The sequence below is a fragment of the Herbiconiux ginsengi genome, from assembly GCF_900107435.1.
Taxonomy (GTDB): Bacteria; Actinomycetota; Actinomycetes; order Actinomycetales; family Microbacteriaceae; genus Herbiconiux; species Herbiconiux ginsengi.
In genome coordinates this window covers 1-114,359 of sequence record NZ_FNPZ01000003.1, presented here as the reverse complement: position 1 = coordinate 114,359, position 114,359 = coordinate 1, and the positions used below count along the sequence as shown (strand labels likewise).

104 protein-coding genes (1 of these 104 running past the window's edge) are annotated in these 114,359 nt (G+C 69.3%); 35 read left to right on the top strand and 69 right to left on the bottom strand.

All coding sequences use genetic code 11. The annotated features are described in order from the left end of the window. Both BLW00_RS13300 and BLW00_RS13295 read left to right on the top strand, forming a co-directional pair. Positions 1–316, top strand: the end of a protein-coding gene (locus tag BLW00_RS13300; protein WP_092554954.1) for an ATP-binding protein. Its footprint begins 1,421 nt before the window's first position; the window shows 316 of its 1,737 coding nt (coding positions 1,422–1,737); the start codon falls outside the window, past its left edge; the stop codon is at positions 314–316. Further along, entirely contained in the window at positions 313–1,014 is a 702-nt protein-coding gene (locus BLW00_RS13295) for a response regulator (RefSeq protein WP_092554952.1), read from the top strand. Before BLW00_RS13300 ends, BLW00_RS13295 begins: the two co-directional genes overlap by 4 nt. Positions 1,015–1,041: 27 nt before the next feature. Here BLW00_RS13295 and BLW00_RS24070 read toward each other — a convergent pair whose 3' ends face one another. Beyond that, positions 1,042–2,544 (bottom strand): helix-turn-helix domain-containing protein, encoded by a 1,503-nt coding sequence (locus BLW00_RS24070; RefSeq protein WP_092554950.1) that lies wholly within the window; start codon positions 2,542–2,544, stop codon positions 1,042–1,044. Between the two features lie 154 nt (positions 2,545–2,698). On the opposite strand from BLW00_RS24070, the gene BLW00_RS13285 reads away from it, so the two are divergent. Together BLW00_RS13285 and BLW00_RS13280 are read left to right on the top strand one after the other, a co-directional pair. Then, the gene (locus tag BLW00_RS13285; RefSeq protein WP_245741580.1) at positions 2,699–3,655 is read left to right on the top strand and encodes a DUF1214 domain-containing protein; all 957 of its coding nucleotides are present in this window, start codon (positions 2,699–2,701) and stop codon (positions 3,653–3,655) included. A 3-nt stretch (positions 3,656–3,658) separates the two neighbouring features. Next, complete coding sequence (locus BLW00_RS13280) at positions 3,659–4,480, top strand: tyrosine-protein phosphatase (RefSeq protein WP_092554948.1); 822 nt, start codon at positions 3,659–3,661, stop codon at positions 4,478–4,480. Positions 4,481–4,526: 46 nt separating this feature from the next. Here the strand turns inward: BLW00_RS13280 and BLW00_RS13275 are convergent, their stop codons facing one another. Beyond that, positions 4,527–5,504, bottom strand: a complete 978-nt coding sequence (locus BLW00_RS13275) for a zinc-binding dehydrogenase (RefSeq protein ID WP_092554946.1) — start codon at positions 5,502–5,504, stop codon at positions 4,527–4,529. Here BLW00_RS13275 and BLW00_RS24255 point away from each other — a divergent pair. From BLW00_RS24255 to BLW00_RS13250, 5 genes are all read left to right on the top strand, one after another. Further along, the gene (locus tag BLW00_RS24255; RefSeq protein ID WP_281242412.1) at positions 5,487–5,903 is read left to right on the top strand and encodes a WYL domain-containing protein; all 417 of its coding nucleotides are present in this window, start codon (positions 5,487–5,489) and stop codon (positions 5,901–5,903) included. The two genes, BLW00_RS13275 and BLW00_RS24255, sit on opposite strands and share 18 nt — an antisense overlap. A 98-nt stretch (positions 5,904–6,001) precedes the next feature. Then, the gene (locus BLW00_RS13265; RefSeq protein WP_092554942.1) at positions 6,002–6,259 is read left to right on the top strand and encodes a BatC protein; all 258 of its coding nucleotides are present in this window, start codon (positions 6,002–6,004) and stop codon (positions 6,257–6,259) included. Next, complete coding sequence (locus BLW00_RS13260; protein WP_245741579.1) at positions 6,256–7,581, top strand: cupin domain-containing protein; 1,326 nt, start codon at positions 6,256–6,258, stop codon at positions 7,579–7,581. The genes BLW00_RS13265 and BLW00_RS13260 overlap by 4 nt, the downstream gene beginning before the upstream one ends. Before the next feature lie 424 nt (positions 7,582–8,005). Then, on the top strand, positions 8,006–9,052 hold the full coding sequence (locus tag BLW00_RS13255) for a sucrase ferredoxin (RefSeq protein WP_245741578.1): 1,047 nt from the start codon (positions 8,006–8,008) through the stop codon (positions 9,050–9,052). Between the two features lie 9 nt (positions 9,053–9,061). Further along, on the top strand, positions 9,062–9,541 hold the full coding sequence (locus tag BLW00_RS13250) for a MarR family winged helix-turn-helix transcriptional regulator (protein WP_092554940.1): 480 nt from the start codon (positions 9,062–9,064) through the stop codon (positions 9,539–9,541). 69 nt (positions 9,542–9,610) lie between these two features. Here the strand turns inward: BLW00_RS13250 and BLW00_RS13245 are convergent, their stop codons facing one another. The 7 genes from BLW00_RS13245 to BLW00_RS13215 form a co-directional block, all read right to left on the bottom strand. Continuing rightward, positions 9,611–10,225: a hypothetical protein gene (locus tag BLW00_RS13245; protein WP_139256715.1), complete on the bottom strand. Its 615-nt coding sequence runs from the start codon at positions 10,223–10,225 to the stop codon at positions 9,611–9,613. Between the two features lie 98 nt (positions 10,226–10,323). Beyond that, positions 10,324–16,623, bottom strand: coding sequence for a ThuA domain-containing protein (locus BLW00_RS13240; RefSeq protein ID WP_175494267.1), 6,300 nt, complete (start codon positions 16,621–16,623; stop codon positions 10,324–10,326). Positions 16,624–16,863: 240 nt separating this feature from the next. After that, positions 16,864–18,093: an ROK family protein gene (locus BLW00_RS13235; RefSeq protein WP_245741577.1), complete on the bottom strand. Its 1,230-nt coding sequence runs from the start codon at positions 18,091–18,093 to the stop codon at positions 16,864–16,866. A gap of 132 nt (positions 18,094–18,225) precedes the next feature. Then, positions 18,226–19,491, bottom strand: a complete 1,266-nt coding sequence (locus BLW00_RS13230; protein ID WP_245741576.1) for an ROK family protein — start codon at positions 19,489–19,491, stop codon at positions 18,226–18,228. A gap of 15 nt (positions 19,492–19,506) precedes the next feature. Further along, positions 19,507–20,508: a sugar phosphate isomerase/epimerase family protein gene (locus tag BLW00_RS13225; protein WP_092554934.1), complete on the bottom strand. Its 1,002-nt coding sequence runs from the start codon at positions 20,506–20,508 to the stop codon at positions 19,507–19,509. 31 nt (positions 20,509–20,539) lie between these two features. Beyond that, positions 20,540–21,679 (bottom strand): Gfo/Idh/MocA family protein, encoded by a 1,140-nt coding sequence (locus BLW00_RS13220; protein ID WP_092556075.1) that lies wholly within the window; start codon positions 21,677–21,679, stop codon positions 20,540–20,542. A 134-nt stretch (positions 21,680–21,813) separates the two neighbouring features. Continuing rightward, positions 21,814–22,866, bottom strand: a complete 1,053-nt coding sequence (locus BLW00_RS13215; protein WP_092554932.1) for a substrate-binding domain-containing protein — start codon at positions 22,864–22,866, stop codon at positions 21,814–21,816. A 233-nt stretch (positions 22,867–23,099) separates the two neighbouring features. Here BLW00_RS13215 and BLW00_RS13210 point away from each other — a divergent pair, with 233 nt between their 5' ends. The 4 genes from BLW00_RS13210 to BLW00_RS13195 all read left to right on the top strand — a co-directional run bounded on the left by BLW00_RS13210 (position 23,100) and on the right by BLW00_RS13195 (position 29,485). Further along, positions 23,100–24,620 (top strand): sugar ABC transporter ATP-binding protein, encoded by a 1,521-nt coding sequence (locus BLW00_RS13210; protein ID WP_175494266.1) that lies wholly within the window; start codon positions 23,100–23,102, stop codon positions 24,618–24,620. Between the two features lie 47 nt (positions 24,621–24,667). Next, positions 24,668–25,675 (top strand): ABC transporter permease, encoded by a 1,008-nt coding sequence (locus tag BLW00_RS13205; protein WP_245741633.1) that lies wholly within the window; start codon positions 24,668–24,670, stop codon positions 25,673–25,675. A gap of 50 nt (positions 25,676–25,725) precedes the next feature. Continuing rightward, positions 25,726–26,916: a xylose isomerase gene (xylA, locus tag BLW00_RS13200; RefSeq protein ID WP_092554928.1), complete on the top strand. Its 1,191-nt coding sequence runs from the start codon at positions 25,726–25,728 to the stop codon at positions 26,914–26,916. Positions 26,917–27,034: 118 nt separating this feature from the next. After that, a complete protein-coding gene (locus BLW00_RS13195; RefSeq protein WP_175494265.1) occupies positions 27,035–29,485 on the top strand; it encodes a lamin tail domain-containing protein in 2,451 nt (816 codons plus the stop codon). A gap of 132 nt (positions 29,486–29,617) precedes the next feature. Here BLW00_RS13195 and BLW00_RS13190 read toward each other — a convergent pair whose 3' ends face one another. Next, on the bottom strand, positions 29,618–30,478 hold the full coding sequence (locus BLW00_RS13190; RefSeq protein ID WP_092554924.1) for an MBL fold metallo-hydrolase: 861 nt from the start codon (positions 30,476–30,478) through the stop codon (positions 29,618–29,620). Positions 30,479–30,645: 167 nt separating this feature from the next. Between BLW00_RS13190 and BLW00_RS13185 the strand changes: the two genes are divergently transcribed. Both BLW00_RS13185 and BLW00_RS13180 read left to right on the top strand, forming a co-directional pair. Next, on the top strand, positions 30,646–31,509 hold the full coding sequence (locus tag BLW00_RS13185) for a DNA-formamidopyrimidine glycosylase family protein (RefSeq protein ID WP_092554922.1): 864 nt from the start codon (positions 30,646–30,648) through the stop codon (positions 31,507–31,509). Positions 31,510–31,708: 199 nt separating this feature from the next. Beyond that, a complete protein-coding gene (locus BLW00_RS13180; protein ID WP_175494264.1) occupies positions 31,709–32,065 on the top strand; it encodes a DUF2255 family protein in 357 nt (118 codons plus the stop codon). A gap of 93 nt (positions 32,066–32,158) precedes the next feature. Here BLW00_RS13180 and BLW00_RS13175 read toward each other — a convergent pair whose 3' ends face one another. The 20 genes from BLW00_RS13175 to BLW00_RS13080 all read right to left on the bottom strand — a co-directional run bounded on the left by BLW00_RS13175 (position 32,159) and on the right by BLW00_RS13080 (position 57,861). After that, on the bottom strand, positions 32,159–34,654 hold the full coding sequence (locus BLW00_RS13175) for an alpha/beta hydrolase (protein WP_092554918.1): 2,496 nt from the start codon (positions 34,652–34,654) through the stop codon (positions 32,159–32,161). A gap of 233 nt (positions 34,655–34,887) precedes the next feature. Next, on the bottom strand, positions 34,888–36,036 hold the full coding sequence (locus BLW00_RS24430) for an HpcH/HpaI aldolase/citrate lyase family protein (protein ID WP_175494263.1): 1,149 nt from the start codon (positions 36,034–36,036) through the stop codon (positions 34,888–34,890). Beyond that, positions 36,033–37,241 (bottom strand): CaiB/BaiF CoA transferase family protein, encoded by a 1,209-nt coding sequence (locus BLW00_RS13165; RefSeq protein ID WP_092554916.1) that lies wholly within the window; start codon positions 37,239–37,241, stop codon positions 36,033–36,035. Before BLW00_RS13165 ends, BLW00_RS24430 begins: the two co-directional genes overlap by 4 nt. Further along, positions 37,238–39,727 carry an SUMF1/EgtB/PvdO family nonheme iron enzyme gene (locus BLW00_RS23795; protein WP_217634379.1) on the bottom strand — a complete coding sequence of 830 codons (2,490 nt, stop codon included), beginning with the start codon at positions 39,725–39,727 and terminating at the stop codon, positions 37,238–37,240. The genes BLW00_RS13165 and BLW00_RS23795 overlap by 4 nt, the downstream gene beginning before the upstream one ends. After that, positions 39,724–41,229, bottom strand: coding sequence for an ADP-ribosylglycohydrolase family protein (locus tag BLW00_RS13155; RefSeq protein WP_217634378.1), 1,506 nt, complete (start codon positions 41,227–41,229; stop codon positions 39,724–39,726). The genes BLW00_RS23795 and BLW00_RS13155 overlap by 4 nt, the downstream gene beginning before the upstream one ends. A gap of 5 nt (positions 41,230–41,234) precedes the next feature. Beyond that, positions 41,235–42,404 (bottom strand): ADP-ribosylglycohydrolase family protein, encoded by a 1,170-nt coding sequence (locus BLW00_RS13150; protein ID WP_092554912.1) that lies wholly within the window; start codon positions 42,402–42,404, stop codon positions 41,235–41,237. 118 nt (positions 42,405–42,522) lie between these two features. Then, entirely contained in the window at positions 42,523–43,818 is a 1,296-nt protein-coding gene (locus BLW00_RS13145) for an ABC transporter substrate-binding protein (RefSeq protein WP_092554910.1), read from the bottom strand. A gap of 79 nt (positions 43,819–43,897) precedes the next feature. After that, positions 43,898–44,755, bottom strand: a complete 858-nt coding sequence (locus BLW00_RS13140; protein WP_092554908.1) for a carbohydrate ABC transporter permease — start codon at positions 44,753–44,755, stop codon at positions 43,898–43,900. Then, positions 44,752–45,714 carry a carbohydrate ABC transporter permease gene (locus tag BLW00_RS13135; protein WP_092554906.1) on the bottom strand — a complete coding sequence of 321 codons (963 nt, stop codon included), beginning with the start codon at positions 45,712–45,714 and terminating at the stop codon, positions 44,752–44,754. Before BLW00_RS13135 ends, BLW00_RS13140 begins: the two co-directional genes overlap by 4 nt. Next, positions 45,711–46,739 carry a LacI family DNA-binding transcriptional regulator gene (locus BLW00_RS13130; protein WP_245741575.1) on the bottom strand — a complete coding sequence of 343 codons (1,029 nt, stop codon included), beginning with the start codon at positions 46,737–46,739 and terminating at the stop codon, positions 45,711–45,713. The genes BLW00_RS13135 and BLW00_RS13130 overlap by 4 nt, the downstream gene beginning before the upstream one ends. Positions 46,740–46,854: 115 nt before the next feature. After that, on the bottom strand, positions 46,855–47,265 hold the full coding sequence (locus BLW00_RS13125) for a hypothetical protein (RefSeq protein WP_139256714.1): 411 nt from the start codon (positions 47,263–47,265) through the stop codon (positions 46,855–46,857). Positions 47,266–47,316: 51 nt separating this feature from the next. Further along, on the bottom strand, positions 47,317–48,171 hold the full coding sequence (locus tag BLW00_RS13120; protein WP_092554902.1) for a sigma-70 family RNA polymerase sigma factor family protein: 855 nt from the start codon (positions 48,169–48,171) through the stop codon (positions 47,317–47,319). Then, the gene (locus BLW00_RS13115) at positions 48,168–49,091 is read right to left on the bottom strand and encodes an RNA polymerase sigma-70 factor (protein WP_092554899.1); all 924 of its coding nucleotides are present in this window, start codon (positions 49,089–49,091) and stop codon (positions 48,168–48,170) included. Before BLW00_RS13115 ends, BLW00_RS13120 begins: the two co-directional genes overlap by 4 nt. A 135-nt stretch (positions 49,092–49,226) precedes the next feature. Beyond that, positions 49,227–50,960, bottom strand: a complete 1,734-nt coding sequence (locus BLW00_RS13110) for an MOSC and FAD-binding oxidoreductase domain-containing protein (RefSeq protein ID WP_092554897.1) — start codon at positions 50,958–50,960, stop codon at positions 49,227–49,229. A gap of 18 nt (positions 50,961–50,978) precedes the next feature. Beyond that, the gene (locus BLW00_RS13105; RefSeq protein WP_092554895.1) at positions 50,979–51,800 is read right to left on the bottom strand and encodes an IclR family transcriptional regulator; all 822 of its coding nucleotides are present in this window, start codon (positions 51,798–51,800) and stop codon (positions 50,979–50,981) included. A 52-nt stretch (positions 51,801–51,852) separates the two neighbouring features. Next, entirely contained in the window at positions 51,853–53,013 is a 1,161-nt protein-coding gene (locus tag BLW00_RS13100; protein ID WP_092554893.1) for a pyridoxal-phosphate-dependent aminotransferase family protein, read from the bottom strand. 26 nt (positions 53,014–53,039) lie between these two features. Continuing rightward, a complete protein-coding gene (locus BLW00_RS13095; RefSeq protein ID WP_092554891.1) occupies positions 53,040–53,972 on the bottom strand; it encodes an ABC transporter permease in 933 nt (310 codons plus the stop codon). Beyond that, complete coding sequence (locus tag BLW00_RS13090) at positions 53,969–55,084, bottom strand: putative B6 ABC transporter permease subunit 2 (RefSeq protein ID WP_092554889.1); 1,116 nt, start codon at positions 55,082–55,084, stop codon at positions 53,969–53,971. The genes BLW00_RS13095 and BLW00_RS13090 overlap by 4 nt, the downstream gene beginning before the upstream one ends. Then, on the bottom strand, positions 55,081–56,682 hold the full coding sequence (locus tag BLW00_RS13085; protein ID WP_092556067.1) for a putative B6 ABC transporter ATP-binding protein: 1,602 nt from the start codon (positions 56,680–56,682) through the stop codon (positions 55,081–55,083). Before BLW00_RS13085 ends, BLW00_RS13090 begins: the two co-directional genes overlap by 4 nt. A gap of 81 nt (positions 56,683–56,763) precedes the next feature. Next, the gene (locus BLW00_RS13080) at positions 56,764–57,861 is read right to left on the bottom strand and encodes a putative B6 ABC transporter substrate-binding protein (RefSeq protein WP_092554887.1); all 1,098 of its coding nucleotides are present in this window, start codon (positions 57,859–57,861) and stop codon (positions 56,764–56,766) included. A gap of 185 nt (positions 57,862–58,046) precedes the next feature. Between BLW00_RS13080 and BLW00_RS13075 the strand changes: the two genes are divergently transcribed. The 4 genes from BLW00_RS13075 to BLW00_RS13060 all read left to right on the top strand — a co-directional run bounded on the left by BLW00_RS13075 (position 58,047) and on the right by BLW00_RS13060 (position 61,658). Next, positions 58,047–58,442 carry a hypothetical protein gene (locus BLW00_RS13075; protein WP_092554885.1) on the top strand — a complete coding sequence of 132 codons (396 nt, stop codon included), beginning with the start codon at positions 58,047–58,049 and terminating at the stop codon, positions 58,440–58,442. A 110-nt stretch (positions 58,443–58,552) separates the two neighbouring features. Further along, on the top strand, positions 58,553–59,311 hold the full coding sequence (pldA, locus tag BLW00_RS13070) for a 4-pyridoxolactonase (RefSeq protein ID WP_092554883.1): 759 nt from the start codon (positions 58,553–58,555) through the stop codon (positions 59,309–59,311). A 44-nt stretch (positions 59,312–59,355) separates the two neighbouring features. Next, positions 59,356–60,090 carry a pyridoxal 4-dehydrogenase, SDR-type gene (gene pldH / locus BLW00_RS13065; RefSeq protein WP_092554881.1) on the top strand — a complete coding sequence of 245 codons (735 nt, stop codon included), beginning with the start codon at positions 59,356–59,358 and terminating at the stop codon, positions 60,088–60,090. A gap of 2 nt (positions 60,091–60,092) precedes the next feature. Further along, complete coding sequence (locus BLW00_RS13060) at positions 60,093–61,658, top strand: GMC family oxidoreductase (RefSeq protein WP_092554879.1); 1,566 nt, start codon at positions 60,093–60,095, stop codon at positions 61,656–61,658. A gap of 83 nt (positions 61,659–61,741) precedes the next feature. Here the strand turns inward: BLW00_RS13060 and BLW00_RS13055 are convergent, their stop codons facing one another. Genes BLW00_RS13055 through BLW00_RS13025 form a run of 7 tightly spaced genes read right to left on the bottom strand, consistent with a single transcriptional unit; the run spans position 61,742 to position 67,301 of the window. Beyond that, entirely contained in the window at positions 61,742–62,461 is a 720-nt protein-coding gene (locus BLW00_RS13055) for an amidohydrolase family protein (protein ID WP_092554877.1), read from the bottom strand. A 9-nt stretch (positions 62,462–62,470) separates the two neighbouring features. Beyond that, positions 62,471–62,926, bottom strand: a complete 456-nt coding sequence (locus tag BLW00_RS13050; protein ID WP_092554875.1) for a YbhB/YbcL family Raf kinase inhibitor-like protein — start codon at positions 62,924–62,926, stop codon at positions 62,471–62,473. 14 nt (positions 62,927–62,940) lie between these two features. Next, complete coding sequence (locus BLW00_RS13045; protein ID WP_092554873.1) at positions 62,941–63,780, bottom strand: alpha/beta fold hydrolase; 840 nt, start codon at positions 63,778–63,780, stop codon at positions 62,941–62,943. Beyond that, the gene (locus BLW00_RS13040; protein ID WP_092554871.1) at positions 63,780–64,715 is read right to left on the bottom strand and encodes a 3-hydroxyacyl-CoA dehydrogenase NAD-binding domain-containing protein; all 936 of its coding nucleotides are present in this window, start codon (positions 64,713–64,715) and stop codon (positions 63,780–63,782) included. Before BLW00_RS13040 ends, BLW00_RS13045 begins: the two co-directional genes overlap by 1 nt. A gap of 59 nt (positions 64,716–64,774) precedes the next feature. Beyond that, entirely contained in the window at positions 64,775–65,554 is a 780-nt protein-coding gene (locus tag BLW00_RS13035; RefSeq protein ID WP_092554869.1) for a class II aldolase/adducin family protein, read from the bottom strand. 23 nt (positions 65,555–65,577) lie between these two features. After that, the gene (locus BLW00_RS13030) at positions 65,578–66,162 is read right to left on the bottom strand and encodes an amino acid synthesis family protein (RefSeq protein ID WP_092554867.1); all 585 of its coding nucleotides are present in this window, start codon (positions 66,160–66,162) and stop codon (positions 65,578–65,580) included. Beyond that, the gene (locus tag BLW00_RS13025) at positions 66,159–67,301 is read right to left on the bottom strand and encodes an FAD-dependent oxidoreductase (RefSeq protein WP_217634377.1); all 1,143 of its coding nucleotides are present in this window, start codon (positions 67,299–67,301) and stop codon (positions 66,159–66,161) included. The genes BLW00_RS13030 and BLW00_RS13025 overlap by 4 nt, the downstream gene beginning before the upstream one ends. 219 nt (positions 67,302–67,520) lie before the next feature. On the opposite strand from BLW00_RS13025, the gene BLW00_RS13020 reads away from it, so the two are divergent. Continuing rightward, positions 67,521–68,042, top strand: a complete 522-nt coding sequence (locus tag BLW00_RS13020; protein ID WP_092554865.1) for a ribonuclease H family protein — start codon at positions 67,521–67,523, stop codon at positions 68,040–68,042. A 51-nt stretch (positions 68,043–68,093) separates the two neighbouring features. Here BLW00_RS13020 and BLW00_RS13015 read toward each other — a convergent pair whose 3' ends face one another. From BLW00_RS13015 to BLW00_RS12995, 5 genes are all read right to left on the bottom strand, one after another. Further along, complete coding sequence (locus tag BLW00_RS13015) at positions 68,094–68,423, bottom strand: hypothetical protein (RefSeq protein ID WP_092554863.1); 330 nt, start codon at positions 68,421–68,423, stop codon at positions 68,094–68,096. Between the two features lie 52 nt (positions 68,424–68,475). Further along, positions 68,476–69,150: a DUF4166 domain-containing protein gene (locus BLW00_RS13010; RefSeq protein ID WP_092554861.1), complete on the bottom strand. Its 675-nt coding sequence runs from the start codon at positions 69,148–69,150 to the stop codon at positions 68,476–68,478. Continuing rightward, positions 69,147–69,356 (bottom strand): hypothetical protein, encoded by a 210-nt coding sequence (locus tag BLW00_RS13005; RefSeq protein ID WP_092554859.1) that lies wholly within the window; start codon positions 69,354–69,356, stop codon positions 69,147–69,149. Before BLW00_RS13005 ends, BLW00_RS13010 begins: the two co-directional genes overlap by 4 nt. Before the next feature lie 61 nt (positions 69,357–69,417). Continuing rightward, positions 69,418–69,780, bottom strand: coding sequence for an SRPBCC family protein (locus tag BLW00_RS13000; RefSeq protein ID WP_092554857.1), 363 nt, complete (start codon positions 69,778–69,780; stop codon positions 69,418–69,420). A gap of 354 nt (positions 69,781–70,134) precedes the next feature. Continuing rightward, the gene (locus BLW00_RS12995; RefSeq protein WP_092554855.1) at positions 70,135–71,724 is read right to left on the bottom strand and encodes an HNH endonuclease signature motif containing protein; all 1,590 of its coding nucleotides are present in this window, start codon (positions 71,722–71,724) and stop codon (positions 70,135–70,137) included. 188 nt (positions 71,725–71,912) lie between these two features. On the opposite strand from BLW00_RS12995, the gene BLW00_RS12990 reads away from it, so the two are divergent. Continuing rightward, on the top strand, positions 71,913–72,191 hold the full coding sequence (locus BLW00_RS12990; RefSeq protein WP_245741574.1) for a DUF1905 domain-containing protein: 279 nt from the start codon (positions 71,913–71,915) through the stop codon (positions 72,189–72,191). Between the two features lie 66 nt (positions 72,192–72,257). After that, on the top strand, positions 72,258–72,638 hold the full coding sequence (locus tag BLW00_RS12985) for a VOC family protein (RefSeq protein ID WP_092554853.1): 381 nt from the start codon (positions 72,258–72,260) through the stop codon (positions 72,636–72,638). Between the two features lie 6 nt (positions 72,639–72,644). On the opposite strand, the gene BLW00_RS12980 is transcribed toward BLW00_RS12985, so the two are convergent. Beyond that, complete coding sequence (locus BLW00_RS12980; RefSeq protein WP_092556063.1) at positions 72,645–73,433, bottom strand: SDR family NAD(P)-dependent oxidoreductase; 789 nt, start codon at positions 73,431–73,433, stop codon at positions 72,645–72,647. 86 nt (positions 73,434–73,519) lie between these two features. Between BLW00_RS12980 and BLW00_RS12975 the strand changes: the two genes are divergently transcribed. Beyond that, on the top strand, positions 73,520–74,383 hold the full coding sequence (locus BLW00_RS12975; RefSeq protein WP_092554851.1) for a helix-turn-helix transcriptional regulator: 864 nt from the start codon (positions 73,520–73,522) through the stop codon (positions 74,381–74,383). Between the two features lie 67 nt (positions 74,384–74,450). On the opposite strand, the gene BLW00_RS12970 is transcribed toward BLW00_RS12975, so the two are convergent. From BLW00_RS12970 to BLW00_RS12955, 4 genes are all read right to left on the bottom strand, one after another. Beyond that, positions 74,451–74,804, bottom strand: coding sequence for a VOC family protein (locus tag BLW00_RS12970; protein WP_092554849.1), 354 nt, complete (start codon positions 74,802–74,804; stop codon positions 74,451–74,453). A 53-nt stretch (positions 74,805–74,857) separates the two neighbouring features. Further along, positions 74,858–75,823 (bottom strand): NAD-dependent epimerase/dehydratase family protein, encoded by a 966-nt coding sequence (locus BLW00_RS12965; RefSeq protein ID WP_092554847.1) that lies wholly within the window; start codon positions 75,821–75,823, stop codon positions 74,858–74,860. Next, a complete protein-coding gene (locus tag BLW00_RS12960; protein ID WP_092554845.1) occupies positions 75,820–76,260 on the bottom strand; it encodes a MerR family transcriptional regulator in 441 nt (146 codons plus the stop codon). Before BLW00_RS12960 ends, BLW00_RS12965 begins: the two co-directional genes overlap by 4 nt. 143 nt (positions 76,261–76,403) lie before the next feature. After that, complete coding sequence (locus BLW00_RS12955) at positions 76,404–77,426, bottom strand: NADPH:quinone reductase (protein ID WP_092554843.1); 1,023 nt, start codon at positions 77,424–77,426, stop codon at positions 76,404–76,406. 301 nt (positions 77,427–77,727) lie between these two features. On the opposite strand from BLW00_RS12955, the gene BLW00_RS12950 reads away from it, so the two are divergent. Further along, positions 77,728–79,902, top strand: coding sequence for a cell wall-binding repeat-containing protein (locus BLW00_RS12950; RefSeq protein ID WP_092554841.1), 2,175 nt, complete (start codon positions 77,728–77,730; stop codon positions 79,900–79,902). 44 nt (positions 79,903–79,946) lie between these two features. Here the strand turns inward: BLW00_RS12950 and BLW00_RS12945 are convergent, their stop codons facing one another. Further along, entirely contained in the window at positions 79,947–80,843 is an 897-nt protein-coding gene (locus BLW00_RS12945) for a DUF808 domain-containing protein (protein WP_092554839.1), read from the bottom strand. A 105-nt stretch (positions 80,844–80,948) separates the two neighbouring features. After that, a complete protein-coding gene (locus BLW00_RS12940) occupies positions 80,949–81,224 on the bottom strand; it encodes a helix-turn-helix domain-containing protein (RefSeq protein WP_407650970.1) in 276 nt (91 codons plus the stop codon). Between the two features lie 59 nt (positions 81,225–81,283). Here BLW00_RS12940 and map point away from each other — a divergent pair, with 59 nt between their 5' ends. Further along, positions 81,284–82,045 carry a type I methionyl aminopeptidase gene (map, locus tag BLW00_RS12935; protein WP_092554837.1) on the top strand — a complete coding sequence of 254 codons (762 nt, stop codon included), beginning with the start codon at positions 81,284–81,286 and terminating at the stop codon, positions 82,043–82,045. 13 nt (positions 82,046–82,058) lie between these two features. Here the strand turns inward: map and BLW00_RS12930 are convergent, their stop codons facing one another. Both BLW00_RS12930 and BLW00_RS12925 read right to left on the bottom strand, forming a co-directional pair. Next, the gene (locus BLW00_RS12930; protein WP_092554835.1) at positions 82,059–82,685 is read right to left on the bottom strand and encodes a response regulator transcription factor; all 627 of its coding nucleotides are present in this window, start codon (positions 82,683–82,685) and stop codon (positions 82,059–82,061) included. Beyond that, entirely contained in the window at positions 82,682–83,857 is a 1,176-nt protein-coding gene (locus BLW00_RS12925; RefSeq protein ID WP_092554833.1) for a sensor histidine kinase, read from the bottom strand. Before BLW00_RS12925 ends, BLW00_RS12930 begins: the two co-directional genes overlap by 4 nt. A 165-nt stretch (positions 83,858–84,022) precedes the next feature. On the opposite strand from BLW00_RS12925, the gene BLW00_RS12920 reads away from it, so the two are divergent. Beyond that, a complete protein-coding gene (locus BLW00_RS12920; RefSeq protein WP_092554831.1) occupies positions 84,023–85,093 on the top strand; it encodes an ABC transporter permease in 1,071 nt (356 codons plus the stop codon). Continuing rightward, positions 85,090–85,809: an ABC transporter ATP-binding protein gene (locus BLW00_RS12915; RefSeq protein ID WP_092554829.1), complete on the top strand. Its 720-nt coding sequence runs from the start codon at positions 85,090–85,092 to the stop codon at positions 85,807–85,809. The genes BLW00_RS12920 and BLW00_RS12915 overlap by 4 nt, the downstream gene beginning before the upstream one ends. Before the next feature lie 87 nt (positions 85,810–85,896). On the opposite strand, the gene pgi is transcribed toward BLW00_RS12915, so the two are convergent. The 3 genes from pgi to BLW00_RS12900 form a co-directional block, all read right to left on the bottom strand. Continuing rightward, the gene (gene pgi / locus BLW00_RS12910; protein WP_092554827.1) at positions 85,897–87,639 is read right to left on the bottom strand and encodes a glucose-6-phosphate isomerase; all 1,743 of its coding nucleotides are present in this window, start codon (positions 87,637–87,639) and stop codon (positions 85,897–85,899) included. A 90-nt stretch (positions 87,640–87,729) separates the two neighbouring features. Continuing rightward, complete coding sequence (locus BLW00_RS12905) at positions 87,730–89,124, bottom strand: pyridoxal phosphate-dependent decarboxylase family protein (protein WP_092554825.1); 1,395 nt, start codon at positions 89,122–89,124, stop codon at positions 87,730–87,732. A 51-nt stretch (positions 89,125–89,175) separates the two neighbouring features. Beyond that, positions 89,176–90,120: a hypothetical protein gene (locus BLW00_RS12900; RefSeq protein WP_092554823.1), complete on the bottom strand. Its 945-nt coding sequence runs from the start codon at positions 90,118–90,120 to the stop codon at positions 89,176–89,178. 120 nt (positions 90,121–90,240) lie between these two features. Between BLW00_RS12900 and BLW00_RS12895 the strand changes: the two genes are divergently transcribed. The 5 genes from BLW00_RS12895 to BLW00_RS12875 all read left to right on the top strand — a co-directional run bounded on the left by BLW00_RS12895 (position 90,241) and on the right by BLW00_RS12875 (position 97,205). Next, positions 90,241–91,605 carry an alpha/beta hydrolase family protein gene (locus BLW00_RS12895; RefSeq protein WP_092554821.1) on the top strand — a complete coding sequence of 455 codons (1,365 nt, stop codon included), beginning with the start codon at positions 90,241–90,243 and terminating at the stop codon, positions 91,603–91,605. Beyond that, complete coding sequence (locus tag BLW00_RS12890; protein ID WP_092554819.1) at positions 91,602–93,110, top strand: APC family permease; 1,509 nt, start codon at positions 91,602–91,604, stop codon at positions 93,108–93,110. The genes BLW00_RS12895 and BLW00_RS12890 overlap by 4 nt, the downstream gene beginning before the upstream one ends. Further along, positions 93,107–94,504 (top strand): FAD-binding oxidoreductase, encoded by a 1,398-nt coding sequence (locus BLW00_RS12885; protein WP_092554817.1) that lies wholly within the window; start codon positions 93,107–93,109, stop codon positions 94,502–94,504. Before BLW00_RS12890 ends, BLW00_RS12885 begins: the two co-directional genes overlap by 4 nt. 281 nt (positions 94,505–94,785) lie before the next feature. Beyond that, a complete protein-coding gene (locus tag BLW00_RS12880) occupies positions 94,786–96,546 on the top strand; it encodes a sensor histidine kinase (protein WP_139256713.1) in 1,761 nt (586 codons plus the stop codon). Then, positions 96,534–97,205 (top strand): response regulator transcription factor, encoded by a 672-nt coding sequence (locus tag BLW00_RS12875; RefSeq protein WP_092554813.1) that lies wholly within the window; start codon positions 96,534–96,536, stop codon positions 97,203–97,205. The genes BLW00_RS12880 and BLW00_RS12875 overlap by 13 nt, the downstream gene beginning before the upstream one ends. On the opposite strand, the gene BLW00_RS12870 is transcribed toward BLW00_RS12875, so the two are convergent. Next, a complete protein-coding gene (locus BLW00_RS12870; RefSeq protein ID WP_092554811.1) occupies positions 97,198–98,394 on the bottom strand; it encodes a serine hydrolase domain-containing protein in 1,197 nt (398 codons plus the stop codon). The genes BLW00_RS12875 and BLW00_RS12870 overlap by 8 nt on opposite strands. Positions 98,395–98,435: 41 nt before the next feature. Continuing rightward, on the bottom strand, positions 98,436–100,028 hold the full coding sequence (gene dacB, locus BLW00_RS12865; RefSeq protein WP_092554809.1) for a D-alanyl-D-alanine carboxypeptidase/D-alanyl-D-alanine endopeptidase: 1,593 nt from the start codon (positions 100,026–100,028) through the stop codon (positions 98,436–98,438). A 208-nt stretch (positions 100,029–100,236) separates the two neighbouring features. Here dacB and BLW00_RS12860 point away from each other — a divergent pair, with 208 nt between their 5' ends. Beyond that, positions 100,237–101,274: an LLM class flavin-dependent oxidoreductase gene (locus BLW00_RS12860; protein WP_245741573.1), complete on the top strand. Its 1,038-nt coding sequence runs from the start codon at positions 100,237–100,239 to the stop codon at positions 101,272–101,274. A 540-nt stretch (positions 101,275–101,814) separates the two neighbouring features. On the opposite strand, the gene BLW00_RS12855 is transcribed toward BLW00_RS12860, so the two are convergent. Genes BLW00_RS12855 through BLW00_RS12845 form a run of 3 tightly spaced genes read right to left on the bottom strand, consistent with a single transcriptional unit; the run spans position 101,815 to position 104,080 of the window. Beyond that, positions 101,815–103,080, bottom strand: coding sequence for a serine hydrolase domain-containing protein (locus BLW00_RS12855; RefSeq protein ID WP_092556059.1), 1,266 nt, complete (start codon positions 103,078–103,080; stop codon positions 101,815–101,817). A gap of 47 nt (positions 103,081–103,127) precedes the next feature. After that, positions 103,128–103,661, bottom strand: a complete 534-nt coding sequence (locus BLW00_RS12850; RefSeq protein WP_217634375.1) for a hypothetical protein — start codon at positions 103,659–103,661, stop codon at positions 103,128–103,130. 35 nt (positions 103,662–103,696) lie between these two features. Then, positions 103,697–104,080: a hypothetical protein gene (locus BLW00_RS12845; RefSeq protein WP_139256712.1), complete on the bottom strand. Its 384-nt coding sequence runs from the start codon at positions 104,078–104,080 to the stop codon at positions 103,697–103,699. Between the two features lie 99 nt (positions 104,081–104,179). On the opposite strand from BLW00_RS12845, the gene BLW00_RS23455 reads away from it, so the two are divergent. Next, on the top strand, positions 104,180–104,350 hold the full coding sequence (locus tag BLW00_RS23455; RefSeq protein ID WP_175494261.1) for a hypothetical protein: 171 nt from the start codon (positions 104,180–104,182) through the stop codon (positions 104,348–104,350). Here the strand turns inward: BLW00_RS23455 and BLW00_RS12840 are convergent, their stop codons facing one another. The 7 genes from BLW00_RS12840 to BLW00_RS12810 all read right to left on the bottom strand — a co-directional run bounded on the left by BLW00_RS12840 (position 104,351) and on the right by BLW00_RS12810 (position 110,829). Further along, complete coding sequence (locus tag BLW00_RS12840; protein ID WP_092554801.1) at positions 104,351–104,998, bottom strand: winged helix-turn-helix transcriptional regulator; 648 nt, start codon at positions 104,996–104,998, stop codon at positions 104,351–104,353. Between the two features lie 11 nt (positions 104,999–105,009). Further along, positions 105,010–105,447: a VOC family protein gene (locus tag BLW00_RS12835; RefSeq protein WP_175494260.1), complete on the bottom strand. Its 438-nt coding sequence runs from the start codon at positions 105,445–105,447 to the stop codon at positions 105,010–105,012. A 65-nt stretch (positions 105,448–105,512) separates the two neighbouring features. After that, positions 105,513–106,736, bottom strand: a complete 1,224-nt coding sequence (locus BLW00_RS12830) for an ADP-dependent glucokinase/phosphofructokinase (RefSeq protein WP_092554799.1) — start codon at positions 106,734–106,736, stop codon at positions 105,513–105,515. Next, positions 106,736–107,596, bottom strand: coding sequence for a ketose-bisphosphate aldolase (locus tag BLW00_RS12825; RefSeq protein ID WP_092554797.1), 861 nt, complete (start codon positions 107,594–107,596; stop codon positions 106,736–106,738). Before BLW00_RS12825 ends, BLW00_RS12830 begins: the two co-directional genes overlap by 1 nt. 56 nt (positions 107,597–107,652) lie before the next feature. Continuing rightward, on the bottom strand, positions 107,653–108,504 hold the full coding sequence (locus BLW00_RS12820) for a carbohydrate ABC transporter permease (protein ID WP_245741572.1): 852 nt from the start codon (positions 108,502–108,504) through the stop codon (positions 107,653–107,655). Position 108,505: 1 nt separating this feature from the next. Continuing rightward, on the bottom strand, positions 108,506–109,429 hold the full coding sequence (locus BLW00_RS12815) for a carbohydrate ABC transporter permease (RefSeq protein WP_092554795.1): 924 nt from the start codon (positions 109,427–109,429) through the stop codon (positions 108,506–108,508). A 107-nt stretch (positions 109,430–109,536) separates the two neighbouring features. Next, the gene (locus BLW00_RS12810; RefSeq protein ID WP_092554793.1) at positions 109,537–110,829 is read right to left on the bottom strand and encodes an ABC transporter substrate-binding protein; all 1,293 of its coding nucleotides are present in this window, start codon (positions 110,827–110,829) and stop codon (positions 109,537–109,539) included. A gap of 154 nt (positions 110,830–110,983) precedes the next feature. Between BLW00_RS12810 and BLW00_RS12805 the strand changes: the two genes are divergently transcribed. After that, positions 110,984–111,778 (top strand): DeoR/GlpR family DNA-binding transcription regulator, encoded by a 795-nt coding sequence (locus BLW00_RS12805; RefSeq protein WP_092554791.1) that lies wholly within the window; start codon positions 110,984–110,986, stop codon positions 111,776–111,778. A 27-nt stretch (positions 111,779–111,805) separates the two neighbouring features. Here BLW00_RS12805 and BLW00_RS12800 read toward each other — a convergent pair whose 3' ends face one another. The 3 genes from BLW00_RS12800 to BLW00_RS12790 form a co-directional block, all read right to left on the bottom strand. Continuing rightward, the gene (locus BLW00_RS12800; protein WP_407650969.1) at positions 111,806–113,464 is read right to left on the bottom strand and encodes a SulP family inorganic anion transporter; all 1,659 of its coding nucleotides are present in this window, start codon (positions 113,462–113,464) and stop codon (positions 111,806–111,808) included. A 10-nt stretch (positions 113,465–113,474) separates the two neighbouring features. Then, positions 113,475–113,852 (bottom strand): ArsR/SmtB family transcription factor, encoded by a 378-nt coding sequence (locus BLW00_RS12795; protein WP_092554789.1) that lies wholly within the window; start codon positions 113,850–113,852, stop codon positions 113,475–113,477. Between the two features lie 69 nt (positions 113,853–113,921). Beyond that, the coding region (locus tag BLW00_RS12790; RefSeq protein WP_175494259.1) for a cytochrome d ubiquinol oxidase subunit II at positions 113,922–114,359 on the bottom strand (438 nt) is incomplete at its 5' end.

Genomic DNA, 114,359 nt, shown 5'->3' with positions numbered 1-114,359 from the left:
GGCGGATCGCGGGGCGTCGGCCGAGCATCCGCGGGTCACGGTCTCGGTGCGGCGAGAGGCCGGGTCTCTGGTGATCGCCGTCTCGGACACCGGGCCCGGTGTGGCCGACCCCGAGCAGGTGTTCCGGCGCGGCTACAGCACCAAGGAACCGGGCGACTCCGGCCGGGGCATCGGGCTGGCGCTCGTCGGGCAATCGGTGCGGCGGCTCGGTGGCACGGTCACCGTGTCGAACGCGCCGTCGCCGGACGCGCACGGCGAACGCGGGGCCACCTTCACCGTCGTCGTCCCGATCCCGCCGGCCGGGGAGGAACGATGAGCCCGCTCCGGGTGCTGGTGGTCGACGACGAGCCGATCACCGCAGAGGCCCACGCCGCCTACCTCGCGCGCCTCGAGGGTTTCGAGGTGGCCGGGATCGCGGAGAACGGGGCGCAGGCGGTGCGGCTGCTGCAGGCATCCGCCGCCGCCTCGGGCGCTGGCCGGATCGACCTCGTGCTGCTCGACATGAACCTGCCCGACGTGCACGGAATCGAGCTCTGCCGGCACCTCAGGTCGGTGGGCGTCGACGTGGACGTGATCGCGGTGACCGCGGTGCGCGACATCGCGGTGGTGCGCGCGGCGGTGTCGCTCGGAATCGTGCAATACCTGATCAAACCGTTCGCCTTCCCTGTTTTCGCCGAGAAGCTCAACGGGTATCGGGCCTTCCGCTCCGGGCTCGGCGAGGTGGAAGGGGTGACCACGCAAGACGACGTCGACCAGTCGTTCGCGAGCCTGCGCACCGAATCGACGCCGGTGCTCGACAAGGGCCTCGCCCCCGACACACGGGCGAGCATCATCGCCGCGCTGCGGGCCACGGATTCCGCGCTCTCGGCCAGCGAGGTCGCGAGCGAGCTCCGGATCTCCCGGGTGACCGCTCGTCGCTACCTCGAGAACCTCGCCGCCTCGGGAACCGTCGAGCGCGCGCCGCGCTACGGGCAGCCAGGCCGCCCCGAGTTCGAGTACCGCTGGCGGCGCTGATCGACTGTCTCTCGCCGGACGGATATCTCAGTCGCGAGAAGGCCGGAGTGCAGCCACGCGGCGCAGATCGGCGCGCACGGCGTCTCGCCGGGTCGTGACGCCGAGCTTGCGGTAGAGCGAGCGGAGGTGCGACTTCACGGTCGGATAGGCGATTCCCAAGTGCGTGGAGATCTCGGCGGCCGTCATGGTGGTGCGCAGGCAGGCGAGCACCTCGTGCTCCCGCCGGGTGAGCACACCGGCCCGGAGTTCGGTCAGCCGACCTCGTCGTTCGAGGATGGTGAGGAGGAACTGGTGGTGGCGGGTGCCTCGCTGGGCGTGCGCGCCGAGGAGGTCGTCGATGACGGGGTCATCGGCGAGGAAGGGCGCGAGGATGCGCTCGGGCGCGGCGGATTCGAGTGCTCGGTCGAGGTCGTCGTGCGCCTGGGATCCCTGCCCGGCCGAAGCGTGAAGTGCCGCCGAGGTGACCAGGGCGGTGACCCGCGCGTAGCGGGGCATCGGTGTCGCGGAGGCGAGGCGGAAGGCGCGCGCGGCGAGCGCGGGCTCCCCCAGCGTGCGGTAGAGCTCGGCGAGGAGGGCGTGCGCCACCGGGGCGCCGGCGCGGGCGAGTGCCGGCGCGGCGACGCTCAGCGCTCGCTCGTCGTCGCCCTCGGCGTGGGCGAGCCATGCCGAGACCACTCGCCGCAAGGTGTCCCACGGGATGCCGTGCTTGTCCGCGGTGGTCACACCCTGCAGCAGGTCGGCGGCGGCGTAGTAGCGATCGTCTCGTTTCTCGGCCACGATGCTCATCACGAGGTAGAGGCGGGCGAGGGCCTCGAAGTTCGAACCGGGGCTCCCCTCGACGACGATGGAGTCGAGTTGCACGATGGCGCCGTCGAAGTCCCCTCGCCAGTAGTCGATGCATCCGCGGTTGGCTTGCGGGAGGCCCCCTTCGAACCGGTCCCAGTCCGACGCCGACGGCGCCGCCGGGAGATCGTCGAGGATGCCCTCGGCCTCGGTGAACATGCCCGCATGGGTGAGCGCGAAGGCGAGATTGGATCGGGCGAGGCGGAACGTCTCCGAATGACCTCGCAGTCGTGCTTCTTCGGCGGCCGAGCGGAGCAGGCCGATCGCGCCGGCGAGGTCGCGACGGAGCCGGACTTCGGTCCAGCCGAGCAGGAACAGCGCGGAGGGGTAGTCGTCGTCGGGTCCGCACCGGGTCAGCGCCTGGCGCGCACGGTCGGCGATGGCAGCCTTGGATGAGGTGTCCGGGGCCAGGAGCAGCTCCGTGAAGCAGGCGACGAAGTCGTCCTCGGCCACGCGCGATCCTTGACCGCGGAGGAACGTCGCCCCGACAGAATCGCCGAGGAGGTCACGGCAGCAGGCTCGGATGAGGAGGATGTGCGGATCGCCCGGATCGGGATGGTCGAGGCACAGCTGCTCGAGTGCACGGGTGTGGGACTCGAGAAGCAGACGGAGCCAGTTCCTCCGCAGGATGTCCCGAACCCGGTCGGGATCGCTCTCGGCGATCTCCTGACGCACCGCCTCGATCATGCCCCTACGATAGCGGCGCCGCCGAGCGACGGATGCCGCGCGGGCGCCCCGGCCACCTCCCACCGCCCTCATCCCCTGAGGATGAGACGGGTCATCCTCAGGGGCCGATCCCGGCGAGACTGGCGGCGACCTGCCGGACGGAAGGAAGAAGCCTGTGACCACCACGAACACGACGGTGACCGTCGTCAACTTCGCCCGAGCCGAATCCGACCTGATGTTCTCCCGGCTCGCCGCGGGGGCCGGACTCGGCGCCTGGAACCACTCGCGGGGGCTGACCCCGCTGGAGGATCAGCCCGTCATCCGCCAGAACCGCGACACCCTGTACAGCAACGCGATCGTCGACGTGCGCGAAGGCGTCTCCCTCACCCTGCCCGACGCGGGCGCGCGGTACGTCTCGGCGCACGTCGTGAGCCAGGATCACTTCACGTCGGCCATCCTGCGTGATCCGGGCGAGCACGTCCTCAGCCGCGACCTCGTCGGAACCGACTACGCGGCGGTGCTGGTGCGCATCCTCGTCGACCCGAACGACCCCGGCGACGTCGCCGAGGTGAACCGCCTGCAAGACGGCCTTCTCCTCGACGGCGGCGGAACCGGGGACTTCCCGCTGCCCCGGTACGACGAGCCGTCGCACACCGAGACCCGGAACGCACTCCTCACCCTCGGCCGCGGGGTGGCGGCTTACGACCACGCGTTCGGCACCCGCACGGAGGTCGACCCGGTGATGCACCTGCTCGGTGCCGCCGGCGGGTGGGGCGGCCTGCCTGAGTACGAGGCCACCTACATCAGCGTCGACGAGGGGCTGCCCGTCGCCGACTACGGGCTCCGCCTGCACGAGATGCCGGTCGACGCATTCTGGTCGGTGTCGCTCTACAACGCGGCCGGATACTTCGAGCCCAACGCACTCGGCGTGAACAGCATCAACAGCCTCACCGCTGTGCCGGATGCCGACGGCAGCGTCACGGTGCGCTTCGGCGAGCATCCGGTCGGCGTCCCGAACGCACTGCCCATCATGCCCGGCTGGAACTACACGCTCCGGCTCTATCGACCCCACGCATCCGTGCTCGACGGAACCTGGGTCGCCCCTCGCCCGCAGCTCGTGAAGGGCTTCTGAAGGATGGTCGAGCAGCGGGAGGCCGATCGCCCGAGCGACCCGTCCGACCGGACGGTGCCGATCGCGAGCGCCCCGAATCTCCGCGACCTCGGCGGGCTGCCCGCGGAGAACGGCCAGATCAGACGAGGCGTCGTGTACCGCTCCGCGGGTCTCGGGTCGCTCTCCGACGCCGATGAGCCCCTGTTCGCCGCGCTCGGAATCCGTACCGTCTTCGATCTGCGCACGGCCGAAGAGACCGTGACCGTGCCCGACCGGCTGCCCGAGGCGGTTCGGAGCGTCGAGCTCGATGTGCTCGCCGACAGCTCGGTCAGCGTCGCGGCGCGGCTGGGCGACCTCTCGGCAGACCCGAGGGCGTTCGCCGACGCGCTTTCGGGTGGGCGAGCAGAGCGACTCTTCGAGGACACGTACCGCGACCTCATCCGCCTGCCCTCCGCACTCGTCGCCTACCGCGACCTCTACCTCGGACTGGCCGATGCCGCCCGGGACGGCGCGGCGCTGTTCCACTGCACGACCGGCAAGGACCGCACGGGCTGGGCGGCGGCATCCCTCCTGACCCTGCTCGGCGTGGATGCGGACAGCGTATACCAGGATTATCTGCAGACCAACACCGACCTGCTGCCCGTCTTCGAGCCGGCACTCCGCCGAGCAGAAGCCCTCGGAGTCGACCGCGAGACGCTGCTCCCGGTGCTCGGAGTGCGCGAGAGCTACCTCCAGGCCGCGTTCGCCCAGATGACCGAGCGGTACGGCACGATCGACGGCTATGTCACCGACGGTCTCGGGCTGAGCGCAGCCGACGTCGATCGGGTCAGGCGAGTGTTCACCTGAACCTGCGCGGATGAGCCCGGGTTCGAGCGAGCCACCGCGGCACCGGTCAGAAGCGGAGGAGGATCTTTCCGACGCGACCGGGGACGGCGCTGGCCGCCGCAGCCTCGCGAGCGTCTTCGAACGAGAAGACCGCCTCGACGGGCAGCTCGACCTCGCCCGAGCCGATGCGCTCGAACAGCTCGCCGAACAGGGCGGACCGCTTGGCGGCATCCATCTCCCGGCTCACGCGGCTGCCCCAGAATCCCTTCACAGTGATGTCGTTGAAGATGAGGGCGCCCGACGGGATCTGCAGGTCGCCCTCGCCCATGGCGCCGAACGACACGAGGGTGCCGCTCTCTCCGAGCAGGCCGACGAGATCACGGGCCGAGCTGCCGCCCACCGAGTCGACCGCTGCCCGCGGGCTCGCCCCGTCCAGCACGGCTGCCGCGGCATCCTGCCAGCCGTCGTGCTCGGTGGAGACGACGTCGTGGATGCCGACGGCCGCGAGCTCCTCGACCCCGCCGTCGCGGCGCACCAGGCCGAGCACGCGCACGCCGCGGCGCACGGCGAACTGCGCGACCAGGCGGCCGACGGCGCCGTTGGCGGTGTTCTGCACGATCCATTCCCCCGGCGAGACGTCGAGGTAGTCGAGCAAGCTGAGCGCGCTGAAGGGCATCGCGATGAGCTGCGCCGCGGTTTCGTCGGCGATGCCGTCGGGAACCGGGATGAGAGCGGCCGCCTTGGCCACGAAGTACTCGGCCCAGACGCCGAAGACGCCGCCCGCCGCGACGCGCTGGCCCACCCGCAGGGATGTCACGCCGTCACCGAGCGCGTCGACCACACCGACCGCCTCGGTGCCGGCGGCAGCGGGCAGTTCCGGCTTGAAACCGTAGGTGCCGCGGATGGTCCACAGGTCGTGGTTGTGGATGGTCGCGAGCACCGTGCGCACGCGCACCTCGCCCGGGCCGGGCTCGGGCAGCGGCAGTTCGGTGACCTCGAGAACATCGGTGGCATCGCCGAACGTGGCGTGGGTGAGTGCGCGCATGCCTCCACGCTACCGCCCCGCTCCGGGAGGTCCGTCGCCGCTCAGGCGCGAGAGGCCTCGCGGCGATGCACCACCGCCACCACCGTCACCACCTCGGTCGCGGGGTTCGGCCTGCGAACTAGGCGCGTGCGGCCAGGGGCGGCGGTCTCGGCGATAGCCCTTGTCGAGTCACCTCTGTTGTCGTATCTGCGCTCGCAGTTCGGCCGGCACTGCGAGGTGCTCGAACAGTTGCCTGACGGGCGCAGCCGGGTGGGGATCGCGGCCCCGACCAGCACCATGATCGCCCGCCAGCTGGCCGGGTGGGGCGCGTTCGACGAGGTGCTCTCGCCTCCCACGGTGCGGGAGGAACTCGCCTCGATCGCCGCTCAGCTGGCCGACCTCTACTCCTCCACATCGTGACCGCGGGGCACCCGGGCAAACAAGCGGTACGGGGGCCTTGGGTTCGGCCTAAGCTCGATTCGACGGCATCTACCGCCGCAGGCGAATGGAGAGACTGCATGGCAATCAACGACGATGACATCACCACGGAACCCGCAGACGGGGGCGAAGGCACCGCCGACGGCGGCGCGAACCCCGGCGGGCACGACGGCGGAGCCGACGGCTCGGCTGCCGGCGGAGAAGGCACCGCCGACGGCGGCGCGAACCCCGATGGCCACGACGGCGGAGCCGACGGCTCGGCCGACGAGGGCGAAGGCACTGCCGACGGCGGGGCCAACCCGGGCGGCCACGACGGCGGGGCCGACGGCTCGGCGTGACGATCGAGATCGAGCGCGGGTCGGAGACCCGGCCCGCGCTCTCCCGGTGCATCTCGGTCGCGCCCGACGAGTTCGCGCGCGATCACTGGGGGCGGCGGCCGCTCCTCTCGCCCGCGTCCTCGCTGCCCGGCGCATTCGACGACCTGTTCAGCGAGCGGGCGGTCGACGAGCTGATCACCGAGCGCGGGCTCCGCACACCGTTCATCCGGATGGCGCAGGAAGGGTCGGTGCTGGCGACCTCCGCGTTCACTGCGCCCGGCGGGTTCGGAGCCGAGGTCGGCGATCAGGTGAGCTCCGAGAAGGTGCTCGCCGAGTTCGCGGACGGAGCGACGATCGTGCTGCAGGGGCTCCATCGCCTCTGGCCGCCGCTGATCGACTTCACGCGGCACCTCGTCGACGACCTCGGGCATCCGGCTCAGGTGAACGCCTACGTCACCCCGGCGTCGTCGCGCGGCTTCGACCCGCACTACGACGTGCACGACGTGTTCGTGCTGCAGATCGCGGGTGAGAAGCACTGGCGCATCCACTCGCCCGTGCATCCCGACCCGCTGCGCGACCAGCCGTGGGGCGACCATCGTGACGCCGTCGCTCGCGAGGCGCGGAATCCGCCGGTCATCGACGCGGTGCTGCAGCCGGGCGACGCCCTCTACCTCCCGCGCGGCTGGCTGCACTCGGCCGAGGCGCTCGGCGGAACCTCGGTGCACCTCACGGTCGGTGTCGCGGCATACACGCGGGCCGACGTGGTACGTGCGCTGGTCTCGACCCTCGGCGAGGTGCCTGCCTTGCGCGCCTCGTTGCCGCTCGGCATCGATCTCTCCGACCCCGAAGCACTCCGCCCGCTGGTCGACGAGACGGTGGCCGACCTGGTGCGGGCCTTGACGGCGATTCCGGATGCGTCGGACGCGGTGGCGAACGCCGTCGCCCCTCCGGGATTCCGGGCCGCCGATCCGGCCGCCACCGTCGCTCGGCAGCTCGCGGCGCGGTTCGCAGACGCCACCCGGCCGGAGCCACTGGCACCGCTCGCCACCGTAGACGCCATCGCCGCCCTCGACGCCTCTTCGCTGGTGCGCTGGCGAGGGTCGCTCGCGACGCGCATCGAGGACTCAGGAGATCGCGTGCGCATCGTGACTCCCACGAAGACCGTGGCCCTGCCGCGAGAGGCGGAGGCGACGGTGCGCCGTCTGCACGGAGGTGGCTTCGGCCCCGGTGCCTCGCCAGACGGCGCCGTTGCCCTGGCCGACTTCCCGGGGCTCGACCTCGACGACGCGATCGTGGTGGCCCGGCGCCTCCTGCGCGAGGGCATCCTGGTTCCGGCCGGATGATCCGGTCCGGTTCGGCCGAGCGCGTGCACCTCGCCGCCGGCCCTCACCTCCCGGAGGCTGCCCGCCCCACGGCGCACCTTCGGGAGGCTGCCCGCCGCACGGCGCACCTTCGGGAGGCTGCCCGCCGCACGGCGCACCTTCGCGAGGCTGCCCGCCTCACGGCGCACCTTCGGAAGGCTGCCCGCCGCACGGCACACCTTCGGGAAGCTGCCCACCCCACGGCACACCTTCGGGAAGCTGCCCACCCCACGACACACCTTCGCGAGGCCGCCCACCCCACGGCACACCTTCGGGAAGCTGCCCACCCCACGGCGCACCTTCGGGAGGAGAACTACGGCACGACACACGTTCGGGAGGACGGAACGGCCTCCCGAACGGTGAATGTCCTCCCGAGGCGCCGCGTCGGACGCACGGGACGGCAGACGTGAGCGGCACCGGCACCGGCAGCGCCAGCGGCAGGAGCGACGGGGCGAACGGGGAGCCCGACGCCGGAGCACTGAACGCCGACTCCGACGCCGCCGAGTGGCTGCCGTGCAGCGACCGGTCGCGGGAACGGGACGACCCGCTGGCGGCCACGGGGTCACGGGGGCTGCAGTGGTTCCTCGTGGAGGTGTCGGGGCCGTGGGGCACACGGGCCTTCCTCGATCCGCCGTTCGACGAGGAGCTCGGTCGCGCGCTGGTGACCCGCATCGAGGCCGCCGGGATGCGCCCGCTCGCCATCCGTCGCACCGGCCGTCGCCCACCGCAGCACTCCTGGAGGTGGGCCCTGGTCGACTCCCGCCCCGGCCAGGAGAGCGTGCGCTGGGGCGAGGTCGACGATCCGCGGGAACTGCTCCACGTTCCGCTCGACGGCTCGACGGGTGTCGCATCCGATCGCCCCGTCTTCTGCGTCTGCGCCCACGCCCGCCACGACCAGTGCTGCGCGGTGCGCGGCCGCCAGGTCGTGACGCGCCTCGCCGAGGCCTTTCCCGAGGAGACCTGGGAGTGCTCGCACCTCGGCGGCGACCGCTTCGCGGGCACCATGGTGCTGCTTCCGCACGGCCTCTACTACGGGCGGGTCGACGACGGCGACGCGGTCGGCATCGCCGAGTCGTATCTCGAGGGCCGTGTTCAGGAGAAGTACTTCCGCGGCCGCAGCTCGCTCACGCATCCGGTGCAGGCCGCCCAGCATTTCGCCCGCCTCGAATACGGCGACGACCGCATCGACGCCTATGCCCCGATCGAGGAGCACTGGCACGACGGCGGCACCTGGACGGTGCTGCTGCACGACAGCGACAGCGACAGCGACGGCCACAGCGACAGCGACGGCCACAGCGACAGCGACAGCCCGCGCACCGTCACCGTCGAGCTCGCCGAGGCCCTCTCCGAGCCCATGCTCTCGACCTGCGCCGCCACCCGTTTCGGCCAGGTGCGGCAGTGGCGCCTCGTGTCGATCGATCGCGGACGTTGGTTGTCGCGACAAGGAGCTTAGGATCGAAGGATGGAGACCCCGCGCTGGCTGACCCCCGAACAGTTGCGCGCGTGGATCCGCCTCGAATCCGTGGTGGAACTCCTCCCCACGGTGCTCGACTCGCAGCTGCAGCGCGACGCACACCTCACCCATTTCGAGTACCTCGTGCTCGCCAAGCTCTCCGAGGCACCGGAGCACCTGCTGCGGATGACGCACCTCGCGGCCACGACGAACTCGACCCTCCCCCGCCTGTCGCACGTGGTGAGCCGCCTCGAAGCACGCGGCTACGTCGAGCGTCTGCCCTGCGAAGGAGACCGCCGCGCCACGAACGCCCACCTCACCGACGAGGGCTGGCAGAAGGTGGTGGCGACGGCGCCGGGCCACGTCGAGAACGTGCGCTCCCACGTCATCGACCTGCTGAGCGACGAACAGGTCGAGCAGCTCGACGAGATCATGGCCGCCCTGCTGCAGAAGCTCGACCCGCAGAACTCGCTCCGCCGCCTGCCCTGACCTGTTCCGTGCGCACGTCTGCCCCGGCGGATGGGGGGACGCCGGGGCAGACGGGTTCGGGCGGCCGGGTTAGCGGCGGGAGAACAGCTTCACGCGGTTGAGGTAGATGAGCGCCCCGCCGACCGCGAGCACGACGACGATCGCGCCGATCCACAGTCCGACGGTGAGAGGCGAGACGCCGGCCTCGGTCGAAGCCGAAGCCGCGCCCGATGCTGCCGCCGATCCGGATGCGCCCCCTTGCTCCTCCACGACGGGAGCGATGGTCTCACCCGGCTCCACCGGCGGCGCCAGCTCGGCCACGGTGACGTCGACCGTGGTCGAGGCCGAGCTCGGGGTGGTGGTGGTGACCGTGACCGCCCACTGCCCGTCGGGCAGGAACGCCTCGGGGGTGACCCAGATGCCCTCCCCCTCGGGCGAGGAGACGAGCGCGACCGGTCCGACGCTCTCGCCCGAAGGCGAGATGGCGGTGGCCACAGGGTCGATGATCTCGGACACCGGATGTCCGTCTTCCACGTAGGCCGCATTGACGATCAGTCCGCCCGCCCCATCCGGAGACACGGTGAGCTGGAACGGGCCCCCGTGCGCCTGCGCGGCCGGAACCGCGCCGAACACGGCGGCCAGGGCGAGGAACAGCCCCAGCACGACGGCGAGAGCCGAACGCCGCGGGGTGATGATCGTGTGCATCATTGCCTTTCAGATCAGAAGAGTGTTCGCCGACCCGTCAGTTCGTGCCGCTCTGAGAGAGCCACAGGGGCACGAACTGACGGGTCGGCGGGGTGGTGCTACTCGGTGCTGCCGTCGGCGCGGCGGCGGTTCAGGAGGAGCAGTCCTCCCAAGCCTCCCACGAGCAGGATGATGGCGAGCGGAACCAGGTTCTGCCAGCCGTCGGCACCCGTGTTGGCCAGGCCGCCGGCGCCGGAGCCGCTCGAGCCGGAGCCCGAACCGTTGCCGCCACCGGGGTTGCCGGTCGTGGGTCCGCCGGGGTTGCCGGGGCCCGGGTCGACCGCCGCGGCGGTGACCGTGATGGCCAGGCTCCGCGCCAGTTCGACGTCGCCGAGCCGGATCACCACGTGGTGCTCCCCGACCTCGAACCCGGCCGGCACCTGCAGCGCGTAGCTGAAGCCGCCGTCGGCGTTCGTCGTCACCGTGCCGATCTGCACCGGCGAGGAGTAGAGCCACACCGAGACCTCGGTCTCCGGGGCGAACCCGGTTCCCGTGACGTTCAGCAGCTCGCCCTGCTTCACGTTCCGGTCGTCCACCACGATGGTGGGCGTCGGCTCGGGCTGCTCGGTCTCGGCCACCTCGACGGCGCCGGTGGTGCCGACGTTGCCGGCGACATCCACCGCACGGTAGCTCACCGTGGCCGCGGAGGTGCCTGCCACGACGACCGGCGCGGTGTAGCTGCGCCAGACGTCGGCCGTGTCACCAGGCAACCGGTACTCGACCCGGGCGACACCACTGGTGGCGTCGGCTCCGGCGAGAGTGACGGTGCGCGAGTCGGCGGAGCCGGTGGCGGTCGGCACCACGGTGTCGATCTTCACCAGGCGCTGCACGGTGGCCGAGTAGTGGCCTGCGCCGTCGGTCGCCCGCACCCACACCGTGGTCTCGCCTTCGGCGGAGAGCACCGTGGAGGCACCGAGCGGGGCGAAGGTGGTTCCGTCGGTCGAGTACTCGACCGTGGCGGTGCCCTCCTCGTCGCTGGTGGTTCCGACAGCGGTCAGAGTGACCCCCGTGGTGTACCAGCCGCCCTGACCGTTGGCGATCGCCGGGTCGAGGGTGACCTCGACCGTGAGCGTCGGGTCCTCGGGGTCCGGCACGGCCGGAACCTCGAGGGTGCCTTCGCTCGACGGGTTGCCCGCGACATCCGTCACCCGGTAGTGCACCGTCTGGGCCGTGCCGTCGACCGCGACGGGCGCGGTGTAGTCGGCCCAGGCGCCGTCGCCGATGCGGTATTCGATCGTGTCGACGGTGCTGGTGGCATCCGTCGCCGTGATCTCGACCGTGCGGCTGTCTCCGGCGACCACGAGGCTCGCGGCGGCGGAGGGGGCGGTGGCGTCGATCTTGAACGAGACCGAACCGATCTCACTCGTCGAACCGGGGGCCGACGCACGGTACTGCACCGTGTGCTGGCCATCGGTCGTCACCTGTACCGGATGCGTGTACTCGAGCCAGCCCGATCCGTCGAGGTTGTACTCGCGGTAGACCGTGCTCGTGCCGCCGCCCTGGCTGGCCACCGTCACGGAGACGGCCTGGGTGTACCAGTTCGCCAGTCCGTTCGGGGCAGCCGGCGCGACCGTCGCGCTGACCGTCACGGGCTCCTCGGGCTCCGAGTCGTCGACCACGTGGAAGTAGTCGAAGACCGCGGTGTTCGAGACCTGGCCCTGGTTGGAGTTGCCGAGCGCGTACAGACCCACTCGGGCGCCGTCGAGGCCGGCATTGGTCACCGTCTCCGCGATCTGCGTCCAGGTGGTGCCGTCGGTGCTCGACCAGCCGGTGAACACGTCACCCGACTTCGCCAGGCGGAGCCAGACGATGCCGTCGGCGGGCGCCGGCGCGTTGGGCTGCGGGTTCTGCACCGTAGCCGCGATCTCGCTCCTGAGCTCGAGGTTGCGGGCGATCGGCGATCCGCCGGCGTTGGTGGCCAGGATGTCCAGCTTGACGTAGTTGTCGTCGTCGCCGTACGCGATCAGGCCGCCCTGCTGGTAGCTGCGATCGAGGTCGGAGGCGTCGACCTTCGTCTCGATCACCCAGTCGTCACCCTCGGGCTGGTTCTGCACCACGAAGTTCGGCACTCCGGTGTCGCCACCGTAGATGTCGTTCGGCGTGGTGTCGATCCGCAGCGCGCCATCCGACACGCGGTAGCCCGCAGGCTGCTCGTTCACGACCTGCCAGCGGCACCCGTCGAGAGCGCTGCCGTCGAACTCGTCGTTCGGCGTCGGGGCCACGGCGGTGTCATCCGGCGTGATCTGGAACCAGTCGAACCGGGCGTCGATCACGTCCTGCGGCGAGCCGCTGTTCGCGAAGGCGACCAGACCGATGCGCGGGTTGACGATGCCGGCCAGCGGCTTCGTCTCGCTCATCGCCGTGTAGGACGCACCGTCGGCCGAGTAGGAGGCGTTCAGGTTCGTTCCGTCACTGGTCATCCGCACGAAGAAGGTGTCGGGGAAGTCCACGCCCAGGTTCGCGGTGTTCGACGCCGCGACCTCGTTCGGGGTTCCCGCCTCTTCACGGACGTACTGGAAGATCCGCTGCGCGGCATCCGACGTGCCGGCTCGGCCCTGGAGCACGAACTTGGCGTAGTTGTCGTCGTCGCCGTACACGATCAGACCGGCCTGCTGGTACTGCACGCGGGCTTCGAATGTCACCTTCGCGGTGGCCTGCCAAGCGCCCGAGGGCAGATCCTGCAGCGTGATGTTCGGAACGGTTCCCGCTCCGGCACCGTAGATGTCGGTCTTGGAAGCCGGGATCACCAGGTTTCCGCCTTCGACCCGGGCGTCCTGGTTGGGCCGCACGATGCGGTTCCAGCGGCTCGTGTCGAGGGTGGTTCCGTCGAAGCCGTCGGAGCGACCGGTGAGGCACAGGTTCTCGCCCGCCAGGTTCACCGTGATCGTCTGGCTCTTCTCGGTGTAGGAGCCCTGCTCGTCGTAGACCCGCACCCGCAGCTCGTAGCTGCCCGGCTGGTCGTAGACGTACTGCTCCGTGGCGTCGCCATCGACGAAGCCGCCGCCGAGACCGGCATCCCAGCGGTAGCTGAGCGCGGTGCCCTCCGGATCGCTCGCGTCGACCGTGGCGTCCACCACGAGCGGCGCGCTGCCCGACTTCGGCGAGACACCCAGCGTGACGGCCGGCGGCGAGTTGGAATCGACGCCGTCACCACCCCAGGTCATGTAGTTGATGTTGGCTCCGCCCTGGGTGAGCACGAAGTACACCGTGCCCGTCTCGACCGGCAGACCGCCGTCGAAGTTCAGAGTGAAGTCGGAGTAGGTCTGCCAGTCGGGGCTGCCGTTCTTCAGGGTCGGCGTGAACGGGATGTTCCCGAGCAGCTGCCCGTCGACCGGGTCGTTCCAGCGCACCGCGATGTTCGCGTCGCCCGCGAAGCCCTTGGCCAGGCGCAGCGTGACGCTGTCCATGCCCTTCAGGTTGATCGGGTTGTACGACCACCAGTCTCCGGTCTCGACGTTGCTGACGTTGCGGCCGCCGCCGGCGCTGTCGCCGGTGGACTCGGTCTTCACGCCGTCATCCGCGCCGCCGGTGCCGTTCACCCGACCGGTCTGGTCGAAGTACTCGGCCTCCATGTGGGTGGAGTTCAGCACCGTGGTGGCGTAACCGGTCTGCGGCACGCCAACGGCTCCGCCGTCGTCGGTGTAGTTGGCGTTGACCACCCAGAACAGGTTCGCTTCGAGGCCGTGGCCGGCGTCGCGAGCCGTCGGGAAGCTCCCCTCACAACCGTGGATCTCTCCGAAGTCGTGGTTGTGGGAGTCGTGGCCGAGTGCCGGGATGAGCTTCACGTTCTCGCAGTCGATCGGACCGGATGCATCCGGGTCGGTGACCGTCACCTTGTAGGAGACGTCGTCTCCCCAGGTGAAGAATCCACCGTTCTCGGGGAACTCGATCGAGACCTGCGGGGTCGCGTTGCCCACCACGATGCGCACGTTGGCGATCGCCGTCTTGCCGTCCTCATCCGTCGCGGTGAGGCGGGCGGTGTAGTCGCCGTTCTGCGCGTAGGTGTGGGCGGGGTTCGGCTCGGTGGTGGTGGGAGATCCGTCTCCGAAGTCCCATTCGATGGTGAACGGCTTGGCGATCGGGTGACGCGTGCCCTCTGACGAGAACTGCACGTCGAGCGAGGGGCCGGGACCGTTCGTCACGTCAGCGGATGCGCGGGCGATCGGAGACGGGTTGGCCTGCACGTAGTCGACGCGGTACAGCCCGGAGTTCGCCGTGTTGCCGCCGAAATCCGATCCCCAGTCGATGATGTAGAGCGCGCCGTCGGGGCCGAACTCGAAGTCCATCGACTTGCTGAAGCCCTTCGACGGGTCGAAGATGTCGGGCAGGATGCGGTTGATGTCCTGGATCTTGGTGTGACGACCCACGGTGTCGGTGGTGTCCTCGTTCAGCTGGAAGGAGAACATCCGGCCCGAGTTCCACTCGGCGAAGATCGCCTTGCCGTCCCAGTATTCCGGCCACTTCGTCTCAGACGGGTTCGAGGCGTCGTACTGGTACACCGGGCCGCCCATCGGCGCTCCCGCGTTGCCGATCTCCTGGTATATGGCGGTGGAGCCGTTCTCGGTCCACCACTCCGGCACGATCACCGGGGGCAGGGTCGTCAGGCCCGTGTTGTTCGGGCTGTTGTTCACGACCGCGGCCGGGTTGAACGCTGCGCCGGAGACCTGCGTGCTGAAGTTGTAGTCGTTGTAGCACTTGATGCCCACGCAGAACGGCCACCCGTAGTTGCCGGGCTGCTTCACGATGTTCCACTCGACGGTTCCGCCGGGGCCACGGTTGGCGTTGGCGGAGCCGGCGTCGGGGCCGTAGTCGGCCACGAGCAGGTTGTTCGTGTAGGGGTCGAGCCCGATGCGGAACGGGTTGCGGAAGCCCATGGCGTAGATCTCGGGCCGCGTCTTGTCGTTCGTGTCGTTCGCCTCGGGGAACAGGTTGCCCTCGGGGATCGTGTAGCCGCCCTCGTCGGTGGGCGTGATCCGGAGGATCTTGCCGCGGAGGTCGTTCGTGTTGCCCGCGCTCCGTGAGGCGTCGTAGTCCTGACGTCCGGCGCGCTCGTCGATCGGCGCGTAGCCGTCGGACTCGAACGGGTTGGTGTTGTCGCCCAGGGCGAGCACGAGGTTGCCGTCGTTGTCGAACAGCATGTCGCCGCCCGCGTGGCAGCAGGTGTTGCGCTGCGTGGTGACCTTCAGCACGGCCTTCTGGCTGGCCGGGTCGAAGGTCTTCGCCGCCGGGTCGTAGGTGTAGCGCGAGATGCGGTTGTGCGGCCCGTCGGAGCCCACGTCAGACGGAGCCCAGTAGAAGTAGGCCCAGTTGTTCGTGTCGAAGTCGGGGTCGAGCGCGATGCCGAGCAGGCCGTCTTCGTTCGCCTGCGTCACCGGGAGGGTGAGCGCGGTCGAGGTCTGCAGCGACACCGGGTCGATGCGCTGCACGCGGCCGTTGCGCTCGGCGTAGAAGACCGTCGAGTCGTTCGCGATGTCCATCGCCATCGGGTTCCCGGTGTCGGTGTCCAGCGGAACGAGCTCGTAGCTGTCGCTCTGCGTGGCGCTGCAGTCGGCGTTCTCGGCGCCGGCCGCGGTCTTGATGCCGCCGAGCAGGTGCGAGAGGAACGCCGGGTCGCTGTAGGAGGCATCCGTGTGTCCGCCACCGGTGTACCAGGAGCGGCCGCCATCGTAGTTCTGGCACCAGGCGGTGGGGTGGTCGATGCCCATGGTGCCACCGGTGTACGACTTCTCGTCGAGCGTGGCGAGCACGTGCACGTTGCTGCGGGGGTTGGTGCGGAAGTTGTACCACTCGTCGAAGCGCGCCCAGGTGTCGCCGAGGTGCTCGGTCGAGGGGTGCGCGTGGTCTTCGACCTTGACACTGGCGTTCTGCTCGGCGGGGTGGCCGCTGAAGTACGCGCCCACCAGTTCGCCATACCAAGGCCAGTCGTATTCGGTGTCGGATGCGGCGTGCACGCCGGCGTAGCCGCCGCCGTTCTCGATGTACTCCTCGAACGCGGTCTGCTGCTCGGCGTTCAGCACGTCGCCGGTGGTCGACATCCAGACGACCACGTCGTACTGGGCCAGGTTCTCAGCCGTGAACGAGGCACCGTCTTCGGTGGTGTCGACGGCGAAGTCGTTCTCCGTGCCGAGCTTCTGGATGGCGGCGATGCCCGCGGGGATCGAGCCGTGCCGGAAGCCGGCCGTCTTCGAGAACACGAGCACCTTGAAGTCGGGCTCGACCGCTGCCGGCGCGAAAGCGGACCCGCCCTGCAGCGATCCGGTGGCGGGTGTGGTCGACGCGGATGCCGCGCCGGCGGTGGCCAGGACGCCGGTGGCGACCATGGCGAGAGCCGCGAGAGACGCGACGAGTCGCGATCTCACGGAGCGATGTGGTTGGACAGCTCTGTTCAACGTGGTTACCCCTCAGTACCCAGCGCGCCGGACGACGCGCAACTTCTGCGATCCTAGGGAGGGTTTTGTTGCGAGTCAAGATTAATTGGGGAGCCCATCAAAACGGCATGCCGATAGCTTCGGATGCGCGGGAGCCCCAATTAGGACGACAGCGCAGATAAACCCCGGTCATCGGGTGTTTTGCGCGGCAACCATGCGACAGATGTCGAATTATGCCGAGAAGGCTCCGGCCGGATCGGCCAGCAGCGGCGCGAAGGCCAGCTGCGCCGCGCCGACCACCAAGAGGTCGCGGCCGAGCGAGGAACGCGTGATCCGGGCCGTGTCGCCCGAGCCGAGCATCGCCGAGCGGGCCACCGCACCCTCGAGCCGCTCGGGCGCCGACTCGTAGAGCGAACCGAGAAATCCGCCGAGCACGATCAGCTCGGGGTTGAACAGGTTCACGGCATTGCGGATGGTGATCGAGAGGAAGTCGAGCTGCCGGTTCACCAGCGCCACGAGCTCGGGGTCGGCCCCGGCCGGATCGGCCAGCCGCGCGCGCAGCACCTCGTCGAGCTCCTCCACCCGGTTCACCGGCAGGCCCAGCGCATCCAGCAGCGCTTGGCGCTTGACCTCGGTCTCCAGGCAGCCGTAGGCGCCGCAGTGGCAGAGTTCGCCGTTGCTGTTCACCAGGGTGTGGCCGAGCTCACCCGCATAGCCGCTCTCGCCGGTGAGCAGCACGCCGTTGTTCACCACGCCACCGCCGATACCGCTCGCGCCGCCGTTGAGGTAGACCATGTTGCGCACCCCGCGGCCCGAGCCGAAGATGCTCTCGCCCAGGGCGCCGACCGCGGCGTCGTTGGCCGCGTGCACGGGCAGGCGCAGCGACTGCTCGAGCATCTCCGAAAGCGGGGCGTGGTGCCAGCCCAGATGCGGCGCCAGGTTCACCAGGCCGTCGCCGGCCCGCACGAGGCCGGGCACGGCGAGCCCGACGCCGATCGTCTTGTAGTTGGTCTCGAGCTCGTCGCGCATCCCGGCCACCACGGCCGAGACGATGTTCACGACCTCCTCGACCGAGGGCACCCGCACCGTGTCGTAGCGGATGCGCTTGATCACCTGGCCGCCGAGCGCCACGAGGCCGATGGTGACCGCGTCGAGCTCGGGATTCACCGCGAGCGCCACCGTGCGCCGCGCGGGCTTGATCATCAGGCTGGGTCGGCCGACCTGGTTCGTGGTGTCGGGCTCGGTCTCCTCGACCAACTGCAGATTCACCAGCTCGCCCACCAGGGCGCCGATGGTCGAACGGTTCAGACCGGTCTCGCGGGTGAGCTGCGCGCGGGTCACCGCACCCGTGGTGTGCACGAGGTTCAGCACGGCCGAGAGGTTGTTGCGGCGCACGTCGTCGAGATTGTTTCCGCGCGCTCCCGATCGCACCGGGAGTTTCGCCCTGTCGCTCACGACCATCGCGCACCGCCTTCGCCCCGGGATTCCGGAGCAGATCGAGATACCACCTCGTCGGCCAAGGCAGGAACTCGATATTATCAGCGTCGAGACAACAAATTAGCGCCGTGACCACGCGGGTCGCAGCTTCACATCTCATCCATCGGACACGTGCAGCTGCCTCTCAGCTTCGGGTAGAAGACCGTGAGCGGACTCGGGGCCCGTGGAGCGCAGGGCGCCGGCCGGATCGGAGAGCAGACCCGAGAAGGCGAGCTCCGCGGCCCCGATCATCAACAGGTTCGAGCCGAGCTCGGCGGTGATGATCTGCACGGCCTGCGCCGGTGCCTGCAGGCCGTTCTCACGCACCCGCTCGATCAGCCGCCCCGGCGCGAGCACGTGCAGGGTGGCGAGGAACCCGCCGAGCACGATCCGCTCGGGATTCAGCACGTTCACCGCGTTGCGCAACGCGATCGCGAGCACGTCGAGCTGCCGGTGCACCTCGGCCATCACCGCCGGGTCGTGCGACGACGCCAATGCGCGCTCGAGCTCTTCGCTGTCGCCGGCGGGCAGGCCGACCACGTCGAGCAGCCGTCGCTTCGAGACCTCGGTCTCCAGGCATCCGATCGCTCCGCAGTGACAGAGCACGCCGGAGGAGTTGACCAGCGTGTGACCGAGCTCGCCGGCATAGCCGTCGGTGCCGGTGAGCAGCACGCCGCCCGTCACCACTCCCCCGCCGATGCCGGAGGAACCACCGTTGACGTACAACAGATCCATCGAGCCGTGACCCGCACCGAAGATGATCTCGCCCCCGGCGCCGAGCGAGGCGTCGTTCGCGGCCCAGACCGGGTACCCGGTGGCGGTCGCCACCATCTCGGCGATCGGTTCGCCTCGCCAGCCGAGGTGCGGAGCATAGGTCACCATGCCGTCGCCGGCGCGCACGAGGCCGGGCACCGCGATGCCGATGCCCACGATCCGGTAGGTCGCGTCGAGTTCGCCGCGCATCCCCTCGATCACGGCGGCGGCGATGTTCGCCACCTCCTGCGCCGTGGGCACGTGCTCGGTGGGGTAGCGGATGCGCTTCAGCACCCGTCCGCCGAGCCCCACCAATCCGATGGTGATGGCGTCGATCTCCGGGTTGATCGCGAGTGCGGCCGTCGACGGATTCGCGTGCACCTGCGGACTCGGGCGGCCCACGTTGGTGCTGGTGCCGGGCGACGATTCGTAGAGCAGCTCGAGGTCGCTGAGCTGCGCGGTGAGCGTGGCGACCGTCGAGCGATTCAGCCCCGTCACCCGGGCGAGCTCCGCCCGGGTGAGGGTGCCACGGTGGTGAACGAGCGACAGGATGAGCGACAGGTTGGTGCGCCTGGTCTGGTCGTTGGTGGTGGCCGTGCTCGCCGATCCGAAGATCGGGGGCTCTGTCACTGACATCCTCTGCTGCTATCGGGTGCTGAACGCGGCGTCGAAGGCCGCCGTCGGGGCGTCGAAAGCCAGGCGCTTCACGAACTCCAGGGCTTCAGGGGCACCGACCAGGCGGTCCATCCCGGCGTCTTCCCACTCCACCGAGATGGGGCCGTCGTAGCCGATGGCGTTGAGGGCGCGGAAGCTCTTCTCCCAGGGCACGTCGCCGTGACCGGTGGAGACGAAGTCCCAGCCCCGACGCAGGTCGGCCCAGGCCAGATGGGAGCCGAGCCGTCCGTTGCGGCCGTTGCCGGTGTTCATCTTCACATCCTTGCAGTCGACGTGGTAGATGAGGTCCTGGAACTCCAGGATGAAGGCCACCGGATCGAGCTCCTGCCAGACGAAGTGGCTCGGGTCCCAGTTCAGGCCGAATGCGGGGCGGTGGCCGATGGCGTCCAGGGTGCGAACCGTCGTCCAGTAGTCGTAGGCGATCTCCGACGGGTGCACCTCGTGGGCGAAGCGCACGCCGACCTCGTCGAAGACGTCGAGTATGGGGTTCCAGCGGTCGGCGAAGTCCTGGTAGCCGGCGTCGACGAGTTCTTGCGACACGGGCGGGAACATCGCGACGTACTTCCAGATGGCCGATCCGGTGAAGCCGACCACCGTCTTCACCCCGAGCGCGGCGGCGAGCCGTGCGGTGTTCTTCATCTCCTCGGCCGCGCGCTGCCGCACGCCCTCGGGGTCGCCGTCGCCCCACACCACGTCGGGCAGGATGTCGCGGTGTCGCTGGTCGATCGGATCGTCGCAGACGGCCTGACCCTTCAGGTGGTTGGAGATCGCGTAGACCTTCAGGCCGTATTTCTCGAGCAGCGCGAGCTTGCCCTCGACGTAGCCCGGCTCATCCCAGCGCCACGGATCGAGGTGGTCGCCCCAGCAGGCGATCTCCAGCCCGTCGTAGCCCCAGCCGGCGGCGAGTCGCGCGACCTCCTCGAAGGGAAGGTCGGCCCACTGGCCGGTGAAGAGGGTGATCGGTCGTGCCATGTGTTTCTTCTCCTCTTAAGTAGTGGGGTGGTCAGACCGTGGTCCAGGCGCTGCCGTTGCCCGAGCTCTGCTCCACGGCGTCGAGCACGCGCTGCACCTGCAGACCGTCGGCGAACGAGGGCCGGGGCTGCTCCCCCGCCGCGATCGCCTCCACGAAGTCGCGGGCCTGGTGCGAGAACCCGTGCTCGTAGCCGAGCATGTGGCCTGCGGGCCACCAGGCGGCGACATAGGGATGCTCGGGCTCGGTCACCAGGATCTTCGTGAACCCCTGCGTGGTGGCGTCGGCCGTGCCGTCGAAGAACTGCAGGGCGTTGAGGTCTTCGAGGTCGAAGGCGATGGCCCCGGTCGAACCCGAGACCTCGACGCGCAGGGCGTTCTTGCGCCCGGTCGCGAAGCGGGTGGCCTCGAAACTGCCGAGCACGCCGTCGTCGAAGCGACCCGTGAAGAGGGCGACGTCGTCGACCGTGACCTGACCGCGCTCGTCGGAGGCGGTGCCGGAGAGACCGCGCGCATCCGCGAGCAGGGGACGCTCGGAGACCAGCGTCTCGAGCACGCCCGAGACGGAGACCAGCCGGTTGCCGGTGATGAACTGGGCCAGGTCGATGGCGTGGGCGCCGATGTCGCCGAGCGAGCCGGAGCCCGCCAACGACTTGTCGAGCCGCCAGGTCATGGGTGCCTCGGCGTCGCTCAGCCAGTCCTGCAGGTACTGGGCGCGCACCTGGCGCACCGTTCCGATGCGGCCGGCCGCCACGAGGTCGCGGGCGAAGGTGGCGGCGGGCACACGGCGGTAGGTGAAGCCCACCATCGAGCGCACGCCCCTCTCGGCGGCGCGCTCGGCCGCCGCGGTCATGGCCTCGGCCTCGGCAACGGAGTTGGCGAGAGGCTTCTCGCAGAGCACGTGCTTGCCGGCCTCGAGGGCGGCGATGGCGATCTCGGCATGCGAGTCGCCCGGGGTCACGATGTCGACGATGTCGATGTCGTCGCGCGCGATGGTCTCGCGCCAATCGGTGGAGGTCTCGGCCCAGCCCCAGTTCTCGGCGGCGGCGGAGGTGCGTTCCGCGTCCCGGCCCACCAGAACGGTCATCTCGGGGGTGGCGGCGAGATCGAAGAAGCGGGGGGCCACCCGCCAGCCCTGGGAGTGGGCGGCTCCCATGAATCCGTAGCCCACCATCGCCACTCGGAGTGGTGCTTTTGTCGTCACTGTCTGTCGCTTCCTCTAGCGGGGTCGGGCGCAGGCCCGGGTCGGAGGGAGAGGTGGAGCCGGGGTGGCCGCACGTGCGGTGCGGCCACCCCGGCCCGCATCGCCTACGACTCGAACGCGCTCGGCAGGTAGACCTCGACGTTCTCCTTCGTGACGACGGGTGCGTAGAGCTGGATCTTGCGCGGCACGGCCGACTCGACCAGGTCGCTCATACCCTTGCCCTGCACGATCAGGCGGGCGAGGCTGATGCCGTCGGCCGCCTGGGTCGACGGGTAGATGACCGTGGCCTTCAGCACCGTGTTGTCGGCCTGGATGTCGCGCATCACGTTCGCCGAACCGGCGCCGCCGACCATGAAGAACTCGTCGCGGCCCGCGGCGTCGATCGCCGCGAGAACGCCGACACCCTGGTCGTCGTCGTGGTTCCAGATGGCGTCGATCTTCGGTGCGGAGGCGAGCAGCTGCGAGGCGGCTGCTTCACCGCCCTGCACGGTGAAGTCGGCGGCGACGCGGTTCGAGACCTCGAGGCCGCAGTCGTCGAGTGCATCGGCGAAGCCCTTGCTGCGGTCCTGCGTGAGCGGCAGGCTGTCGATGCCGGCGATCTCGGCGACGACGGCGTCCTTCTTGCCGTCGAGCTGCTCGCAGATGTACGTTCCCGCGCTCACGCCCATGCCGTAGTTGTCACCGAGGATGGTGGTGCGAGCGGCGAAGGTGCTCGAGAACTCGCGGTCGACGTTGATGACGGGGATGCCGGCCTGCATGGCCTTGATCGCGACATCCGTCAGCGCGGCGCCGTCGGTCGGCAGCAGCACGATCGCGTCGACCTTGTCGTTGATGAAGGTCTCCACCTGGCTGATCTGCAGGTTGGCGTCGTTGGTGCCTTCAGCCACGACCAGTTCGACGTCGTCGTACTTGTCGGCCTCGGCGATGGCGGCCGAGTTGATGGCGCCGAGCCAGCCGTGGTCGGCCGCGGGGCCGGAGAAGCCGATGGTGATCGTCTCACCACTGGCCGCGTTGTCCTCGACCGTGTTCTCCTCGACGGCGGTGTCGGTCGAGGTCGTGGAACCCCCCGAGGTGCAACCGGTCATCAGCGCGACTGCCGCGAGTGATGCTCCGGATGCGAGCAGCAAGCGGCTGCGCAGCGAGCGTGGTGCAAGCATGTGTTCCTCCTTGGTAGTGATGCAGGTGTCTGCCCGCCAACGTGGAGGTGCTTCGGTGCCGCTGTCCACATTGACGTTTCATGCAACATAACAGACTGTTAGACGTTTGTCGCCAGCGAATCTAGTTGCTCTTGAGCAATATTGTGATGTTCCTTGCAGCCATAAACCGGGCATCTAGGGCCCAGTCGCCCTATTTTGATGCAGCCTCGTAACAATTCTGCTACCTTGCGATCATGATCACTGTCGACCAGGGAAATCCACTGCTCATGGTGCGAGGACTGACAAAATCCTTCGCCGGCGTGCAAGCGCTGAAGGGAGTGGATCTCGAGATCCTCCCGGGCGAGGTGCACTGCGTTCTCGGCCAGAACGGCGCCGGCAAGTCCACCCTCATCAAGACCCTCTCGGGTGTGAACCAGCCCGACGAGGGCGAGATCGTGTGGCAGGGCGAACCGATCACCATCTCCGACCCCGTGGCCGCGCTGGGCCTCGGCATCGCCACCATGTACCAGGAGCTCGACGTCGTCGACGGCTTGACCGTGGCGGAGAACATCTTCCTCGGCCACGAATTCGCCCGCGGCGGTGTGACCGAGCGCCGCAAGACCAGCCGGCGCGCTCACGAGATCATGACACGGCTCGGCCACGGCGGCATCTCGTCGAACCGGGAGGTGGGCACGCTCTCGGCCGCGAACAAGCAGATCGTGAGCATGGCCCGCGCGCTCAGTCACGACACGAAGCTCATCATCATGGACGAGCCCTCCGCCGTGCTCGACTCCGAAGAGGTGAAGAACCTCTTCCGCGTGGTTCGCGAACTCACCGCCGACGGCATCGCCGTGATCTACATCTCGCACCGGCTCGAAGAGATCCGCGAGATCGGCGACCGCATCACCGTGATCAAAGACGGTCGCACGATGGCCACCAACCTCGCCGTGGCCGACACCCCCACGCAAGACCTCATCCGGTTGATGACGGGCCGCACGGTGGAGAACGTCTTCCCGCCCGCCGTGCCCGTCGCATCCGACTCCCCCGTGCTGCTCTCGGTGAAGAACCTCGGCATCAAGGGCGTGTTCGACGACGTCAGCTTCGACGTGCGCGCGGGTGAGATCGTGGGCCTGGCCGGCCTCGTGGGATCGGGCCGCTCCGAGATCATCGAGACCATCTACGGGGCGCGCAAACCCACCTCGGGCACCGTGGAGATCGATGGCAAGGCGATCGAAGCGGGCTCGGTGCGAGCCGGGGTGCACGCCGGCATGGGTCTGTCTCCCGAGGAGCGCAAGAGCCAAGGGCTCATCCTCGACGAACCCGTCTACCGCAACGTGACGCTGGCGAGCTTCGGCCGCTGGGCCCGAGCCGGATTGCTCAACGAACGCGCCGAGCGGTCGGTGGCCCGGAAACAGCTCGAGGCACTCGAACTGCGACCCGCCGATCCCGACCGCCCGGCCCGCACGCTCTCCGGCGGCAACCAGCAGAAGATCCTCCTCGCCCGCTGGCTCGTGCACGGCACCCGCGTGCTGCTGCTCGACGAACCCACCCGTGGCGTCGACGTCGGCGCCCGGGCCGAGATCTACACCCTGATCCGCCGGCTCGCCGCCGAAGGCACGGCGATCGTCGTGATCTCCAGCGAGATCGAAGAGGTTCTCGGCCTCTCCGACCGCGTGCTCGTCGTCGCCGAAGGACGAGTCATCCACACCACCACCGCGAGCGACATCGACGAGCACGGCGTGCTCGATCTGGTCATGAAGGGAAGTGCCGCGTGAGCGAGCAGAATTCGCCGGTCGCCCCCGCCCTGGCGGGCGAGGGCCACATCTCAGGAGGCATTCCGCCCCACGACGAGAAGCGGAGTGTGCTGAACCGGGTGCTCGGCGGCTCCGCCGGGCGCAGCATCGGGTTGATCATCGCCCTCCTGGCCCTGTTCCTGGTGGGCACGATCACGGCGGGCGACCGCTTCGCGAACTTCGAGAACGTGCTCACGATCATCCGCTTCGCCTCGATCATCGGGGTCGTCAGCATCGGCATGACCTTCGTGATCACGGCCGGCGGCATCGACCTCTCGGTCGGCTCGGTGCTGGGTCTGGCCAGCGTCGTCGCCACGCTGTCGTGGGTGCAGGACTTCGCCGACTCGACGAACTGGATCGTGATGGTGATCATCGCCCTCGCGGTGGGCGCCGGGGCGGGGTTGATCAACGGCATCGTGATCGCCTACGGCAACGTGGTGGCGTTCATCGCCACGCTCGCCATGCTCGTCGCGGCCCGGGGTCTCGCCGAGGTGCTCGCCAACCGCACCACGCAGATCGTGCGTCAGCAGGGCTTCCTCGACTTCTTCCGGGGCGACATCCTGGGTGTCTCGATCCTGATCTGGATCTTCGCCATCGTCGTGGCTGCAGGCTGGTTCCTCCTGAACCGCACCACCTTCGGCCGCCGCACCGTCGCCATCGGCGGCAACCTCGAGGCGGCCCGCCTGGCCGGCATCAAGGTGAAGCGGCACATGATGTACCTCTACGTGCTCTCGGGCCTCACCGCCGGCATCGCCGGTGTCATGATGCTCGCCCGCACGACGGCCGGCACCTCGACCCACGGCACGCTCTACGAACTCGACGCGATCGCCGCGGTCGTCGTGGGTGGCACGCTGCTGGTGGGCGGGCGCGGAACGATCATGGGCACCGTGCTCGGTGTGCTCATCTTCTCGACGCTCACCAACGTGTTCACGCAGAACAACCTCTCGACCTCGGTGCAGGCCATCGCGAAGGGCGTCATCATCGTCATCGCCGTTCTGCTCCAGCAGCGCTTCGCGAACCGCGCCGCGCGCAAATAGCCACCACCAGTCCGACTCTCCCGCCTCACTTCAGAACAGAAAGCTTCACCATGACACTCACCCCTACGCCTGGCGACAAGTTCTCCTTCGGTCTCTGGACCTTGGGCTGGAACGCGCAGGATCAGTTCGGTGGCGCCACCCGGCCCCACCTCGACACCGTCGAGGCCGTCGAAGGGCTCGCCGAACGCGGCGTGTGGGGAATCACCTTCCACGACGACGACATCTTCCCGTTCGAGTCGACCGATGCGGAGCGCCAGCACGAGATCGACCGTCTCAAGAAGGTCACCGCCGACACCGGTGTCGTGGTCGAGATGGTGACCACCAACCTGTTCTCGCACCCCGTGTTCAAAGACGGCGGCTTCACCTCGAACGACCGGGCCGTGCGCCGGTTCGCGCTGCGGAAGGTCATCCGCAACCTCGACCTCGCCGCGGAGCTCGGGGCCACCACTTTCGTCATGTGGGGCGGCCGCGAGGGTAGCGAGTACGACGCGGCCAAAGACATCCGGGGGGCGCTGGAGCGCTACCGCGAGGCCGTGAACCTGCTCGGCGACTACGTGGTGGAGAAGGGCTACGACCTGAGGTTCGCGATCGAGCCCAAGCCGAACGAGCCGCGTGGCGACATCCTGCTGCCCACCGTCGGGCACGCGCTGGGGTTCATCGCCACCCTCGAACGGCCCGAGTTGGTGGGCCTGAACCCCGAGACGGGGCACGAGCAGATGGCGGGGCTCAACTTCACCCACGGCATCGCGCAGGCCCTCGACGCCGGAAAGCTGTTCCACATCGACCTCAACGGCCAGCGCGGCGTGAAGTTCGACCAGGATCTGGTGTTCGGCCACGGCGACGTGCAGAACGCCTTCTCGCTGGTCGACCTGCTGGAGAACGGCGGCCCCGGCGGCACGCCCGCCTACGACGGCCCGCGGCACTTCGACTACAAGCCCTCCCGCACCGAGGACATCGCCGGCGTGTGGGACTCGGTGGAGGCGAACATGCGGATGTACCTGCTGCTCAAGGAGCGGGCTGCCGCGTTCCGCGCCGACCCGGTCGTGCAGGAGGCCCTCGCCGCCTCGAAGGTCGACGAGGTCAACACCCCCACGCTGAACGACGGCGAGGGGTACGACGCCCTCATCGCCGACCGAGCCTCCTACGAGGACTTCGACGCCGCCGCCTACTTCGGCGGCAAGGGCTTCGGCTTCGTGCGTCTGCAGCAGCTCGCCATGGAGCACATGCTCGGCGCGCGCTGACCCCTGCTCTCCTGCTCCACCGAACGCCCCTCCTCGCTGCTCGTTGCGGGGAGGGGCGTTCAGCTTTCCGACACCCGCACGTCACCTGCCGTTCGCCCGGCACGGCCAGCGTGGGCTCGTGCTGAAAAGACTCCCTCGCCCGCTGGCCTTCGTCGCCGGATCAGCCCTCGTGCTGACCGGCCTCTTCGCCGTTCCGGCCGCCGCTCAGGCCGCCGACGACGCCCCCTCCGACACCGCCGTCGCCGGTCTCAAGATCAACGAGATCGAGACCGACGGCAAGCCCGACTGGGCGGAGCTCATCAACACGGGAACGCAGCCGCTCGACGCATCCGGATCGGTGCTGACCGGGCGCGAGAACGGTGTCTCCCTGACGATTCCGAGCGGAACGGTCATCGCCCCCGGCGACGTCTACGTCGCGGAGAACGACAGCTTCAAGCTCAAGAAGGGCGACAAGCTGAGCCTCTTCGCGCCCGACGGCACGACCTTGCTCGACTCCTACGAATGGGGCGACTTCCACCTCGACACCTGGGGCCGCGTGCCGAACGGCACGGGCGACTTCGTCGAGCAGGCAACGCCCTCGAAGGGCGAGCCCAACCCGGAGACGACCGACCCGACCGATCCCACCGATCCGACCGATGATTCGTGGAAGGCGATCAAGCTCAACGAAGTCACCTCGGCCAACGACGACCCCACTCACGACGGCTACGAGCTGGTGAACACGGGCGACACGGATGTCGACGTCGCCTCATGGAAGCAGACCGACAGCACCAGCAACCCGGCCCCGGTCGAGGCCCCCAACGGCACCGTGGTGCCCGCCCACGGGTACCTCGTGCTCCTGTCGAATCAGGGGCTGAGCTCGAGCGGAGACTCCGTGAAGCTCTACCTGGCCGACGGCTCCACGATCGTCGATTCCGTCGGCTGGGGCGAGAACGACGCCCAGCCCGGATCGTGGTCGCGCTGCGGCGACGCCACCGGCGCCTGGGCCCACACCGCGGTCTCGAGCTGGGGCGCCTCCAACGCCGAGGCGTGCGCCGGAACCATCATCCCGCCGAGCGACCCGGGCAACGGCGGCGAGGTGCCCTGCCAGACCGAGGGCGCCTCGGGCAGCGGACCGGCGATCGCCGGTGGCATCGCCTGGCCGGGCAGCCAGGACTGGACGGTCGCCGACAACGAGTGCCAGTTCGTCACCCCGCTCTCCGGGCAGGACGTCTCGGGCCTCGACATCGACCCGGCCCACCCCGATGTGATGTGGGCCGTGAAGAACAAGAGCCACGTCTACCGTCTCGTGAAGAGCGGCGACCTCTGGGTGCCCGACACCGCGAACGGCTGGAGCGCCGGCAAGGACATCGTGTTCCCGGACGGCGGCGGTCAGCCCGACTCCGAGGGCATCACCGTGGGCCCCGACGGCTTCCTCTACATCACCACCGAGCGTGACAACGCAGCGAGCGGTGTGCCCCTCGAGAGCGTGCTCCGCTACGACCCGAGCCAGTCGGGCGCGACCCTGCAGCCGACCACGCAGTGGGTTCTGACCGCCGACCTCGCCGACGCCATCGACCCCGTCAAGGCCGACTCCAACCTGGGCTTCGAGGGCATCACCTGGGTCCCGGACTCCTACCTCACCGAGAACGCGTTCGTCGACCAGCGCACCGACGCCGCCTACGACCCGGCCCACTACCCGGGTCACGGCACCGGCCTCTACTTCACCGCCCTGGAGAAGAACGGCCACCTCTACGCCTACGCGCTGAACGCCGACGGCTCCTTCCACCGCGTCGCCACGATCGCCACCGGCCTGCCGATGATCCAGGACACGCAGTGGGACCCGGATGCGCAGCGTGTCTGGGCGGTCGCCGACAACACCTCGGCCGGCTCCACCACCCTGCTGAAGATCGACGCCGAGGGCTCCTTCGTGGTCGACCGCGTCTACGACCGTCCGACCGGCCTCCCCGATTACAACCTCGAGGGCTTCGCCATCGCGCCGAGTTCGACCTGTGTCGACGGCGTGAAGAAGGTCATCCGTTCGGACGACGGCAACAACGGCGGACACTCGCTCTGGTCGGGCACGATCTCGTGCGACCTCGCGCTCGGACCGCAGGGCCCGAACCCGCCGGCCGAGTCCGACCCGACCGTGACGGCGACCCCGTCGACCGTGAAGGCCGGAGGCACGACCACGATCAAGGCCGAGGGTCTCGCCGCCGGAACGCAGTACACGGTGGTGCTCCACTCCGACCCGGTGACGCTCGGCAGCGCCGTCGCTGATGGTGATGGGAAGCTCACGCTGAAGGACGTCGTGATCCCCGCCGCCACCGCCGTGGGAGCCCACACGATCACCCTCGCCGCTTCGGCCGACCCCGGCACGGTGCTCGCGAGCGCGGCCTTCACGGTGACCGCCGCCTCGACCACGCCGCCGGCCACGACGCCCTCGGGTGACGGCAAGCCTGTCGCGCTGGCCTCGACCGGCGCGGAGCCGCTGCCGTGGGTCGCGCTCAGCTCGCTGCTCCTGCTGCTCGGCGCGGGCCTCGTGCTGACGCGGGTGCGGGCTCGGGTGCGGGCCGGCCGCGGGGACGCGTGACCCGGTAGCTCCATCGCAACGACGAAGCGGCCCTCTCGCTGAGCGAGCAGGGCCGCTTCGTCGTTCGAAGGCGTCGTCGCTGGTGCCGCGAGGCCGCGCGGGCGAGACGGCGTTCGGTAGCGGAGCCGTTCGTCAGGGCGCGGTCGGCTGGGCGTCGATCTCGGCATAGCCGGCCGACAGCGCCGAGCGGAGGAACGCCTCCGGCCAGAGCGCAAGAAGTCCGGCCGGCAGTTCCACCTCGCCGACCGGAGTGCGCTCGGCGTGAGCGGCGCGGATGAGTTCGGCGACGGCGCGGAGGTGGTCCGCCTGACGTTCGACGAAGGCGCGGTCGACCACGGCTCCGTGGCCGGGCACCACGGCGTCGCCCGGTTCGATGCGATCGAGCAACTCGTCGAGCGCGCCCGGCCAGCCGAGCGGGAAGCATCCGGAACCGAACATCGGCGGACCGGATTGTTCGATCACGTCGCCGAGGAGCCAGACCCGCGCATCCGGAACGAACACGGCGAGGTCGGTGTCGGTGTGGCCGGGCGCGATCGGGATCAGCTCGATGGTGCGGCCGCCCGGATGCATCGTGACCGGCGCGTGCACCAGGACGGTCGGCGGAGTGAGCCGCACCTCGGCCCACTGCTTGTCGGGCTCGCGCGACGGATCGGCCTGCACGGCGGCCAGGCGCGGCGCCTCGAACTCCTCGTAGTGCCGCGGGATGAGCGCGTGGCCGTAGATCGGCACGCCGCTGAACCCGGGTTCGCGGGTGAACCGCTCGTTGCCGAAGGTGTGGTCGTAGTGCGCGTGGGTGTTCACGACCGCGACGATCGGGCGGGCGAAACGCTCCTCGACGTCGTGCACGATCTCGTCGGCCTCGGCCGGGTTGTTACGGGTGTCGACCACCGTGACGCCCGTCTCGCCCACGATCGCCACCACCGAGACGTCGAGCGGATCGTAGCGGCGCTGGAAGACGTCGCCGGCGACGGGCATCCACTCGGCACTGTTCATCCCGCCCACGCTACCCCGCTCGCACCCGCTGGGCCACGCTGGCTGGGTGTGGTGGGACGCTGCGCGCGACGCCCCGCACAACGCGCAGCACGCCTGCGGACGCTGGTGCTCGCTCTGGGCGGAGTGCGGAGTGACCGCATGTCGGTGGCGAGGCGGAGAATGGATGCATGCCAGAGCTCCCCGAGGTCACCGCGCTCGTCGCCGATCTCGGCGCGCGGCTGACGGGGCGCGTCGTCGACCGGGTCGACGTGGTGTCGTTCGCGGCGCTCAAGACCTTCGATCCGCCGGTCTCCGCCCTCGCCGGCGAGACGGTGCGGGGAGTGACGCGGCACGGCAAGTTCCTCGACTTCGAGATCGGGTCGCTGCACCTGTTGCTCCATCTGGCGCGCGCCGGCTGGGTGCGCTGGCGCGACGGGCCTCCCCCGCCACCCTCCGGGCGCCCCGGCAAAGGGCCGCTGGCGGCGCGGCTGGTGCTCGACGACGGATCGGGGTTCGACGTCACCGAGGCGGGAACGAAGAAGAGCCTGGCGCTCTACGTCGTGCGCGATCCTGCCGAGGTTCCGGGGGTGGCGCGGCTGGGGCCCGATCCGCTCGACCCGGCCTTCACCGAAGATGTCTTCGCGGGCATCCTGGCCGCCGCCGGGCGTGCGCAGATCAAGGGGGTGCTGCGCAACCAGTCGCTCATCGCGGGCATCGGCAACGCCTATTCCGACGAGATCCTGCACGCGGCCCGGATGTCGCCCTTCAAGCCCGCGGCGATGTCGCGCGCCGAGGTGTCGGTGCTCTACGCGGCCCTGAACGAGACGCTCCGCGGGGCGATCGCGCGCGCCGACGGGCTGGCGGCCTCGGAGTTGAAGGCCGAGAAGAAGTCGGGCCTCCAGGTGCACGGCCGCACTGGCCAGCCGTGCCCGGTGTGCGGCGACACCGTGCGCCAGGTCACCTACGCCGACTCGAGCCTGCAGTACTGCCCCACCTGCCAGACGGGCGGCAAGCCCCTGGCCGACCGAGTGCTCTCCCGCCTGCTCAAGTAGCGCCCGTGAGGCGCTCCGCGCCTGCCCACACCCTTCGCGAGGTAGCGCAAAGCCGGACTCGCGGGCGGCGGAAGAGCGACTTCGCGCTACCCCGCCCCCTTTCCGCTGGGCGAGTTGAGTGAGAACATGGGCGCACGGTGCGGTTCTGGCCACTGCGACTGGACGGGGCGACGCGACCGCCGCGATGGGAGGGTGCGAGATGGGTGCTGTCGAGTACGTCGGAGAGACCGACACGATCCGGATCGTGACCGAGACGCGCGACGGGCGTGAGCTGATCACGCCGATCTGGGGCGTCGTCGTCGACGGGGTGCCCTACATCCGCAACGGCTATGGCGAGAAGTCGAAGTGGTATGCGCGAGCGTGGCGCTCGGGGCGTGTGGCCTTCGCCGACGGATCGGCGCGCTATCCTGCCACGATCGAGCGCGTCGACGACGCCACAGAGCTCGATCGCGTCGACACCGCCTACACCGCGAAGTACCGCGGTCAGGAGCCGGGAGTCACCGACGTGAACGCCCCCGCCGTGCGCGCCTACACCCTCCGCGTCATCCCCGTCTGAACGGACGGGCGCCACGACCCGTCAGTTCGTGCCGCTCTGGGCTTCGTGAAACGACACGAACGGACGGATCGATGCGGATGCGGGTGCGTGCGGTCAGGCGCCCGGCCGGAGGCGGCGGCGGCGGACGAACAGGATCGAGGCGCCCGCGCCGAGCACCAGGAGGGCGATCGCGAGCCAGCGGACGACCTCGAGGCCCGTCGCGCCCAGGGCTCCCGAGGCGCCGCCGGCGACCGACGACGAGCCACCGCCGCCAGCGCCACCGGCACCGCCGGAACCCGGGTCACCGGGGCCACCCGGCTCACCGGGCTGGCCCGGGCCCGACGCTTCGAACGGCACCGAGGTGAGGAAGACATCCGCACCGCCCGCGTTCGACGCTCCGGCGATCGAACCGTAGGTCACCGACTGCACCCAAGCCGCCCCGGATGCACCCGGCGCGACGAACAGGTTCGCTTCGTCGTACACGTCGGCCCCATCGCGCTGGGGTGTTCCGAACTGGCTGACGTCACCCGCCGTGCCCGTGGCGTCGACCGCCAGCGTGAACACGTCGACCCCACCCGCCGGCGAACCGAAGGCTCCGCTCGTGTGCCCGGCCAAGAGCATCCGGTCGTCGGCGCCCACCAGCACGCCCGCGGCCCGGTCGTCGCCCGAGGTCCCGGCCCGGGTCAGCCACTGCGACGAGCCATCGGCGCCGAACGCCGCCACGAAGGCGTCGTTGCCTCCGGCCGACGACTCCCCCAGGGTCCCCCCGGTGAATCCGGCTGCCACGACACCGGATGCGGTCACGGCGAGCGCCGATACCTGATCCGTCTCGCTCGTGCCGAACTGCTGCAACCAGAGCTGCTCGCCGTCGGCCGAGTACTCGGCCACCCAGGCGTCGTAGCCACCGGCAGAGGTGGCATCCGGCATCGCGCCGCCCGCTGTGCCACCCACGTAGACGCCCCCGTTCGGAGCGGGAGCGGCCGCGAAAGCCTTGTCTTCGCCGGGGCTGCCGAACTGGCTGGTCCAGGTGACCGCACCCGAGGCATCCAGGTGCGCGATCAGGATGTCCTTGTCGCCCGCGGGCGTGCCGTCGCCGACCCTGCCCGAGGTGTAGCCGGCGAGGAACGCGCCGCCCTGCTCGTCGGATGCCGCACCGTAGGCGCGATCGGCCGCGGACGGATCGCCCACCGCGACGCTCCACAGCGCCGCGCCATCAGGCCCGAGCTTGGCGGCGAAGGCGTCGTCGTTCTGGGCCCCGGCGTGGTCGGTGCGCTGGTAACCGGCCGTGATCACGGAACCGTCCTCACCGCCCGAGACCACCCCGTACATCCGCTCGTTCAGGGCGGTGGCGATGGGCGTCACCCACTCCGAACTGCCGTCGGCGGCGAGCTTCTGCACGAGCACGTCCGACCCGCCAGCCCCGGTGTGCCCGAGCGCGTCACCCGCGACGGTCACCGCCTGCACGACGCCGCCGTCGGCCGCACCGAGCACCCCGCCGGCGAAGTCGTCGCCGGCCGATCCGGTCTGCACTCCGGTGAGCGGCTCCACGGGCTCGGTGGCGACGTAGCCTGCGATGTCGCGCATGCCCTCGCGGAAGCCCTGCTCCCACGCTCCCCAGTCGTGGCCACCGTTGTAGACGCGCAGCTCGGCGGTGATGCCGGGAACACGCTTGGCCTGGTTGTAGAGGGTGGCCGCTTCGTAATCGAGGTCGTGGATCGCGTCTTCCGGGTTCGGGATCACGTACTCGTCGTCGCCGACCGCGATGAACAGGTGCACCGGCTCGGCCGGATCGAACGCGGCGAAGGTTGCCGGGTAGTTGAGCGCCTGGTAGCGACCCTCGTCGTAGAGCGAGTCGCCCACGCCGTAGGCGCCGAACTCGCGCGTCGAGGAGTCGACCGGGGTGCTCGGGTAGTAGACCGCCGGACTCAGCACGAGCGCCGACGAGAAGAGATCCGGATGCGCGGTGGAGAAGCGCAGCGCCCCCGCCCCGCCCATCGAGTAGCCGCCCACCACCCGCGCCGCGCGGTCGTCGATGGTGGCGTAGTGGGAGTCGACCCACTCGATCAGGTCGGTGGTGAACGCGGTCTCGACCGCGACCCCCGGGCTCGTGCCGGGCGCGGTGCCGGTGTACTGCGAGTCGACGTAGTAGTTGCCGCGGTCGCTCCACGGGGCGTCCGGCATGATGACGACCATCGGCGGGATGCTGCCGTCGGCGATCATCTCGTCGAGGTCGCCGGCGACCTGCTGCCACGCCGACTGGCTGTCACCCCGGCCGTGCAGCAGGTACACGGATGGGTAGCGCGTGGCGGCATCCGGGTCGTAACCGGCGGGCAGATAGACGGTGTAGTCGATCGGGCCGCCGACGGCCGCGCTCTGCAGCTGCCCCGGCTCGAGCCGGCCGGCCGGAGGTGCGGCATCGGCCGGTGCGATCGCGGATGCTGCGGCGGCCGCAGGGGCGACGGCCGCGTCGACGGATGCCTGCCCTCGCGCCACCGTCGCCGGCCGCGTTTCGCCGGCCACGGCGCTCGAGGCGCCGCCTCCGGCCAGCAGGCCCGCCGCCACCAGCGCCGCGGTCGCGGCTGCTGCCGCTGTCGTTCTGATCCACCTCATCGTGGTTCCCTTCTTCTCGTCGGCGTCGGTGCCGTGGTGTGTGTGTGGGTCGTCGGTCGTGTGGTGCGAGTCGTGCCCTGTCAGTCTTCGTGCCCGGGCAATCGTCGCGGCGGGTGAGGCGTCGTCGCCGGTCAGGCGTCATGGCCGGTCAGTCGTCATGGCCGGTCAGGCGTCATGGCCGGTCAGTCGTCATGGCCGGTCAGTCGTCATGGCCGGTCAGGCGTCATGGCCGGTCAGGCGTCGCGGCCGCTCGGGTCGGCGGTGTCATGAGCGGGCGGCGGGCCCGGCGTCCTCGCTGCTCGCTCGAGGATCGCGCGGGCCCGCGGCAGCATCGCCGCGTCGACCATCTCTCCGTTCGCAAGGGTCCCCACCCCTCCGTCGCCCACCGCGGCGATCACCTCGCGGGCCCAGCGGAGCTCCTCGTCCCGCGGTGCGAAGACCGCGGCGATCACCGGAAGTTGCGAGGGATGGATCGCGACCCGTCCCCACCAGCCCAACTCGCGGCCGCCCTCGGTGTCGACGCGAAGACCGTCGAGGTCGGCGATGGCCGGATAGGCCGCGAGCATCGGCGCCGGCAGTCCGGCCGCCCGGGCTGCGAAGAGCAGGCGGATGCGCGCGTACCGCAGAGCATCGGGCGATCGGGTGCCGAGTTCGCCGGCCAGATCGGATTCGCCGAGCGCAAGCCGCGTGACCACCGGATGCGCTGCGATCTCTGCTGCACGCTCCACGCCGAGCGCGCTCTCGATCAGCGCGGTCACCGCCATGCCTGGCAGCAGCTCCGCGACGCGGTCGAGCTGCGCGGTCGACTCGACTTTGGGCAGCCGCACCTCGAATGCCGCGGCCCCGGCCTGAGCGGCAACCGCGGCGAGCGCGGCAAGATCGCCCTCGTCGCCCCCGTTGACCCGCACCTGCAGCACCCGTGGTCGCGCGACGTCGGGAACTCCATCCTCATCCCCGCCGCCACGATCGACACCCGCCGTCGCATCCACTGCGCCCGCCGCCACATCCGTCTGGCGCTGCGGGGCACCTGCTCGGCCCGCTGCCGCATCAGGTTCGCGCCGCGGCGCGCCTACTCCGCCCACTGCCCCATCCGGCTCACGCTGCGGCGCGTCTGCTCGGCCGCCCGCCGCGACCGCAGGGCTTGTCGCCGCCGCGGCCGAGGTGCCAGTCGCCGCGTCGGCCGCCGACGCGGCGAGCCAGGCGACCACCGCCGCGCGCGCCGCCGACTTCGCCGCCGGGGCCACCGCATCCTCCAGGTCGAGGATGACCAGGTCGGCACCGGTGGCCACCGCCTTGGCGAAGCGGTCGGGGCGATCCCCGGGAACGTAGAGTCCGGTGGTCGGCGGCCGTCCGGCGCCGGCATCCACATCTGCCCGGCTCACACCACACCCCGTTCCCGCAACGCGGCCAGCTGCTCCGGCGTCACTCCCACCTCGGCGAGCACCGCGGCACTGTCGGCGCCGTGTCCGCGTCCGGTCCACCGGATGCCCCCGGGCGTCTCCGAGAGCCGGAACAGCACGTTCTGCATCTTGATCGGTCCGAGATCGTCGTCGTCGACGGTCTGCACGGTGCCGATCGCGGCGTACTGCGGATCGGCGAGCACTCCCCGCACATCCGACACCCGCGCGATCGCCGCCTGCGCCTCCTCGAACCGGTCGACGACCTCGGTGGTCGACCGCGCGCCGATCCATCCCGCCACGGCGGCGTCGAGTTCATCGGCGTGCTCGGCCCGGGTGTGTCCGTTGGCGAACCACGGTTCGGCGATCAGATCGGCCCGGCCCACCAGGGTCATCACCCGCTCGGCGATCGACTGCGAACTGGTCGAGACCGCCACCCATTCGCCGTCGGCGGTGCGATAGACGTTGCGCGGTGCGTTGTTCACCGAACGATTGCCGGTGCGCGGCTGCACCAGACCGAGCTGGTCGTAGGCGGTGATCTGGCCGCCGAGCAGCATCAGGATCGGCTCGATGATGGCCATGTCGATCACCTGCCCCGACCCGGACTGCTCCACTCCACGCAGCGCCACCATCACGGCGTAGGCCGTGGCGAGCGCGGCGATGCCGTCGGCGAGACCGAACGGCGGCAGGGTCGGCGGTCGGTCGGGCTCACCGGTGAGGGCCGCGAACCCGCTCATCGCCTCGGCCAGGCTGCCAAACCCGGGCCGGCCCGAATAGGGTCCGACCTGCCCGAACGCCGTCACCCGAGCGATCACGAGCCGCGGGTTCGCCGCGCGCAGCGCATCCGGCCCGAGACCCCAGCGTTCCAATGTGCCCGGGCGGAAGTTCTCGATCAGCACGTCGGCCTCGGCCGCGAGCGCGAGCAGCAGTTCGGCGCCCTCGGGGCTGCCGAGGTCGATGGTGACGGTGCGCTTGTTGCGCCCCAGCGTCTTCCACCAGAGGTTCACGCCGTTCTTCGCCGGGCCGTGACCGCGCGCGGCATCCGGCTTGCGCGGGTGCTCCACCTTGATGACGTCGGCCCCGAAGTCCCCGAGGAAAGTGGCCGCAAGCGGTCCGGCGAACAGCGTCGAGACGTCGAGCACCCGCATCCCGGTGAGGGGCGGGGCGACGGATGCGCGGTGCTCGGTCATCGAGTGCCGCCCGCACTGTCGTCGCCGTGCAGGTCCCACGCCAGCCGGAACCCGATGCTCGGCGAGCGGTCGAGACCGAGCCCCGGCAGCAGGAGCTTCAGGCTGAACTCGGGCTCCCGCGGGCCGCCGTCGGTGTACCAGTCGGAGCCGAGGCTCTCGTGGTCGCTGCCGCCCTTCAGCATCACGAAACGCGTGATGCCGTCGTCGTGCTCGCTCTCGGTCCAGTTCCAGACCAGCGGATGTGCGCGGCCGAACCCCGCATCCGTCGCCGCCACCTGCCATTCCCACTCGGTGGGCAGACGTGCACCGGCCCAGGCCGCGTAGGCGCGGGCATCCGCGAGGTCGATGGAGGTGACGGGTTCGTCGCCGCGTTCGGCCGGTGCTGCATCGTCGACCCAGTCCGGGAGGAAACGGTTCGAGACCGCGGGCCGGTACCCCGTGGCGGCGAGGAACGCCGCGAACTGCGCGTTCGTCACCTCGCGGGCGGCCACGGCCACCGCGCCCAGCGACACGCGGTGCTGCTCGGCGCGTGCGTCGTGCAGGCGCGGCGCCAGCGGCTTCCACTCCTCCACATACGGCGCGCCCTGGTAGGTGCCGGTCTCGCGCCGCCGGAACGTCATGGTGAGCTCGCGCTCCCCCGCCGCCACCCGAACGGCGTCGGCCGGCGGGTTACCGTTCGAAACCGCAAACGTAGCGCCAACCGAGCCTTCCGACGGGCCGGATGGCGCGACGTTTGCGCTTTCGAACGGCATCCCCCTGGACGGGGCCGGGATGCGCCGCACGGCCACGCGCGCCGGGAACGTCGCATCGGCCGACGGCGCATCCGCCGCCGCCGCGGCCAGCAGACCGGCCAGCCACGCGGGCTCCTCGGCCCACACCTGCAACACGGCGGCGATGCCGCGCGCCGGAACGGTGACGTGACTGCGCGCAGCCGACGACGGCGCGGCGGCGGGAACCCCGGCATCCGCGCCGGCTGCCACCGCGCCGGCGACCGACTCGACCTCGACACGTCGCCCCGCGGTGAGGTCGAAGAGCGCGACCCCGTGGACTTCTCCAACCGTCCGGGCATCCGCCACTCCCGACGCCCCCGGTTCCGACGACGTTCGGTGAAGTCCGGCGGAAACCCCGGGGGTGAGCGCCGCGGGATCGAGCAGGGGCCCGGTGTAGTCGGCGTCGCCCCGGTTCACGGCCGTCCACAGCGTCAGCTCGCCGAGCGAGAAGCGCGAGACGTAGACACCGGCCGCGAGAGCCGCTGCCGAGGCGTCAGCGAGCGGGGTCCACTCCCCCTCCACCAGTACCTCGTTCAGCGCCCGCTGCACTCGCAGCATCCGGCGCAGCGTCGACTTGTCGCGGTCGTTCCAGCCCACCCACACGCCGAACACGGTGTCCCAGACCAGGATGCCGGTGCCGTTCATGTGCGCCGACTGCAGTTCGGCGCTGTGGTCGCGGTTCCAGCGCCGGGTCGAGTGCATCATGTGACGTCGCTCGAACCAGTGCGCCCGCATCACGCCGGGTGCCTCGCTGTCGGCGAACCACTGCGCCCAGCTGAGCTGATGATCCTGGATGCGCTGATTCGGCACCCGCGATTCGCCCTCGAGCACCTGCGGCGGCGTCGCATGCAGCAGCGCGTCGATGAGGCGGGAGTCGCCCTCTTTCATGGTGTCGAGGAAGACGCCGTCGACGCCGAGCTCCCCCACGATCAGGGCGAGTTCGGTGGCGTCGTCGTGGGCGGCGCGGCGGGTTCCGGTGTCCCACGGGTTGTAGTCGATGAAGACGCGGATGCCGCGGGACTGGAACTCGACCACAAGCTCGCCGAGGCCAGGCACCTCGCGGTAGAAGTCGAACTGGTTGCGGTCGTCGATGCCGATCACCGGGTAGGCGTGCCAGAGCACGACCCCGTCGAAGCCACCGTGGTCGGCGGCGCGGGCGAGGAAGCGCTCGACATCGAAGCGCTGGGCGGCGCGGTCGAAGAGCCGTTCGTCCCAGAGCCAGAGCAGGGCGACGCTGGAGGCCGAGCGGGTCCAGCGGGTGGAGGGACGGTCGTAGAGCGATCCGTCGTAGTCGAGACGGTCGCGGGCGGCGTCGCGCCAGTGCGCGAGGTCGTCGCGCCAGGCGGGCCACTCGGCCGGGTCGTCGGGTGCGGAGAAGATCTTCGCGACGTCGCCGATCTCGGGCGCGAGTTCGCCGCCCGCCGGCAGCACCGTCGGCAAGTCGATCGGCCGCGGCACCAGCGGGTTCAGCTCATTGGTGTTCTCCTCGTCGACGTCGATCACCAGGCCGGCCGCTGCGGCAACGTCGGACTCCAACTCGACGCCGCCAGTGGCGGGCTCGACCGGGCCGACCTCGCCGGCCGCCGCGGTACCACGCCCGTCACTCACCGCATCCGCACGAACCGCGTCGCGCGGGTCGGTGCCACTGACGGCGGGCTCGACCGCGTCGACCTCACCGGCGGAGGTGGCGGCACCGCGCGGATCGATGCCACTCATCGGACACCTCGATCCGTGCTCGCGCCGGCAGCAGTCGTCGCGACCGCGACCGCGACCGTGCGACGGGCCAGCTCGTCGAAGCCGATGCCGTCGAAGCCCGGCACGCTCGAGGCGAGGCGGTTGTGCAATGGCTCTATCCACTTCGACGGCAGAGCAGATGCACCGAGCAGCGCCCCCGCGAGGGATCCGGCGGTCGCCCCCACAGAATCGGTGTCCCACCCGCCGGAGACGGCGGCGGTGATCGTGGCCTCGTAGTCGCCGGCGCCCCGCGTCAGCGCGAAGGCGAGCACCGCAGCGTTGTTCAGCACATGCACCCAGTGCAGCTCGCCGTATTCGGCGTAGATGCGGTCGAGCGCCTCTTCGGAGTCGAGATCCGAGCGCCCGAGCGACGCGCCGAGCGCGATCGCCCGCGCATACCGGCTGCCCGCCGGCACCACCGACAAGCCCGCCACGATCACGGCATCCACCGCATCGACGGCGCGGCCGGCTCCGGCCGGCCCACCCGCGGCCGCTCCGAAGGCGGCGACCGCGGCACCGCGCCCACCGGCGGGACCGTCGTCGCCGGCCCCGCCCACCGCGACCGCGACCGAGCAGGCTGCGGCTGCGAACATGGCCCCGTACACTCCGTTGCGCCCGTGGCTGAGCACCGCATCCGTGTACGCCAGCCGCGCGGCAGCCATCGGATCTCCGGGGTTCGCCCAGCCGTAGACATCCGTTCTGATCTGCGCCCCGATCCAGTCGCGGAACGGATTGCGCACCGCACCGGCGACGTCGGGCTCGTAGCCGTCGAGGAGGTTGCGGTAGGTGATGCGCTCGGCCGTGAACACGCGACCGCCGGGCAGGTTGGCGAGCCAGGACTGCGCCACGTCGTCGGTGCTGAAGGAGGCGCCGAGCCGCTCGAGCAGGTCGAGCGCGATCAGCGGGAAGTTGAGGTCGTCGTCCTCTGGCATGCCGTCGATGTTCTCGAGCAGGCTGGTGGGGCGGCTCTTGCGGTTCCAGGGGTAGCGTGCCGCGAGCGCGGGGTCGAGACCGACCTCGGTGAAATACGAGGCGACCGGCCAGTTGCCGGTGTCCTGCGCGATGGCGCGGATGCCTTCCCGCGGGATCTTCTCCACCGGCTTGCCGAGCAGGCATCCAGCCGCGCGGCCGAGCCAGGCGCCGTGCACGCGGTCGACGAATGCGGGGTCGAGCTCCGGCCGGGTGAGCGCGGTGCCGTCGGTACCGCCCGGTGCCAGCGCCAGGACATCCTCAAGCTCGTCGGGCTCGGCCAACCTCAAGGCGTCCGGAACCGCCCGCTCATCGAGCTGCGACAGGATGCCCCGCCCCAGCTCCCGCAGCGACTCCGGCGCCGGATCGGGGGTCGCCCCGTTCACCGGGGCGAGCAGCGGCCCACCCGCAGACGTCCACGACGACACCAGGTCATCGATCGGGACACCGTCGAGTGCGGCCTCCCGGAAGGCATGCGGCACGAGATCTTCGGGCTGGCTCCAGCTGAGACGCAAGCCCATCACTCTGCGCCGACGCCGACGCCGGCCCCGACGAGTTCGTCGAACGCGTGCGCCCGCTGCTCGAACCGAGCGCGGTCCTTCGCCCAGACCTCGCGAGCCACCGACGCCATGACCGGACCGGTCGCGTCGAGGTCGAGCCTGCTGGACGCGCCGATCTGCTCGACCCAGGCGTCGGGAACCGCGGCCCGGCCGCCCAGGGCACCGGCGATCGATCCGCCCATCACGGCGATCGAATCGGAGTCGCGACCGTAGTTCACCGAGCCCAGCACGGTCTCGGAGTAGTCGCCTCCGGCGAGCACCAGCATACCGAGCGCCACCGGCAACTCCTCGATCGACTTGGTGCGGCTCGGGATGCGGGCGTCGCGAGCAGGGGCACGATAGTTCGGCCCGACGGTATCGAAGGGCTCGACGGCGGCACGGATGCCGGCCAGCGATCCTCGCCAATCGCTCGTTCCCGCGAGCGCCGAGGCAGCGTTCACGACCGCGTCGATCGCGTCGCGCGTGCCGTCTTTCGCCAACGACAGCGCCACCTCGACCACGGATGCCACGGACGCCCCCGGCCGCATCGCCTCGGCCACGCAGGCCGCGTAGACTCCCGCGGCCTCGCGCCCGTAGCTCGACTGGTGGGCGCCGGCCACGTCGATCGCCTCGGCGTAGGCGGCGAGCGGCGAGCCGGCGTTGGCGATGCCGACGGGCGCCATGTACATGGTGGCACCGCAGTTCACGATGTTGCCGACGCCAGCCTCGCGCGGGTCGACGTGCCCATAATGCAGGCGCGCCACCAGCCACTTCTCGGCCAAGAACAGGCGCTGCAAGAGGATCGCCTCGGTCTCGAGCTCGGGAATCCAGCGACGCTCCCCGATCAGCAGCGGCACTAGGCGCTCGGCGATCGCGTAGGCGTCGAGGTGGTCGCGCAGGCCGTCGTAGACCTCCACGAGCGCGTTCGTCATCAGGGTGTCATCCGTGATGTGCCCGTCGCCCTTGTGAAAGGGCGAGATCGGCCGGGCGTTCCGCCAGTCGTCGAAGAACGGAGGCACGATGCCCTCGATGAACCCCGAGTAGCGCTCTTGGATTGCCTCCGGCGTGTTGCCTTCGGCCGCGCCGCCGAGGGAGTCGCCCACGGCCGCCCCAGCGAGCGCGCCCGTTGCCTTGTCCTCGAGCAGGTCCATGTGAGTTTCTCCTTTGTGAATCGTGAATTGTGAGTTGCGAGTAGCGAGTTGATCGGGCCGGAGCCGGGGCCGGGGGCCGCCGCCCCCACTCGGGAGCGCGGCGACCCGCGGCACCCGGTCAGCCGCCGATCGAGTTCCAGCCGTCGGTGAGCTGCTTCTTCAGATCGTCGAGACCGATCGAGTTCGAGAAGTACTGCTGCAGCCCCGGAGTGGCGTACTGGTCTTTCCACTGCGGGTAGTTCGTCGCCTTCTGAAACGGAGCGCCCGAGAGGTTTTCCCCCGACTTCAGGATGCGAGCCCAGACCGGCACGTCAGCCGTCTGCTCGGCCACCACGTCGCGGGCATCCGAGGAGGCCGGGATCAACCAGTCGCCCTGGGCCAGTGCGGCCTGGTTCTCGGGGTTCATGAAGTAGTCGATGAACTTCGCTGCCTGCTCAGGGTATTTGCTCTGCGCCGAAACCGACATGGTCTGAGGGTTCGCGGCCTGCGCCGCTCCGTCGCTGCCCGCGAGGGGCGGCAGAACGGTCCAGTTGAATCCGGCCGGGGCCGACTCTGTGATCTGCTGGGCGAGGTAGTTGCCGCCGATGTACATGGCGTATTTGCCACCGAGGAAGCCGGGGAGCACATCCGAACCCGACTGGGTCAGGCTGACCGGGTCGAGCGACGCGTCGTCGTAGACCATGGCGTGGATCTTCTCCGGCACGGCGAGCTCGCCCTCACCGACGTCGATCGTGGCCGATCCGTCGTCGGCGACGTCGAAGAAAGTGCCGCCGAAGCCGAGCGCCGTGTTCATCACGGCCGCGGTGGGCTGCTTGAGGCCCCAACCGACCCCGAAGTTGCCGTTCGAGGTGAGCTGCTTGGCATCGGCCTGCAGGTCGTCCCAGGTGAGCGAGTCGCCGTCGGGCACCGTCACGCCGGCCGCCGAGAAGGCATCCGTGTTAGCGAACACGACGTAGCTCTGCAGCAGCGTCGGCGCCGCCACGATCGCGCCGTCGGAGGTGGTGACGGTCTCCCACACCTCGTCGGAGACGGCGTTCTTCACGTCGTCGCTGAGGTAGGGACTGATGTCGGCCAGGTAGCCCTGGTTCGCGAAGCCCATGATGTCGCTCGACTCGTCGTGGATGATGTCGGGCGCCGTGTCGCCCTGGAATTGCGTCACGAGCTGGTCGTGCACGTTGTCCCAGCTGCCCTGCACCAGGTCGATCTGGATGTCGGGGTTGTCGGCGTTCCAGTCGTCGACGATCTTCTGGGTCGCGGCCACCGTGGAGTCCTGGTAGGCCAGGCTCTGGAAGGTCAGCGTGACGGGCCCGTCGGGGGTGCTCGTCGCGGCGGTGCCTCCGCCGCCGAACGCGCATCCGCCCAGCAGACCGGCGACAGCGAGGGCTCCGATGCCGAGCAGCGCCTTTCTTCTCATGGTTCTCTCCTTTGTCGTGATCACAGTGTTTGTGTTCTCAGTGATGGTGATTGGTCGGTGATGACTGATTTGTCGCGGGTCAGCCCTTGACCGCGCCGCTCATCAGGCCTGACGTGAGTCGGCGCTGGATGAGGGCGAAGAAGACCAGGCTGGGAATGGTCGCGAGCAGAGACGCCGCGGCCAGCTGACCGAGCTGCACCTGGCCCTCGGCGCCGACGAAGCGAGCGAGGGTGAGCGGCAGGGTCTGCAGCCTCGGATCCTGGATGAGCACCAGGGCGAAGAAGAACTCGTTCCACGACGAGATGAAGGTGAACAGGCTCGTGGCCACCAGTCCGGGCGCGAGCAGCGGCAGCACGATCGTGCGCAGCACCCGGAAGCGGCTCGCGCCATCCATCGCGCCGGCCTCCTCGAGTTCGGCGGGCACGCCGACCACGTAGCCCTGCAGCATCCAGAGCGCGAAGGGTAGCGACCACACTGTGTAGACCAGCACCAGGCCGAACAGGTTGTTGATGAGTCCGATCTGCTTCAGTACGAGGAAGAGCGGGATGATGATGAGGATGAACGGGAACACCTGGCTGAGCAGGATCCAGCCGGTTGCGATGCCCCGCAGCCTCGTGCGGAACCGGGCCAGGGCGTAGGCCGCCGGCAGCGAGATGACCGTCACGATGACCGTGGTCAGCACGGCCACGAACAGGCTGTTGCCCGCCGCCTGGAACAGGTTCGCCTTTTCGATCGCGGCGGTGAAGTTGTCCACGTTGAACTGCTGCGGCAAGAAGGCCGGGGTGGGCGACTGCAACTCCTGGGGCGTCTTGAAGGCCGTGATCAGGAGGAACAGCAGCGGGAAGCCGAGGAAGATGATGTAAGCCAACAGCGCGACGTACTGCAGCGGCCTCGTGATGCGGCGGGAGCGGGTGCCCGCGAGCGTTGCGGTCGTCATGAGAGGCGGCTCCTTGCCTGGCTGCGCAGATAGAAGAACAGGAACGCCGCGATGATGATCACCATCACGTTGCCCATCGCCGCCGCGTAGCCGAAGTTGCCGTAGCGGAAGGCCTCGTTGTAGGCGAAGAGCATGGGCAGCATGGTCTGGCCACCCGGTCCGCCGGCGGTGAGCACGTAGACCAGGGCGAAGGAGTTGAAGTTCCAGATCAGGTCGAGCGTCGTGATCGCCACGATCACGGGGCGGAGCGCCGGCAGCGTGATGTGCCAGAACCGCCGGAACGTGCTCGCCCCGTCGATCGCGGCCGCTTCGTGCAACTCGGCCGACACGTTCTGCAGGCCCGCGAGCAGCGTGACGGTGGTCTGCGGCATCCCGGCCCAGACGCCCACGACGATGACGGCCGGGAGCGCGGTGGAGAAGTCGCCGAGCCAGTTGATGTCTCCCGGTAGGCCGATGGAGCGGAGGAAGCCGTTGATCGGGCCGTAGGTCGGGTTGAGCATCAGGCGCCACATGATGGCGATGATCACGGGCGGCATCGCCCACGGCACGAGTGCGAGGGTGCGGGCGAGCCAGCGCAGCTTGAGGTCGAGGTTCAGCAGCAGGGCCAGGCCGAGAGCGCAGAAGAACTGCAGGATCGTCACGCCGAACGCCCAGATCAACCCGATGCGGAACGAGTTCCAGAACAGCTCGTTACCGAGCAGCTGCGTGTAGTTGTCGAGGCCGTTGTAGGTAACGGCCTGGTTGAGGCCGGCTTTCGCATCCGTGAACCCGAGCAGGATGCCCTGAGCGAGCGGGTAGACGCTGAACAGCACCACGGGGATCAGGGCGGGCAGAACGAGCAACCAGGCGTCGCGGCCCCCGCGGTGGATGCCGCCGACTTTGGGCCGCTTGCCGCGCTTGCCCTGTTTTTCTGTTTTCGGCGTGGTGGGAATGCTGACGGCGTGGGCGGTGGACGTCATAGCTCGGCCTCCGCGCATCCACTCACCGACGAAGCGCGCACGACCAGCTTCGGCTCGATGACCACCTGCTCAACGGGGGCTTGCGGGTTCTCGAGGCGGCGCAGCAGCAGTTTCGCCGCCATGCGCGCTCGCTTGGTGGAGCGCAGGTCGACGCTCGTGATGGCAGGCTGGGCGAGGTCGGCGATGTCGGTGTCGTCCATGCCCACGATGGCGATGTCGTCGGGAACCCGCAGTCCGCGCTTGAAGATGACCTTCATCGCCGCGACGGCCAGCAGGTCGTTGGCGCAGACGATGGCGTCCGGAGTGGTCTGGTCGAGCAGGGCGTTGGCGGCCTTCAGGCCGGCACGGTAGGTGAAGTCGCTCGCATTGACCTGGGCGTCGGCGTTCAGCGGACGGCCCTGCTCGGTGAGGGCGCGCAGGTAGCCGTTGAGGCGAGCCGCGCCCGGCGCCGTGTCGACCGGGCCGTTGATGAAGGCGATGCGCTGACGGCCCTGCTCGACCAGGTGGTCGACGGCCAGGGCGATGCCGCGCCCCGAGTCGGCGCGCACGTTGTCGAGTTCGATGCCGGCGGGCAGCGAGCCGATGATGACGATCGGCAGGCGGCTGGCACGCAGCTGAACGCAGAGTTCCTCGGTGAAGCGGAGGGGGCTCAGGATGAGGCCGTCGGCGAATCCGCGGTTGAGGCTCGAGAGCAGGTCGATCTGGACGTGCGGGTCGATCCCGGTGGACGAGAGCACGAGGCGGTAGCCGGCTTTCGTGACCACCCGGGAGATCTCGTGCATCATGCCGGCGTAGACCGGGTTTCCGACGTCGGCGACGGCCAGAGCGATCTGGTCGGTCTTGCCCGCCTTGAGCGAGCGAGCGGTGGCATCCGGAACATAGCCGAGTTCGTCGGCTGCCTGTCGCACGCGTTCGATCACCTGCTGCGAGGCGGGCAGTCCGTTCATCACGCGAGAGACGGAGGCGATGGAGACGCCTGCGCGCTCGGCGACCAGCACCAGCGTGGACTTCTTCGTCGGGGGCACGGCAATCCTCACGTCATCGGAAGGCGCCCGTCGGGGCGTCTGTAAACGTTCTCGTAAACGTTTACAGATGACACGCTAACCCGTCGCCGCCCCTCGCGCAACTCGCCGGTGGGCGCTAGCGCTGAGCGATGAGGACGAGATCGACCACGGTGAGGCCCACCGTGAGGCTCACGAAGGCGATGCTGAGACCGATGCCCGCCTTCGCCCGGCCACGCCCGCTCATCGCGTCATCGGCGGTCTGCCGCAGCCCTTCGCGGCCGAACCGGATCGCTTCGACGCAGAGTGCGCCGATGACCAGGAGGTGCACGATCATGCCGATCACGGTGAGCACGGGAGAGGTGTTGCCTCGCAACAGATACGCCTCGACGAAGTTGACGACGAGATTCGCCGCGGGGATCAACCAGGCGAACAGGAGAGAGCGATTCGCCGCCTTGCTCCAGCCCGCGGTGTTCACCGGCACCGAGCGCGCAGGCCGTCGATCCGCGCGATCAGCGGGCGGCGACGGCGCGGCTGCGGGATCGGGCACGAGTGCAGTCTAGCGAGCACGTCGACACTCGTCGGTCACCTTTCCGTCGGGTCAGGAGTCGTTCCAGCGACGGAGTTTGTCGGGCGCCGTCACGATCCAGATGTCCCGGATCGCACCGCCCGACACACTCAGGCTCACCACACCGACCACGCGCGAATCCCGCCGCGCCACGAGGCCGAGACGGCCGTTGACCGGCTGAGCCGTCACGGTCACGGGCGGCGTGAGTCCCGACAGCGCGATCAGCAGGCGCACCACCTTCTCGGCTCCGCCGACAGGCGCGGGTGCGACATCCGCCGTGCCGCCCGTGTCGACGAGGGCGATCACGTCGTCGTGCAGCAGACCGCACACCGCGGTCGCGTCCCTCTGCTCCACGGCGCGCAGCAACTCGAGCACGACGGCTCGGTGGCGATCGGGCGGCGACTCCCGCAGGCGCTGCTGGTGGATCTGCCGGCGGGCGGATCGGGCGAGCTCTCGTGCGTCATCCGCAGACCGGCCCACCACGTCGGCGATCCCCCGGTACGCCACACCGAACACGTCGTGGAGGATGAACGCGACCCGCTCCTCGGGGCGGAGGGAGTCGAGAACGACGAGCAGCAACATGTACATCGAGTCGTCGAGGGTGACGCGGTCGGCCGGTTCGGTCGAGGCCGACGACGCCGGGGGCGACGAAACCGGCAACGGCCCCGGCGTGTGCCCGAGCAGCTCGAGGCAGATGCGGGCGAGAATCTCGGTCAGCCGGTCACGCCGCGATCCGGTCGACGCGCGCTCCTCCGGCGACAGTTCGAGCCAGCGCGCGAAGGTGAGGTCGACGGCGCGCTCGGCCTCGGCTGCAGACGCCAGTATCCGCCGGGCGATGTCGACGAGCCGCTCACGTTCGCTGAACAGGTCGTCGGTGCTGGTCGTCACAGGCCGGCTGCGGGCAGCACGCGGCCGAGCTTCTCGGGATTCATCGTCCACAGGAGCTGCTCGATCCCGTCGTCTCCGATCGTGACGGTCAGCGAGGTGGTGACGACGCCGTTCTGCACCATCGCGACCCCGGGCCGGCCATTGAGCTCGACCCATTCGATGCTCGTGCCGGTCCAGAAATGGCTGGAGAACGCGGCGATGAACTTGGCCACCCGGCTGCGGCCGAGAACCGGGATGCGCGCGGCGAGCTTCGCCCCGTTGCCGTCGGTGTAGCTCACCACGTCGGCTGCGAAGAGTTCTTCGAGGGCCGTGACGTCGCCCGTCTGGGCGGCCTGCAGAAAGGCCACGAGCAGGCGCTGCTGTTCGGTCGCCGCCACGGTCGTGCGGCGCTCGGAGGCGAGTCGCTTACGGGCGCGACTGACCAGCTGCCGCGTCGCGGGCTCCTTAAGCTGCACGATCTGCGCGATCTGGTCGTAGGGGTAGTCGAAGGCCTCGCGCAGGATGTAGGCCGCGCGCTCGGTCGGGGTGAGCTTCTCGAGAAGCAGCAGCATCGCGAACTCCAGTGCCTCTCCACGTTCGGCGCCGAGTTCCGGGTCGTCTCGGGTGTTGATCGGCTCGGGCAGCCAGGGTCCGATGTAGGTCTCGCGCCGCATCCGGGCCGACTGCAGCATGTTGATCGAGAGTCGCGTCGTGGCGGTGGCGAGGAAGGCGGCCGGCTCGAGCACGGTGCTGCGGTCGTAGCCCTGCCAGCGCAGCCAGACATCCTGCACGATGTCTTCGGCGTCGGCGGAGCTGCCGAGCATCCGGTAGGCGATGCCGAAAAGCCTGCCGCGCACCTCGGCGAACACGGCCGCGGCGTCGTCGAGTCCGTCGCCGCTCGCGTCGATCGCGGGCCCCGGTTCTGACGGCGATTCGGTCATGGGGCGTTGCCTCCTGGTGCTGACATCGGTGCGGTGGATTCGGGTCTCCATCAAGGGAGACCGGACAGCCTCCGGATCTGTGACGAGTTTTCGCGGATTGCCGAAAGAGCCGTCACGAGGTTCGCTCCGTGGGGGTCAGGCGTCGAGCACGAGGTCGGCGGTGGGCTGGGCGCAGCACACGAGCACCTGTCCCTCTGGCGGAAGCTCGAGCGGATCGGGGTCGTAGCGCACGTCGCCGGCGATGAGCGGGGTGACGCAGGTGTGGCAGACGCCGCTGCGACAGGAGAACCTCGTGGGCACGTCGCTGGCCTCCGCGAGCCCGAGCAACGAGGTGTCGGTGTTCCGCCAGCGCACGGTCAGGCCGCTGCGGGCGAAGGTGATCGCGGGCCCGGTTCCGGGATCGCCGGCCGGCTGATGCGGAGGCACCCGGTCGTGCGCGACGACCCCCGGTTCGAAAGGCGCGAGCGTCGTGAACAGTTCCGAGTGGATGCGGCCGGGGTCGAGCCCCAGGTCACCCAGGGCGGTCGTCATGGCGGCGATGAAGCCGGCCGGGCCGCAGACGTAGGCGTCCGCCCCGACCGGCACGCCGAGCTCGCGCAACCGCTGCTCCGTCGGCCGGCCCGCGACGCTGCCCGCCAGGCGCAGCGGAGACCGCGTGTAGAACGTCACGGCTCGCTCGTTCGGCAAACGCTTCAGGTAGCCGGCGGCTTCGTGAGCGAACACCAGATCGTCGGGCGATCTGTCCGCCTGGATCCACCAGATCTCCCGCGCGCTCCCGGCCTCGGCCAGCCCTCGGAGCATGGCGATAACGGGCGTGACGCCCACTCCCGCCGAGACGAGGAGAACCGGTTCCGCGCCATCGCGCAGCACGAACTCACCGCGCGGGGCGGCGACGTCCAGGGACGCCCCGACGGTCAACCGGTCGTGGAGGTAGCGACTGATCTGCCCGTGGTCTTCGCGCTTGACAGTGATCCGGTAGGTCGCCGGGTCGGGCATGCCCGAGATCGAGTAGCTGCGCACGGCGGTGCTGCCGTCGGGCAGCGAGACCCGGAGCGTGAGGTACTGTCCCGGCAGCGGGGCTGTGACCGCGGCTCCCCCGTCGGCCGTCAGGTACACGGATGTCGTCACCGGAGTCTCGGCCACGGTCCGACTCACGGTCATCGGCCGGAATCCCTTCCACCCCGGCTTCGCGCCCACGGCCGGACCGATCACGGTGGCAGTGGCGAGGTCGGTGCCCAGCAGGTCGTGGAACGACTGCTGCCACCCCGGGCTGAGTGCCGGGATGTCGACCGCCTTACGGAGGTCGTCTTCGGAGCGGTCGGGCAGATAGAGCAGGGCGTCCGTCTGCGCCACCGTCAATCCGTGCGGGCCGGTGCGCGTCTTCACGATGGTGTCGCCGGCACGCACCTCGCCCTCGGTGATGACGCGGAAATAGAAGCCCGGCCGGCGATGACCGACGAGCAGCGCAGGCATCCGCGTGTCGTTCAGCCGCAGGCCCACCCGGAAGCAGGTGACGCGGGGCTGGGTGACTTCGAACTCGGCGTCGCCGATGCGATAGCGGTCACCGATGCACACCTCGTCGTCGGGCATCCCATCGACGGTGAAGTTCTCGCCGAAGGCACCCGGGGTGAGATCGTCGCGCCCGAGGAACTCCGCCCAGTGCTCGTACGACTGCTTCTGGTAGACGAACACGGCGCGCTGCTCGCCACCATGCCCCGCCAGGTCGCCCTGCCCGTCGCCGTCGACGTTGAGGCGGCGCACCATCCGCGCACCGTCGACCGGAGCCTTGTCGATGCCCGTGTGCACCGTCTCGCCCTGCCACGGCACATCCTGGGGCAGCCCGACGTTCAGCGAGAGCAGCGTGCTCATGCCAGCACTCTAGGCGTGTCAGCCCCGTGCGGCCAGCGCAGCCTCCAGGTCGCGCGCACCCGAGCGCACCGCGTCGGCGATCGTGTCGCGGTGCTCCTCCGACAGACGGTAGGCGGGCGCCACCACCGTTACAGCTCCGACGAGCCGGCCGCGCACGTGGATGCCCGCAGCGCTCGCCCACACACCCTGATCGACCTCGCCCGCGCTCTCGGCGTAGCCCGTCGTGCGGATGGCGTCGAGATCGGTCTCGAGGGTCGCGCGCGCCGCCTTCGTCATCGTCGGCCCGACCCGCTGGAAGTACTGGGCGAGCTTCGCCGGCGAGAGGTCGCTGAGCAGCAGCTTCGCCGCCGCACCGCTGTGCAGCGGCATCAGGTTGCCCGGCTGGAACGAGATGGAGATCGGATGATCCGACTCGGCGATCGCCAGACACACGGCCGAGTCGTTGACCCGGCGCAGATAGAGCGCGGTCTCCCCCGTCACTTCCGCCAGGCGGTTGAGGATGGGCTGCGCCTGCGCCCGGTAGTCGAACGACGCCTCCGCCGCGCGCGCCAGCCGCAGCACCTGCGGGGAGAGCACGAACCGCCCCTTCTCCCGCTCTTCGATCAGGTCCATCTCCCGTAACAGCGAGATGTAGCGGTAGGCGCTCGGCACCGAGATGTCGTGATCCTCGATGAGGTTCTCGACCGTCAGTTCCGGCGTGGTCTCGTTGAATTGGAGCAGGATCTGGAGCGCCCGGCGCGCGCTGTCCACGCCTTTGGTGCGCTGCGGCTGCGCGGTCACTGCGTCTCCGTCTTCGGCGGAGCCGGTCTCCCGGCCCTCTGTCGGCTGTCGTGTGCTCATCTGAACCACCTGTCGATCCTAATCGTGCACCGCGGAAACGTTACGGGAGACGTCACCGCCGCTGGGTACTGAGCAGCGCGAGCGCCGCCTCCAGTCCCGCTCCGATGTCGACGGACATGCCCAGATCGGCGAGGGTGCGGCCGAGCGCGGCGAGGCCCACCACCGAGTGGAGGCCACCGGCTGTCGGGCCCATGTGCGAGAGCCGCACGAGGTTGCCGGCACCCTGCCCGTGCGAGAGCATCACCCCGTAGACCTCGCGGGCGTGGTCGCGCACCACGGCGTTGTCGATGTCGTCGGGCAGGCGGATGGAGGTGACGCAGGCCGACGCGATCTCCTCGCTCTTCGCCCAGAGCTCGAGACCCATGGCTCGGGCGCCGGCGCGGGTCACGGCGGCGGCGGCCTCGTGACGCGCGACGACCGCGTCGATCCCCTCCTCCAGCGCCTGGTCGAGCGCCGCTTCGAGCCCGTTCATGTCGCTCACCGACGGCGTGTACGGAAAGCGGCCCTCACCGAGCCACTTCTCCTTCCAGTCGATCAGCGAGAGATAGGAGTCACGCGGGGCGGCCGGGTTCGCGTACATCACGTCCCACGCCTTCTGGCTCACCGAGATGAGCGCCACGCCAGGAGGGCCCCCGAGGCATTTCTGAGCGCCGGCGACGCAGAGGTCCAGGCCCCACTCGTCGGTCTTCCAGGGCATGCCGAGCACGCCCGAGACAGTGTCGATGTAGGTCAGGATGCCGCGGTCCCGGCACATCGGGCCGATCGCCGCGACATCCGTCACCGTGCCCGACGGGGTCTCGGAGGCCACCAGGCACACCATCTGGATCTCCGGATGCGCGTCGAGGTACTCCTCGACCTGTGCCGGCGAGACCGCGTCGTCGTAGCCGACCTCGATCTCGTGCAGCACGGCGCCGAAGTCGGCGATCCAGTAGCCGGTGCCCTTGCCGAACACGCCCTGCACGAGGTTCAGCACGTGCATCCCGGGCGTGATCAGCGAGCGCAAGGCGCCCTCGAGACCGACGATGGCCTCACCCTGCATGAGGATGATGTCGTTGTCGGTCTGGAACATCTGCCCCACCTTGCCCTGCGTGCGCCGGAACGTCGCGAGGAATTCGGGGTCGTAGTGGTAGAGGATCGGCGAGCCGAGGCCCGCGAGCGTGCGGGCGGTGACGGTGACCGGCCCGGCCGAGAGCGTGAAGTCGGGGTGTGCCATGGAGTGCCTTTCTGTTCGGGCCCGCGTCAGCGCGCGCCTCGGGTGTACGGAGCGCCGAGAGCCGGTGGAACCACCGAGCTGCGCGCGAAGATGATGAGCGTCAGGATGACCACGATGAACGGCAGCATCTTGATGACGTCGGCCGGCACCGCGAAGCCGAGCACCTGCAGCGCCGGGCCGATCGCCACGGCGAGGCCGTAGACGAACGAGGTGATCACCACGAACACGATCCGGCCACGCGAGAGCATCGTGATGACGATCGCGATGAAGCCCAGGCCGTTCGTGATGAACGGGGTGAAGGTCGCCGTGGTGAGTTCGGCGAGGTAGGCGCCGCCGAAGCCCACGAACGCGCCGCCGAGGATGACGGCCTGCGACCGGATCTTCACCACGCTGCCGCCCGCGGCATCCAGCGACGACGGCTTCTGCCCGGCCGAGCGGATCGAGAGCCCCCAGTTGGTCTTGGCGAGGAAGAACCCCACCGCGATCGCCAGGAGGAGCGAGACCCAGAAGATGCCCGACTGCTGGAAGATCGCCGGCCCCACCACGGGGATGTCGGCCAGGAACGGGATGTGCAGCTCCGGCGCCGTGCCGAGACTGGTGCTCGATTTGGAGTAGTTCTGCAGGTAGAGCACGCTCGTGAGGCCCTCGCCGATGAGCGTGATGGCGAGACCGATGACGATCTGGTTGAGCCCGAGCCAGACGTTCAGCACCAGCATCGCCAGATTGGCGATCACCCCGCCGACGGCTCCGGCGAGCATCCCGAGCCAGAAGTTGCCGGTGGCGAGGGTCACCACGAAGCCCGAGAACGCACCGATGAGCATCACGCCCTCGATACCGAGGTTGAGCACTCCGGCCTGTTCGCCGATGGTCTCTCCCACCGAGGCGAGCAGGAGCGGCATGGCCTGGGCGATGACCGTGGCGATGAAGACGGTGACGAAGGCGGCAGAGAGAACGCTCATGAGGACTTCCTTCCGCGCATTCCGTCGAAAGGCCGCACCAGGGTGCGCCGCAATCCCGGCGGCAGATAACTCTGACCGAGCCGCCGGCGTTCGCCCACGTACTCGGTGATGGTCATGAAGATGAGGATGAGGCCCACGATCACCAGCAGGAAGTCGACGTTCAGCCCCGCCTGCTGCGCGGCCAGCGTGCCTCCCGTGGCGAGGATGGCGTAGAACGCGACGAGCGGGATGGCGGCGAGCGGACTGAGCCGCGCCAGGAAGACGAAGGGCATCACGGCGTCGCCGTAGTGCGGATCCCAGTTCGCCCGCTGATAGGTGTACTGCCCCAGCACGTCGATCGATCCGGCGAACGCGATCAGCCCGCTCGAAAGCGCAAAGAGCAGGATGACCATCCAGGTGGAGTTGATGCCCACGTGTCGGGCCGCCTTCGGGCTGGCGCCGAAGATGTCCATGCGCAGGCCGAACGAGGTGCGGCTGAGCACGAACTGGGCCACCAGCGCGAGCACGATGGCGATCACGAATCCGACGTGGATCTCGGTGCCCGGGATGTAGGGCAGCAGCTGGTCGTCGGGGATCACCGCCGTCTGCGGCATCGGCGTGTTCGGGTCTTTGAACGGCCCCTTGATGAGGAGGTTCACGATGCCCACCGCGATGAACGACATCACCAGCGAGGTGATGATCTCGTTCGTGCCGTAGCGGGCCTTGAGAATGGCCGGGATGAGCGACCACACCGCCCCGACGAGGATGGCGCCCACGAAGATGATGAGCGTGGCGAGCCAGGCCGGCAGAGCCGCGAACAGGTACGGGCCGACCCCGGAGGCCACCACCGCGCCGAGCAGGTATTGCCCGTTGTAGCCGAGGTTCCAGAGCTGCCCGCGGAAGGCGACGATGAGACCGACCGCAACGATCACGAGCGGCGCCATGAGCACGAGACTGCGCTGCCAGTTGCCGCCGGTGATGCCGTAGGTCCAGACGCCGGCGAAGAAGTCGAGCGGATTGCTGCCCATGGCGAGCATGATGAATCCGGCGACGATGAGCGCCAGGATGACCGGCAGGATCGACCGCACCAGGCCGTCGACGATGTTGCGTGCCCTGCTGTGCTCGGTGATCATGCCTGCACACCCTCGATCGCACCGGTCATGTAGTGGCCCACCTTCTCCGCCGTTCCCGGCCCGTCGTTCGTCACGCTGCCCACGATCCGGCCGCGCGAGATGACCTCGATGCGGTGCGAGAGCTCGACGAGTTCGTCGAGATCGGTCGACAGCAGCAGCACCGATCCGCCGTTCGAGGCGAAGTCGATGAGGATCTCCCGCACGAGCTGCACGGTCTTCAGGTCGAGCCCGTAGGTGGGCTTGTTCACCACCACGAGTCGCGCGCCGTGCGTGAGTTCGCGGGCGAGCAGGATCTTCTGGATGTTGCCGCCGGAGAGCGTGCCGGCACGCGTGGCGGGCGAGGGGGTACGGATGTCGTACTCCGCGATCAGCCGAGCGGCCTCCTGGTCGACGGCCTTGTTCTGGATCTGGCCGAACCGCCAGAACGGTCGCTGGCCGATCCGTTTGATCACGAGGTTGAGGGCGACCGACATCGACCCGACCGTTCCTTCGTGCAGCCGGTCGTCGGTCACGTAGCGCAAGCCGAGCTGCTGGCGGCCCCGCACGCCGAGTCTCGTCACGTCTTTGCCGTCGAAGCGCACGGTTCCGGATGACGCCGACCGCTGGCCGGCGACGACCTCGGCGAGCGCCCCCTGGCCGTGCCCGTCGATGCCGGCCACCCCCAGGATCTCGCCCTCGTGCACCTGGAGGGCGACGTCGTCGACCTCCACGTCGCGGCCGTGCCCGTGGCTGGAGACGCCGAGCAGTTCCAGGCGCACCGGGCGGGTGGCCAGGTCGATGCTGCGGATCTCCCGCGTCGACTCGGTCGCGCCGGCGAGTTCGGCCGCATCCTCGGCGCCGACCGTCTTCAGGTCGTCGCCGAACATCGCCCGGAGGATGGCGTCCTGCGCCTGCTGTTCGCTGTAGGTCGCGAGCTCCTCCACCGAGATGTGGCCCACGTTGCGGCCGCCGCGGAGCACGGTGACGCAGTCGCCCATGGCGTAGGCCTCGCGCAGCTTGTGGGTGATGAACACCACGGCGAGCCCCTGCGCCTTGACGCGGGCGACGCTCTCCGAGAGGTTCTCGATGGCTTGCGGTGTGAGCATCGAGGTCGGCTCGTCGAGCACGAGCAACCGGCTGCCCTTCCAGATCGCCTTCGCGATCTCGACCTGTTGCTGCTGACCGAGACCGAGGTCGGCGGCGAGGGCATGCGGATCGATCTGGGCGCCGAGCAGCTCGGAGAGCTCGTCGAGCCGTTCCGCCGCGCGCTTCTTCTGCATCATCAGGCCGGTCTCGCCGAGCATGAGGTTCTCGAGCACGGTGAACGCGGGCACCAGCGTGGAGTGCTGGTGCACCACGCCGATGCCGTAGTCGACCGCGGCTTTCGGCGAGGTGATCGCGGCGGGCACGCCGTTGATCGAGATCGTGCCGGCGTCGGGCTGCTGCATGCCGGCGAGGATGCTGATCAGGGTCGACTTGCCCGCGCCGTTCTCGCCGAGCAGGCAGTGCACCTGGCCGCTCACGATGTCGAGCGAGATGTGATCGTTGGCGACGACCCCGGGAAAGGCCTTGGTGATGTCGCGGAGCGAGATCACGTCCGGCGCGGTCGATGGTGTCAAGAAGGGCTCCTCGGCGTGAGTGGATCGGACTCGGTGCCGAACCGGATCGCCCGGCACCGAGTCCTGTCTGATCGAGTGGGGTCAGGCGCCCTTGGCGGCGATGACCTTGGCGACCTCGTCGGGCGTCGTGGCCGGGGTGGGCACGATCGATCCGTCGGCGATGCCTGCCTTGGCGGTGTCGATCGCGGTCTGCATCTCCGGGGTCAACTGGTCGGTCTCCTGCAACGAGAGCCCGCCGTTCTCCGTGGTCAGCTCGTAGCCCGCCTCACCGAAGGTGCCTGCTTCGACGTCCTTGATCGCCTGCACATAGGTGGGGCCGTAGTTCCAGAGCACCGAGGTGAGAAGCACGCTCGGGTCGCTTAGGCCCGAGGTGACGTCGCCGATGTCGGCGATGTACTTCACACCGGGTGCGGCCTCGACGGCCTGCAGGTAGCCGTGCGTGGCACCGTCGCCCATGCCGAAGATGACGTCGGCGCCCGAGGCGATGAGCTGCTCGGTCGCGGTCTTGCCGCCCGCGGCATCCGCGTAGGCAGCCGGGCCGACCGAGGTGTAGAGCACGGTGATCGACGGGTCGACGCTGTAGACGCCCTCCGCGAATCCGGCCGACATCTTGAACCAGTTGAGGTCGTCGGCCGACACCACGATGCCGATCGTCTTGCTCTTCGTCGTCATCGCCGCGGCGATGCCGGCGAGGTAGCCGCCCTCCTGCGCCTGGGTCTTGGTGACCGCGATCTTGCCGGGGATGTTCTCTCCGGCGTCCTGGATGAGGATGGGCACGTTCTTCGCGTCGGCCACGCTGGTGGCGGCCACGCCGTAGCCCGATGCGTGAGCGATGATGAACTGCGCCCCGCCGTCGGCGACCTGGCCGAGCACGGTCTCGGTGTTGTCCCAGCCGGCATCCGGAACGAGGGTGACCTCGATGCCGAGCTCGGTGGCCGCCTGGTCGGCGCCCAAGAGACCGGCCTGGTTCCAGCCGAAGTCCGACTCGTTCTCGGGTGCGACGAGAGCGAACTTGCTGACGGTGGTTCCGGCCGACGTGGTCGCGCCACCGGTGGATTCGTCTCCGCCGCGACCGCCGGAGCACGCTGCGAGACTGACTGCTAGAGCGCCCGTGGTCGCCAGCACGGCGACCCGGGTGATAACGCGGCGCTGGTTGCCGCGGCTGCTGAATGTGAACATTGCCGAAGATTTCCTCTCGAGTAAGGGCCCCCGAACTTCGTTGTTATCAATTCGGTACGTTCTTCTCACAATGTGCGGGGGTAGCGATACAGTATGAGAAGAACGAAGGCAGCGTCAACGACGAATCTGCAGGTTTTACACTCCGGAAACACGGGCCCCCGACGATGAGGGAAAAGGAGACCCCAATGCCCCGACGCGCATATTTCCCTCTCGTCGCTCTCACCCTGGCCGTCGCGCTCAGCGGATGCGCGGGGGCCGCTCCCCTCTCGCAGAAGGATGCCGCCGCCCTCACCACCCTCGCGGCGGTGGCCGGCCCCACCTCGAACGTGCCCGCCGACGCCATCACGTCCACGGAGTGCTGGCTGCCCTCCGACCACCTGGTCGACGATCCGTCGGTCGCCGACACCGTGTGGAAGGTGCTGTGCCGCGTGCACTACACCGACGACAGCGGCGACCGCTATCAAGACGCGACCTGCATCGGCGACTTCGCGAAAGACCCGCAGCTCGACCACTGCTACCGGTGGGCGCACTACGACTTCGCACCGACCTTCCCCGACTTCCCCGCGGTCACGGCCGGCTGAGCGTGTTACCGATGGGTAAACTCCGGGCGAGCCTCTTGACAGTGAGAAATTGCTTCTCATAACGTGATCGTTAATTGGCGCCATATGAGAAACCATGGAATGAGGCCACGATGACGGACCCCAAGGTCTACCTGCTCGATGGCGGAACGCTCGTCATCGACGAATCCGACGTGCACTGGCACATCAACGCGGGCAACCCGGTGCGGTTCCCGGTGTACAGCGTGCTGATCGAGCATCCCGACGCCCTGATCCTCTACGACACCGGCTTCGACCTCGACCACGTCAACAAGGTGCTGCCCTTCGAGCTGCCCGAGCAGACCGCGGAGCAGACCATCCCGGCCCAGCTCGCCCGCTGCGGTTTCACGCCCGACGACGTCGACATCGTGGTGAACTCGCACTTCCACTTCGATCACGTGGGCGGCAACAAGCACCTCACCAAGGCCACCACCCTCGTGCACAAGGAGGAGTTGCGGCACGCGAAAGTGCCGGAGCCCTTCGAGCGCCTCGGCTACTCCGACCTCACCTTCGACCACCCGGGCGTGACCTACAAGCCCATCTCCGGCGACTACGAAGTGGCGCCGGGTGTCTGGCTGTTCGAGACGCCGGGCCACACCATCGGCCACTACTCGCTGCTGGTGGAGCTGGAGAACGAGAAGAGCATGCTCTTCTGCGGCGACGCCGGATACACCCGCACCACCCTCGAGAAGGAGTGGATCGCGGGCTTCCACCTCGACCCCACCAAGTCGGTCGAGGCGATCCGCCGCCTCAACTACCTCGCGCGCACGAAGAACGCCGACGTCTACCCGTCGCACGAACTCGAGTCGTTCCAGGAGTGGAAGCTCGCCCCGGAGTACTACGGCGGCAATTGACCGCCCGTCACGACATCACCCGATCAGAGAGAAGAAATCGAACCATGGCTGAGACAGAACAGCGCGTCGCCCTCGTCACCGGAGCCGCCCAGGGCATCGGTGCCGCCATCGCCGAAGAGCTGGCGGAGGAGGGTCTGAAAGTCGTCGTCACCGACGTGAACGGCGAGGGTGCGGCGAAGGTCGCCGAGCGGATCGGCGGCGTGGCGAAGACGCTCGACGTGTCGAGCCCCGAGCAGGTCGCGGCCGTGGTGGGCGAGATCGTCGACGAGCTGGGGCGCATCGACGTTCTGGTGAACAACGCCGCGCTGGTTCCCCTCACTCCGTGGGCCGACATCACCTTCGAGGAATGGCGCAAGGTCATGTCGGTGAACCTCGACGGCCTCTACCTCGTCACCCACGCCGTCACCCCCGTGATGGGCAAGGCCGGTTACGGCCGCATCGTGAACATCGCCTCGAACACCTTCGTGGCCGGCACGCCCGACTGCGCCCACTACGTGGCCACCAAGGGTGCGTCGATCGGTCTCGTGCGCGCTCTCGCCGGCGAGCTCGGCAGGCTCGGCATCACGATCAACGCGGTCGCCCCCGGCATCATCGCGAGTGAAGGCGTGCTCGCGGGCCCCCACCAGGCCGGGTTCGAATTCGTCGTGCCGATGCAGGCCTTCGACCGTCGCGGTCTGCCGAAAGACGTCGCCCCCGCCGTCGCATTCCTCGCCTCGGAGAAGGCGGGCTGGATCACCGGGCAGACGCTCGTGGTCGACGCCGGGCACACCCGCAACTGACCGTGGCGCTCTCCGACGTCCTGATCATCGGGGCGGGCTCCGCCGGCAGCGTGCTCGCGAACCGGCTCAGCGCCGATCCCTCGCGACGGGTGACGGTGCTGGAGGCCGGTGAGCGCGTCACCGACCCCGAGATGCGCCGGCCAGAACTCTGGCCGTTCATCCACGGCCGCTCCTACGACTGGGCCTACCGCACCACGCCGCAGCCCGGTCTCGCGGGGCGCAGCCTCGACTGGGCGCGGGGCAAGGGCCCGGGCGGCTCGAGCCTGGTGCATGCCATGGCGCACATGCGCGGCTGCCGGGCCGACTTCGACCGCTGGGTCGAGGCGACCGGCGACCCGCGCTGGTCGTGGGAGGGCCTGCTGCCGTTCTTCCGCGCTTCCGAGACCTTCTCCGGCGGAGCGGATGCGGTGCACGGCGGTGACGGACCTCTCCCCGTGCTGCTCCCCGGGCCCGACCTCTCCAGCCCGCTGGTGCTCGACTACCTCGACGCCTGGACGGCGCTCGGCGTTCCGCGCATCCCCGATCACAACGGCGGCGAGATGCTCGGTGCCACCCCCAACTCGCTCACCATCCGCGAGGGGCAGCGGGTCACCGTCTCCGACGTCTACCTCGATCCGGTGCTCGAGCGACCGAACCTCACCCTGCTCACGGGGGTCACCGTGCACCGCCTGGTGATCGCCGGCGGACGGGTGACCGGCGTCGCCATCACGCGCGACGGGGTCGACGAGATCATCGAGGCGGGCGACGTCATCCTCGCGGGTGGCTCGATCGGCGATCCGCTGCTGCTCATGCGCTCGGGCGTCGGCGACCCCGAGGTGCTCACTGCCGCGGGGGTCTCCCCCGTGCTGTCGTCTCCCGGCCTCGGCCGCAATCTGCACGACCACCTGCTGGGCGCCGGCAACCTCTACCGTTCGAGCCGGCCGGTGCCGCCGACCCGACTGCAGCTGTCGGAATCGATGACGTATCTCTCGCTCGAGAGCCTCTCCGCGACATCCGGAGCGGCCGACATCGTGGTGGGCTGCGTCGTGGCGCCGAGCGTCTCCGAGTCGTTCCCCGACGCCGCCGCGGCCGTGCCACCCGGCGACGGCTACACGCTGCTCTTCGGGGTCACGAACCCCACCAGCCGTGGTTCCCTCCGCATCACCGGCCCGGATGTCGCCGACGAGCCCCTGATCGACCCGAACTACCTCGACACCGAGCACGATCGCGCCACGTTCCGGGCGGCGCTCGCGCACGCCCGCCTGGTGGGCGGATCGGCGGGGCTGACCGCCTGGCGCGAGGAGGAGATCCTCCCCGCCCGCTGGCTGGCCGGCGTCGGCTCCGATGCCGATGACGCCGCGGTGCTCGACGCCTTCATCGCCCGGGCCGCGATCACCCACCACCACCCGGTCGGCACCCTCGCCATGGGCGCCGACGACACGGCGCCGGTCACGCCCGCCTTGCGCTTCCGCGGTCTCGACAACCTCCACGTCGCCGACGCCTCCGTCATCCCGTCGATCACGGCCGGCCCCGTGCACGCCGCGGTGCTCGCGATCGCCGAGTCCTTCGCGGCCCACTTCGACGCCTGACGTCCCGCCCGCCGCATCGACCCGTCACTTCTCGTCGCTCAGAGGGCGTGTTTCCGACGAGAAGTGACGGGTCGAGAGGGCGGTCAGGCGTGGGCACCGAGGAAGAGGCGCTGGGCCGTGCCGTTCATGACCTCGGCGAGGTCGGCGGGCTCCAGGCCCGCGAGCTGCACCTTGAGCTGCTCGACCTTGGGCTCGTGCCACGGACCGTCGGAGCCGTACAGCACCCGGTCCGCCCCCACCTTCCGCACGGCCTCGAGGATCTTGATGCTCATCGGCATCCCGCTCGTCTCCAGCCACACGTTCGGATGCCGCGACGCGACCCCGATCGACGCGTCGATGTAGATCACGTTGCCGTGCCCCATGTGCCCGAGGATGATCTTCGCCTCTTCGTAGCGCGCGATCAGCTCCTCGATGCTCCACGGCAGCGAGAAGATCGGATGCCCGCAGTGGATGAGCGCCGGCAGGTCGCGTTCGATCAACAGCTCGATGATCGGCCAGACGAGCGGGTCGTCGGGGTGGAAGCCGTCCATCAGGGGATGCAGCTTCACGCCGCGGAACTTCGGGTCGTCGAGGAAGTCCCGGAGCTCCGCGACCACGTCGGGGTTCTTCGGATTCGCCCAGTACAGCCCGTAGGCACCGGGGATGTCCTGGATCACCCGCTGCACCATCGCGTTGTCCTGGTGGAACACCATCGCGCTGTCGATGTCGTTCTTCGCCAGGTACTCCGCGAGGCCGTCTTCGTCGAGGCTGACCCCGAAGGTCGGGAAGTCCCCCACGTGCATGTGGGCGTCGGTGATGGGCATGATCCGGTGTCAGTCGTTGCTGAACGTGCCGACGTACCGGGCGGTCTCGAGCACGTCGCCCGCGTAGGTCGCGAGGAACTCCTCGCGCGCAGGGGTGCCCTCGACGGAGGTGCCGAGCGCGTACACGTGGAAGAAGTAGTGGTGCACGCCGTGGCCGGCCGGCGGCTGCGGGCCGTACCAGACGCTCTGGCCGGCTCCCATCGGGGCCACCTTCACGCCGTCGGCCGCGAGATCGAGGGTCGTGGCGTCGGCGGGGATGCCGTAGACCACCCAGTGCGTGAAACCGTTCGGCAGGGGCGCATCCGGGTCGTTCACGATGAGCGCCAGCTCGACCGTGCCCTCGGGAGCGCCGGCGAACTCGACGACGGGCGTCTCGTTGCCGCCGTCGGCACTGAGGCGATCGGGGATGCGGCCGAGGTTCTCGAAATCGGGGCTCGAGACGGCGAGCTTGTCGAACAGGGGCATGGTGTTCCTTTCGGTCAGTTCCCGAGCACGCGATCGAGCTCGGCGACGATGAGGTCGGGGAATTCTTCGGGGATGTAGTGGTCGGCCTCGTCCACCACCACCCAGCGGTCCGCGGGCCGGTCGGCCATCGCGGCGCTCCAGGCGGCTTCGCTCAGGATCGTACTCCCGGCGCCTCGGAGGTGGGTCATGGGCGAACGAACGGCCCGGAACTCGGCGTCCCACGGCGTGCGGAAGCCTTCGATCAGCTGACGCATCGCCTCCGGGTCGGCGTACGGCGCCCAGGTGCCGTCGTCCTGCTGCCGGTAGCCCCACCGCGCCCGCCTTTCGACGGCGCCGGGCAGGATGCGCGGGTACCGGTCGCGCAGATACGCCTCGATCTCCGCCTGATCGGCGAAGGCGCGGAAGCCACCCGCCACACGCACCGCCAACTCGTCGAGAACGGATGCCTCGACGTACGGCGTGTAGTCGACCACGACGACACCCGACACCCGGTCAGGATGCCGCGCCGCCGCGAGCCACGCGTTGCGGCCGCCGAGCGAGTGGCCGGCGACGACCGCGCGCTCGAGGCCGAGTGCGTCGAGCACGGTCACGACGTCGTCAGCGAAATCCGGTCCGGTGTACCCGGTCGCCGGCTTGTCGCTGCGCCCGTGTCCGCGCTGATCTAGAGCGACCACGGTGGCGCGGCCCGCGAGCGCATCGCCCACCGGCTCCCACACCGCGTGGTTGGCCGAGGTGCCGTGCAGCAGCACGACCGCGGGCCCCGAGCCGCGCATCCGGAACGCGATGTCGACATCGGCGCCCCGGGTGCGCAACAGGCCGTCGTCGATCGGCTCGACGGAGACGGCCGGCGGCATCAGACGTTCGGGATGGACGAGAGCGTCTTCCGCGCCGCGATGAGGCCCGTGACGATCTCCTTGCGCTTGGCGTCGACGTCGCCCTCGCCGTACTCGTACATGCCGCCGTTCGACTTGAAGCCGAGCTTGCCCTCGGCGATCTTGTCCTTGATGAACTGGGGGGTGTCGGTGCTCACATCGAGATCTTTGTTGAGGTAGCTCGAAACGGCCTGATAGATGTCGAGACCGGCCATGTCGAGCAGGCGGGTCGGGCCGATCACCGAGAGCTTGTAGCCGATCCCCCACTTGACGCAGGCATCGAGGCCTTCCGGGGTGACGATGCCCTCTTCGAGGAGGGCCATGCACTCGCGGAGGATCGCGTAGAGCACGCGGTTCTCCACGAATCCGGGGATCTCCTTCTCGAGCACGGGAACGTAGTTGAACGCCTTCACGATGTCGACGAGTTGCCCCACGAGCGCCTCGTCGGTGGCCTGGCCGGGGATGATCTCGATCATCGGGATGAGGTGCGGCGGGTTCGACCAGTGCATGCCGATGAGGCGGCCGGGCACCCGCAGGCTCTCGGCCATGGTGGTGATCGGGATGCCCGAGGTGTTGGTGGCGATGATGACCTCGTCGCCGATGCGGGCCTCGAGGTCGGCGAAGACCTTCTGCTTGAGCTCCAGCTTCTCGGGCACGGCCTCGATGATCAGCTCGGTGCCCTCCAGTGCGGCATCCAGGTCGGTGCCGAACGACACCGATCCGCCGGGCGCCGAGGGGGAGTCGACGGCGGCGAGCACTCCCTGCACGACGCCGTAGGCGGCCTCGGCGCGGGCGATCGCGTCTTCGGAGATGTCGTACAGGCGCACCGTCGCGCCGGCACGAGCGAGGGTGGCGGCGATGCCCGGGCCCATGGTGCCCGATCCGATGACGGTGGCGATGCTGGGAAGACTGCTCATCTCAATACTCTTTCTCGCGTGATGGGTGGGGCGGAACGGATGGCTCGGAGCGGGCCGGTTCAGATGCCGGGCGGCAATGCGATCGGCGAGATGCCGATGCCGTAGACACCCTCGACGCGCTCGAGGCGCCGGTTGAAGAAGGTCCAGAAGTTGTGCTGGGCCTTGGCGGGGTAGATGCGGTCGAATTTCTCCTTGGTCTCCTCCGCATCCGGTTCGATCGGCACGAATCCGGATGCCTTGAGGTCGACCTGGAACCGGGCCGCCTTCTCGAGGAAGATACCGGTGAGGGTCACTTCGGCGACCGTGCTGCCCACGAAGGCGATGCCGTGGTTGGCCAGCAGGATCGCCTGCGCGTTGCCGAGCGCCTTCGCCGCCGAGACGCCGAGGGGAACCGTGGTGATGATGTGGCTGGTCTCGGCGAAGCGGGGCACGCCTTCGTAGGCGAACCACACGCCGTGGTTGTTGTAGGGCTTCAGGGTCTCTTCCGACGCCCCGAGCACGGTCGAGTAGTGCGCGTGCGAATGGCCCACGAAATTTACGTCGGGCCGGGCCTTCATGATCTCCGCGTGCAGCGGCCACTCGAGGTGGCGGAGTCCCGTGCCCTCGAGCACCGTTCCGTCGAAGTCGATGAGGATGAAGTCGTCGCCCTCGACCTCGCTCAGAGCGAGGTTGCCGCGCTTCAGCCACAACCCGCGCCCGAACGGGTCGCGATAGGAGAGGTGGCCCATCGACATATCGCCGTGGCCCTCCAGCTCCAGGATGCGGTGGGCGCGGGCGACGTCGGCGAGCACGCTCGCGATGGACTGGTCTTCGTAGTACTGCGTGTGCTCGTAGGTCACGCTGGCTCCTCGGTTTCGGGCGGTCAGTTCTTGCGGGCGACGACGTCGGCGACGGTCATGCCGCCCACGCGGGCGTTGACGCGGCCACCGGTGGCCACGGCCGCGATGATGACGAGCTCGTCGGGTCGCGGGGCATCCGGGATCGTGATGGTGATCGCGTCATAGTGCGACCGTACGTACACTTCGTCCTTGTACGCCAGTGGGATGTCGATGGTCGCGCCCGCAGCCGCGGATTTCGTGGCCGAAGAGATCCAGGCCTCTCCCCCGCCGATGGCGTCGCGGAGGGCGTTGCCGAAGACGGTGGTGACGCAGGCCACCACGTGCTCCTGCTCGCCGTTCAGCCCGGCGAGGCCGCCCTTGCCGTAGCTCTCGGCGGGCCGGCCGCCGAGCAGCGCCACCGCGCGGCGCCCGAGTTCGGTGCCGAGGCTCGCGCTCGGATCGGTGAGGGGCGACAGATCGTCGACCCACTGCCCGGCGAAGGGATTCGCGATCACCACGGCCACCGCCGCCTTGATCAACGGCTGCTCGGGAGCGGGTCCGAGGTCGTGGACGGTCTCCTGAACGAAGGAGTGCCAGGCCCGGACGTCGTAGTACGGATCGATGGTCATGCTGCGTGCACCTCGTGTCGGTTGGGATCGGTGGGGTTGTAGAGAGCGGCTTCGACGCTGTCGCCGGTGAACTGGCTGCCCTTGGCCATCTCGCGGGTGTCGGCGTACCACTGCGACTTGTCCTGGGTGCGGTCGGTGATCGGACGCTCGAGGCGTTCCCACTCCTTCAGCGCCTCGGGCAGTTCTCCGTCGGCGGCGGCCGTGGCGGCGACCGCCAGCGTCCAGGCGTTCTGCATCGCGCATCCGGCGCCCTGGGCCAGTGCCGGGCACATCGCGTGCGCCGCGTCGCCGATCAGGGCGACCTTGCCGTCGGTCCAGTAGTCGAGGCGTGTGGTCTGGTAGCCGTAGTACTTGCCGGGGGTCTCGGCGGCGACTTCGAGCACGGGGGCCAGTTGCGGGAAGATCGAGGTCCAGAGGTCGAGATCGATCGGCACGCGCGATCCGTCGGCGTCGGCGGCCGGCGACATCAGGGCGATGTAGAGCTCCTCGTCGTTGGCCGGGGTGTAGAGCACGCGCAGCACCCGGGGGTCGAGGTTCCAGAAGTCGATGACGTTGTCCCACTCGGTGTCGGGCTCGAGCGCCTGCAACTCGGCCTTGCGGCGGGGAACGAGGAAGCGGGTGATGCCGTCGCGCGAGCGTTCTCGCTTCAGGGGCACGCCGAGCGAGTCGCGCACGGCCGAGCCCACGCCGTCGGCGCCGATGACGAGGTCGGCTTCGGCCGTCTCGCCGCTGGCGAAGGAGATGTGCCCGTCGGCGGTGGCCGACACCACCTCGGAGCCGGCGACCACCTCGACGCCCGCCTCGCGTGCGGCGAGGAGCAGCGTCTCGTAGAGGTGCGGTCGGGTCAACGTGCGCCAGCGGATGCCGTCGAGCGTCTCCTGGGACTGGATCACGTTGTTCATGCGCGTCTCGTAGGCCGGCGGAGTCATCGATTCGGACATCAGGTCGTGGATGGCGCCGATCTTGTCGAGCACCTGGAGGCTGTTGTTCCAGAGCACGATGCCCGCGCCCTCGGTGCGGAGCTCCGGGGCCCGCTCGTGCACGCGCACGCTCCAGCCCATGCGGGCCAGTGCTGCGGCGGCGGTGAGTCCGGCGAAACCCCCGCCGGAGATCTCGGCATGGCGTCGGCTCTCGGCCATCTGTGGTTCCCCTCGCTCGGTGGCTCATGTCGAGCCGGTGGATTCTCAAATTCTTACATTCTGAGGACCCGTTATCGCAATAGTAGAGATTCTGGCATCGTGCTCCGGACGCGCGCAAGAGAGACGCCCCGGATCGCGGAACGTTTTACACGGCCGTAACACCCGTTCGGGGCGGCCCGGTGACCGGCATCCGTCGTCGGCGCCGCTACCCTGGAGTCGATGACAATCACCGCTTCCGCCGATGGCTCCGCGCTCGGCAACCCCGGACCTGCCGGCTGGGCCTGGTACATCGACGACGACACCTGGGCTGCCGGCGGCTGGCCGCACGGCACCAACAACATGGGTGAGTTGAAGGCGGTGCTCGAGCTGTTCCGGGCCACCGCGCACGTCGACGACGATCTGCACGTGCTCTGCGACAGCCAATACGTGATCAACACGGTGACCAAGTGGATGCCGGGCTGGAAGCGCAAGGGCTGGCGCAAGGGCGACGGCAAGCCGGTGATGAACCTCGATCTGATCAAGGAGATCGACGAGGCCGTGGCCGGTAGGCGCTACACCTTCGAGTGGGTCAAGGGCCACGTCGGCCACGAGCTGAACGAGGCGGCGGACACCCGAGCGCGTGGCGCCGCGGAGGCGTTCGCGCGGGGTCGCACGCCCGACACGGGGCCCGGCTTCCCGGGTGGACCGGCGCCTCTGGTCGAGCCCGCGCCGGTGGCGCGCGCCGACGACACCCTCTTCTGAATCGGGCGCGTCTGCCTACTGGTATGCCCGGGGCGGTATCCCGCCGGCCCGTCAGACCGTGGCGAGGAAGATGAACTGCCCCACGAGGATCACCAGCACCGCGGCGCCGATGACGATCCCGAGGAGCGGGATGCGACTCGCGGCGCGTCGCCCGACGATGCCGAGGATCAGCGCCACGACGGCCGGGATCACGTTGAGCACCGATGCGATCAGCGAGAACGCGAAGTACCAGCCGAACTCCTCGGTGTCGTTGTGACCGACGGTGAGGAAGAGCAGCACGAGGGTGACGACGAGCCCGACGGCGGCGAGAGCCGCGAACACGATCGTCGCGATCGCGAGCCCCTTCGAGAGAACGGGCGGGGTGGGTGTGATGGTCGACATGGTCTTGACCCTAGGGTGTGGGTGCTGGGAGCGGCAGCCCTCGTTCGGGGCGTCAGGTGCGCGCTTCGTGGCGTTTCGGCTTGAGCCGGGCGGGCGCATCCGTCGCCGCCGGGAACTCGCAGGTGAACTCGCCTTCGTAACCGAAGAGGAAGCCGAAGACCCGGTTACGCACCTCCAGCGCGATCCGGTAGACCCCGGCCTGCTCGTCGAACGATTCGCGGAGTTCGGCAGTTCCGCTGAGGAGCATCGGGAACCGGAAGCCCAGTGCGCCCTCGTAGAAGCGTTGCGCGCCTGAACGGAGCAGGAGCGCGCCTTCGTCGTCGACGTCGAGATCGAGATCCACCGCGAGGTGCTGGTGGGTGCCGAGGTAGTCGATGACGCGGCCGTGGTCGAGGATCATCGTCGCGTCGAACCGGCTGGGCCGCGCCCGTGACCGCACCGCGTACTCGCGCACGAAGGTCACCGTCTCGCGGCCGAACGGGTCGCGGTAGGGAAAGTTCTCGATCACGACAGGTACTCCCGTGCCGGTGTCGGCGACCAGGATGTTGCGGAGCCGCCCGATCTGGAGGAACGGCACCGTCCACCACGGTCCGCGGCGGATGTGGGCCATCGTGCCGGCGCCGACGCATCCGTAGCCCGCGTCGACACCCACACCGAAGCGCCGTTGCGACATCGGGTGCAGGTGCTGGAACTTCTCGCCGAGCGCGGCCACGAAGATCGATGTCACGGCGCTTCGAGCCGGGCCAGCGCGTCGGGCGCATCCGCGAGGGCGCCGACCGTGCCGGCCGCGCGGGCCGCACGAGCCCGTCGGCACCGGGCAGCGCGCGGCCTGCCGCGTCGCCAGACGGCGAATACCGTCCAGGGTGACCAGCGCTCGGGTTCGATGCCCGTCTCGGCCCAGATGCGCAGGCGATCGAAGCTCCAGGCCGTCATCCAACCGATCAGCCGACGCAGCAGCAGGCGGTCGGCCAGCGTCCCCCAGCCGGGTCGGTAGTCATAGCCGGTGGCGAACAGCGTGCCGCGTGCCGCGTGCCGTCGGCGTGTAGCACCAGTAGCCTCGTCCGTCGCGCAGAGGAGACAGGCGGTCGTCGGTGGTGAAGCGCAACGCCGAAGTGCGCTCGGACGTGCGGGACTCCCGCTCACCCAGCGCGATCCCGGTGCCGACGATGGTGTGGAACGGCACCCTTCGCTCGTAGCGGAAGCGGTAGGGCTCGCCTTCGACCCGTGTCTCCAGCGGAGTGATGCAGGAGAAGCGCAGGTCCCAGCGGGTGTGCGCTTCGGGGCTCTGGCTCAGTTCCCACACGCGGTCCGGTGATGCTGCGATCTCGATTTCGACGTAGATCCCGTGTGCCCCCACAGTGCCAGCCTGTCAGGCGACGGCCGGCTCGCGAAACGCGTCGACATGATTGTGCCCACGTCCACGCCTCGACCCGTAGGCTGCACGACCGGGACGTCCTCGCCCCAGACCTCGTGCTGCACGGCGGGCTTCCCCTGCTCGAACCGCCACGTACGTCCGCGCTGAGCGGTTCACGGCGGCGGACGCGCCGCTTGCCCGACATTGCGTCGGCGCAGGGAGCGCACGGCTCCGGGGCGCGGGCCGTCACGGACTCGCTTGCGGGTGATCACGGGGGCACACGGATTCGCGGTGAGGGCGCGGCGCTTTGTGGCTCGGGTCGGCGCTGCGCGCGACGTCGGGCCGGCCGCCTCGGGTTTACGGGGGTGGTGGGTCGGGGGTGGTCGTGTAGGTGGCGCCGCGGGGGCTGGTCCAGGTGAGGCGTCTCGTGCCGTCTCGGTCTTGGGTGACTTTCCAGTTGCCTTCGTGTTTGAGGTGGTGGTGGCGGGGGCAGAGATGGGCGAGGTTGTCGGGGGTGGTGGTTCCGCCGTCGGCCCAGGCCGTGGTGTGGTCGAGTTCGCAGCGGTTGGCGCGGCGGCCACATCCCGGGAATCGGCAGGTCTCGTCGAGCATGGTCAGGGCGGTGCGCAGGATGGGTGAGGGGGTGTACCGGTCGCGGCCTGACGGAGCGGTCGGAGCCGCCCGCGCCACGATGGTGGTTTCGCCGGTTTCGCCGGTTTCGGTGTCGGTGATTGTGGCGGGGGTGTTGAGCGTGGTGGCTGGGCTGATCGGGCCCGTGGGCGTGGCGCCGGCGGCTTGGGGTGGGACGGGTCCGGCGGTGGGGCGGTGCCGGTGGCGGGTGATGGTGGTGGGGGTGCCGGTTTCGGGGTGGAGGAGGGCGCGGAGGAAGGTGGGGGCGGTCGCCGCGATGGCACGGGTGGTGGCGGGGTCGATGGGTCCGTAGCCGTGGAGCGTGCCGGGGGAGTCGGAGACTCCGGCGATGGTGGTGGCGGGCGCGGTGATGAGGATGGTGGGGGTGATGCGGGGTCGGTCGCGGCGGCCGAGGATGAGGTCGGTGAGGGCGTCGCAACGTCGCTGCGCGTGGGTGCGTGCAGCCTCGGCCATGCCCGGTTCGGTGGCGGTGGCCGTGGCGGTGGCGGTGGAGGTGTTGGTGGTTGTGGTGCCCGTGGTGGGGGAAGTGTCGCCGGTTCTCCTGGTGGGCTCCGTTGCTGTGGTGGTGCGGTCGGCTCGGGCGATCCGGTCGATGAGGTCGTCGATCGCGATGGCGTCGATCACGGGGAGGTGGTGGTAGATCGTGGCCATCCCGTCCGGTTCGGGGTGGAACGCGACATATCGTTCGGTGCGGGCGGCTTTCGTGCGGGTCGTGAGGGAGTCGGGGTGGGCGGTTTCGCGGTGGCGGCGGGCCCGGTCGGCGAACAGGTGCGGTGGGAGGGCTGCGGCGTGCGGGAGGACTTCGCGTTCGAACGGGCCACGGGCCGGCTCGGGGAGGGTGCGGGCGTGGGCGACCATCGCTTGGGCGTGCCGGTAGGAGATCCGGCCGGTCTCCAGGGCGGTGAGGGTTGCGGGGAGGTGGTCGACGAGGTTCTCGCTGTCATCGATCAGCAGGGTGACCGCGCGCTCGGAGCGGTGGGTGGCGCAGGCGATCTCGGTGGCGAGCTTCCGCCGCGCCCATTCCCGACCCGTCGCTGTGCCCGCAGACCCGTCCAGGCGCGCCATCCGGTCGGACAGGGCGGCTGCTTCGGCGAGCAGGCGGGCGCGGCGCGCGTCGGACGCGGCGACCACCGTGTCTTCCGCCGTGATCCCGCGCACCACGTGATCGAAGCGGGCACCCAGTTCGCCCAGACTGCACGCATCGCGGGCGGCGGCGGAGCGACTGGACCCGGCGCGGTCGCGCGCATCCGACACCGGGGCGGGTGCCGGGGTGAAGACGACGATCGACTGATTCATGAGAATAAGTCAATCACGAGCTACCGACATTGAGGTCGACGACCCGGGCGCCACGTCGGGCACTCTCGCGAAGGGCACCGAACCACGGAACGCAGGCGAGCGGAGTGCACCACGGATCGACCCGGCGCCCGCCATCGGCGGCACCCGCGGCGCGACGGCATCCGCGGCGCGACGGATATCGTGTGGGCGTGGAACTCCGATTCCGCGGCGAGGCGCGGACTCTCGCCCTTCCACTTCGTGCCGTGCCGGCCGCCGAGAGCGAACTCATCGCCCAGCTGGCGCCGGCGGTCAGCTACGGGTGGGGCATGATCCCGGCCACCGTCCGTGTCGGCGACACGACGCTGCCCACATCGCGCTGGCCGAAAGACGGCGCCTACATCGTGCCGCTCAAGACGGCGCTCCGAGAGCACGAAGGCGTCGAGGAGGGCGACGCGGTCGAGATCGCACTGCTCGTCGGAGGCGCGTGAACGGATGTCGGTGGCTCGGCGCATGATGGCCACGTCGGGTCGCACGACCCGCCGGAAAGGACCACCGTGGAGTTCGCATCCATCCGCATCGTCACCGACGACGTCGACCGCCTGGCCCGCTTCTACGAGCTCGTCACCGGCACGGTCGCTGCGCGACCAGCACCGGTGTTCGCCGAGATCAGAACCGCCGGAGGGGGAGCGGCTCTCGCGATCGGCAGCACGGCCACCGTCGCGATGCTGGGAGATCGCGCCCCGCGGCCCGGCAGCAACGACTCCGTGATCATCGAGCTCCAGGTCGATGACGTGGATGCCGAGTTCGCACGTCTTCGCGACGCGCTCGACGACGTGGTGCTGGAGCCCAGCACCATGCCCTGGGGCAATCGCTCGACACTGTTCCGCGATCCCGACGGCAACCTGGTCAACCTGTTCTCGCGCCCGGCAGGCTGAGCGCGCTCAGGCCCCGGCACCGCCGTCCACCGGCACGATCGCGCCCGTGACGTACGATGCCCGATCGCTGAGCAGCCACGCGGCCACCTCGGCCACCTCGCGGGGTTGAGCCATCCGCCCGAGCGGGATGGTCGCCGACATCCGCTCGATCACGCCGGGGGTCGCCTTCTCCCACGCGTCGATCATCTCCGTCGCCGTGCCGCCGGGCGTGATGCCGTTCACCCGGATGCCGTCGGGTGCCCAGCTGACAGCCGCGGTCTCGGTGATGCTGTTCAGCGCCCGCTTCATCGCAGCGTAGGCAGGGAGGGCGGGATTCGCGCGACGGCTGCCGATGCTCGAGGTGTTGACGATCGCGCCGCCGCCGGTTCGTTGCATGAGCGCGGCCTCGGCTGTCATGGCGGTCCAATGAGCGCGGAAGTTCACGGCGAACTGGGCGTCGATGTCGTCGTCGCTCGTCGCGTCCAACCGGCCCGGCTGCTGGATCGCGGCGCCGTTGTTGAACGCGCCGTCGAGGCGGCCGTGCATCTCATCGACGCGATCGACGGCGGCGCGGATGCTCGACGGATCGGCGAGGTCGAGGGTGACGGCGTCGGCGACGCCGCCCTCGCCGCGGATCTCGGTGACGATCCGCTCGAGGGCATCCGCGCCTCGGGCGGCCAGCACGACGGAGGCGCCCTCCCGGGCGAAGAGGCGGGCTGCAGCCTCGCCGATGCCGCGGCTGGCGCCGGTGATGAACACGACCTTGCCCGTGAGCAGGCCGATCGGGGTCGATTCGGGGACGATGGTGTTTGTCATGCCGCCAGTGTCGACCGGATGCGGCATCCGGATGCAGGCACTGGCAGTACTACGATCGGCGATCGGCGAGCGCGCACACTGAAGACATGGACAAGCAGGACCTCGGAGCGTTTCTCCGCACCCGCCGTGAGCGGCTGCGCCCGGAGGACGTCGGTCTCGCGTCGGGCCCGCGACGAAGGACACCGGGGCTCCGCCGCGAGGAGATCGCGGTGCTCGCCCACATCTCCACCGAGTACTACGTGCGGCTCGAGCAGGGCCGGGCGCCGCGACCGTCGGGCGAGGTGCTGGCGGGCATCGCGGCCGGTCTCCGCCTGACCGACGCGGAGTCGGAGCACCTGCACCTCCTCGCCGGGACGGCATCCGTTCGGGCGGGACTCCACCGTCGGGACGTGCGCCCGAGCATCCTGACGCTCCTCGAGCGATTGCCGCAGACGGCGGGGTTCGTGACGTCGGCGGCGTTCGAGGTGCTCGCCTGGAACGATCTCGCCGCGGCTTTGATGGAGGACTTCGGAGCGCTCGCGCCCGCCGACCGTGACCTCGCCCGAAAGGCCTTCCTCGTGCCGGAGGCCGAGCGACGAGGCGTACCGCTCTACGGCATCTCCGACGGCGCCGAATTCCGGCAGACCGTCGTGATGCGGCTTCGCACGACGGTCGCGTGCTATCCCTCCGATCCCGCGGTGATCGGACTCATCGAGGAACTGCGCTCCGGCAGCGCCGAGTTCGCCCGCCTCTGGGAGCGGCACGACGTGCAGACCGTGCCGATGCTCACGAAGACCTTCCGGCATCCTGTGGTCGGAGACGTCACGGTCAACTGCGACTCCTTGGCGCTCACCGGTCGCGATCAGCACCTCGTGCTCTACTCCGCGCCGCAGGGTTCGCGCGACGCGGAGGCGCTGGCGCTGCTGAACGTGCTCGGAACCGAGACGATCGACGCCGGCGCCAGGCGCTGAGCGCGCGCAGCGCGGGGACGCGCGGGGCAGTGGAGTCGGGGCGGGCGTCGCGTCGGTACCGCAGGGCTCAGGCGGGCTGCCAGAGCTCGATGCGGTTGCCTTCCGGATCGGTCACCCACCCGAACCGGCCGACCCCGTCCATCTCCTGCGTCTCCTCCGCGACGTCGGCACCGGCCTCCCGCAGCTGGGCACGCATCGCGTCGAGATCGCGCACCCGGAAGTTGAGCATGACCTGCTGGTCGCGCCGCCCGAAGTAATCGGTGTCGGTGTCGAAGGCGGCGAACACCGTCGGCCCGGCCTCCTGCTGCCACAGCCCCATCTCGTCGGCGTCGAGTCCGAGACTCTCGCGATACCACGCGCTCAACGCCTCCGGGTCGCGGGCCCGCAAGAAATGTCCACCGATTCCGACCACACGTTCCATGCCTGCAAGGATGCCACAACCCCCGGGCGGCCACCAGATGAACTGAGAGATGATCAGTGTTCGGCGAGAAGACCGAGGTCGCGGAGGCTCTCCGCGGTCTCGACGATGGTGTCGTCGACGGGCCGCGGCCGGAATCCGAGCTCGCGCTTCGCCCGGTCGTTGTGGATGACGAGCGGTGCGGGGTCGTCGCCGGGCACCTCGACCGTCGGCACCCGGGAGGCGAGCGCCCCCACGCGCTCCCGCAGCACGGTCGCCACACCGAGGAAGCTGGTGGTGGGGCCATCGGCGAGGGCGAGGTAGCGCTTGCCCGCGGCACCCGGAGTCGTCATCGCGGCGATGTGCAGCGCGGCGACGTCGCGCACGTCGGCGATGCCGAAGAGCTGGCGCGGGGTGGCGGTCATGGTGCCGTCGAGCATGGCCGTGAAGACCTGCAACGACGAGCGGGCGGCGGTGGTGAGCGTGGGGCCGGCGATCCAGGTGGGGTTGATCGCCACGAGTTCCATGCCACCGCCCTCGTGCGACAGGAAGTCCCAGGCCGCGCGCTCGGCGACCGCCTTGGAGAGCGGATAGGCCGGCAGGCCGGGTGTGTCCGGGTCGGTCCAGTCGCTCTCGTCGTAGTCGCGCACGGGTTTCGGCGAGTACCCGACCGCCGCGAACGACGACGTGAGCACGACTCGGGGCACGGCTGCGTCGCGTGCGGCGCGCAGCACCCGCAGTGTTCCGTCTCGCGCCGGGATCACGACATCGTCGGGCTCCGTGCCGAGGATCATCGGCGAGGCCACGTGGTAGACACCGTCGGTACCGGCCGCGGCGGCGGCCCATCCTTCGTCGTCGAGGAGGCTGGTGGTCACGAGCTCGAGACCGCTGTCGTCGGCTCCGCCGCGGCGGATGGCGGTGCGCACGTCGGACTCGCTGTCGAGCGACCGCACCGTGCCGCGCACCGCGGTTCCCGAGCGCAGCAGATCGGCGATGAGACGGGTGGCGAGATATCCGGATGCGCCGGTGACGAGAACGGTCATCGCAGGGCCTCCTGCAGCCGCGGCACGATCGCGTTCACGCGGATGCTCGCCTCCGCCTCTTCGGCTGCATCACCGCGTTCCCGTGCATCCCACAGCTCGGACTTGGCGTGGAGGTACTCGAGGTGCACATACAGCGTCTCGATCTCCCGCTCGACCCGCTCGGCGTGCCGGCGCAGCAGATCGCGCTGTTCGCCCGCGGCCGCACGGCCCCGCGCCCGATTCGCCTGGTAGGTGCGCATGTCGTCGATCCCGACGCCCATCGACCGCAGGCAGGCGAGCGCCTGCACGGTGTCGAGGTCGTTGTCCCCGTACCGGCGGTGCCGGCTGCTGGGGTCGCGGGCGATCGGGCCGATGAGCCCGACCTCTTCGTAGTAGCGCAACGTGGGCTCGCTGAGCCCGCTCCGTCGCGACACGTCGTGGATGGTCAATGCCGTCATACCGGCATCCCAACACACTTCAAGCGCTTGAAGTCAAGCGGCCCCTCGAACTCCGCTTCGCACCGACTTCGCCCGCAACCGTCGAGTCGTGCGTTGCTGGCCGCTGCGCCTTTCGCCCTGTCGCCCGACGGGGCCGCCGTCGATCAGAGCGACGCCACGTCGATGAGCACCTTGCCGACGACCGAGTGCTCGACCGCATCATGGGCCGCCGCCGTCTCCTCGAGCGGGAAGCGCGTCAGCGGGAGACCCGCGTCGGCACCGACCGGCAGCGCGCCGTCGGCCAGGGCGGCCGTGAGGTCCTCCGCCGCCGCGGACAGCGCATCCGGACCCATCGTGTAGAGCAGCAGGAACTGGTAGCGCACGTTGAGAGCGAAGTGCGTGCGCACGTCGAGCGACATCGTCGAGCCGCCGTCGGTGGCGTAGACCGCGACCGTGCCGTGATTCGCGAGCACGGCCGCGTTGAGCTCCGCATTGCGGGCGGGGGAGACCTCGACCACGAGGTCGACCCCCTCCGGCGCGGCCGAGCGGATGCGCGCGGCCGCATCCTCGGTGCGGTAGTCCACGATCACATCAGCGCCGGCGGATGCCGCGAGAGCAGCCTTCGCGGGCGACGAGACGGTGGTGATGACGGTCGCCCCGGCCCAGTGGGCGAGCTGGATCGCGGCATGACCCACCGCTCCCGCGCCGCCGGCCACGAGCACCGTCCGGCCGGACAACGCGCCCGGGGCCAGGCGCGACGGCCCGCCGTCGTGCACGGTCAGCGCGCGGTGCGCGGTCATCGCCGGCACACCGAGCGACGCACCCACGTCGAATGAAACGCCGTCAGGCAGCTTCACCACTCGCGACGCCGGAACCACCGTGTACTCCTGGGCGGTGCCGCTCGGCCGCTGATACGCCGCGAGGAAGAGCCACACCCGGTCGCCGGGCACCACGGTGGTGACGCCAGGCCCGACCGCGTCGACCACACCGGCGCCGTCCTGGTTCGGCGACTGCCCCTCGACCGCGCCGCCCGCCCCACTCCCGGCGCGGTTCTTCCAGTCGGTCGGGTTCACCGCCGACACGGCGACCCGCACGCGCACCTCACCGGCGGCGGGTTCGGGAATCGGACGCTCCTCGAGCCGCATGACATCGGACGGGCCGTTGGAGGTGTAGACGATCGCTCTCATAGTTCCATCCAACTCCCGTAGCCCCCGTGCGCATTCCGTTCGCGCGGACGATCCGGCTCAGCAGTCCGTATCGGTCACCGCGACCGAGGGGCTCAGAAGCGTATAGCCCTTGTCGGCGAAGCGCCGCTCGGCCCGGCTGTCGTTGGTCGAACGGATGCCGGTCCAGCGGCCCGGGGGCGTTTGACGGTCGCCCCGGGCTGACCGATCGGCCGCCCGGGGTCTTCGACCTCCGAGCGCCCTCGACACCTGTCGTTTTCTCGACGTACACGCTCCGGACTTCGGTGCTTCCTACACTCGCGCCATGTCTCGCCTTTCTCGACCGCGGCTGCTCTCCGTCCTGCTATCCGCTGCGATCGTGACATCCCTGATCGTCATGCTGCCGATCGGGTCCGGCGTGAGATCCGCCGATGCCGCGTCTTTCGCTCCGATCGCGGGAACAGGTTCGACCTGGGCCCAGAGGGCTCTGGACGAGTGGCGCAGGCAAGTCGCCACGGACTACGGCATGACGGTCGCCTATTCGGGCATCGGATCGTCGGGCGGTCGCCAGGATTTCCTCCACGGAACGGTCGATTTCGCCGTCTCCGAGCTGCCGTTCCAAGCGGCTCCCGAAGACGGTTCGGCGCCCGAGGTGCCGACACAGGGATACAGCTACCTCCCGTTCGCGGCCGGCGCGACAAGCCTCGCGTATAACCTCATCGGCACCGACGGCGCACGGATCACGAATCTGCGACTCTCGGCCGCGACGACGGCGGGCATCTTCACCGGCAGCATCCGATCGTGGACCGACCCGGCCATCGCGGCCGAGAACCCCGGTACTCGGCTTCCGGCCAAGCCGATCGTTCCGGTGGTGCGCGCTGACGGCAGCGGATCGACCTGGCAGTTCACGAGCTGGCTCAAAGACCGGCAGCCGGCCCAGTGGAACACGATGTGCGCCGAGGCCGAGTGCCCGGCCACCAGCCAGTTCCCGGCGTTGCCGAACATGAAGGCGCAGAACGGCTCGCTCGGCGTGATGGGCTACGTGTCGCAGGGCTACGGCGAGGGAGGAATCACCTACGTCGAGAACTCGTACGCGAAGAACTCCGGCTTTCCGGTGGCGAAACTCCTCAACGCGGGTGGCTACTACGTCCCGCCGACGAACGACGCCGTCTCGATCGCCCTCCTCGGTGCGAGCGCCGAGACGGATCCCGCGTCTCCGGAATTCGCGCAACTCCGGTTGCGTGGCGTCTACGAGAACCCCGACCGGCGTGCCTACCCGCTGTCCTCCGCGACCTACCTCATCGTGCCGACCGAAGAGGGTGGCATCTTCACGGCGGCGAAGGGGCATACGCTGGGCGCTTTCGCCCAGCACTCCGTCTGTGCCGGCCAGCGCCGCATCGCCGACCTCGGCTACGCCCCGCTGCCTCTGAACCTCGTTCAGCAGTCGCTTTCGCAGGCGTCCCGGATTCCCGGTGCGAGCGAGGCGATGCTCGACGGATGCGACAACCCGACCTTCGTGAACGGCGACACCGTGACGGATTCGCTGCTCACGAGGACCGCTCCGATGCCACCCTCCAGTGACAGCGCCGTCGCGGTGCCGCCGTCCACGGAGCGCGTGAGCGGAGCCGACCGTTACGAGGCCGCGGTGAATGTCTCGAAGGCGGCGTTCCCGACGACCGCGCCCGTCGTCTACGTCGTCACGGGCGCGAACTACCCCGATGCGCTCTCGGCCGGTCCGGCTGCCGCTCACGAGGGCGGACCCTTGCTTCTCACCGAGAAGGACGCGCTGCTCCCCGTCGTCGTCGCGGAGATCACGCGTCTGAAGCCGGCGAAGATCGTGGTGGTGGGCGGGGTGAACTCCGTCTCCGAGCTCGTGCTCGGCCGACTGCGCTCGTTGCAGCGCAACGTCGTCAGAATCGGTGGAGCCGATCGCTATGAAGCGTCGCGCAACCTCGCGAGCTACGCCTTCGGCGACGGGGGTGCTGCCGTGACGTATGTGGCGACCGGCACCGACTTCCCCGACGCCCTCTCGGCAGGAGCGGCTGCAGCCTCCCGGGGCGGGCCGGTGGTGCTGGTCGACGGCTCGGCAGGATCGGTCGACGTCGCCACGGGCGTTCTGCTCGATTCCTTGGCGGTGCAGGAGATCGTCATCGCCGGAGGGCCGGCATCCGTCAGTGCGGGTATGGCGGCCTCGCTCAGCACGATCGCGCACACGGCACGGCAGGGTGGCGCCGACCGATTCGAGGCGTCGGCGAACATCAACGCAGACGCGTTTCCCTCGGCGGAGCGTGCCTTCTTGGCCACCGGCCTGAAGTTCCCCGATGCCCTGGCGGGTTCGGCCTGGGCAGGATCGTCATCGGCACCGCTCTACGTCGCCAGACCGGACTGCGTTCCACGAGCCGTGCTCGACGCGATGAGAATTCAGCGGATCGAGCGGATCACCCTCATCGGGGGCCCGGCGTCACTCTCCCCGAGCGTCGCGTCGCTCACACCCTGCTGAGGGCGATGCGGGTGCCGTCATGACTCGTGAACGAGACAGGCGGGTCAGTGCGCGACGGTCTCCGGCTGCCTCCGCTTGACCAGGCGTGAGACGGCGGTCGCGATCGCGACGATGACGAGGCCGAGCAGCAGCCCGAAGACGGCCGACATCGCGGTGTCGGCGATCCAGACCACGACGGGCCCGGCCGCCTCGATGGCGTGCGTGACCGCGTGCAGCAGGTCGGCCGGTCCGTGCCAGATCGTCTCGGCCAGGTTGGCGATCACCAGGTGGCCGCCGACCCAGAGCATCGCGACCGTGCCGACGACGCTGATGACGCGGAACACGCCGGGCATCGCGGCCACGATGCGCGCACCGGTGCGGCGCACACCTCGTGCGGGACTCTCCATCAGCCGCAATCCCACGTCGTCGATCTTCACCAGCAGGGCGACCGCGCCGTAGACGAGGGCGGTCATGCCGAGGGCGATCACCGCGAGTGCCGCGAGCGTCATCCAGACCGTGAATTCGGGATCGAGGCTGTCCAGCGCGATGAGCATGATCTCGGTGCTGAGGATGAGGTCGGTGCGGATGGCGCCGAACACGAGTCGCCGCTCGTCGCGCGGCTCGCCGTCGCTTTCGCCCCCGCCATGGTGCCCGAACCATTCGGTGACCTTCTCCGCGCCCTCGAAGCACAGGTAGGTTCCGCCGACGATGAGCAGGAACGGCAGCACCCAGGGCGCGAACGCCGAGAGCAGAAGCGCGAGCGGGATGATGATGACGAACTTGTTGAACAGGCTGCCGAGCGAGATGCGCCACACCACGGGCAGCTCGCGCGCGGGCGTGAGGCCCTGCACGTACTGCGGTGTGACGGCTGCGTCGTCGATGACGACGCCCGCGGTCTTGGCGCTGGCTTTGAGGGCGGCGGTGAGGATGTCATCGACGACGGCGAGCAGGCCGACCGACATGGGCATCTCCTTGGATGGGGGCGTGGACCTGCCGACGGGGCAGCGGTGACGCTGTCAACAGTAGCGCGGCTCCGGTGATTCGGGCCCGGGCCTGGGGCGTCGGGGCTACGCGCTTCGTGCGGCGCCGTCGGCCGGAGCGCCGGACCACTCCACCGCGAGAACGTCGAGCGAGAGGTTCAGCGCGCCGGCCAGTGCGGCGACCACCCCGAACGCCGGACTCGGCAACCGGCCGGTCTCGATCTTGCGGAGGGTCTCGGGGGAGATGCCCGCTTGGGCGGCCACCTCGTTGAGCGATCGGGTGCCACGCGCTCGCCGTAGGGACTCGCCGAGCCGACGACCGGCCTCCAGCTGCTCGGGGGTGAGCGGAGCGCGGACCATCATGCGGGACCTCCATCGACGGGCCGGTATTTTCATACCAGTTTCGGTATTATTATACCAACATGATCGAGCTCCACACCCCTGCCGAAATCGACCGGATGCGCGCCGCGGGGGCCTTCGTGCGCGACACACTGGCTGCCCTCTCCGCGCAGGCCATGGTCGGCGTGAACCTCCTCGACCTGGAGCGCGCGGCCCGGGCGGCCATTGCCGAGCGAGGGGCGACATCCTGCTACTGGGACTACGCGCCCTCGTTCGGCAACGGCCCGTTCCACAACGTCATCTGCCTCTCGGTGAACGACGCCGCGCAGCACGGCCTGCCCCACGATTACCGCCTGCGCGACGGCGACGTGCTGAGCCTGGACTTCGCCGTCTCGGTCGACGGCTGGGTGGCGGATGCCGCGGTCACCGTGATCGTGGGCCGGCCCGACCCCGCCGACCAGCGGTTGATCCGCTCCACCCAGGAGGCGCTGGCGGCCGGGATCGAGGCCGCCCAGCCGGGCAACCGCATCGGCGACATCTCCGCGGCCATCGGCGCCGTTGCGGCGGAGTACGGTTACCCGGTCAACCTCGAATTCGGCGGGCACGCTGTCGGGCGCACCATGCACGGCGACCTCTTCATCCCCAACGACGGGCGGCCCGGCCGAGGCTATCGCATCCGCCCGGGCCTGGTGTTCGCCCTCGAGCCCTGGTGGGCGAAGACGACGTCGCGCATCCGCATGGACGCCGACGGCTGGACCGTGCGCTCCGCCGACGGCAGTCGTGCCGCCCACACCGAGCACACCCTGGCCATCACGCCCGACGGCCCACTCGTGCTCACGGCCTGAGCACGGGCGACCCCTACCGCAGGATGCCGCGCTGCCGTGCCGCCGAGACCGCGGCCGTGCGCGAGGCGACGCCGAGCTTCGTGAAGATGTGGGCGAGATGGGACTTCACCGTGGTCTCGCTCACGAACAGCTCCGCCGCCACCTCGGTGTTGGTTCGCCCGGCGGCGACGAGTTCGAGCACCTGGATCTCGCGCGAACTCAGACTCACCTGCGGGGCGCGCATCCGGTCGAGCAGCCGCGACGCGATCACGGGCGCGAGCGCGCTCTCCCCGGCGGCGGCGGCGCGAACGGCGGCGATCAGCTCGTGTGGCGGGGCATCTTTCAGCAGGTAGCCGCTCGCCCCCGCCTCGATGGCTCCGAGGATGTCGGCGTCGGAGTCGTAGTTGGTGAGCACGAGCACGTAGGGTGCCGCGTCGAGCTCCCGGATGCGCCGGGTGGCGTCGGCCCCCGTGGCCGTGGCCGGGGCGCCGAACTGCAGATCGATCAGCACGACGTCGGGGTTCTCCCGCTCGGCGGCGGTCACCGCTTCGTCGGCCGTGGCCGCTTGGGCGACCACGTCGACGTCGCTCTCCAGCGCGAACAAGGCGATGAGACCGGCACGCACGATCGGATGGTCGTCGGCGATCACGAGCCGGATCATGCGAGCTGCTCGAGGGGCAGATCGACGGCGAGGGTGGTTCCCCGGCCGGGTTCGGAGTCGATGGCGAGCACCCCTCCGAGCTGCGTCACGCGTTCGCGAGTGGCGTGGAGGCCGAATGAGTCCGACCGCGCGCGCGAGGCCTCGTCGGGATCGAATCCCTGCCCGTCATCGGCGATCGCGAAGTGAACCTGGCCGCCGCCGACGGTGAGAGTGATCGTCGCGGTCGTGGCCCGGGCGTGCTGGATGACGTTCGCGATCGCTCCCTGGGCGATGCGCAGCAGGGCGGTCTGCACCTGCATCGGGAGCTCGAGCGCGTCGGAGACGCGCACCTCCACCCGGAGCCCGCGGCTCGCCCAGTGCGTCGCGGCGAGCCGGCGCAACGCCGCCCCGAGCCCGTGGTCGTCGAGATCGGGCGGCGTGAGTTCGCGGATGAAGCGGCGGGCCTCGGCGAGATTCGCGGCGGCGGTCTCCCGGGCGAGCCGGATGTGCTCGACCCCCGGTCGCAGGGGGTCGGCTCGTTCCGCCGCGTAGAGCAGCATCTGGATGCTGGACAGGCCTTGTGCGAGGGTGTCGTGGATCTCGCGAGCCAGGCGGGCCCGTTCGGCGAGCACTCCCGATTCGTGCTCGGTGGCCGCGAGCTGGCCGCGGGTGTCGAGCAACTCCCGCATCAGCGCCTCGCGCTGCTCGGCCTCCCGGGCCAGCGCCTGATAGCCGAGCCCGATCAGCAGTGCGACGCCCGCACCCACCAGGGGCCCCACCACTCCGCCGACGGTCCAGCCGCCGTGCAGGCCGAGCGCGGCGATCGCCACCACGGTGGCCGCCAGGATCGCGGCCGAGCCCCACCACCGCCCGAGCAGATGCAGGTAGAGGAAGAACAGGGGAAACACGAGATAGGCCGCTTCGGGGATCAGCCAGAGCAGGATCACCCACTCGACGCTCAGCACACCGAGCCAGAGCAGTCCGGATGCGCGCCGCCGCCCCGTGCGGCGGGTGACCAGCGCGCCGAGTCCGTAGGTGGCTAGCAGCACCACGGCGAGCCCCACGACCGCCGCGCTCGCCGCTGCGGGCGACAGCACGGCTCGGGCGACGACCAGGATCGTGAGGGCGGCGAAGAGAACGTGCAATCCGGTGCGCAGCCCCACGAAGACCGGGGTGAGCGCGGTGTGGGCCATGTGTCGAACTCTACGCGTCGGTGCCGGGCTGTCATCGTCCGAAAGAACGACTTCCCGGCCCACCGTCCGGGGGTCGAACGGTGGTCACGAGGCCGATGACCCGGGCGGCCGCGACGGCGAGTGTGGAGGGTGTCATCGCATCCGATGGCAGGAAAGGAACGCACCATGTTCGTCGCTCTCCGCGACCTGCGCTTCGCGAGGGGCCGATTCGTCCTCATCGGCTCCGTCGTCGCGCTGATCACCGTTCTCGTCGGGTTTCTCAGCGGCCTCACCGGAGGACTCGCCACCCAGAACATCTCGGCCGTCCTGGCCATCCCGGGCGATCGGATCGCCTTCTCCGCTCCCACCGCGGGGAGCGCGGGCGCCAGTTTCTCCGACTCGACGATCACGGAACAGCAGGCGGTCGCCTGGGCGTCGACGGACGGCGTCACGGCGGCCGATCCCATCGGGATCAGCCAGACCCGCGCCGAGGCCGGAGACGCGCGGGTGGCCGTCGCGGTCTTCGGCGTGCGACCCGGCTTCGACGCCGTGGCCCCTTCGCACGACGGACTCCTCGGCCTCTCCGAACCGGCTGCGAAGGATCTCGGCGTCACCACCGGCGACGACGTGACGATCGCCGGCACGGCTTACCGCGTCGAGGCCATCGCGGGCGACGGCTGGTACAGCCACACGCCCGTCGTGCAGATGACGCTGCACGATTGGCAGGCCTTCGCGGCCGCCACCGGGAGTCCCGGCGCCTTCGCCACAGTGCTCTCTGTCACCGGCGATCCCGACTGGGCCGCCGCCGACACCGCGAATGCCACCCTCTCCGAGAGCCCGATCGGAGCGTTGACCGCGCTCAGCGCCTTCCGCTCCGAGATCGGGTCGCTGCTCCTGATGGTCGTCTTGCTGTTCGGGATCTCCGGACTGGTCATCGGCGCGTTCTTCACGGTCTGGACCATGCAGCGCCGAGGCGACATCGCCGTGCTCAAAGCCCTCGGCGCGAGCACGCCGTCGCTGATCCGGGATGCCCTCGGCCAAGCGCTCGTCGTGCTGCTCGCGGGCGTCGGTGCGGGGATCGTCCTCGTGACCGCGTTCGGCGCCCTCGCCGGCACCGCTCTGCCCTTCCTCCTCAGCCCGGTCACCACCGTGCTGCCCGGCGTGATCATGATCGCGCTCGGGCTCGCCGGCGCGGCCTTCGCGCTCCGTTCCGTCACCTCCGCCGACCCCCTCACCGCCCTCGGGAGCAACCGATGATCCACCTCGACGACGTCACCCTCACCTTCCCCGACGGAGACGGCCGCGTCACGGCCGTCGACCACGTCACCCTCACCGCGCGCCCGGGGACCGTCACGGGCGTCACCGGGCCCAGCGGGTCGGGCAAGTCGAGCCTGCTCGCCGTGGCCGCGACCCTCATCCGGCCCGATTCCGGGCGGGTGGTGATCGACGGGGTCGACGCGACCCGGCTGAGCGCCACGGAGACGACCGCGTTGCGGCGCGGGAGCATCGGAATCGTCTTCCAGCAGTCGAACCTCATCCCGTCGCTCACGGCGCAGGAGCAACTCGCCGTGATGAACGAGCTCGGCGGCCGGGGCGCGCGCCGCGCCCGCCGAGCCGCGGCCGAGCGGGCCGACGCCCTCCTCGACGCCGTCGGCCTCGGCGGTCACCGCGACCGGCGGCCGCACCAGCTCTCCGGCGGGCAGCGCCAACGCGTGAACATCGCCCGCGCACTGATGAACGACCCGAGCGTGCTCCTGGTCGACGAGCCCACCAGCGCCCTCGACCAGGAGCGTGGAGCCGGCATCATCGAGCTGATCGTGCGGCTCACCGAGGAGCAGAACACCTCGACGGTGCTCGTCACGCACGATCTCGTGCACCTCCCGCGGATGCACGCGGTCGTGCGGCTCGTCGACGGAGCACTCGTCGACGGAGCACTGGTCGAGGGTGAGGTCCTCGGCCCGGGCCGCGCCTGATCGCATCGGCGACCGGCCACCCTGGCTGCCGTGCCCAGCTCTCCGCCGTGCTCGTCGTCGTCGGGGCACCGCGTTCGAACTCGGCGACTAGTTCGTGCGCAGCGAGAGGTATTTCGCGATGAGCGCCTTCGTCGAGGAGTCCTGTGAAGCGAGAGCCGCGGCATCCCCGTCGACCGCAGGGGCGATCTCGAGGGCGAGCTGCTTGCCGAGCTCCACGCCCCACTGGTCGAACGAGTCGATGCCCCAGATGGTGCCCTCGGTGAACACGATGTGCTCGTAGAGCGCGATCAGCTGACCCACCACGCTCGGGGTGAGTGCCGGCGCCAGGATCGACGTCGTCGGCCGGTTGCCGCTGAACACGCGGGCCGGAACGACCGACTCGGCGGTGCCCTCGGCGCGCACCTCGTCGGCCGTCTTGCCGAACGCCAGCGCCTTCGTCTGCGCGAAGAAGTTCGCGAGGAAGAGCGAGTGCACGTCGGCGCCGGGTGTGACGGCCTTGCCGTCGCCCGTCTCGTCCTTCAGCGGATGCGCCGGGTTCGCCACCGCGATGAAGTCGGCCGGGATGAGGCGGGTGCCCTGGTGGATCAGCTGATAGAACGCGTGCTGCCCGTTCGTGCCGGGCTCGCCCCAGAAGACCTCACCGGTGTCGGTGACGACGGGCGTGCCGTCCCAGCGCACGCTCTTGCCGTTGGACTCCATCGTGAGCTGCTGCAGGTAGGCCGGGAAGCGGTGCAGGTACTGCGCATAGGGCAGCACCACGTGGCTCTGCGCGTCGAGGAAGTTGGTGTACCAGACGTTCAGCAGGCCCATCAGCACGGGTACGTTGCGCTCGAGCGGGGTGGTGCGCATGTGCTCGTCGAGGGCGTGGAAACCGGCCAGGAAGTCACGGAACCCGTCGGGCCCGATCGCGATGGCGAGCGAGGTGCCGATCGCGGAGTCCACGGAGTAGCGGCCGCCCACCCAGTCCCAGAAACCGAACGCGTTCTCGGGATCGATGCCGAAGGCGGCCACCTTGTCGAGGGCGGTCGAGACGGCGACGAAGTGCTTGGCGACAGCGGCGGTGCGGGCCTCGTCGTCGTCGGAGATGGCACCGGATGCGCCGAGCCGCTCCCACAGCCACTGGCGGGCCAGGCGCGCGTTGGTGAGCGTCTCGAGGGTGCCGAAGGTCTTCGAGGCGACGATGAAGAGCGTGGTCTCGGGGTCGAGTCCGGCCGTCTTCTCGTAGATGTCGGAGGGGTCGATGTTCGAGACGAACCGAGCCTCGAGGCCCTCCTGCACGTAGGGCTTGAGGGCTTCATAGACCATGACGGGGCCGAGGTCGGAGCCGCCGATGCCGATGTTCACCACGGTCTCGATGCGCTTACCGGTGACGCCCGTCCACGAGCCGTCGCGCACCCGGTCGGCGAAGGCGTAGACCTTCTCGAGCGTGGCGTGCACCTCGGCGTCGATGTCGGCGCCGTCGACCACGAAGCCGGCCGCAGGATCGAGCTGAGCCGCTGCCTCGGTTCCCGGGGCGGGGCGGCGGAGGGCGGTGTGCAGAACGGCGCGGTCCTCGGTCACGTTGATGTGCTCGCCCGAGATCATGGCCTGGTAGCGCTCGGCGACGCCGGCGTCCTTCGCCAGCTCGAGCAGCTGGGCGAGGATCTCCTCGGTCACCAGGTTCTTCGAGAGGTCGACCGTGAGGTCGCCGGCCGGGAAGGTGTAGGTCTCGGCGCGATCAGCGTCGGAGGCGAACCAGCCGCGGAGGTCGGGGGCGAATCCGGAAGCGATGCCGGTGAGCTGCTTCCAGGCATCGGTTGCGGTCGGGTCGATGGGCGCCGATTCGGTCATTGCTTCTCCTGGGCTCGTTCGTCGCGGGCCGCTGCGGCCCGGTCGTGCGGTCACCCTTAACGTATCGTTCCCGGTGACGCACCGTCACCGTCAGCGGCGGGCGTCGGCTGCGGCCATCGCCCGCACGACGGCGTCGATCGAGGCGGTCACGTCGGAGGCATCCGTCGACCAGTTGCTCACCGAGATGCGCAGCACGTCACGGCCCGCCCACCGCGACCCCGACATCCAGACGGCGCCGTCGGCGATCAACGCCTGCGTCACGGCACGCGTGCGCTCGTCCGAGCCGAACGCCAGCGAGATCTGGGTGAAGACCACGTCGTTGAGCACCTCGACGCCCGGAACGGCGGTCAACCCCTCCGCGAGTGCTTGGGCGTTCGCGGCAAGGCGTTCGACGAGCTCGATGGTGCCGGTGCGCCCCAGCGAACGGAGCGCCGCCCACACCGGAACGCCGCGTGCGCGGCGGGAGAGTTCCGGAACGATGTCCATGGGGTCGGGGATGCCGGCGTCGTCGCGGATGAAGTAACTCGTGTGAGCCGTGAACGCCGACTGCATCGCGCCCGCCCGTGCCACGACGGCGACCCCGCAGTCGTACGGCACGTTGAGGGTCTTGTGCGCATCCGTCGCCCAGGAATCGGCCTCGCCGAGACCATCGAGAGTCTCGGCCCAGCGCGGGCTCGCCGCCGCCCACAGGCCGAACGCGCCGTCGACGTGCACCCAGGCGCCGTGTTCGTGCGCCACCCGGATGCACTCGCGCATCGGGTCGAACGCCCCGGAGTGGAGGTTGCCGGCCTGCAGAGCGACGAGGACCGGACCCTCTGCCGCCGCCAGAGCCTCGGCCAGCGCGGTCGGTCGGATCCGCCCCTGCGCGTCGGCGGCGACGCGGGTCGGTTCGCCGAGGCCCAGGTAGCGCAGCGCGAGCTCCACCGAGCTGTGCACTTCAGCGCCCACGAGCACCGAGACGCGGGGAGCTCCGGTGAGACCGTCGCGATTCACGTTCCAGCCGGCCGCCTCCAGCACCGCGCCCCGGCCGGCCGTCAGGCCCACGAAGTTCGCCATCGTGCCGCCGGTCGTGAAGCCGACCGTGCTCGTCGTGGGCAGACCGAGGAGGTCGAGGATCCAGGCGCCGGCGCGTTCTTCGATCGCGGCCGTCGCGGGTGTGGCGAAGCGCAGCCCGTTGTTCTGATCCCAGGCGCTCACGAGCCAATCCGACGCGAGCGCGGCCGGCAGGGTGCCGCCCATCACCCACCCGAAGAAGCGCCCCGAGCCGATGGCCATGAGCCCCGGTTCGGCGAGACGCGCGAGCTCGTCGACGACCTCGGCCGGGTCGGACGGATGCTCGGGGAGAGACCGCGCGAATGCCGCCTCGAGCGCCTCGATGCCTTCGCGAGGCTTCACGGGCCGCGTGGGAACGGAGTCGAGCCACTCGCCGGCGTGCAGCGCCGCCCGAGCGAGCGGTGCTCGATATTCGTCAGGCGACAACGGCACGCGCTCAGAGTACCCCTGCGCTCTCACCGGGGATAGGCTGCCCAGTCGTGATCAAGCCGCCCGATCGGAATCGGCAGCCCACGCCACCCCGAGCGCGAAGAGCGTCGACACGCCGTAGTGCGTCATCGCCGCAGCAACCCGCCGCCGCCCGGTTCGAGGAGTGACCCCGACCAGGCGCGACGCCGTCTCGAGAGTGATGCCCTGCCGCATCAACCGCAACAGCGGTGTCCAGCCGTGGCCAGAGGGCGAGATCGGGTCGGCGCGCTGCCACAAGCTCTCGAAATAGTCGCGTGCCATGCCCGCGAGCGCTGCGTGGCGCACGCCGAGCACACTCGTGGGGCGACCCTCGCCCCACTCGAACGGCACGGCCAGTTGATCCCCGTCGACCCAGAACCAGCTCGGCGGGTCGTCCAGCAGCCGGCACTCGACACCTACGCTGCCGTAGCGTCGCATCCGCTCCATCGCAGCCGGGTCATCGGCCGCCGAGGTGGGGACGATCACGTGCACCGATTCTTTGCCGGCGAGCGCCTGCACGAATCGCACGACGCGTTCGTCACCGGTGGCGAGGAATCGGTCGACTTCTGGGAGCACCGCGTTCAAGGTGCCGGAGTCGTGTTGCGCAGTGTCGTACCAGAGGTCTTCGGAGGCCTGAGGGCCGTGTCGCGTCAGCACCGGGACCAGATCCGCCGACGCCTCGCCCACCGACCATTGGCGCAGCATTCCCGGGAGATCGGTGACGATCTGCTCCAGGCCGGCGAGCACGTCGCGAGTGCTCCGTCGCAGTTCGGCGGAGCGCTCCGACACGGCGCCGGCCGCCCAGGCGGCGGGATGCGGGTAGCTCAGGCTGTCGCCCAGCCCCCCGAGCAGACCTCGGCTCCGCAGACGTTCGACGGCCGCGCCCGCTTCGTGCGCGGTGAGGTGCGTCAACGTCGCGAGGTCCTCGATCGTCGCGGGCCTGCCGCGATAGACCGCCGCAAGCACGGTGTCGTCATTCATGCCGGTCCTCTCGTCGCCACTCGCGACAATCGTGGCCGCAAGCGGACATGTCCGCAAGCGGTGCTTGTCGGCGGGTGGACGGATCCGGACAATGAGTCATGTCCTGAGGGGAACCGTGCCATGACCGCTTGTCTTGCCGCCACCGGTTCCAACGGACTGATCTCCCTCCTGCTCATCGGCCTCCTCCTCGTCGCGGCCGCAGTCGCCGCCTTCCTGGTCGCCGGGCTCGGACGTCGGGCACCCCGCTCGAACGGCCGTGCGACAGCGCTTCTTCTGGTCGCAGCTCTGGGCCTCGGCGTGGGCACCGGCGGGATCGGCGCGCTCGCCGGTGCGGCGTCGTTCGCCGAGGCGGCGGAGGTCGCGTGCGCCACTCCCGCTCCCGCCCCGGCCCCCGCGCCGCCGGTGATCGCCGACGACCGCGACGTCGTCTTCGACAGCGGCGGCGTGACCTTCCACGGAAGCTACCGGGGCCCGGTCGATCCGTCGGCGGCGGTGCCGGCCGTCGTGATCGTCGTCGGCACCGGCGCCGTCGACCGCGACGGGAACGCCCCCGCTCTCGCCACCGAGGCCTACCGGTGGCTGGCCGACCAGATGAGCGCGGAGGGGGTCGCATCCCTCCGTTACGACAAACTCGGCACCGGCGCCACCGGCCTCGGGTCGTTCGCCGCCGACCCCGACGCCCTGCTTCCGCTCGGCTACGACCGGCTGCGGGTGCAGCCCATCCGCGACGCGCTCTCCTTCCTCGCGGTGCAGCCCGGCGTCGACGCGAGTCGTCTGCTGCTCCTCGGTCACAGCGAAGGGGGCGCCGACGCGCTGGTCGTCGCGACCGACCCCGGAGATGCTCCCGCCGTGGCCGGCCTGCTGCTGATCGAGCCCGCCTACACGCACATCCTCGACATCGTCGCCCGCCAGTTCACGGAGCAAATCGACGCTGCGGTGGCCGGCGGAGCGATGACCGCACCGGATGCCGCGGACCTCGAGGAATGGATGTCGCACGGGATCGACGAGATCAGAACGGGCACTCCTCCCTACCCCGACCCCGACCCGGTGCCACTGCCGGCTGCGACGGGGATCACGGCCGTCTATCAGGACGCCATCGCGTCGAACATCTACGGCAGCGACCCCGCGCAGATGGTGATCACGCACGCCTACCGCACGGCGTACGGCAAGGGATACGACGCGGTCGACCCGGGCGAGCTGTCCCCACAGGTCACGGTCCCCACGCTCATCACCTGCGGCACGAAGGACTTCAACACCCCCTGCGGCGACGGAGCATCCGGCTCCGGCGTGCTGGCTGTGGCCGACGCCTTCCCGCCGGGGGTCGCGCAGTCGGTGCAGCTGCCTGACATGGTGCACATCCTGCGCGATGTCGGCTCGGCAGACGTGCCGGCGCCCGCCGATCAGATCGCCTACCCGTTCTCCACCGCGTTGCAGAGGCAACTCGGTGACTTCATCGCACAATTCACCGAGGAGCCGGCACGATGACGACCCGACCCGACGCATTCGATCCGCCTGCAGGCGATCAGCCGCAGCTGAAACGCACCCTGGGGGGCTTTCAGGTGTTCGCCATCTCCTTCGCCTTCATCTCGGTGGCCGTGGGTGTGTTCGCCACCTACGGCGAACTGCTGCAGACGGCCGGGCCCGTCGGCATCTGGCTCTGGGTGCTCGCCGCCGTGGGGCAGACCCTCGTCGCCCTGGTCGTGGCCCAGTTCGCGGCCCGCATCGCCCTCAGCGGGTCGTCGTACCAGTGGGCATCGAGGCTTGCGAACCCGAAGATCGGCTGGTTCTTCGGCTGGCTCAGCTTCTGGTACCTGGCGATCGCCGTCGTCACGATGGCCAACGCCATGGCGAGTCAAGCGCTGATGCCACTGCTCGGTCTGGACGCGGATGAGGGCGTGACCCGCATCCTCACTCTCGCCATCCTGGTGGTTCAGGCCGCTCTGGTGATCGCCTCGACGCGATTGTTCGGTCTGATCACCTCGGCCGCCGTCAGCGTCGAGCTCGGCATCATCGCGGTGATCGTCGTCGCCCTGCTCGTGGTGATGGCTATCACGAGCGGCGGCGACGTCGGCAACCTCGGTGCGCGTGGAGTGTCGATCGGCGACCCGCACTACTTCGCCATCGGAGGCGGGCTGATGGCCGGTGCTCTGATGGGACTCACGACGCTGGTCGGCTTCGACTCGGCCGCCAATCTGTCCGAGGAGGCCAAGAACCCTTTCCGGAACGTGCCGCGAGCGATCGTGGGATCGGTGATCGCCGCGAGCGTCGCCGGGCTGATCTTCTTGATCGTGCTGACGCTCGCGATCACCGACGTGGATGCCGTCACCGCCGATCCTTCGCCGGTCGCTGCCATCATCCGCGGCCAGCTCGGGCCGGTGTGGGAGCGCATCGTGATCGGCGGGATCGCCTTCGCGTTCTTCGGCGCCGGCATGGTGGTGATGGCGGCCTGCTCGCGCCAGGTGTTCGCGATGGCGCGCGACGGACGTTTCCCCGCCGCTCGGCTGATGAGCCGGGTGAATCCTCGCACCCGGACACCTGTCGCGGCGACGGTGTCGATCGTGGTGATCGGCGTCGTGCTCATGCTGGCGCTGCCCGGAGACGCCTTGAATCAGCTGCTCGTGGGCGGAACGCTGCTGCCCGCGTTGATGTACGGCGCGATCGTGGTGCTCTATCTCGCGGTGCGCAGCAAGCTGGAGCGTAAGGCGGGCGGGTTCAATCTCGGTCGCTTCGAGCTGCCCGTGACGATCGTGGCGCTGCTCTGGGTGGGTGTGGCCCTCTTCGTGCTCGTGACGCCGCCGGAGTCGCTCATTCCTGCGCTGGTGGTGCTCGGGCTCATCCTCGCGGGCGGTGCCTACTTCGCGTGGCTGATGATCTTCAGGCGCTCGGTGCTCGAGACCGAGCCCGACGGCGGAGCGGCGGTCGAGGGAGTCGAGACCGGGGAGACCGTGGGGGTCGTCGAAGTGGCGGAGACGGTCGAGACGGTCGAATGAGCGCCCGCGACGAACTCCCGGGCCGGGTCGTGCGACCGGGCGACGAGGAGTACGACACCGCGCGCGCATCCTGGAACCTGCTCGTGATCCGCGAGCCCTCTGCGATCGTGTTCGTGCAGGCGGTTCAGGATGTCGTGGACGCCGTCGGCTGGGCTCGCCGGAACGACGTCGCGTTCCGCGTGCGCAGCGGTCGTCACAGCCTCGAGGGCTGGTCGTCTCTCGACGGCGGTCTGGTGATCGACGTGAGCGAGCTGAAGTCGGTGGCGCTCGACCCGGATGCGCGAACCGCCACCGTCGGAGCCGGACTCACCCAGCTCGAGGCGGTGACCGCGCTCGGTGCGGCCGGTTTCGCGACGCCCACCGGGACGGAGGGCTCGGTGGGGCTGGCCGGCGCGACCCTCGGCGGCGGATTCGGGCTGTTGACCCGCGCCTTCGGTCTGGCCAGCGACAACCTGCTGTCGGTGGAGATCGTGACCGCCGCCGGCATCGGGGGAGCGGAGGCGATCACCGTCGATGTGACCCGCCATGCCGATCTGCTCTGGGCGCTCCGCGGCGCCGGCAACGGCGGCTTCGGCGTGGTCACGGCGTTGACGTACCGCATCCACCCCGTGCCGAGGGCCGTCTACCTGACCGCCCACTGGACCGGTCTCGGCGATCTCGATCGCGTGTTCGAGGCCTGGCAGAGATCGGCTCCCACCGCCGACGTGCGTCTCACGAGTCAGCTCGAGATCCACCGCGACGACATCACGATGATCGCGGTGTCGGTGCGCGCATCCGTCGGGGAGACGCTCGGTCTGCTGCAACCCGTGCTCTCGATCGGGCACCCGGAGGTCTCGGCGGTCGAGGGTGACTGGGCCGGCATCTACGGCGGCTTCCAGATCCCCACTCCCGAGGAGGCGGCGAACTGGAAGTTCGCCTCGCAATTCGTGACCACACCGCTCCCACCCGAGGCGATCGACGTGATCGCGTCGTTCATGGCGTCGGCGCCCACCTCCGAGTGCAACTACTTCGCCAACGCGTTCGGTGGCGTCGTGCCGACGAGCGAACCGCCCGGCGGGAGCGTGTTCGCCCACCGCAGCGCATTGTTCTACGCCGAGCCGGGCGCCGGCTGGGGGAGACGTGGTGGCGTGCCCGCACGCGACGACCCTCTGACGCCGGAGTGTCTCCGCTGGGTTGCCGCGTTCGAGGATGCTCTCTCGCCATTCGTGCAGGGCGCCTACGTCAACGTGCCCAACGCCGGGGCGGCCGGCTGGCAGCACTCGTACTGGGGCTCGAACGTCGAACGCCTGCGGCAGGTGAAGGCGGCATACGACCCGTACGACGTGTTCCGGCACCCGCAGAGCGTCAGCCCGGAGCCCGGCGGAGACGATCATCGTGCTTCGGCGACCCCCTGAATCACGGCAGGGATCCGTCGTCGCAGTCGGTGCTGCCGGAGGCCACGGCGAGGCGGCAGATGAACGTCTGTGCGCCCCGGTTGTAGCTGATCTTCATCTCCCGCCTCGTCCACCGTCTCGGTGTGATGTCGCCGCGGCTGGCGACTCGTCCCGACGGATGGTGAAAGAGGTCGAGGGATCTGCCAATGACGCATGGGCCCAGGTCTATGGAGGATGCCCGGCGAGTGTGGGAGCCTAGCCGACATGCGTCCATACGCCGGTGTTCAGGAAGAGGCTCGTCGGTGACGACTCGGCCCGGAACGGACGTCGTCGTGCCCGCTCGATCGATGAGCCTCCGCTCGGGGCGTCAGGGATCGCTCCGGCTCGCTCTGCTCGTGGTCGTGGGGTGCGCGCTCCTGCTGGGCATCATCCAGATCGCGGTCGGGCTCGGCGTGCCCGACAACCTCTGGGCGGTGGTCGTGTTCACGGCCGCGTTCTGGGTGTGGGTCGCGGCGGGAGTCACCGCATGGTGGCGGCGCCCGAACAACGCCACCGGCGCCCTGATCGTCATCGGCGGCATCACCGTGCTCCTCGGTGGCCTCGTCAACTTGGGAATCGAGCTGCTGAGCGTGATCAGCGCTGTCTTCGCCACGAGCGTGCTGGCCGTCGTGGTGCATCTCCTGCACGCCTTCCCATCGGGGCGCCTGCACGGCCGGTTGTCGATCGCCGTGGTGATCGGTTCCTATGGCGTCTCCGTCGTCTTGCAGGCACTGAGCATTGCCATCCGCGGCGACCGAGCGGCCATCAGCGCCTTGACGACGGTGCAGAGCACCTTGGGAATCGCCCTGATGGTGATCACCGTGATCATCCTCGTCGGTCGGTTGCGCGCCGCAGACCACGCGCATCGCAAGGTTCTCGCACCTCTGTTCCTCTACGGGAGTCTTGCTGTGCTGCTGATCCCCGCGGCGCCGCTCGTCGTGCGCGCTCTCGGGGAGCCCCAGGCCGTGAGCGGTGTGATCCAACTCGCTCTCCTCGCGGGGCTGCCGATCGCCTTCCTGCTCGGCGTGCTGTTCGGCGGGTTCCGTCGCACGGGGGAGCTCGAGGCGCTCGCCGCCTGGCTGGGACTCTCAGGCGCGCCCCGATCGACGGTCGAGCGTGCCCTGGCCAGCACGATGGGCGACGACTCGCTCCAGGTGGTCTACTGGTCACCCGACCGATCAGCCTTCGTCGACGGGCTCGGGATGCCTGTCGACGACGCTCGCGGCGATGCCGGCCGAACCTGGCTGGAGGTGTCGGTCGAGTCCCGCCTCGTCGGCGCCATCGTCTATGACAACCGGATGATCGCCGACACCGACGTGGTGCGCCGCGCGGGCGAGGTGCTGGCGATCGCCATCGACCGCGAACGACTCACCGCGGAGCTACTGGCCAGCAATGACGCCTTGCTGCAGTCCCGGCTCCGTCTGGTGGAGACCGCCGACCGCGAGCGCTCCCGCATCGCGCAGGATCTGCATGACGGGCTCCAGGTGCAGCTCGTGCTTCTTGCACTCGAGGCCCAGCAGATCGGAAACGCACCGGATGCCTCGGTCGCGACCAGCCGCGCGGCGACCGAGCTGCGCCGCCGCATCGACGAAGCAGCCGCGGAGCTGCGACGGCTCGTGCACAACGTCTTGCCTGCCGCGCTCGTGGAACGGGGCCTTTCAGCGGCCGCCGAAGACCTGGTCGACCGCCTGGCGATCCCGGCGACCCTGGAGGCCGACGTCGACGACGATTCGCTCGCCCCCGCGACCACGCACACCGCCTACCTCATCATCGCCGAGGCACTCACCAATGCGGTCAAGCATTCCCACGCCACGTCGGTGCGCGTGACGATCGGGCAGGTGGGCGCCCGGCTGCACCTCGAGATCGCCGACAACGGGATCGGCGGCGCGAGCTACGGCAACGGAGCCGGCACCGGCATCAAAGGCCTCGCCGACCGAGTCGACGTGCTGGGCGGGATCTTCGCGCTGGAGTCCGTGAACGGGCAAGGAACACGAATGAGAGTCGAGCTGCCATGCGGGTCGTGATCGGTGAAGACGAAGTGCTGTTGCGCGAAGGCGTGCGACACCTGCTCGAGTCGGATGGATTCGAGGTGGTCGCCGCGGTCGGTACGGCCGTCGAACTCGAGGCGGAGGTGCCGCGGCTCCAGCCTGACCTCGTGGTGACCGACATCCGGATGCCTCCCACTCACACCGACGAGGGCCTGCTCGCCGCACTGCGCATCCGGCGCGCCCACCCCTCGATCGCGGTGGTCGTGCTCTCGCAGTACGTGCAGCGCCGCTACGCCACCGAGCTGCTCGATACCAACACCGGCGGCGTCGGGTACTTGCTGAAGCAGCGCATCGCCGACGTCACCACGTTCACCTCCGACCTGCGTCGCGTCGCCCAGGGCGGAACGGCGCTCGATCCCGAGGTGGTGGCCGTGATGGTGTCTCGGGCGAGCCGCGTGAGTGACGCGGTCGGGTCGCTCACACCCCGCCAGCTCGAGGTTCTGGGGTTGATGGCGGAGGGGAGGAGCAACGCGGGAATCGCGAGCCACCTGCACCTGAGTGAGAAGTCGGTGGTGCAGCACACCTCGAAGATCTACGACGCGTTCGGTTTGCCTGTGGATGCGGACGACCACCGGCGGGTGCTGGCCGTCATCCGCTTCCTCTCGGCGGCGAGCGACACCGGCCGGGTCAGCTAGCGAGCGCCAGGCACACCGCGGCGGCTTCGGCCTTCTGCAGCGCGTGCAGCACCTCCAGGTCCTGACCCGTGCTGTCGAGATTGCGGGCGAGGTTGATCGACATCGTGGCCGATCGCGTGCCGTCGGGGCTCGCCACGGCGAACTGGGTGTAGCCGGGCGTGTTGCCGGTGTGGCCGTAGACGGTGCCGCACGGGGTCTGGTAGCGGAACAGCGACAGGCTCGCCGAATTCACGCCCGGGCCGGGAGGACCGGATTCGCCGCCCGGGATGAACAGGTCGGTCTGCAGGGCCTGCGTGTCGGCGCCGAACAGCTCACCCCCGACATAGCCGCGGATGAAGGTGTTGAGGTCGGACGGCGTCGAGACGACGCCGCCGGATGCCCAGGCCCAGCCCGCAGCGATAAGCGTCGTCACGTCGACGGGAGCGTCCGGCGGATCCAGGTCGTAACCGTGGAATGTCGGCTCGGGCATCTCGGTGCCGACCGGGAGGCTCGTGGAGTCGAGCTTCAGCGGATCGAGCACGAGCGACTGCAGGGAGTCCGTGTAGGGCTTGCCGGTCGCCGCCTGGATCATCAGGCCCACGGCGATGTTGTCGGAGTTGCTGTAGCGGTATTCACTGCCCGGAGGGAAGTTCAACGGCTCGTCGGCCGCGAAGGTCAGCAACTGGTCAGGTGCCGGAGCCACGTCGAGCGAGGCGCCGGCGGCTTCGGCGAGCGACGGGCTCTTCGTGAAGTCGGGCAACCCGCTGGTGTGGTCGAGCAGTTGGCGTAGAGTCACGTCGGCCCAGGCCTGCGGCAGATCGGGGAGGAGTTCGCCGATGGTGTCGTCGAGCGACAGCGTGCCCTCGTCGACCAGCGCGAGCGCCGTGGCACCGCTGAATGCCTTCGCCACGGAGGCGATGCGCATGAAGTCGTCGGGCGCCGGGGGCGTCGAACTGCCCACCTCGGCGACGCCTGCGGTGTGCACCGTGAGGTCGTCGCCGACCTGCACGAGGGAGATCGCGCCGGGAGGACCCCCGGGCATGGCGACCAGCTCGGCGAGAGCGAGGTCGAGGGAGCTCGCGAGCGAGGCCGAATCCGAACTCGGGGTCGGGGCGGTCGCACCGCCACCCGACGCCGTGCATCCGGTCAGGGCGAGCGTGAGGGCGGCGCTCGCCGCCAGCAGACCGCGAGTCGTGGTTCGTGTCGTCATGGCGTCTCTTTCTGGTGGGGGCGCGGGTGAGGTCGCCCGAGTCAGTAGGCCTGCTGGATGGAGGCCGCGACCTTGCCGACGTCGTCGTTCGCGGCGAACACGCCCTGCACGTCGTCGAAGACGCTGTTGGTCGCGATGATCGTGAAAGCGAAATGGCGGCCGCCTTCGGTCTCGATGTAACCGCCCAAGGCCTTCGCGGGGAGGAAGTAGCGCTCGTCGTTGAAGCCGTCCACCGAGGCCAGCGTGCCGGTCTTGCCGACGACCTTGCCGGCCGACGGAGTATCCGCCTGCACCTTCGCGAGGGAGCCGTCGACGCCGAGACCGGGGAGGGTCGAGCGCCATTCCTCGGCGTCGGGCCGCTTCGCCATGATGCTCTGCAGCTGCACCTCACTGTTCGCGGTGATGACGTTGCCCGGCAGCCCGGAGCCGTCGATGAGCACGGCCTGCGTGGTGTCGAGTCCGGCCTTCGACCAGACCTCGCCCGCCTGGCCGAGGCCGTCGTCGCAGTCGGTGCTTCCCGAGGCGACGGCGAGCCGGCAGATGAACGTCTGTGCGCCCCGGTTGTAGCTGATCTTCATCGTGTACGTGGCCTCTTCCAGGAACGGGAGGCTGGTGAGCTCGGCCACCGCGGGCAAGGCGGAGACCGCAGCCGTGTCGGGCAGGGCGCCCTCGGGGTTGGTTGCGACCGGGTCGGCCGTCACGGTGACACCGGCCCGCCCGAGGGCCTCGATGAAGGCCGTGCGCGCGAAGGTTGCCGGGTCATCGAACGCGAAGACGCTCACGGTCGGGCCCGCGTCGGCTGCGATCTGCCCGGTCAGCACGATCGTCTTCTGGTCGGTGGAGGTGGCTTGGATGCCCGTCCGCTCGCCGGCCGCGACCGTCGTCACTCGGTTGTCGACGGTCCATGGCGCGACCTGGGGGCTCATCGCCGTCGTGGAGGGTTCGCCGACGGCGCCCGGCGTGGTCGTGAGGTCGATCACGTTCTGGTTGATGATGATCGGTGTGATCGGCTCGCCGACCAGCTCCGCCGGGTCCCACAGTCGATCGTCGACGATGACGTCGCCCGACACCGTGGTGATGCCGGAGGCTTTGACCTGTGCCGCCAGATCGTTCAATCCGGTGAGCGGGTCTTCGGTGGTGAGGGTGGCGCCGGGAACGCCGTTCGCGTCGTTGTGGTCGAGGTTCGTGAAGTCCACGGTGCCGTCGGGCTTGGTGCGCCCGCCCATGGTCAGGTCGCCCTGGCCCACCAGCACGAGGTCTCCAGTGAGGGTGCCGTCGATCACCTGGCCTGTGCTCTTCACGGGCGTGACCACGGTCGAATCCGGCCCGAACTGCTGCCAGGCAGCGCCGATGCTGTAGGTCTTCACGATGGAGCCGGGCTCGTAGAAGGTGTCGGCGTTGAGTGAGACGATCTGTTCCCCGGTGTCGATGTCCTGCACCGAGATGGCCCACTGTCCGTTGGCGTAGGCCGGCTGGTTCATCACGTCGAGGGCCGTCTGGTCGAGGCCCGGGACGTCGGTGAAGGCGCTGCTCGATGCTGCGGGTGTCGATTGGGGTTGGGCCGTGCACGCGGCGAGGCCCAGCGCGGCGATCGCGGCCACGCCGACGAGTGCGAACGTTCTCCCGGTCAGCATCTTCTGTCTCCTTCGATTGTCCCCGTGCAATCGGGCCTGTGCGATCGACCCCGATCCTCGACCTGGTAGGAACGGTCGACCGACTCCTGCATCCAGATCGTCGCAGATCGCAGGCGGGCGCGGAACAGACCTAGGTCGCGTGTTGCCGTCGATGACGGCGTCGGGCCCGGCAAGGAATGCACCTCGTTTCCGCGGTGTTGCAGAAGCTGTGACCGCATCGAATCGCAAGAACATCGGCTTCCTCTCCTTCGGGCACTGGACGCCGTCTCCTCAGTCGAAGACCCGCAGCGCATCCGACACGCTGCTACAGTCGATCGATCTCGCGGTCGCGGCCGAAGAACTGGGTGCCGACGGCGCATATTTCCGGGTGCACCACTTCGCCCGCCAGCTCGGATCGCCCTTCCCGCTGCTCGCCGCCGTCGGCGCACGCACCTCGACCATCGAGATCGGCACCGGCGTCATCGACATGCGCTACGAGAACCCGTTCTACATGGCCGAAGACGCCGGCGCCGCGGATCTGATCTCCGGTGGCCGGTTGCAGCTCGGCATCAGCCGAGGGTCACCCGAGCAGGTGATCGAGGGCTGGCGCTACTTCGGCTATCGCCCCGGTGAGGGTCAGGATGACGCCGACCTCGCGCGCGAGCACACCCGGGTCTTCCTGGAATTGCTGAAGGGCGAGGGCTTCGCGCAGCCGAACCCACGGCCCATGTTCCCGAACCCTCCTGGGCTGCTGCGGATCGAGCCGTATTCGGAGGGCCTGCGCGAGCGCATCTGGTGGGGCGCCGCGTCGAACGCGACGGCGCGCTGGGCCGCCGAATTGGGCATGAACCTGCAGTCCTCGACTCTGAAGATGGATGAGACGGGCGAGCCGTTCCACGTGCAGCAGGCGAAGCAGATCCGCGAGTTCCGCGAGGCGTGGGCATCCGCCGGTCACCGCTTCGAGCCGCGCGTCTCGGTGAGTCGCAGCATCTTCGCGATCACCACCGACCAGGACCGCGCCTATTTCGGTGGCGGCGACGACGGCGAAGACCAGATCGGCAACATCGACGCCAACATGCGAGCGATCTTCGGCCGGAGCTATGCCGCCGAGCCGGAGCGCCTCGTGAAGCAGCTCGCCGAAGACGAGGCGATCGCCGAGGCCGACACGCTGCTGCTCACCGTGCCGAACCAATTGGGCGTTGCGTACAACGCCCACGTGATCGAGTCGATCCTGCGATATGTCGCTCCGGAGCTGGGTTGGCGGTAACCAGGCAGTGAACAGTCTCGGCACATCAGGCGCGGATGTTCGCAATCCTCGCTCTTCGTCGAGCGAGGCTCCTGTGACCGTCATCGACGATCGCCGCGCGTCGTGGAACCTCGGGTGGATTGAATCATCCGAAGGCGGATGATGTGCCGGAGCGCTCGACCGCGTTGGTAAGAGCCTCCGCCACGATGAGGTAGGCGGTCTGTGTCGTCGCAGGGGCGAGCGCGGTCATCGACGTCGCTCTCGAGGATGGCCGGAATGCGAGCCGGTCGAGGAGGTCCTTGCCAGACGCGGAACCACCCGACGTCCGGTCGCCGAGCCTCCGCGTTCGTCGACGAATTCGGCCGCGTCCTCCGAATACACCGCTCGCGGCCCGCGACGAGCCGCATCCGGGCCAGCACCCCGGCAGATTCTGCCTTGGACAAGCCTGATCTGGTGCGATCCTCGTCGTACCGCCGGCACATCGAGTGGACCAGGCGGGACGTCTGCCAGGTGGCTCCGCCGCCCTGACAACGTGCGTTCCCGATCGCGGGGGTACGGTCGTCAGGACGCGGGCGCCGCCGGGTCGCCGGGCACGTCACCCGCACCGTAAAGCGTGGCGATCACGGACTTTGCCACCACGACCGCTGCGTTCTCACCATCGACCGGCGACGCAGACAGGTTGCATCCGATGATGAGCGTGTCGCCGGTGTTCACGTTGTAGACCATGAATGTGGAGTACCCGGGCAGCTGACCGTCGTGCCCGAGAATGCCCGGGGCGAACTGAGCGATGCCGAGCCCGTATCCGACGTCGGGCGAGCCTCCGGCGACCATGGGCTGGATGCTGTCCAGCCGCAGCTTCTGGGTCGTGTCGTCGAGGAGGCCACCGCCCACGAGCGCCTTCACGTATGTCGCGAGATCGTCGGGGGTAGAGATGGCCGCACCAGCGGTCCAAGCCCACGAGGGATTGGCGTTCGTCTGATCGAGAGGCTTCAGGGTTCCGTCGAGTGCGCTGGGCAGTTCAGCGGCGGGCACCGCGTAGGAATCGATTGTCTGCACGTTGGTGCCGAACTGATAGCCCTGCGGGTGGTTCTCGGGAATCGACGAGTCGGTGTTGGCCGGCAGCGCGGTGTGCTCCAGCCCGAGCGGCGCGAAGATCCGCTTCTCGAAAGCCTCGGATGCCGACATACCCGTCAGTTGTTCGATCACGACCCCGAGGAGCACGATGTTGGTGTTGCTGTAGTCGAACGTCACTCCGGGAGCCGAATTCGCGGGGTGGGAAAAGGCGATGGAGAGCAGCTCATCCGGGGTCCAGGCCTTCTGCGGCTCGGCGTCGAGGGTGGCATTGAACTGGGGGTCGAAGGTGTAGCTGTAGAGCCCGCTGCGCATCTCGGAGAGATTCGCGATAGTGATGTTCTCCCCATCCGGAACGTCGGGGCGGAACCTCGAGATCGGGTCTTCGAGGGAGAGCTTGCCCTCCTCGACGAGCTGCAGGATGACGGTCGAGGTCATGGTCTTGGTGTTGCTGCCGATGCGGAGGTAGTCGTCCAGAGACATCGGCACATCGCTGCCCAGCTCGGCGGTTCCGAAGGTGGACGACCAATCACCGCGCGACGGCGACAGCACGAGAGCGACAGCTCCGGGGATCGCGTTCTTCTCCATCGCTTCGGCGATCCGATCCTGCAGCGCCGACGCGTAGTCGGGTTCGGCTGTTGCCGGCGCGGCCGTCGCGGGATTGGACGAGCCGGACGTCGCCGAACCGGATGTGCAGGCGCTCACCGACAGCAGCGTCCCGAGCGCGATGACAGCGAGGACCGTTTTCTTGAGCATGATCACCATCGTGCAGTACGGCGGGGTCGATGGACATAGACCTGGGTCTAGGCCGTGCCGAGCCGTCGTTCGAGCGCGGTCACATTCGCTGTGATCTGCGCGATCGCCGCCGCCGTCGGTTCCGCCAGAGCGAATCGACGGCCCGTCGGGCTGTCCACGAATCGTCGGGCGGCGGCGGTCGATGCGGTGAGGTCGTAGCCGGTCTCGAGCCAGATGGAGTTCCCGATCCGGTCAAGCCGCACCAGGGGGTTCGACCCGGCGAAGAACGCCGATGACGCATACGTACGGATTCGAGCGATCTTCTTCCCGGCGAAGTGCACGTGTTGGGCCGCGCGAAGAACATCGTCGCCGTAGGAGATCTCGAGAACGATGAAGCCGGAGTGACTGGCCGGATCGTAGGCGGCGACGGGCACCTCGACCGCGGTCACGATCTCAAACCACCAGGCGTTGTTGTACTCCACGAAATACCGCAACGGCATACGCGCCTCGTCGGAGAGGGTCGTCTGCAAATAGCCGCCTTCGAGATCGAATGGATCGGTGTCGAAATGTCGTGCCCGGTACATCGTTGCGAACCGTTCCATCAGCAGCGTCCGCGCAGGCCTCGAATCCGCGTCGCTCATGTCGACGGCTGATCGAGATGCGCGATCCGTCGCACGGTGGCCCCTCGCCCGGTCAGGCTCCAGATCGGAGCGAGAATCGCGGCGACAGCGAAGACGATCAGGCGTCGACGCTCCAGCTGCTCCCGCGTCGGTTGCGCTCGAAGATGACCGGCGGACGTGTCACCCCTTGCAGGTCGCCGTTCGCTGACCGCCGTCACCAGGCCACCGACGAACAGGCCCGCTCCTGCGTAGAGGATGAGGACGCGCGCGTCCAATGGCTCGCCCAGAAGCAGAGTGAGGAGAAGCGCTGCGACGAAAAAGACGGAGGCAAGGAGCAGGGCCCGGTACGTGGCCGCGGAGCGACCACGATCGGACTCCGCGGGGGCGGCTGATTTCGACATGGGCTTCATCACTTTCCCTGGACTGGTCGAGGACGAATCTATGGGTCCGGAATGCGCTGCACCATAGACTCAGGTCCCGTCCCACGCGGGACGATCGCGATGTCGGCGCTCGGTGCGGCACCCTCAGCCGGCGGCGTTGGTGGCGGCGACAACGGGATGATCGGCACGAACGGTGGGAGCGTAGGCATGCGAACGGACGGCCGCCCCGATGTCGACGACGATCTTGTCCGCGACCTGGTCGCGGAAGGCTTCCGCGACCGGAGCGAATGATCAGGCCGCGAGGTGGAAGGTGTCGGCGAAGCGATTGAGGAGATCCCCGCGTCCGCGCAGCACCTCGACGACTCCGGTCGCGATCGCGCACTCGGCGGCGAGTTCGCCGGAGATCAGGCGACGGATGCCCGCGCCCTCTTCGAAGGCGAAGGCGAGATCGACCTGCCCGTCGCCGCGCCGCACGTCCAGCGACGAGCCGTCGACGCGGATGAGGAGCTCGGCAGCGCCCAGGCGCGCCGCGTAGGCGGTCGCGGGCAGCTCGAGGGCCACCTGGGGCCGGAAGGCGGTGCGCAGATCCATCGTCATCGAATCGGGCGTGATGATCTGCTCCTCCCGAGGATCGTCGAGAGCCTTGAACCCCCACGCCCCGAGAGCGAGCACGACGGGTTCCAGCTCCCGCCCGTACGGTGTCAGCTCGTAGACGATGACCCGCGACCGCGGCGCCCGGCGGATGACGCCGGCCGCCTGCAGCTCCTTGAGCCGCGCCGCGAGGATGTTGCTCGGGATGCGGGGCAGCCCCGCGGCGAGCTCACCGTAGCGGCGCGGCCCCACGAGCAGGTCGCGGATGATGAGCAGCGCCCAGCGCTCGCCCACGAGCTCCACGGCCCGGGAGATGCCGGAGTACTGCCCGTAGTCGCGTGCAGCCACGGGCGACGGCCTCAGCTCTGCTGAGCAGCGTAGGCCTCGGGGCCGTGCTCGGCGGCGTACGGGTCCATCCAGCCGAACTCGAGGATGTTGCCGTCGGGGTCGGTGAGCTGACGCTGATACATGAAGCCGTAGTCGGATGCCGCCTGCGCCTCCGTGCCGCCCGCTGCGAGGCCACCGGCCACGGCGGTGTCGACGTCATCGCGGCTGTCGAGGAAGATCGCGGTGGCCACCGAGACGTCCTTCGCCGGGTCGCCGATCGGGCGCTCGCTGAAGGTCTGGAAGAACTCGCGCGTGAGGATCATGAATGCGCTGTGGTCGGGCTCGACCACCACGCAGGCCGCGTTGTGATCGGTGAACTTCGGATTGATGGTGAATCCGAGGGCCGTGTAGAACGCCTTCGCGCGCTCCAGGTCGGTCACCGGCAGGTTGACGAACATCATGGTGGTCATCGTGGTCTCCCTCTCGTGGGTCCGTCGTCGGACATCCACCACACTTGCAAAAAACAAGTGCGACGTCAAGAGACGGCGCGTGCGGATTCCGATCCGGTCGCGCGCTCGCGGCTGAGCGCCTCGATCATCCCGCCCGCGAACGAGTCGCCGAGCCCGATGGTGGTGGGATGAGCGGTGACGAGCTCGAATGCCGGCACCATCACGAGCCTGCCGTGCCCGGCCGTGTTCAGGGCCTCGGCGAGCCGGGACGCCTCCTCCTGACGCGGCAGACGGCCGGTGGCCTCGAAGTCGATCGCATTCCACGCGTCGCCGTGCAGATATCGAGTGCTCGCCATGGTGATGCCGCCCTGCACGACGGCCGCCCAGCGCCGAGCATCCGGAGCCTGCACCGCCGACCAGTGCCGCGTGTGCACCACGAGGGCAGGGCCGGGGAACAGCCGCCGCAGATCGAGCAGCGCCCAGTGCACCTCGTCGCGGTCGAGCAGGTCGACGGTGCGGTCGAGGTAGTGCTGCAGCTCGTCTTCGTTCATGCTCCAGAGGTCGACCGAGCCGAGCAATCGCTCGCGCACGGCCGCGGTGAACTCGGTCAGGTGGTAACCGGCGTCCTCGTACACCACCACACCTCCGTCGGGGACCGCTGCGATCGCCTCGGCGACCCGGTCGAGGCGATCGGCGAGCACGTCGGGGCTCTGAATGGTGTTGAAACCCGACACGAGGAACACCTCGGAGACCGCCGTGGCCACCCGGAGATCGGGGCTGATCACGAGCGAGCGATTGGGCGGATCGTTGGTGAAGATGATCCGGTTCGGATGCCTGGCCCGGTGCAGGCTGTCCCCGACCCGCACGGACGCGCCGGCGGGATACTGCACGATCAGATGGGGATCGGTGGTGTCGTGGTCGGCACTGCAGATCACCTCGACCGACGCCGGCAGCAGCCGTCGTACGTGGTCGTCGATCGAGACGAGGTGCACCGTGCTCGCCACACCGAGCCGATCGAGTGCGATCGCGGCTCGCACGCACGTGCCGCCGAGAGTGATGCGCTTGTCGAAGCGGGCGGCGAACTGCTCGAGGATGTCGGACGAGGCGACGAACCGCTCGCCCCCCGTGCCGTCGGCCAGGAAGGCGGCGAGGGTGCGCACCAGATCGCGCTCGGACTCGATCGGCGCCCGTCGGGAGAGCTCGGCGGGCTGGATGCCGTACCAGCCGATCAGCTCGTCGAGGCGGCGCTCGTTCCAGTCGATCTCGTAGTCGACGGTGCCGCCGAGCCCGAGCACGATCCTGTTGCTCATCAGTACAGTGTGGCCTTTCCGTCGGCCTCGAACAGGTGGATCTTGTGCTTCGCCGTCTCCTTCATGGCCTTGATCGACGGCGGCTGGATGGTGTTCGGTTCGCGCACTCCGCCGTCGGCGAGCACCTCTCGCATCTTCGAGTGGTAGGCGTGCTTGATGTCGCTGGAGATGTTGATCTTGTTGACGCCGAGTTTCACGGCCTCGGCGATCTCGTCGTCGGGGTTGCCGGATCCGCCGTGCAGCACGAGCGGGATGCCCGTGGCCACCTTGATCTCCTTCAACAGGTCGAGCTTGAGGGCCGGCTTCAACCACGACGGGTAGATGCCGTGCGAGGTGCCGATGGCCACGGCGAGACTGTCGACACCGGTCTCCTGGATGAAGCGCACCGCGTCATCCGGGTCGGTGTAGATGATCTCGACGGCGCCGTCTTCGGCCTCTTCGTCCATCTTGCCGATGGTGCCCAGCTCGCCCTCGACCGAGAGCCCCACCGTGTGGGCGGTCTCGGCCACGCGCTTGGTGAGAGCGGCGTTCTCGTCGAACGAGAGCATCGAGCCGTCGATCATCAACGACGTGAACCCGGCCTGGATGGCGACGAGCGCTTGATCGTAGCTCGCTCCGTGGTCGAGGTGGATCGTCACCGGCACCGACGCGCGGTGCGAGCGGGCGATGATGGAGGGCAGCAGGTCGGGGGTGATGTGACTGAGTTCATCGGGGTGGATCGCGACGATCAGCGGAGATTGCTCCGCCTCGCAGATCTCGACGATTCCGTTGAACATCGCCCAATCGCTGATGTTGAACGCCGGCACCGCGAAGTAGTTCTCATGGGCGACGGCGAGCAGATCTTTGCCTGTGATCAGCACTGGTGATTCTCCTTGTTATTTGTGGTTGGTAGAGGGGGGCATGTGGGCGTGGGGGATCAGCTCTTCACCGAGCCGGAGGCGAGTCCGCCCATGAAGTAGCGCTGGAAGAAGAGGAAGAGGATCAGCACCGGAACCGAGCCCAGGATGCTCATCGCCATGATCTCGTTCCACTGGTAGGAGTGCTGGCCCATCAACAGCTGGATGCCGATCGGCACCGTGCGCATGTCCTCGGTCTTCGTGAGGGTGAGAGCGAAGAGATACTCGTTCCAGGCGATCATGAAGGTGTAGATGCCCACCGAGACGATGCCGGGCACCGCGATCGGAACGAGCACCTTCCAGAGCGCGGTCATGGAGCCGGCGCCATCCATCCGCACCGCTTCGTCGAGTTCGCGGGGAAGGGTGTTGAAGTAGCCGGTCATCATGATGATCGCGTAGGGCAGCGTGAACACCATGTAGGTGAGGATGAGCCCGGGGTAGGTGTTGTAGAGGCCGAGCACGACGACCAGCCCGAAGTACGGGATGAGGAGGGTGATCGGCGGCACGGCCTGCACGCTCACGATCACCACGTTGATGATGCGCTTGCCCCGGAACTCGAACCGGCTGAAGGCGTAGGCCGCCATGATCGCCACGAACAGCGTGAGCAGCGTGACGGCGATCGCCACCACGTAGCTGTTCACGAAGAATCGCACTTTCGTGGGGTCGGTGAGGATGGAGAGGTAGGCGCCGAACGAGAAGTCCTCGGTGACGAGGCGCGGCGGGAACTCGAAGATCTCGCCGTTCGACTTGAACGAGCTGGAGAGCATCCAGAGGATCGGGAACCCGGCGAACATCGCACCGGCGACGAGGCCCAGGATGACGCCGACCTTCATGAGCAGGCGGTTGCGGTTGCGCTTGGTCATCGTCGTCATGTCAATCGCGGGCTCTCTGGTGGCGCACGTAGAAGACGGCGAGAACCATCGAGAGTGCGAGAACGAGGACGGCGCTGGTCGAGGCGAGGGCGAACTCGTAGCGACTGAACGCCAGCTTGTAGGTGTAGGTGCTGAGCATCTCGGTGACGTTGATGGGGCCACCACCGGTGGTCATCCAGATCAACGCGAACTGCTGCGAGGTCCAGATGAGGTCGAGCAGCAGCATGCTGATGATGATCGGCCTGAGCTGGGGGATGGTGACGCTGAAGAACTTCTGGATGCCGTTCGCCCCGTCGACCGTCGCGGCCTCGTAGAGGTCGTGCGGAATGCCCTGCAGCCCGGCGAGCAGGCTGATCATGAAGAAGGGATAACCGGCCCAGATGTTGATGAAGGTGACCGATCCGAGCGCGAGGTCGGGGTTGGAGAGCCATTCGACCTGTCCGCTGGCGATCCCTGTGGAGTCCAGCAGATAGTTGACGACGCCGTTCGGGCTGAGCAGCAACCGCCAGAGCACCGCGATGACGGCGGCGGTGAACAGCCACGGCAGGATGTAGACCGTTCGGAACAGGGCCTTCGTGAACCGGCTGAGCAGCTGGGTGTTGAGCATCATCGCGAAGGCCAGCCCCAGCACCAGGTGAGCCGCGACGCTCCCCACGGTGAAGACGACCGTGTTGATCACAGCGGTGTGGAACACCGGATCACCGAGCACCTCGGCGTAGTTCGCGAGCCACACCAATTCGGGGTGCTTGTTGGTGATCACGTTGTCGCTGAACGAGTAGCCGATCACCATCACGATCGGAACGATCATCAGCACGGTGATGAGCAGAGCGGTCGGAAGGATGAAGGCGTACGGTTCGCTGCCGCGGCGCGCCTTCGAGAATCGGCCGGGCGCTCGCAGGGTTCTGTCGACTGACGACGAGGTCATGCGGACTCCTCGAGATCGAGGGGCCGCGTCGCGGGATCACGATGGGGGGCGTCACCGCGACGCGGCCGGTTCGGAACTCCGAGCGGAGGCTCAGAGCAGGGGAGCGGCTAGAACTGCGATTCCCATTCCTTCTGAGCGTTCTCGAGCGTCTCGTCCACCGACTGGTCGCCGTTCAGCAGGCTCTGGAACTGGCCGTCGAAGCTCCGCATGAGGTCTTCGGCCACGGGCAGGCCCGTGAACTCGTTCGCGGGGTAGCCGGCCTTGTAGATGTCGAACGCGGTCTGGAACAGCGGGTCGCTGTTGGAGAAATCCGGCACCGACTTCGTGTTGCCGGGGAAGGCGTTCGCCACCGTGGAGAGCTCGGAGTTGACCTTCTCGCTCATCAGGTACTGCACGAGCTTGAAGGCTTCGGCGGGGTGCGCCGAGCTGTCGGAGACCCCGATGCCCCACGACGCGTAGGGAATGCCTCGTTCACCTGTGAAGCCGTCTTCGGCCGGGATGGCCGAGATGCTGAACTTCAGGTTCGGGTCGTTCTCGCGCAGCAGGTTGATGTGGGCGAGCGAGTCGATCATCATGCCGACCCGGCCGTTGCTGAACTCCTCGACCTTGTCCTGCTCCTTCATGGTGAAGGAGCCGGGAGCGATCGATCCGTCGTTCCACATGCCCTGCACGAACTCGACGGCGCTCTTCACGTCGTCGTTGGTGAGGTCGGGCTGGCCGTCTTTGAGCATCGATCCGCCCGACGCCCAGGTCCACGACATGACGTCGTTCTGGATTCCGTTGGGCGCTTCCTGGGAGAGCGGCAGGATCCAGCCGCTGGTGTTGTCGCCGAGCGCCGAGACCGCCTTGGCGGCGGCGGCGAACTCGGTGCGATTCGTGGGCGGCGCGCTGATGCCGGCCTTCGACAACAGGTCGTCGTTGGTGAAGAGGGGGTAGACGAAGTTGACGGCCGGGATCATGTAGGTCGATCCGTCGACCTGGATCTGGCTCGCCAGTTCGCTGTCGTCGAAGCCCGCGTCGGCCATCAACGCGCTGAGGTCGGCAAGAGCACCCTGCTTGGCGAAATCGCTCACCCAGGCGCCATCCAGTCCGACGACGTCGGACATGGTTCCGGCTGCGGCGCCGGCGAACAGCTGCTCCTTGGTGGAGGCGTACGGGCCGCTCAGCAGGTTGACCTTGATGCCGGGATTCTGGGCCTCGAAGTCGTCCATCATCCCGCGGAGAGCGCCTTCGGGGAGCTCGGGCTCCCACCATTGGGCGAACTCGAGAGTGACGGTGCCGTCGGAGGATTCCGACGATCCGGAGGCTGCGCAGCCGGCGGTGGCAGCGAGGGTGGCTGCTGTGGCCAGCACGCCAAGGAGGCGGAAGGTGCCTCGACGAGCGCGAGCGTCTTTGCTCATGATTCTCCATTCAGGACATCGCGCGGGAAATTGCGCTTTGATGCAGTATTCGAATCGTAGACCTCGAACAAAACTGCGTCAAGCTGCAAAAAACGGAGGCGAGAATGAGCCGTTCTTCTCAACTTTGTTCGACTTCTGTGCTACTTATTGCCGTATGAATGAATCACGACGGCTTCCGGCGGGGCGGAAAGCGGCCCTCGTCGAGGCGATCAATCTGCAGGGCCAGGTGACGGTCGCGGCCTTGGCCGAGGAGTTCTCCGTGTCGATCGACACCATCCGCCGGGACCTCGACCGGCTCGACTCCGACGGGCAGATCGTGCGCACCCACGGGGGCGCGCTGAGCCTCACCGCCGTGAGTCGCACCACCGACCGCGGCCTCGACGTGCGGTTGCGGGTGCAGGCCGCCGAGAAGGAACGCATCGGCGAACTGGCCGCCTCCATGGTGAGCGACGGTTCCGTGGTGATGATCAATGCGGGCACGACCGCGCTGGCGCTCGCGCGGGCATTGCGCAATCATCGGGATCTCACCATCGCCACGAACAACCTGCAGGTGCCGGCCGAGATCATGCCGACCGTGTTCCGCGACCTCTACGTCTTCGGCGGGTCGGTACGGTCGATCACTCAAGCCACGACGGGCCCGGTGAGCTTCAATCTCGGTCCGGGCGGCAGCGAGATCGACCTCCGCTGCGACGTGGCACTGATCGCTGTGGGGGCGGTGTCGGAGGACGGCTATTCGACCTCGAACCTCGGTGATGCGGCGATGATGGCCGACATGATGAGCCGCGCCGACCGGGTGATCGTGATGGCCGATTCCTCCAAGTTCGAGAGACGACTCTTCGCCCAGGTGGCTCCGTTGAGCGGCGCCGACGTGCTCGTCACCGACACGCTGCCGTCGCAGGCCCTGCAGCGGGCGCTCGCCGAGGGGGGCGTCGAGCTCGTCGTTCCCTGAGTGCGCCGCTCGGTCGCAGCGCGCCGCTCACGACGCGCTCGCCGGCTTGGCCAGGCTGGTCGCGACCACGTGCGAGCGCGCGTGCGCGACGGCGGCGGGGAGGTCGTCGAACAGATGATTCGGATGCCGGAGTGCCGTGACCACCCCGAGGCGTGTGGTGAGCGGCAGGTGCTCCGGCCGCACGCCTTTCACGAGCACGGTGACACCTCGTCGTTCGAGGTCGCGGACGAGTTCGGCCAGCGTGTGCGCTCCCGTCGAATCGAGCAGCTGCATCCGGGAGAGCCGGAGGATGACGACGGAGATGTCGTGCACGTCGTTGATCGTCTGCACCACCTTCTCGGCCGTTCCGAAGAACAGGGCGCCCTCGATGCGGAAGACGGCGATGCGCTCGTCGCCGGCCCTCACTGGTCCTTCCAGCACCTCCCGATGCACGCCACCGGAACCGGCCAGGTTGCGCAGGGCGAACAGAGCGGCGATCGCGAAACCGATGAGGACGGCGTAGATGAGGTCGACGCTCACGGTCACGAGTGCGGTCACGGTGAAGACCAGGGCATCGGCCCGGCTCGACCGGAAGATCGCGCGGATCGCCGGGACGGGGATCATCGTGACCGCCGTCACCATGAGCACGCCGGCGAGGACCGCCAAGGGGATGACACTCACCACTGTGCTCGCGGCGTAGACGATGACGAGCAGCACCAGGCTGTGCACGATCGCCGCCATTCGGGTTCGTGCACCCGACCGGGCGTTCACCGCGGTTCGCGCGATGGCACCGGTCGCCGGCATGCCGCCGAACAGGCCGGATGCGATCGAGGCGAGGCCTTGACCGAGGAGTTCTCGGTCGGGAAGGTAGTCGCCGGCGGTGGAGAGCGTCGACGCGACCCGGGCGGAGAGCAGCGACTCGATGCCGGCCAGTGCGGCGACGGTCGCCGCGGCGCCGAGCAGCGTCGGGAGGGACGACGGATCGACGCTCGGCAACGCGGGGGCGGGCAGCGCCGACGGCACGACGCCGATCCTGGCCACCGGCGCCTGGAGCAGCACGGCGGCCGCGGTGACCACCACCACGGCGAGGATCGAGCCCGGGAGGTGCCGGTGGATGCGCGGCGCGACCAGCATGATCGCGGCCACCGACACCGCGATCCCGATCGTCCAGATCGCGGTCGACGAGTCGATCCGCGTCATCGCCTCGACCGCTGCCACGGCGGCGTTGCTGCTGCCGCCCGGCGCGACCCCCACGACCGTCGGCACCTGCTGCAGGAAGATGATGACCGCGATTCCGAGGGTGAAGCCTTCGATCACGGGCCAGGGGATGAGCGCCACCACGCGGCCGAGGCGGGCCGTTCCCGCGACCACGAGGATTCCGCCGGCCAGGATGCACACGGGAGCCAGCGCGCCGATGCCCTGGTGCGCGATGATCGGTGCGAGCACGACCACCATGGCGCCGGTCGGACCCGACACCTGCAGGTTGGAGCCGCCGAAGACGGCGGCCACGACCCCGGCCACGATGGCGGTGATCAGCCCCGCTCCGGCCCCGGCTCCGGAGCTGACGCCGAAGGCCAGGGCGAGGGGGAGCGCGACGATGCCGACCGTCAGCCCGGCGACGAGATCGGCCCGCCAACTGCGCCGCAGACCGCGGTAGTCGTTCGCGGCCGGCAGGAACGAGCGGATGCGCGCGATCACCTCGCGCACGACGGTCCGTTCACCGAGCGGTCTCCGGCTCGAGCGAGGGGAGGTTGATCGTCGAGACCAGTCGGTCGTGCGTGGTCTCCAGGATCTCGGCGAGGAGGATCCGCGCCACGCGGAGCAGATCGGCCACCTGCGGATAGGCGAGCCGGTAGAAGACCTGGCTCGCACGCCGGTCGGCCAGAACCAGGTGGTGCTGCCGCAGAACGGAGAGATGCTGGGACATGTGCGAGGCCTCGAGGCCGGTCTCGGAGATCAGCTCGGCGACCGTGACCTCGCCGGCGGCGCTCAGCAGCTCGAGAATCCGCACGCGCACCGGATGCGCCAGTCCCTTGAAGAGGTTCGCCTTGACCTCATAGAGCGGCCGGCGCTCGTCGGACAAGAACGGTTGCATGGGCGGACTCCTCGATATGACGACTTGATGAATCTATCATTCAATCAATCCGCCAGCGACTCCTGGTCCTCACCCACCCGCCGGGATGTGGGCGCGCGTCACGCGCTTGCGGAAGACCCAGTAGGTCCAGCCCTGGTAGGCGAGAACGAGCGGCAAGGCGATCACGGCGACCCACGTCATGATCGTGAGGGTGTACTCCGACGACGAGGCGTTGGTGATGGTGAGGCTGTTGGCGGGGTCGTTGGAGGCCGGCATCACGTCGGGGAACAGGGCGAAGAACAGGCTCAGCACCGCGACCCCGATGGTGGCCGCCATGAGCCCGAACGAGAGACCTTCACGGCCCCGCGCGTTCGCGAGCACGGCACCGATGAGGGTCACCGCCGCGACCGCGGAGAGGAGGACGGATGCGAGGGTGCCGTAGGCGAGCGAGGTCCAGAGCAGGAACGCGGCGGCGACCACGATGGTGACCACACCGGCGCGGGTCGCGAGCCTGCGTGCGCGGGCCCG

Coding starts and splice junctions, on each gene's coding strand:
- BLW00_RS12820 (WP_245741572.1), bottom strand. CDS start 108,504: ATGACGACGATGACCAAGCGCAACCGCAACCGCCTGCTCATGAAGGTC.
- BLW00_RS13180 (WP_175494264.1), top strand. CDS start 31,709: ATGGGTGCTGTCGAGTACGTCGGAGAGACCGACACGATCCGGATCGTG.
- BLW00_RS12920 (WP_092554831.1), top strand. CDS start 84,023: ATGTTCGTCGCTCTCCGCGACCTGCGCTTCGCGAGGGGCCGATTCGTC.
- BLW00_RS13280 (WP_092554948.1), top strand. CDS start 3,659: ATGGTCGAGCAGCGGGAGGCCGATCGCCCGAGCGACCCGTCCGACCGG.
- BLW00_RS12885 (WP_092554817.1), top strand. CDS start 93,107: ATGAGCGCCCGCGACGAACTCCCGGGCCGGGTCGTGCGACCGGGCGAC.
- BLW00_RS12795 (WP_092554789.1), bottom strand. CDS start 113,852: ATGCAACCGTTCTTGTCCGACGAGCGCCGGCCGCTCTATGAGGTCAAG.
- BLW00_RS12855 (WP_092556059.1), bottom strand. CDS start 103,080: ATGCTCAAGAAAACGGTCCTCGCTGTCATCGCGCTCGGGACGCTGCTG.
- BLW00_RS13055 (WP_092554877.1), bottom strand. CDS start 62,461: ATGCCCATCACCGACGCCCACATGCACGTGGGGGACTTCCCGACCTTC.
- BLW00_RS13030 (WP_092554867.1), bottom strand. CDS start 66,162: ATGACCATCGATCCGTACTACGACGTCCGGGCCTGGCACTCCTTCGTT.
- BLW00_RS12850 (WP_217634375.1), bottom strand. CDS start 103,661: ATGGAACGGTTCGCAACGATGTACCGGGCACGACATTTCGACACCGAT.
- BLW00_RS13220 (WP_092556075.1), bottom strand. CDS start 21,679: ATGGTGGGCTACGGATTCATGGGAGCCGCCCACTCCCAGGGCTGGCGG.
- BLW00_RS13295 (WP_092554952.1), top strand. CDS start 313: ATGAGCCCGCTCCGGGTGCTGGTGGTCGACGACGAGCCGATCACCGCA.
- BLW00_RS13050 (WP_092554875.1), bottom strand. CDS start 62,926: ATGCCCCTGTTCGACAAGCTCGCCGTCTCGAGCCCCGATTTCGAGAAC.
- BLW00_RS13235 (WP_245741577.1), bottom strand. CDS start 18,093: ATGGTCGTGAGCGACAGGGCGAAACTCCCGGTGCGATCGGGAGCGCGC.
- BLW00_RS12830 (WP_092554799.1), bottom strand. CDS start 106,736: ATGAGCAACAGGATCGTGCTCGGGCTCGGCGGCACCGTCGACTACGAG.
- BLW00_RS12965 (WP_092554847.1), bottom strand. CDS start 75,823: ATGACCGTTCTCGTCACCGGCGCATCCGGATATCTCGCCACCCGTCTC.
- BLW00_RS13080 (WP_092554887.1), bottom strand. CDS start 57,861: ATGTTCACATTCAGCAGCCGCGGCAACCAGCGCCGCGTTATCACCCGG.
- BLW00_RS12845 (WP_139256712.1), bottom strand. CDS start 104,080: ATGTCGAAATCAGCCGCCCCCGCGGAGTCCGATCGTGGTCGCTCCGCG.
- BLW00_RS13105 (WP_092554895.1), bottom strand. CDS start 51,800: ATGAGCACACGACAGCCGACAGAGGGCCGGGAGACCGGCTCCGCCGAA.
- BLW00_RS13225 (WP_092554934.1), bottom strand. CDS start 20,508: ATGGCACGACCGATCACCCTCTTCACCGGCCAGTGGGCCGACCTTCCC.
- BLW00_RS13090 (WP_092554889.1), bottom strand. CDS start 55,084: ATGATCACCGAGCACAGCAGGGCACGCAACATCGTCGACGGCCTGGTG.
- BLW00_RS12815 (WP_092554795.1), bottom strand. CDS start 109,429: ATGACCTCGTCGTCAGTCGACAGAACCCTGCGAGCGCCCGGCCGATTC.
- BLW00_RS12870 (WP_092554811.1), bottom strand. CDS start 98,394: ATGACGACACGAACCACGACTCGCGGTCTGCTGGCGGCGAGCGCCGCC.
- BLW00_RS13040 (WP_092554871.1), bottom strand. CDS start 64,715: ATGAGCAGTCTTCCCAGCATCGCCACCGTCATCGGATCGGGCACCATG.
- BLW00_RS12940 (WP_407650970.1), bottom strand. CDS start 81,224: ATGATGGTCCGCGCTCCGCTCACCCCCGAGCAGCTGGAGGCCGGTCGT.
- BLW00_RS13190 (WP_092554924.1), bottom strand. CDS start 30,478: ATGAACAGTGCCGAGTGGATGCCCGTCGCCGGCGACGTCTTCCAGCGC.
- map (WP_092554837.1), top strand. CDS start 81,284: ATGATCGAGCTCCACACCCCTGCCGAAATCGACCGGATGCGCGCCGCG.
- BLW00_RS13095 (WP_092554891.1), bottom strand. CDS start 53,972: ATGAGCGTTCTCTCTGCCGCCTTCGTCACCGTCTTCATCGCCACGGTC.
- BLW00_RS13020 (WP_092554865.1), top strand. CDS start 67,521: ATGACAATCACCGCTTCCGCCGATGGCTCCGCGCTCGGCAACCCCGGA.
- BLW00_RS23795 (WP_217634379.1), bottom strand. CDS start 39,727: ATGAGTGGCATCGATCCGCGCGGTGCCGCCACCTCCGCCGGTGAGGTC.
- BLW00_RS23455 (WP_175494261.1), top strand. CDS start 104,180: ATGTCGGCGCTCGGTGCGGCACCCTCAGCCGGCGGCGTTGGTGGCGGC.
- BLW00_RS13005 (WP_092554859.1), bottom strand. CDS start 69,356: ATGACGGCCTGGAGCTTCGATCGCCTGCGCATCTGGGCCGAGACGGGC.
- BLW00_RS13150 (WP_092554912.1), bottom strand. CDS start 42,404: ATGGACCTGCTCGAGGACAAGGCAACGGGCGCGCTCGCTGGGGCGGCC.
- pgi (WP_092554827.1), bottom strand. CDS start 87,639: ATGACCGAATCGGCGCCCATCGACCCGACCGCAACCGATGCCTGGAAG.
- BLW00_RS12810 (WP_092554793.1), bottom strand. CDS start 110,829: ATGAGCAAAGACGCTCGCGCTCGTCGAGGCACCTTCCGCCTCCTTGGC.
- BLW00_RS13100 (WP_092554893.1), bottom strand. CDS start 53,013: ATGGCACACCCCGACTTCACGCTCTCGGCCGGGCCGGTCACCGTCACC.
- BLW00_RS13215 (WP_092554932.1), bottom strand. CDS start 22,866: ATGCTTGCACCACGCTCGCTGCGCAGCCGCTTGCTGCTCGCATCCGGA.
- BLW00_RS13140 (WP_092554908.1), bottom strand. CDS start 44,755: ATGACGACCGCAACGCTCGCGGGCACCCGCTCCCGCCGCATCACGAGG.
- BLW00_RS12950 (WP_092554841.1), top strand. CDS start 77,728: ATGTCTCGCCTTTCTCGACCGCGGCTGCTCTCCGTCCTGCTATCCGCT.
- BLW00_RS13185 (WP_092554922.1), top strand. CDS start 30,646: ATGCCAGAGCTCCCCGAGGTCACCGCGCTCGTCGCCGATCTCGGCGCG.
- BLW00_RS12975 (WP_092554851.1), top strand. CDS start 73,520: ATGGACAAGCAGGACCTCGGAGCGTTTCTCCGCACCCGCCGTGAGCGG.
- BLW00_RS13175 (WP_092554918.1), bottom strand. CDS start 34,654: ATGAGGTGGATCAGAACGACAGCGGCAGCAGCCGCGACCGCGGCGCTG.
- pldH (WP_092554881.1), top strand. CDS start 59,356: ATGGCTGAGACAGAACAGCGCGTCGCCCTCGTCACCGGAGCCGCCCAG.
- BLW00_RS13275 (WP_092554946.1), bottom strand. CDS start 5,504: ATGCGCGCACTCACCCACGCCACGTTCGGCGATGCCACCGATGTTCTC.
- BLW00_RS12875 (WP_092554813.1), top strand. CDS start 96,534: ATGCGGGTCGTGATCGGTGAAGACGAAGTGCTGTTGCGCGAAGGCGTG.
- BLW00_RS13145 (WP_092554910.1), bottom strand. CDS start 43,818: ATGAGAAGAAAGGCGCTGCTCGGCATCGGAGCCCTCGCTGTCGCCGGT.
- BLW00_RS12900 (WP_092554823.1), bottom strand. CDS start 90,120: ATGAATGACGACACCGTGCTTGCGGCGGTCTATCGCGGCAGGCCCGCG.
- BLW00_RS13135 (WP_092554906.1), bottom strand. CDS start 45,714: ATGACGTCCACCGCCCACGCCGTCAGCATTCCCACCACGCCGAAAACA.
- BLW00_RS12980 (WP_092556063.1), bottom strand. CDS start 73,433: ATGACAAACACCATCGTCCCCGAATCGACCCCGATCGGCCTGCTCACG.
- BLW00_RS12960 (WP_092554845.1), bottom strand. CDS start 76,260: ATGACGGCATTGACCATCCACGACGTGTCGCGACGGAGCGGGCTCAGC.
- BLW00_RS13015 (WP_092554863.1), bottom strand. CDS start 68,423: ATGTCGACCATCACACCCACCCCGCCCGTTCTCTCGAAGGGGCTCGCG.
- BLW00_RS12945 (WP_092554839.1), bottom strand. CDS start 80,843: ATGTCGGTCGGCCTGCTCGCCGTCGTCGATGACATCCTCACCGCCGCC.
- BLW00_RS13025 (WP_217634377.1), bottom strand. CDS start 67,301: ATGGCCGAGAGCCGACGCCATGCCGAGATCTCCGGCGGGGGTTTCGCC.
- BLW00_RS13075 (WP_092554885.1), top strand. CDS start 58,047: ATGCCCCGACGCGCATATTTCCCTCTCGTCGCTCTCACCCTGGCCGTC.
- xylA (WP_092554928.1), top strand. CDS start 25,726: ATGACACTCACCCCTACGCCTGGCGACAAGTTCTCCTTCGGTCTCTGG.
- BLW00_RS13110 (WP_092554897.1), bottom strand. CDS start 50,960: ATGAGCACGCTGCTCTCGCTGAACGTCGGGCTGCCCCAGGATGTGCCG.
- BLW00_RS12895 (WP_092554821.1), top strand. CDS start 90,241: ATGACCGCTTGTCTTGCCGCCACCGGTTCCAACGGACTGATCTCCCTC.
- BLW00_RS13115 (WP_092554899.1), bottom strand. CDS start 49,091: ATGACCGAATCGCCGTCAGAACCGGGGCCCGCGATCGACGCGAGCGGC.
- BLW00_RS13265 (WP_092554942.1), top strand. CDS start 6,002: ATGGCAATCAACGACGATGACATCACCACGGAACCCGCAGACGGGGGC.
- BLW00_RS24070 (WP_092554950.1), bottom strand. CDS start 2,544: ATGATCGAGGCGGTGCGTCAGGAGATCGCCGAGAGCGATCCCGACCGG.
- BLW00_RS12805 (WP_092554791.1), top strand. CDS start 110,984: ATGAATGAATCACGACGGCTTCCGGCGGGGCGGAAAGCGGCCCTCGTC.
- BLW00_RS13045 (WP_092554873.1), bottom strand. CDS start 63,780: ATGCCGCCGGCCGTCTCCGTCGAGCCGATCGACGACGGCCTGTTGCGC.
- BLW00_RS12915 (WP_092554829.1), top strand. CDS start 85,090: ATGATCCACCTCGACGACGTCACCCTCACCTTCCCCGACGGAGACGGC.
- dacB (WP_092554809.1), bottom strand. CDS start 100,028: ATGCTGACCGGGAGAACGTTCGCACTCGTCGGCGTGGCCGCGATCGCC.
- BLW00_RS12925 (WP_092554833.1), bottom strand. CDS start 83,857: ATGGCCCACACCGCGCTCACCCCGGTCTTCGTGGGGCTGCGCACCGGA.
- pldA (WP_092554883.1), top strand. CDS start 58,553: ATGACGGACCCCAAGGTCTACCTGCTCGATGGCGGAACGCTCGTCATC.
- BLW00_RS13210 (WP_175494266.1), top strand. CDS start 23,100: ATGATCACTGTCGACCAGGGAAATCCACTGCTCATGGTGCGAGGACTG.
- BLW00_RS12970 (WP_092554849.1), bottom strand. CDS start 74,804: ATGGAACGTGTGGTCGGAATCGGTGGACATTTCTTGCGGGCCCGCGAC.
- BLW00_RS13245 (WP_139256715.1), bottom strand. CDS start 10,225: ATGCACACGATCATCACCCCGCGGCGTTCGGCTCTCGCCGTCGTGCTG.
- BLW00_RS12890 (WP_092554819.1), top strand. CDS start 91,602: ATGACGACCCGACCCGACGCATTCGATCCGCCTGCAGGCGATCAGCCG.
- BLW00_RS13250 (WP_092554940.1), top strand. CDS start 9,062: ATGGAGACCCCGCGCTGGCTGACCCCCGAACAGTTGCGCGCGTGGATC.
- BLW00_RS12930 (WP_092554835.1), bottom strand. CDS start 82,685: ATGATCCGGCTCGTGATCGCCGACGACCATCCGATCGTGCGTGCCGGT.
- BLW00_RS12955 (WP_092554843.1), bottom strand. CDS start 77,426: ATGAGAGCGATCGTCTACACCTCCAACGGCCCGTCCGATGTCATGCGG.
- BLW00_RS13165 (WP_092554916.1), bottom strand. CDS start 37,241: ATGACCGAGCACCGCGCATCCGTCGCCCCGCCCCTCACCGGGATGCGG.
- BLW00_RS12835 (WP_175494260.1), bottom strand. CDS start 105,447: ATGACCACCATGATGTTCGTCAACCTGCCGGTGACCGACCTGGAGCGC.
- BLW00_RS12995 (WP_092554855.1), bottom strand. CDS start 71,724: ATGAATCAGTCGATCGTCGTCTTCACCCCGGCACCCGCCCCGGTGTCG.